The 112,461-nt window shown below is 65.7% G+C and carries 106 protein-coding genes and 1 riboswitch (2 of these 107 cut by a window edge); of the genes, 52 read left to right on the forward strand and 54 right to left on the reverse strand.

What is annotated here, in order from left to right; genetic code table 11:
- On the forward strand, positions 1-154 hold the 3' portion of the coding sequence (locus tag QX073_RS23010; RefSeq protein WP_316226411.1) for a hypothetical protein. It extends 146 nt beyond the left edge of the window; 154 of the gene's 300 nt are visible here — the last part of the coding sequence; its start codon lies beyond the left edge, outside the window; the stop codon is at positions 152-154.
- 310 nt (positions 155-464) lie between these two features.
- On the opposite strand, the gene QX073_RS23015 is transcribed toward QX073_RS23010, so the two are convergent.
- Complete coding sequence (locus QX073_RS23015) at positions 465-1,103, reverse strand: TetR/AcrR family transcriptional regulator (RefSeq protein ID WP_315717797.1); 639 nt, start codon at positions 1,101-1,103, stop codon at positions 465-467.
- A 317-nt stretch (positions 1,104-1,420) separates the two neighbouring features.
- On the opposite strand from QX073_RS23015, the gene QX073_RS23020 reads away from it, so the two are divergent.
- From QX073_RS23020 to QX073_RS23035, 4 genes are all read left to right on the forward strand, one after another.
- A complete protein-coding gene (locus tag QX073_RS23020) occupies positions 1,421-2,542 on the forward strand; it encodes an efflux RND transporter periplasmic adaptor subunit (protein WP_316173038.1) in 1,122 nt (373 codons plus the stop codon).
- On the forward strand, positions 2,542-3,615 hold the full coding sequence (locus QX073_RS23025) for an efflux RND transporter periplasmic adaptor subunit (protein ID WP_316226412.1): 1,074 nt from the start codon (positions 2,542-2,544) through the stop codon (positions 3,613-3,615). Before QX073_RS23020 ends, QX073_RS23025 begins: the two co-directional genes overlap by 1 nt.
- Positions 3,612-6,689, forward strand: coding sequence for an efflux RND transporter permease subunit (locus QX073_RS23030; RefSeq protein WP_316226413.1), 3,078 nt, complete (start codon positions 3,612-3,614; stop codon positions 6,687-6,689). Before QX073_RS23025 ends, QX073_RS23030 begins: the two co-directional genes overlap by 4 nt.
- Positions 6,690-6,781: 92 nt before the next feature.
- Positions 6,782-8,056, forward strand: coding sequence for a DUF2130 domain-containing protein (locus tag QX073_RS23035; protein WP_315717800.1), 1,275 nt, complete (start codon positions 6,782-6,784; stop codon positions 8,054-8,056).
- Positions 8,057-8,169: 113 nt separating this feature from the next.
- On the opposite strand, the gene QX073_RS23040 is transcribed toward QX073_RS23035, so the two are convergent.
- From QX073_RS23040 to asd, 6 genes are all read right to left on the reverse strand, one after another.
- Entirely contained in the window at positions 8,170-9,063 is an 894-nt protein-coding gene (locus tag QX073_RS23040) for a DUF3313 domain-containing protein (protein ID WP_410052383.1), read from the reverse strand.
- A 176-nt stretch (positions 9,064-9,239) separates the two neighbouring features.
- The gene (locus tag QX073_RS23045; protein WP_316226414.1) at positions 9,240-11,444 is read right to left on the reverse strand and encodes a xanthine dehydrogenase family protein molybdopterin-binding subunit; all 2,205 of its coding nucleotides are present in this window, start codon (positions 11,442-11,444) and stop codon (positions 9,240-9,242) included.
- Between the two features lie 4 nt (positions 11,445-11,448).
- Positions 11,449-12,465 (reverse strand): xanthine dehydrogenase family protein subunit M, encoded by a 1,017-nt coding sequence (locus QX073_RS23050; RefSeq protein ID WP_316226415.1) that lies wholly within the window; start codon positions 12,463-12,465, stop codon positions 11,449-11,451.
- Positions 12,462-12,977 carry a (2Fe-2S)-binding protein gene (locus tag QX073_RS23055; RefSeq protein ID WP_316201173.1) on the reverse strand — a complete coding sequence of 172 codons (516 nt, stop codon included), beginning with the start codon at positions 12,975-12,977 and terminating at the stop codon, positions 12,462-12,464. The genes QX073_RS23050 and QX073_RS23055 overlap by 4 nt, the downstream gene beginning before the upstream one ends.
- Before the next feature lie 153 nt (positions 12,978-13,130).
- Positions 13,131-14,126: an NUDIX domain-containing protein gene (locus QX073_RS23060; protein WP_316226416.1), complete on the reverse strand. Its 996-nt coding sequence runs from the start codon at positions 14,124-14,126 to the stop codon at positions 13,131-13,133.
- A 115-nt stretch (positions 14,127-14,241) separates the two neighbouring features.
- The gene (gene asd / locus QX073_RS23065; protein ID WP_316226417.1) at positions 14,242-15,117 is read right to left on the reverse strand and encodes an archaetidylserine decarboxylase; all 876 of its coding nucleotides are present in this window, start codon (positions 15,115-15,117) and stop codon (positions 14,242-14,244) included.
- Between the two features lie 35 nt (positions 15,118-15,152).
- On the opposite strand from asd, the gene QX073_RS23070 reads away from it, so the two are divergent.
- Complete coding sequence (locus QX073_RS23070; RefSeq protein ID WP_410052384.1) at positions 15,153-16,817, forward strand: aminotransferase class III-fold pyridoxal phosphate-dependent enzyme; 1,665 nt, start codon at positions 15,153-15,155, stop codon at positions 16,815-16,817.
- A gap of 285 nt (positions 16,818-17,102) precedes the next feature.
- Here QX073_RS23070 and QX073_RS23075 read toward each other — a convergent pair whose 3' ends face one another.
- The 3 genes from QX073_RS23075 to QX073_RS23085 form a co-directional block, all read right to left on the reverse strand.
- On the reverse strand, positions 17,103-17,735 hold the full coding sequence (locus tag QX073_RS23075; RefSeq protein ID WP_316226419.1) for a hypothetical protein: 633 nt from the start codon (positions 17,733-17,735) through the stop codon (positions 17,103-17,105).
- A gap of 144 nt (positions 17,736-17,879) precedes the next feature.
- Entirely contained in the window at positions 17,880-18,569 is a 690-nt protein-coding gene (locus QX073_RS23080) for a class I SAM-dependent methyltransferase (RefSeq protein ID WP_315717807.1), read from the reverse strand.
- 51 nt (positions 18,570-18,620) lie between these two features.
- On the reverse strand, positions 18,621-19,676 hold the full coding sequence (locus tag QX073_RS23085) for a glycosyltransferase family 1 protein (RefSeq protein WP_316226420.1): 1,056 nt from the start codon (positions 19,674-19,676) through the stop codon (positions 18,621-18,623).
- A 358-nt stretch (positions 19,677-20,034) separates the two neighbouring features.
- Between QX073_RS23085 and QX073_RS23090 the strand changes: the two genes are divergently transcribed.
- The 4 genes from QX073_RS23090 (at position 20,035) to QX073_RS23105 (ending at position 25,116) form a co-directional block, all read left to right on the forward strand.
- Positions 20,035-20,733: a L,D-transpeptidase gene (locus tag QX073_RS23090; RefSeq protein ID WP_316226421.1), complete on the forward strand. Its 699-nt coding sequence runs from the start codon at positions 20,035-20,037 to the stop codon at positions 20,731-20,733.
- A 253-nt stretch (positions 20,734-20,986) separates the two neighbouring features.
- Entirely contained in the window at positions 20,987-22,624 is a 1,638-nt protein-coding gene (locus tag QX073_RS23095) for a DUF4403 family protein (protein WP_316226422.1), read from the forward strand.
- A gap of 314 nt (positions 22,625-22,938) precedes the next feature.
- A complete protein-coding gene (locus tag QX073_RS23100) occupies positions 22,939-23,679 on the forward strand; it encodes a response regulator (protein WP_315717811.1) in 741 nt (246 codons plus the stop codon).
- Positions 23,680-23,703: 24 nt separating this feature from the next.
- Positions 23,704-25,116 carry an ATP-binding protein gene (locus QX073_RS23105; RefSeq protein WP_316226423.1) on the forward strand — a complete coding sequence of 471 codons (1,413 nt, stop codon included), beginning with the start codon at positions 23,704-23,706 and terminating at the stop codon, positions 25,114-25,116.
- Positions 25,117-25,184: 68 nt separating this feature from the next.
- Here QX073_RS23105 and QX073_RS23110 read toward each other — a convergent pair whose 3' ends face one another.
- The 3 genes from QX073_RS23110 to QX073_RS23120 form a co-directional block, all read right to left on the reverse strand.
- A complete protein-coding gene (locus QX073_RS23110; RefSeq protein ID WP_315750256.1) occupies positions 25,185-25,715 on the reverse strand; it encodes a PRC-barrel domain-containing protein in 531 nt (176 codons plus the stop codon).
- 465 nt (positions 25,716-26,180) lie between these two features.
- The gene (locus QX073_RS23115) at positions 26,181-26,447 is read right to left on the reverse strand and encodes a hypothetical protein (RefSeq protein WP_316183800.1); all 267 of its coding nucleotides are present in this window, start codon (positions 26,445-26,447) and stop codon (positions 26,181-26,183) included.
- Between the two features lie 150 nt (positions 26,448-26,597).
- Positions 26,598-28,085: a hypothetical protein gene (locus QX073_RS23120; RefSeq protein WP_316226424.1), complete on the reverse strand. Its 1,488-nt coding sequence runs from the start codon at positions 28,083-28,085 to the stop codon at positions 26,598-26,600.
- 214 nt (positions 28,086-28,299) lie between these two features.
- Here QX073_RS23120 and QX073_RS23125 point away from each other — a divergent pair, with 214 nt between their 5' ends.
- From QX073_RS23125 to QX073_RS23155, 7 genes are all read left to right on the forward strand, one after another.
- On the forward strand, positions 28,300-29,091 hold the full coding sequence (locus QX073_RS23125) for a lytic transglycosylase domain-containing protein (RefSeq protein WP_315717816.1): 792 nt from the start codon (positions 28,300-28,302) through the stop codon (positions 29,089-29,091).
- 79 nt (positions 29,092-29,170) lie between these two features.
- Positions 29,171-29,281: riboswitch (TPP riboswitch) on the forward strand.
- The gene (locus QX073_RS23130) at positions 29,269-30,282 is read left to right on the forward strand and encodes an FAD-dependent oxidoreductase (protein ID WP_315717817.1); all 1,014 of its coding nucleotides are present in this window, start codon (positions 29,269-29,271) and stop codon (positions 30,280-30,282) included. Its footprint overlaps the riboswitch before it by 13 nt.
- A complete protein-coding gene (gene thiS, locus QX073_RS23135; protein WP_315750253.1) occupies positions 30,273-30,470 on the forward strand; it encodes a sulfur carrier protein ThiS in 198 nt (65 codons plus the stop codon). Before QX073_RS23130 ends, thiS begins: the two co-directional genes overlap by 10 nt.
- Before the next feature lie 103 nt (positions 30,471-30,573).
- Positions 30,574-31,356 carry a thiazole synthase gene (locus tag QX073_RS23140; RefSeq protein ID WP_316226425.1) on the forward strand — a complete coding sequence of 261 codons (783 nt, stop codon included), beginning with the start codon at positions 30,574-30,576 and terminating at the stop codon, positions 31,354-31,356.
- Positions 31,343-31,951: a thiamine phosphate synthase gene (locus QX073_RS23145; protein WP_316226426.1), complete on the forward strand. Its 609-nt coding sequence runs from the start codon at positions 31,343-31,345 to the stop codon at positions 31,949-31,951. The genes QX073_RS23140 and QX073_RS23145 overlap by 14 nt, the downstream gene beginning before the upstream one ends.
- A 380-nt stretch (positions 31,952-32,331) precedes the next feature.
- Entirely contained in the window at positions 32,332-34,233 is a 1,902-nt protein-coding gene (thiC, locus tag QX073_RS23150) for a phosphomethylpyrimidine synthase ThiC (protein ID WP_316226427.1), read from the forward strand.
- A gap of 563 nt (positions 34,234-34,796) precedes the next feature.
- Entirely contained in the window at positions 34,797-35,183 is a 387-nt protein-coding gene (locus tag QX073_RS23155; RefSeq protein WP_316193142.1) for a RidA family protein, read from the forward strand.
- 294 nt (positions 35,184-35,477) lie between these two features.
- Here QX073_RS23155 and QX073_RS23160 read toward each other — a convergent pair whose 3' ends face one another.
- A complete protein-coding gene (locus tag QX073_RS23160; protein WP_316193143.1) occupies positions 35,478-35,870 on the reverse strand; it encodes a hypothetical protein in 393 nt (130 codons plus the stop codon).
- A gap of 549 nt (positions 35,871-36,419) precedes the next feature.
- Between QX073_RS23160 and QX073_RS23165 the strand changes: the two genes are divergently transcribed.
- From QX073_RS23165 to QX073_RS23175, 3 genes are all read left to right on the forward strand, one after another.
- On the forward strand, positions 36,420-37,679 hold the full coding sequence (locus tag QX073_RS23165; protein WP_316226428.1) for an acyltransferase: 1,260 nt from the start codon (positions 36,420-36,422) through the stop codon (positions 37,677-37,679).
- A gap of 226 nt (positions 37,680-37,905) precedes the next feature.
- Positions 37,906-38,160: a hypothetical protein gene (locus QX073_RS23170; RefSeq protein WP_315750248.1), complete on the forward strand. Its 255-nt coding sequence runs from the start codon at positions 37,906-37,908 to the stop codon at positions 38,158-38,160.
- A 193-nt stretch (positions 38,161-38,353) separates the two neighbouring features.
- Positions 38,354-38,623: a hypothetical protein gene (locus QX073_RS23175; RefSeq protein WP_315750247.1), complete on the forward strand. Its 270-nt coding sequence runs from the start codon at positions 38,354-38,356 to the stop codon at positions 38,621-38,623.
- 33 nt (positions 38,624-38,656) lie between these two features.
- On the opposite strand, the gene QX073_RS23180 is transcribed toward QX073_RS23175, so the two are convergent.
- On the reverse strand, positions 38,657-39,277 hold the full coding sequence (locus QX073_RS23180) for a glutathione S-transferase (RefSeq protein ID WP_316226429.1): 621 nt from the start codon (positions 39,275-39,277) through the stop codon (positions 38,657-38,659).
- A gap of 109 nt (positions 39,278-39,386) precedes the next feature.
- On the opposite strand from QX073_RS23180, the gene QX073_RS23185 reads away from it, so the two are divergent.
- Positions 39,387-39,887, forward strand: coding sequence for a mismatch-specific DNA-glycosylase (locus QX073_RS23185; protein ID WP_316226430.1), 501 nt, complete (start codon positions 39,387-39,389; stop codon positions 39,885-39,887).
- Between the two features lie 852 nt (positions 39,888-40,739).
- On the opposite strand, the gene QX073_RS23190 is transcribed toward QX073_RS23185, so the two are convergent.
- A complete protein-coding gene (locus QX073_RS23190) occupies positions 40,740-41,180 on the reverse strand; it encodes a hypothetical protein (RefSeq protein ID WP_315717830.1) in 441 nt (146 codons plus the stop codon).
- A gap of 448 nt (positions 41,181-41,628) precedes the next feature.
- Between QX073_RS23190 and QX073_RS23195 the strand changes: the two genes are divergently transcribed.
- Together QX073_RS23195 and QX073_RS23200 are read left to right on the forward strand one after the other, a co-directional pair.
- Entirely contained in the window at positions 41,629-41,898 is a 270-nt protein-coding gene (locus QX073_RS23195; RefSeq protein WP_315717831.1) for a helix-turn-helix domain-containing protein, read from the forward strand.
- Positions 41,899-42,059: 161 nt separating this feature from the next.
- Positions 42,060-42,587, forward strand: coding sequence for a collagen-like protein (locus tag QX073_RS23200; RefSeq protein ID WP_315827118.1), 528 nt, complete (start codon positions 42,060-42,062; stop codon positions 42,585-42,587).
- 30 nt (positions 42,588-42,617) lie between these two features.
- Here QX073_RS23200 and QX073_RS23205 read toward each other — a convergent pair whose 3' ends face one another.
- Positions 42,618-42,890, reverse strand: coding sequence for a DUF2277 domain-containing protein (locus QX073_RS23205; protein WP_315717862.1), 273 nt, complete (start codon positions 42,888-42,890; stop codon positions 42,618-42,620).
- A gap of 96 nt (positions 42,891-42,986) precedes the next feature.
- On the opposite strand from QX073_RS23205, the gene QX073_RS23210 reads away from it, so the two are divergent.
- From QX073_RS23210 to QX073_RS23230, 5 genes are all read left to right on the forward strand, one after another.
- On the forward strand, positions 42,987-44,048 hold the full coding sequence (locus QX073_RS23210; protein ID WP_316171682.1) for an alpha/beta fold hydrolase: 1,062 nt from the start codon (positions 42,987-42,989) through the stop codon (positions 44,046-44,048).
- A gap of 21 nt (positions 44,049-44,069) precedes the next feature.
- On the forward strand, positions 44,070-44,423 hold the full coding sequence (locus QX073_RS23215; protein WP_410052329.1) for a hypothetical protein: 354 nt from the start codon (positions 44,070-44,072) through the stop codon (positions 44,421-44,423).
- 187 nt (positions 44,424-44,610) lie between these two features.
- A complete protein-coding gene (locus QX073_RS23220; RefSeq protein ID WP_316193147.1) occupies positions 44,611-45,732 on the forward strand; it encodes an efflux RND transporter periplasmic adaptor subunit in 1,122 nt (373 codons plus the stop codon).
- The gene (locus QX073_RS23225) at positions 45,733-48,807 is read left to right on the forward strand and encodes a CusA/CzcA family heavy metal efflux RND transporter (protein WP_316193148.1); all 3,075 of its coding nucleotides are present in this window, start codon (positions 45,733-45,735) and stop codon (positions 48,805-48,807) included. It abuts the gene before it with no gap.
- Positions 48,804-49,115, forward strand: coding sequence for a DUF3240 family protein (locus QX073_RS23230; protein ID WP_315717836.1), 312 nt, complete (start codon positions 48,804-48,806; stop codon positions 49,113-49,115). The genes QX073_RS23225 and QX073_RS23230 overlap by 4 nt, the downstream gene beginning before the upstream one ends.
- Before the next feature lie 95 nt (positions 49,116-49,210).
- Here the strand turns inward: QX073_RS23230 and bfr are convergent, their stop codons facing one another.
- Both bfr and QX073_RS23240 read right to left on the reverse strand, forming a co-directional pair.
- Positions 49,211-49,696, reverse strand: a complete 486-nt coding sequence (bfr, locus tag QX073_RS23235) for a bacterioferritin (protein ID WP_316171679.1) — start codon at positions 49,694-49,696, stop codon at positions 49,211-49,213.
- Positions 49,697-49,816: 120 nt separating this feature from the next.
- Positions 49,817-50,101, reverse strand: a complete 285-nt coding sequence (locus QX073_RS23240; protein WP_315717838.1) for a bacterioferritin-associated ferredoxin — start codon at positions 50,099-50,101, stop codon at positions 49,817-49,819.
- Between the two features lie 629 nt (positions 50,102-50,730).
- On the opposite strand from QX073_RS23240, the gene QX073_RS23245 reads away from it, so the two are divergent.
- Both QX073_RS23245 and QX073_RS23250 read left to right on the forward strand, forming a co-directional pair.
- Positions 50,731-51,051 (forward strand): hypothetical protein, encoded by a 321-nt coding sequence (locus QX073_RS23245; RefSeq protein ID WP_315717840.1) that lies wholly within the window; start codon positions 50,731-50,733, stop codon positions 51,049-51,051.
- A 214-nt stretch (positions 51,052-51,265) separates the two neighbouring features.
- Positions 51,266-51,547 carry a hypothetical protein gene (locus QX073_RS23250; protein WP_257169446.1) on the forward strand — a complete coding sequence of 94 codons (282 nt, stop codon included), beginning with the start codon at positions 51,266-51,268 and terminating at the stop codon, positions 51,545-51,547.
- A gap of 87 nt (positions 51,548-51,634) precedes the next feature.
- On the opposite strand, the gene QX073_RS23255 is transcribed toward QX073_RS23250, so the two are convergent.
- The 3 genes from QX073_RS23255 to ettA form a co-directional block, all read right to left on the reverse strand.
- Entirely contained in the window at positions 51,635-52,822 is a 1,188-nt protein-coding gene (locus QX073_RS23255; RefSeq protein WP_315717841.1) for a lytic murein transglycosylase, read from the reverse strand.
- Between the two features lie 131 nt (positions 52,823-52,953).
- Complete coding sequence (locus QX073_RS23260) at positions 52,954-53,532, reverse strand: TIGR00645 family protein (protein ID WP_315717843.1); 579 nt, start codon at positions 53,530-53,532, stop codon at positions 52,954-52,956.
- Between the two features lie 142 nt (positions 53,533-53,674).
- Positions 53,675-55,324 carry an energy-dependent translational throttle protein EttA gene (gene ettA / locus QX073_RS23265; RefSeq protein ID WP_315717864.1) on the reverse strand — a complete coding sequence of 550 codons (1,650 nt, stop codon included), beginning with the start codon at positions 55,322-55,324 and terminating at the stop codon, positions 53,675-53,677.
- Positions 55,325-55,628: 304 nt separating this feature from the next.
- Between ettA and QX073_RS23270 the strand changes: the two genes are divergently transcribed.
- Positions 55,629-55,847 carry a hypothetical protein gene (locus QX073_RS23270; RefSeq protein WP_315717844.1) on the forward strand — a complete coding sequence of 73 codons (219 nt, stop codon included), beginning with the start codon at positions 55,629-55,631 and terminating at the stop codon, positions 55,845-55,847.
- 124 nt (positions 55,848-55,971) lie between these two features.
- Complete coding sequence (locus QX073_RS23275) at positions 55,972-56,934, forward strand: D-2-hydroxyacid dehydrogenase family protein (RefSeq protein WP_316171678.1); 963 nt, start codon at positions 55,972-55,974, stop codon at positions 56,932-56,934.
- 81 nt (positions 56,935-57,015) lie between these two features.
- Here the strand turns inward: QX073_RS23275 and QX073_RS23280 are convergent, their stop codons facing one another.
- Positions 57,016-58,254 (reverse strand): L,D-transpeptidase, encoded by a 1,239-nt coding sequence (locus QX073_RS23280; RefSeq protein WP_315717846.1) that lies wholly within the window; start codon positions 58,252-58,254, stop codon positions 57,016-57,018.
- Positions 58,255-58,684: 430 nt separating this feature from the next.
- On the opposite strand from QX073_RS23280, the gene QX073_RS23285 reads away from it, so the two are divergent.
- A complete protein-coding gene (locus QX073_RS23285; RefSeq protein WP_315717847.1) occupies positions 58,685-59,635 on the forward strand; it encodes a hypothetical protein in 951 nt (316 codons plus the stop codon).
- 14 nt (positions 59,636-59,649) lie between these two features.
- On the opposite strand, the gene sseA is transcribed toward QX073_RS23285, so the two are convergent.
- The 3 genes from sseA to QX073_RS23300 form a co-directional block, all read right to left on the reverse strand.
- Complete coding sequence (gene sseA, locus QX073_RS23290; protein ID WP_316171677.1) at positions 59,650-60,507, reverse strand: 3-mercaptopyruvate sulfurtransferase; 858 nt, start codon at positions 60,505-60,507, stop codon at positions 59,650-59,652.
- A gap of 113 nt (positions 60,508-60,620) precedes the next feature.
- Complete coding sequence (locus QX073_RS23295; protein ID WP_315717849.1) at positions 60,621-61,034, reverse strand: rhodanese-like domain-containing protein; 414 nt, start codon at positions 61,032-61,034, stop codon at positions 60,621-60,623.
- Between the two features lie 101 nt (positions 61,035-61,135).
- The gene (locus QX073_RS23300) at positions 61,136-62,311 is read right to left on the reverse strand and encodes a VWA domain-containing protein (protein WP_315827124.1); all 1,176 of its coding nucleotides are present in this window, start codon (positions 62,309-62,311) and stop codon (positions 61,136-61,138) included.
- Positions 62,312-62,426: 115 nt separating this feature from the next.
- On the opposite strand from QX073_RS23300, the gene QX073_RS23305 reads away from it, so the two are divergent.
- Together QX073_RS23305 and QX073_RS23310 are read left to right on the forward strand one after the other, a co-directional pair.
- Positions 62,427-62,672, forward strand: a complete 246-nt coding sequence (locus QX073_RS23305) for a GlsB/YeaQ/YmgE family stress response membrane protein (protein ID WP_315717851.1) — start codon at positions 62,427-62,429, stop codon at positions 62,670-62,672.
- 97 nt (positions 62,673-62,769) lie between these two features.
- Positions 62,770-63,612 (forward strand): MoxR family ATPase, encoded by an 843-nt coding sequence (locus QX073_RS23310; protein ID WP_315717852.1) that lies wholly within the window; start codon positions 62,770-62,772, stop codon positions 63,610-63,612.
- Between the two features lie 27 nt (positions 63,613-63,639).
- Here the strand turns inward: QX073_RS23310 and QX073_RS23315 are convergent, their stop codons facing one another.
- Together QX073_RS23315 and QX073_RS23320 are read right to left on the reverse strand one after the other, a co-directional pair.
- Positions 63,640-64,023 (reverse strand): response regulator, encoded by a 384-nt coding sequence (locus QX073_RS23315; protein WP_315717853.1) that lies wholly within the window; start codon positions 64,021-64,023, stop codon positions 63,640-63,642.
- Positions 64,016-67,708: a PAS domain-containing protein gene (locus tag QX073_RS23320; RefSeq protein WP_316226431.1), complete on the reverse strand. Its 3,693-nt coding sequence runs from the start codon at positions 67,706-67,708 to the stop codon at positions 64,016-64,018. Before QX073_RS23320 ends, QX073_RS23315 begins: the two co-directional genes overlap by 8 nt.
- Before the next feature lie 233 nt (positions 67,709-67,941).
- Between QX073_RS23320 and QX073_RS23325 the strand changes: the two genes are divergently transcribed.
- Complete coding sequence (locus QX073_RS23325) at positions 67,942-69,456, forward strand: ATP-binding protein (protein ID WP_316226432.1); 1,515 nt, start codon at positions 67,942-67,944, stop codon at positions 69,454-69,456.
- Between the two features lie 45 nt (positions 69,457-69,501).
- Here QX073_RS23325 and QX073_RS23330 read toward each other — a convergent pair whose 3' ends face one another.
- On the reverse strand, positions 69,502-71,631 hold the full coding sequence (locus tag QX073_RS23330) for a phosphocholine-specific phospholipase C (RefSeq protein WP_316226433.1): 2,130 nt from the start codon (positions 71,629-71,631) through the stop codon (positions 69,502-69,504).
- Between the two features lie 273 nt (positions 71,632-71,904).
- On the opposite strand from QX073_RS23330, the gene QX073_RS23335 reads away from it, so the two are divergent.
- The gene (locus QX073_RS23335; RefSeq protein WP_316226434.1) at positions 71,905-73,497 is read left to right on the forward strand and encodes an ATP-binding protein; all 1,593 of its coding nucleotides are present in this window, start codon (positions 71,905-71,907) and stop codon (positions 73,495-73,497) included.
- Between the two features lie 91 nt (positions 73,498-73,588).
- Here QX073_RS23335 and QX073_RS23340 read toward each other — a convergent pair whose 3' ends face one another.
- Together QX073_RS23340 and QX073_RS23345 are read right to left on the reverse strand one after the other, a co-directional pair.
- Complete coding sequence (locus QX073_RS23340; protein WP_315751903.1) at positions 73,589-74,530, reverse strand: transposase; 942 nt, start codon at positions 74,528-74,530, stop codon at positions 73,589-73,591.
- Positions 74,531-75,423: 893 nt separating this feature from the next.
- On the reverse strand, positions 75,424-76,539 hold the full coding sequence (locus QX073_RS23345) for a PAS domain S-box protein (RefSeq protein ID WP_316226435.1): 1,116 nt from the start codon (positions 76,537-76,539) through the stop codon (positions 75,424-75,426).
- A 324-nt stretch (positions 76,540-76,863) separates the two neighbouring features.
- On the opposite strand from QX073_RS23345, the gene QX073_RS23350 reads away from it, so the two are divergent.
- Positions 76,864-78,543: a PAS domain-containing methyl-accepting chemotaxis protein gene (locus tag QX073_RS23350; protein ID WP_315718062.1), complete on the forward strand. Its 1,680-nt coding sequence runs from the start codon at positions 76,864-76,866 to the stop codon at positions 78,541-78,543.
- Between the two features lie 45 nt (positions 78,544-78,588).
- Here QX073_RS23350 and QX073_RS23355 read toward each other — a convergent pair whose 3' ends face one another.
- Together QX073_RS23355 and QX073_RS23360 are read right to left on the reverse strand one after the other, a co-directional pair.
- Positions 78,589-79,767 carry a cytochrome P450 gene (locus QX073_RS23355; RefSeq protein ID WP_316226436.1) on the reverse strand — a complete coding sequence of 393 codons (1,179 nt, stop codon included), beginning with the start codon at positions 79,765-79,767 and terminating at the stop codon, positions 78,589-78,591.
- 89 nt (positions 79,768-79,856) lie between these two features.
- The gene (locus tag QX073_RS23360; RefSeq protein WP_315718060.1) at positions 79,857-80,648 is read right to left on the reverse strand and encodes a helix-turn-helix transcriptional regulator; all 792 of its coding nucleotides are present in this window, start codon (positions 80,646-80,648) and stop codon (positions 79,857-79,859) included.
- A gap of 179 nt (positions 80,649-80,827) precedes the next feature.
- Between QX073_RS23360 and QX073_RS23365 the strand changes: the two genes are divergently transcribed.
- Entirely contained in the window at positions 80,828-81,973 is a 1,146-nt protein-coding gene (locus tag QX073_RS23365; protein ID WP_316226437.1) for an ABC transporter substrate-binding protein, read from the forward strand.
- Between the two features lie 309 nt (positions 81,974-82,282).
- On the opposite strand, the gene QX073_RS23370 is transcribed toward QX073_RS23365, so the two are convergent.
- The 5 genes from QX073_RS23370 to QX073_RS23390 form a co-directional block, all read right to left on the reverse strand.
- Positions 82,283-83,917, reverse strand: a complete 1,635-nt coding sequence (locus QX073_RS23370; protein ID WP_316167553.1) for a GMC family oxidoreductase — start codon at positions 83,915-83,917, stop codon at positions 82,283-82,285.
- Between the two features lie 63 nt (positions 83,918-83,980).
- The gene (locus tag QX073_RS23375; RefSeq protein ID WP_316226438.1) at positions 83,981-84,574 is read right to left on the reverse strand and encodes a GNAT family protein; all 594 of its coding nucleotides are present in this window, start codon (positions 84,572-84,574) and stop codon (positions 83,981-83,983) included.
- A gap of 112 nt (positions 84,575-84,686) precedes the next feature.
- Positions 84,687-85,613 (reverse strand): SMP-30/gluconolactonase/LRE family protein, encoded by a 927-nt coding sequence (locus QX073_RS23380; protein WP_316167551.1) that lies wholly within the window; start codon positions 85,611-85,613, stop codon positions 84,687-84,689.
- A 173-nt stretch (positions 85,614-85,786) separates the two neighbouring features.
- On the reverse strand, positions 85,787-86,626 hold the full coding sequence (locus QX073_RS23385) for an AraC family transcriptional regulator (protein ID WP_316226439.1): 840 nt from the start codon (positions 86,624-86,626) through the stop codon (positions 85,787-85,789).
- 78 nt (positions 86,627-86,704) lie between these two features.
- A complete protein-coding gene (locus QX073_RS23390; protein WP_315718055.1) occupies positions 86,705-87,082 on the reverse strand; it encodes a hypothetical protein in 378 nt (125 codons plus the stop codon).
- A gap of 134 nt (positions 87,083-87,216) precedes the next feature.
- On the opposite strand from QX073_RS23390, the gene QX073_RS23395 reads away from it, so the two are divergent.
- Positions 87,217-87,489: a hypothetical protein gene (locus tag QX073_RS23395; protein ID WP_315718054.1), complete on the forward strand. Its 273-nt coding sequence runs from the start codon at positions 87,217-87,219 to the stop codon at positions 87,487-87,489.
- Between the two features lie 23 nt (positions 87,490-87,512).
- On the opposite strand, the gene QX073_RS23400 is transcribed toward QX073_RS23395, so the two are convergent.
- The 3 genes from QX073_RS23400 to QX073_RS23410 form a co-directional block, all read right to left on the reverse strand.
- On the reverse strand, positions 87,513-87,989 hold the full coding sequence (locus QX073_RS23400; RefSeq protein WP_315718053.1) for an HXXEE domain-containing protein: 477 nt from the start codon (positions 87,987-87,989) through the stop codon (positions 87,513-87,515).
- A gap of 308 nt (positions 87,990-88,297) precedes the next feature.
- Positions 88,298-88,732, reverse strand: coding sequence for a cupin domain-containing protein (locus QX073_RS23405; protein WP_315718052.1), 435 nt, complete (start codon positions 88,730-88,732; stop codon positions 88,298-88,300).
- Between the two features lie 343 nt (positions 88,733-89,075).
- Entirely contained in the window at positions 89,076-89,729 is a 654-nt protein-coding gene (locus QX073_RS23410) for a glutathione S-transferase family protein (RefSeq protein ID WP_315718051.1), read from the reverse strand.
- Positions 89,730-89,919: 190 nt separating this feature from the next.
- Between QX073_RS23410 and QX073_RS23415 the strand changes: the two genes are divergently transcribed.
- Positions 89,920-91,140, forward strand: a complete 1,221-nt coding sequence (locus QX073_RS23415) for a polyhydroxyalkanoate depolymerase (RefSeq protein ID WP_316169159.1) — start codon at positions 89,920-89,922, stop codon at positions 91,138-91,140.
- On the opposite strand, the gene QX073_RS23420 is transcribed toward QX073_RS23415, so the two are convergent.
- Complete coding sequence (locus tag QX073_RS23420) at positions 91,130-92,173, reverse strand: AraC family transcriptional regulator (protein ID WP_316226440.1); 1,044 nt, start codon at positions 92,171-92,173, stop codon at positions 91,130-91,132. The genes QX073_RS23415 and QX073_RS23420 overlap by 11 nt on opposite strands.
- Before the next feature lie 131 nt (positions 92,174-92,304).
- Here QX073_RS23420 and QX073_RS23425 point away from each other — a divergent pair, with 131 nt between their 5' ends.
- The 3 genes from QX073_RS23425 to QX073_RS23435 all read left to right on the forward strand — a co-directional run bounded on the left by QX073_RS23425 (position 92,305) and on the right by QX073_RS23435 (position 95,485).
- Positions 92,305-92,754 (forward strand): cupin domain-containing protein, encoded by a 450-nt coding sequence (locus QX073_RS23425; protein WP_315718048.1) that lies wholly within the window; start codon positions 92,305-92,307, stop codon positions 92,752-92,754.
- A 291-nt stretch (positions 92,755-93,045) separates the two neighbouring features.
- Positions 93,046-94,533 carry an NAD(P)/FAD-dependent oxidoreductase gene (locus QX073_RS23430; protein ID WP_316173018.1) on the forward strand — a complete coding sequence of 496 codons (1,488 nt, stop codon included), beginning with the start codon at positions 93,046-93,048 and terminating at the stop codon, positions 94,531-94,533.
- Between the two features lie 157 nt (positions 94,534-94,690).
- The gene (locus QX073_RS23435) at positions 94,691-95,485 is read left to right on the forward strand and encodes a substrate-binding domain-containing protein (RefSeq protein ID WP_315718045.1); all 795 of its coding nucleotides are present in this window, start codon (positions 94,691-94,693) and stop codon (positions 95,483-95,485) included.
- 79 nt (positions 95,486-95,564) lie between these two features.
- Here the strand turns inward: QX073_RS23435 and QX073_RS23440 are convergent, their stop codons facing one another.
- The 4 genes from QX073_RS23440 to QX073_RS23455 form a co-directional block, all read right to left on the reverse strand.
- Entirely contained in the window at positions 95,565-96,362 is a 798-nt protein-coding gene (locus tag QX073_RS23440) for a transporter substrate-binding domain-containing protein (protein ID WP_315718044.1), read from the reverse strand.
- 165 nt (positions 96,363-96,527) lie between these two features.
- Positions 96,528-96,761, reverse strand: a complete 234-nt coding sequence (locus QX073_RS23445) for a hypothetical protein (RefSeq protein WP_315718042.1) — start codon at positions 96,759-96,761, stop codon at positions 96,528-96,530.
- 149 nt (positions 96,762-96,910) lie between these two features.
- Positions 96,911-97,864 carry a hypothetical protein gene (locus tag QX073_RS23450; protein WP_316226441.1) on the reverse strand — a complete coding sequence of 318 codons (954 nt, stop codon included), beginning with the start codon at positions 97,862-97,864 and terminating at the stop codon, positions 96,911-96,913.
- 161 nt (positions 97,865-98,025) lie between these two features.
- Positions 98,026-99,219, reverse strand: a complete 1,194-nt coding sequence (locus tag QX073_RS23455) for an MFS transporter (protein ID WP_316226442.1) — start codon at positions 99,217-99,219, stop codon at positions 98,026-98,028.
- Between the two features lie 62 nt (positions 99,220-99,281).
- On the opposite strand from QX073_RS23455, the gene QX073_RS23460 reads away from it, so the two are divergent.
- On the forward strand, positions 99,282-100,088 hold the full coding sequence (locus QX073_RS23460; protein WP_316226443.1) for a helix-turn-helix transcriptional regulator: 807 nt from the start codon (positions 99,282-99,284) through the stop codon (positions 100,086-100,088).
- A gap of 126 nt (positions 100,089-100,214) precedes the next feature.
- Positions 100,215-101,564, forward strand: coding sequence for a malonyl-CoA decarboxylase (locus QX073_RS23465; RefSeq protein ID WP_315718038.1), 1,350 nt, complete (start codon positions 100,215-100,217; stop codon positions 101,562-101,564).
- Between the two features lie 854 nt (positions 101,565-102,418).
- On the opposite strand, the gene QX073_RS23470 is transcribed toward QX073_RS23465, so the two are convergent.
- Both QX073_RS23470 and QX073_RS23475 read right to left on the reverse strand, forming a co-directional pair.
- The gene (locus QX073_RS23470) at positions 102,419-102,730 is read right to left on the reverse strand and encodes an NTF2 fold immunity protein (protein ID WP_316196445.1); all 312 of its coding nucleotides are present in this window, start codon (positions 102,728-102,730) and stop codon (positions 102,419-102,421) included.
- A 140-nt stretch (positions 102,731-102,870) separates the two neighbouring features.
- A complete protein-coding gene (locus QX073_RS23475) occupies positions 102,871-103,287 on the reverse strand; it encodes an SRPBCC family protein (RefSeq protein ID WP_316226444.1) in 417 nt (138 codons plus the stop codon).
- Between the two features lie 143 nt (positions 103,288-103,430).
- Between QX073_RS23475 and QX073_RS23480 the strand changes: the two genes are divergently transcribed.
- Positions 103,431-103,682, forward strand: coding sequence for a hypothetical protein (locus tag QX073_RS23480; protein WP_316226445.1), 252 nt, complete (start codon positions 103,431-103,433; stop codon positions 103,680-103,682).
- 44 nt (positions 103,683-103,726) lie between these two features.
- Entirely contained in the window at positions 103,727-104,359 is a 633-nt protein-coding gene (locus QX073_RS23485) for a hypothetical protein (RefSeq protein WP_316226446.1), read from the forward strand.
- Positions 104,360-104,646: 287 nt separating this feature from the next.
- On the opposite strand, the gene QX073_RS23490 is transcribed toward QX073_RS23485, so the two are convergent.
- The 5 genes from QX073_RS23490 to QX073_RS23510 all read right to left on the reverse strand — a co-directional run bounded on the left by QX073_RS23490 (position 104,647) and on the right by QX073_RS23510 (position 108,790).
- A complete protein-coding gene (locus QX073_RS23490; protein ID WP_316226447.1) occupies positions 104,647-105,117 on the reverse strand; it encodes a DUF4265 domain-containing protein in 471 nt (156 codons plus the stop codon).
- A 92-nt stretch (positions 105,118-105,209) separates the two neighbouring features.
- Positions 105,210-106,265, reverse strand: coding sequence for a hypothetical protein (locus tag QX073_RS23495; protein ID WP_316226448.1), 1,056 nt, complete (start codon positions 106,263-106,265; stop codon positions 105,210-105,212).
- Positions 106,266-106,668: 403 nt separating this feature from the next.
- Positions 106,669-106,923, reverse strand: a complete 255-nt coding sequence (locus QX073_RS23500; RefSeq protein ID WP_315718031.1) for a DUF3297 family protein — start codon at positions 106,921-106,923, stop codon at positions 106,669-106,671.
- Positions 106,920-107,396 (reverse strand): glutathione peroxidase, encoded by a 477-nt coding sequence (locus tag QX073_RS23505; RefSeq protein WP_316201186.1) that lies wholly within the window; start codon positions 107,394-107,396, stop codon positions 106,920-106,922. Before QX073_RS23505 ends, QX073_RS23500 begins: the two co-directional genes overlap by 4 nt.
- A complete protein-coding gene (locus QX073_RS23510; protein WP_316226449.1) occupies positions 107,396-108,790 on the reverse strand; it encodes an amidase family protein in 1,395 nt (464 codons plus the stop codon). The genes QX073_RS23505 and QX073_RS23510 overlap by 1 nt, the downstream gene beginning before the upstream one ends.
- Positions 108,791-109,154: 364 nt before the next feature.
- On the opposite strand from QX073_RS23510, the gene QX073_RS23515 reads away from it, so the two are divergent.
- Positions 109,155-110,258, forward strand: a complete 1,104-nt coding sequence (locus QX073_RS23515; RefSeq protein ID WP_316226450.1) for a lactonase family protein — start codon at positions 109,155-109,157, stop codon at positions 110,256-110,258.
- Between the two features lie 80 nt (positions 110,259-110,338).
- Positions 110,339-110,773, forward strand: a complete 435-nt coding sequence (locus QX073_RS23520) for a group III truncated hemoglobin (protein ID WP_315828337.1) — start codon at positions 110,339-110,341, stop codon at positions 110,771-110,773.
- Between the two features lie 54 nt (positions 110,774-110,827).
- On the opposite strand, the gene QX073_RS23525 is transcribed toward QX073_RS23520, so the two are convergent.
- Positions 110,828-111,085 carry a DUF6894 family protein gene (locus QX073_RS23525; protein ID WP_315718026.1) on the reverse strand — a complete coding sequence of 86 codons (258 nt, stop codon included), beginning with the start codon at positions 111,083-111,085 and terminating at the stop codon, positions 110,828-110,830.
- 305 nt (positions 111,086-111,390) lie between these two features.
- On the opposite strand from QX073_RS23525, the gene pqqA reads away from it, so the two are divergent.
- On the forward strand, positions 111,391-111,471 hold the full coding sequence (pqqA, locus tag QX073_RS23530) for a pyrroloquinoline quinone precursor peptide PqqA (protein ID WP_012029362.1): 81 nt from the start codon (positions 111,391-111,393) through the stop codon (positions 111,469-111,471).
- Between the two features lie 215 nt (positions 111,472-111,686).
- Positions 111,687-112,461, forward strand: the 5' portion of a protein-coding gene (gene pqqB / locus QX073_RS23535; protein WP_315718025.1) for a pyrroloquinoline quinone biosynthesis protein PqqB. 155 nt of this gene lie beyond the right edge of the window; only the first 775 of its 930 coding nucleotides appear in the window; it begins with the start codon at positions 111,687-111,689; its stop codon lies off the right edge, out of view.

Below are 112,461 nucleotides of genomic sequence, written 5' to 3' on the forward strand. Positions count from 1 at the left end.
GGTCGAAGGGATCGCCATCAGGCGCGACCGGAGCAGCGAGCGGCGTCTGGCACGTCGTCGCGATCGCTCCGCTCTCATCGACGAGCCGCAGCCGGTGTCGATGACGACGATGGATCATGTCGACACGCCGTCGCCGGCGGGCCCCGTGCGATGAGCGGGATGCGTACGTCCGCGCCGGCCTCGTCGTTCCGCCTGATCGTCAGCATCGTCGCCAGCGCCGAACGACGTCTACGGTCATCGATCCACCGTCTCGCGATCGCGCGCTGAGGGACTGCGATTATCGCACATCGGAGAATGGCAAATGGCGCTACGAGCTCGACCGTTGGAACGTCGACGACCAGATCGTCCTTCCGGCCCAGCCGATCGCGGACACGGCGACGCCGCGCACAGTGGCGATGCATCGGAAGAGCAGCGCGTGGCCGTTCAAATAGCCGCCCTGATCGCATCGATACGCCGCCTGTACCTCATGCCTTCGTCCGCTTCCGCTTCGCCTCGAGAGCGTTCAGATAGGTAGCCATCATCTCCGGCAACGCGGCGACCACGACGTCGCGACTGCGCGGATCCTGCTCGCGCGTGAACAGCAGGGTGCCGAGCACGACGGCATCGAGCGTAGTGGCCGCCTGTTTGCCCAGTTCGTCGCCAAGCCTGGCGCGCATGACGCGGTCGATGACGGCCCTGAACTCGGCATGCACGGTCTGGTCGTGCAGATCGAGCGTCGCCAGCGCATCGGGATTGCGGACGAAGTAGCGGATCGCCCAGCCGATCAGTTGCTCGATGACCTCTGCGGGCGCCAACGCTGCCCATTCCGCATCGCTCCGCTGCAGCACGCGATCGAATGCCGGCTGCAGCTCGGCATCGTGACGTTCGGCGAGCGCGTCCAGCATCTGATCCTTGTCACGGAAGAAGTGATAGACCGAGCCGATCGAGGCGCCGGCGCGCTGGGCCGCGGCATGCATGCTGACGGCACCAATCCCGGACTCGGCGATGATGGCGGCTGCGGCGTCGAGCAGCTGCTCGCGCCGCTCACGGCCCCGCGCCTGGCGCGGCGCACGTGATGTCGTGCGCGCGGGGTCATTCAGGTCAGTCGCAGCTTTGCGTCGCACGTTCGCGTCATGCCTTGGCTCACCGCGGCGGCAGCGATGGCCGATGTCCCAACGGGAGCGCCCGGCAACCCACACGGGGGGAATTCGAAACCGCCACGAGAATGTTACTAGACGAATTATTCTAGATTTGATTGTCTAATTCACGCACTGTCAAGAGGATGGTGTTCAACTTTCGCGTGAACCTTGCCTGCAACGGCGGGGCGGCTGCGCGGATTCTGCGGCGCTGCTGACGACCAACAGGCGCTTTCCGGTCCTTGCGTGCTTGCGCGGCAGGACGGGAATGATCGCCACCACCCAACCGGGCCGAAGATACGACCATGTCTCCAATCACAGGATTCCCCTTCCTTCGGGCGCCGGGCTCACGCCTGCTGGCCGCGGCCGGCTGTGCTGCCGTCGGCCTGCTGCTGGCCGGCTGCGAGCAGAAAACGGCCGCAACCGCACCGCCGTCCCGGCTGGTGCGAACCGAGGTGGTCAAGCTGTCGGAGCGCCGGCAATCGATCACGCTGACCGGCGACGTCCAGGCGCGCGTGCTCGCCGACCTGTCGTTCAGGGTCAGCGGCCGCGTCACGGAGCGGCTCGTCGAGGTCGGCGCGCACGTCAAGGCCGGACAGTTGCTCGCCAGGATCGATCCGGCCGAGCAGCAGGCCGACCTGGATTCCGCCGAGGCCGCCGTGACCGCCGCGGAGTCGCAGGTGAAGGTCGCGACCTCCAACTTCAATCGGCAGCAGACGCTGCTCTCCAGCGGCTTCACGACGCGCGCGACCTTCGACCAGGCCCAGGAGACTCTGCGGACGGCGGAAGGCTCGCTGGAATCCGCCAAGGCCCAGCGCGACACCGCCAAGGACGCGCTGACCTTCACCGAGTTGCGCGCCGACGCCGACGGCACGATCACCGCGCGCAATATCGAGGTCGGCCAGGTGGCGCAGGCGGCGCAGTCCGTGTTCACGCTCGCGCGTGACGGCGATCGCGATGCCGTGGTCGACGTCTACGAGGCGGCGCTGTCGTTGAAGTTCGACGGCACCAAGGCCGCGATTGCGCTGCTCTCGGATCCCTCGGTGACGGCCAAGGGTCAAGTGCGCGAAGTCTCGCCGACCATCGATCCCAAATCCGGGACCGTCCGTGTCAAGATGGCAATCGAAAATCCGCCGCCCGAGATGATCCTCGGCAGCGCCGTCAGCGTCACCGGCTTCATCAAGCCGGAGCAACGCATCGTGCTGCCCTGGAGCGCGCTCACCGCGGCCGGCAAGACGCCGGCGGTGTGGCTGGTCGATGCCGCCGACAAGACCGTGTCGCTGAAGCCGATCACGATCGAGGACTACGAGACCGGCGCGATCGTGGTGTCGGCCGGGCTGCAACCGGGTGACCGCGTCGTGACCGATGGCGGCAAGCTGCTCAGCGTCGGCCAACAGATCGTATTCAACGAGGAGAAGCGGTCGTGATGACGCCCATGCGTTGTGTTCTTCCGCTCGGCGCGCTCGCTCTGCTCGCCGGCTGCAACGAAAAGGCCGCCGCTCCCGAGCCGGTCCGGCCGGTGCTGTCGATGAAGATCGAGCCGCAGGCGGCCAACGGCTCGGCCGTCACCGGCACGATCGAGCCGCGCTACAAGGCCGATCTCAGTTTCCGCGTGCTCGGACGGCTGATCGCACGGCCCGTCTATATCGGCGACATGGTCAAGCAGGACCAGGTCGTCGCGGCGATCGATCCCGCCGCGCTCGAGCTCGCCGTGCGTGCCTCGGCCGCCGAGGTCTCGCGCAGCCAGGCGCAACTGACCAATGCGACCGGCACCGAGGGCCGGCAGCGGACCTTGCTGGAAACCGACGCCACCACCAAGGCGACCTTGGAGAGCGCGGAGCAGTCGCGCGCAGCCGCCCAGGCCTCCGTCGTCAAGGCGCAGTCCAATCTCGCCAAGGCGCGTGAGCAGCTCGGCTACGCCCAGCTCAAGGCGGATTTCGCCGGCATCGTCACCGCGGTCGGCGCGGAAGTCGGACAGGTCGTCTCGCCGGGCGTGAGCGTCGTCACCGTCGCGCGGCCCGACATCCGCGAAGCCGTCATCGATGTCGGCGACGACATCGCCGGGGCCTTGCAGGCCGGCACGCCGTTCACCGTGCGGCTACAGGTCGATCCCAGCGTCAGCGCCGCCGGCAAGGTGCGCGAGATCGCGCCGCGCGCCGACGCCACCACGCGCACGCGCCGCATCCGCATCACGCTCGACAATCCGCCCGAGATCATGCGGCTCGGCACCACGGTGACCGCCTCGCTCGATATCGAGCAGAAGACCGTCATCCGGCTGCCGCGCTCGGCTGTGCTCGAGCAGAACGACAAGAGCTTCGTCTGGCTGGTCGACGCTACCAGCAAGACGGTGAAGCGACAGGAAATCACGATCGCCCGCAACGAGGACGGCAGCGTCCGCGTCACCGGCGGCCTCGAAGCCGGGCAGCGCGTCGTCACCGCCGGCGTGCACAGTCTCAAGGATGGCCAGTCCGTCCGCATCGATCAGGAATCTCAACCGTGAAGTCCTTCAACCTCTCCGACTGGGCGCTCGAGCACCGCTCGCTCGTCTGGTATTTCATGATCGCTTTCATGGCTGCGGGCCTCTTCTCCTACGTGCATCTCGGCCGCGAGGAGGATCCGTCCTTCACGATCAAGACGATGCTGATCCAGGCCAAATGGCCCGGCGCCTCCGCCGAGGAGATGACGCGCCAGGTCACCGACCGCATCGAGAAGAAGCTGGAGGAGCTGCCGGCGCTCGACTACACCAAGAGCCTGACGGTGCCCGGCCAGACCACCGTGTTCGTCAATCTGCGCGACACCACCAAGGCACGCGACGTCGTCCCGACCTGGCTGCAGGTGCGCAACCTGATCAACGACATCAGGGGCGACTTCCCGTCCGGCGTCGTCGGGCCGGGATTCAACGACCGCTTCGGTGACGTGTTCGGCAACATCTACGCCTTCACCAGCGACGGCCTCAGCCAGCGTCAGCTGCGCGACCGCGTCGAGGAGGTTCGCGCCAAGGTGCTGACCGTGCCCAATGTCGGCCGCGTCGACATCGTCGGCGCGCAGAACGAGGTGATCTATCTCGAATTCTCGCCGCGCAAGGTGGCCGCGCTCGGCATCGACCAGCGCACCATTCTGACGGCGCTCCAGGCGCAGAATGCGGTGTCGCCGTCCGGCGTGCTGCAGGCCGGCCCCGAGCGCGTCGCCGTACGCGTCTCCGGCCAGTTCACCTCCGAGGAGAGCCTCAAGGCGATCAACCTGCGCATCAACGACCGCTTCTTCCCGCTCACCGACGTCGCCACCATCACCCGCGGCTATGAGGACCCGCCGACGTCGCTGTTCCGCTTCAACGGCCAGCCGGCGATCGGACTTGCCATCGGCATGAAGGCCGGCGCCAATCTGCTCGACTTCGGCGAGGCGCTGAAGGAGGAGATGGCGAAGGTCGTCGCCGACCTGCCGGTCGGCGTCGGCGTGCATCTCGTCTCGGACCAGCCCAAGATCGTCGAGGAAGCCGTCGGCGGCTTCACCAAGGCGCTGTATGAGGCCGTGATCATCGTGCTCGCGATCAGCTTCGTCAGCCTCGGCGTCCGCGCCGGCCTCGTGGTCGCGATCTCGATCCCGCTGGTGCTCGCCATCACCTTCCTGTTCATGGCCTACACCGGCATCTCGCTGCAGCGCATCTCGCTGGGCGCGCTGATCATCGCGCTCGGCCTCTTGGTCGACGACGCCATGATCGCGGTCGAGATGATGGTGGCGCGGCTCGAGGTCGGCGACTCCTTGCGCAAGGCCGCAACCTACGTCTACACCTCGACCGCCTTCCCCATGCTGACGGGCACGCTGGTCACGGTCGCCGGCTTCATCCCGATCGGCCTCAACAACAGCGCCGCCGGCGAGTTCACCTTCACGCTGTTCGTCGTGATCGCGGTGTCGCTGGTCGTGTCCTGGATCGTGGCCGTGCTGTTCGCGCCGCTGCTCGGCGTCACCATCCTGCCCGCGACCTTGCCGAGTCACCATGCCGAGGGCGGCCGGCTGACCCGGATCTTCCGCGCCATGCTCAATGCCTGCATGCGGAACCGCTGGACCACGATCGTCGCCACGGTCCTGATCTTCGGGCTGTCGGTGTTCGGCATGCGCTTCGTGCAACAGCAGTTCTTCCCCTCCTCTGACCGCAATGAGCTCGTCATCGACTTCAACCTGCCGCAGAACTCCTCGATCGCCGAGACCAACACGCAGATGGCGCAGTTCGAGAAGGAGGCGCTGAAGGGCGATCCCGACATCGACCATTGGTCGACCTATGTCGGCTCCGGCGCCCAGCGCTTCGTGCTGTCGTTCGACGTGCAGCCGGCCGACGTGTCGTTCGGCCAGATCATCATCGTGACCAAGAGCCTCGAGGCGCGCGACCGTGCCCGCGCCAAGCTGCAGGCCTATCTGACCAAGACGTTCCCCGGCACCGACGCCTATGTGCATCTGCTCGACATCGGCCCGCCGGTCGGCCGCCCGGTGCAGTATCGCGTCAGCGGGCCCGATGTCGCCAAAGTGCGCGAGATCGCGCAGGAATTGGCCGGCGTCCTGCGCGGCAACAGCCATCTCGGGGCGGTCATCTTCGACTGGATGGAGCCGGCGCGCGTCGTGAAGGTCGACGTGCTGCAGGACAAGGCGCGCCAGCTCGGCGTCACCTCGGAGGACATCGCGAATGCGCTGAACAGCGTGCTCGACGGCACCTCGATCACCCAGGTGCGCGACGACATCTATCTGATCGACGTACGCGGCCGCGCCCAGGCCAAGGAACGGCAGTCGCTGGAGACCTTGCGCGACCTGCAGCTCTCCGGATCCAACGGCCAGTCGATCCCGCTCGCGGCGCTCGCGACCCTGCGCTACCAGATCGAGCAGCCGGAGATCTGGCGCCGCTCGCGCCAGCCGACGCTGACCTTGAAGGCCAGCGTGATCGATCAGGTGCAGCCGAACACGGTGGTCGATCAGCTCAAGCCGGCGATCACGGCCTTCGACGCCAAGCTTCCGGCCGGCTACAAGGTCGTCACCGGCGGCAGCGTCGAGGAGAGCGCCAAGAGCCAGGCGCCGATCATCGCGGTCGTCCCGATCATGCTGTTCACCATGGCCACCATCCTGATGCTGCAACTGCAGAGCTTCCAGCGGCTGTTCCTGGTGTTCGCGGTGGCCCCGCTGGCCTTGATCGGCGTCGTCGCAGCACTGCTGCCGAGCGGCGCGCCGCTGGGCTTCGTCGCCATCCTCGGCGTGCTCGCGCTGATCGGCATCCTGATCAGAAACTCGGTGATCCTGATCGTGCAGATCGAGCATCTGCGCGAAGAAGGACGGCCGCCGTGGGAGGCCGTGATGGAGGCGACCGAGCACCGCATGCGGCCGATCATGCTGACGGCGGCCGCGGCCTCGCTGGCGCTGATCCCGATCGCGCGCGAAGTGTTCTGGGGTCCGATGGCCTATGCGATGATGGGCGGCATCATCGTCGGCACCGTGCTGACCTTGCTGTTCCTGCCGGCGCTCTACGTCGCCTGGTTCCGCATCAAGGCGCCGGACGCGACGGCGGCGTCCGCGGCCACGCCGCACGGGGCGTGAATCGCGGATAATTGCGTGGGATAAGCCGTTCGCGTGGGTTAAACGCCACGCGGCGGCCGGTTAGATTCGGCTTTCATGGAAGGAAGCGAATCATGACCGATCCTCAGATCGTTTGCCCCTCCTGCCGCACCGAGATCAAGCTGACCGAGCAGCTCGCAGCGCCCCTGATCGCGGAGACGCGCCGGCAGTTCGAGAGGCAGCTCCAGGCGAAAGAAGCCGATTTCGGCCGCCGCGAGGCGCAGCTCAAGGCCGCGCAGGAGCAGATCGCGCAGGCCAAGGCTGCGATCGACCAGCAGGTCGCCACCAAGCTGAAGGCCGAACGCGCTGCGATCGCGCAGGCCGAGGCCGAGAAGGCACGACAGGCGGTGGCCGACGAGATGGGCAACCGCGATCGCCAGCTCGCCGAGCTGCACGAGGCCATCGTCAGCAAGGACGCCAAGCTGGCGGATGCGCAGAAGGCGCAGGCGGAGATGATGCGCAAGCAGCGTGAGCTCGACGAGGCCCGCCGCGAGCTCGATCTCACCATCGAGACCAAGGTGCAGGAAAATCTCGTCGCGGTGCGCGACAAGGCGCGGCTCGAGGCGGAGGAGTCTCTGAAGGCCAAGGTCGCCGAGAAGGAGACCCAGATCGCAGGCATGCAGCGCCAGATCGAGGAGCTTCGCCGCAAGGCCGAGCAGGGCTCGCAGCAGCTGCAGGGCGAGGCACTGGAGATCGAGCTGGAGTCACAACTGCGCGCGCGCTTTCCCCGCGACCTGGTCGAGCCGGTTCCGAAGGGCGAGTTCGGCGGCGACGTGATCCATCGCGTGGTCGGCCCCGGTGGCCAGGCCTGCGGCGCGATCCTGTGGGAATCCAAGCGCACCAAGAACTGGAGCGATGGCTGGCTGGTGAAGCTGCGCGACGACCTACGCGCCGCCAAGGCCGACATCGCGCTGATCGTCTCGAGCGCGCTGCCCAAGGGGGTCGACGGCTTCGACCTGATCGACGGCGTCTGGGTCGCCGAGCCGCGCTTCGCGCTGCCACTGTCGCTGGCACTGCGGCAGTCGCTGATCGACGTCGCCTGCAGCAAGCTCGCGCAGGAGGGCCAGCAGACCAAGATGGAGATGGTCTACGCCTATCTCACGGGGCCCCGCTTCCGCCACCGCATCGACGCCATCGTCGAGCGCTTCACCGAGATGCAGTCGGATCTCGACCGCGAGCGCAAGACCATGATGCGGCTGTGGGCCAAGCGCGAGGAGCAACTGCGCAGCGTGCTGGATTCGACGGCGGGCCTGTATGGCGACCTGCAGGGCATCGCCGGCCGCGCGATGCAGGAGATCGAGAGCCTCGACGTGCTGCTGATCGAGGGCAAGAGCGAGGCGGCGGAGTAGCGCACACCGGCCGCCGCCCCGATCCGAGGTGTGCCAACACCCGCAGCGCGCTTATGCTTTCCGACGCGGCCGCGTCTCGCATTCCCATGGCGGCATGCGGATGCATACGGCCGCTACTGTTTCGCGATCTGCGTGCTCGCCTGTGCGTCTCTTGGCACAGCGCCCTTGTCGACCCATTCCGGCGGTGCGCCCAGACGGTTGGCGACCATGCCGATGACCCCGGGATCCCTGCCGAACGCCTCGCACGCCGCGTTCTTCGGCTTGCCGCCAAGGGCCGCCCCGATCCGTTCGATCGACGGCAGCTTCGGCACCTTGCCGAACGGCGTCTCGCCGGTCACCAGCATCTGGCCGAAATCGGCGCTGAACGAACCTGCCAAATCATAGGCATCGCCGGCCTGCGACAGCACCGGCGAGTTGGTGAACGAATTGGCGCCGCGCGCCCATACCATTGCGGCCTGCTGCCGGCCCTTGCGGTCGAGCGCCTCAGCCTCGATCGTGAGACTGCCGAGCCCGATCGGCAGCCGCGGCACCGGAACGGGAACGCCGAGCGCGCCCGGCACCGCCGACACGACCTTCGACGCACCGGCGGCGACCGGATCGGTCGGCGTCGCCTGGGTGATGAAGGTGCGCGTCGTCAGATCGGCCCTCTGATTGGGCGCCACGACTGTGAAGCGTTCGCTCAGGTTGAGACACAGCGCGCGGTCGACGGCATTGGCGACGAGCTGCCGCTGCTGGTCCGTCAGCACCGCGCCGGCCTGGCCCGAGAAGGATGTCGGCATGATACGCACGGTCTGGGCCGCGAGCACATTGTCCTTGTCGACGTTGAGCTGCGACTTGGCGAGCAGGCCGTTCGATTCCGCCAGCGACTGGTAGGATGCGAGCGCGCCGCTCTGCGTCATCTGCGCCGTGGCGCAGCCCGACAGGCCGAGCGCCGCGCACAGCATCATCAGGCGGATGGTGGTGGGGGTACAGGATCTCACGAAAGCCGCGACGTCGATCTCGACCATGCTTCTCCCGCCTCACGCCCACGATGATCGCCCTCTCGCGGGCGGCGCATCCTTCTCCGAGATTTCGGACGGCGTGGGGCGGAAGCATGGAGAGATGTTTCGAAACGGCACCAACAAGGGAGACGGTGTGGCGAGCGCGGCTCGCTCCGGCGCCATTATGGCCGAGAGAAGACGGTTCACCCCACCAGCTTGTCCAACGTGATCGGCAAATCCCGTATGCGCCTTCCGGTGGCGTGATAGACCGCGTTGGCGATCGCCGCGGCGACGCCGACGATGCCGATCTCGCCGACGCCCTTGATGCCCATCTTGTTGATGATGCGATCCTCCTCGTCGACGAAGATCACCTTGATATCGTGAACGTCGGCATTCACCGGCATGTGATACTCGGCGATGTTGGCGTTCATGATGCGCCCGAACCGCTGGTCGATTTGGGCTTCTTCGTGCAACGCCATGCCGATGCCCATGACGACCCCGCCCATGATCTGGCTCGAAGCCGTCTTGGTGTTGAGGATGCGCCCGGCGGCGACGGCATTGACGATACGCGTCACTCTGATCACACCGAGCTCCTCGTCGACCTTCACTTCGGCGAAAACCGCCGAGTGGGTGTTGTGGGCGTGCTTGTCGTCGTCCTCGAAATCCGAGCCGCGCTCCTTCTCGATGCGGTCCTTGCCACCGTGACGCATCACGTCCGACATCGCCAACGACCGGCTGCGATCGGAAATGGCGACGATGGCGCCATCGGCGAGCGTCACTTCGTCGGCGGTGAGCCCCTGCAACGGCGAGCCCGGGATGGTGTGCGCGATCTTCAGCAGCTCCGCCCGGATATCATCGGCCGCGTTGACGATCGCATGCGAGATCGAGGCTGCGGTCCACGAACCTCCCTCCACCGGCGCCTTGGGCAGCGTGGAGTCGCCCAGCTTCACATTGATGCTGTCGAGCGGCACGCCGAGCATGTCGGCGGCGACCTGCGCCATGATCGTGTAGGTGCCGGTGCCGATATCGGAGGTCGCGCTCGCCACCTCGACATGTCCATTCGCCGTCATCACGATCCGCGTCGCGAACGGCATCTGCAATGCCTCCCAGGCGCCGCTCGCCATGCCCCAGCCGACGAGTTCTCGGCCGTCACGCATCGACCGCGGCTCGGGATTGCGCTTCGACCAGCCGAACGCCTCGGCGCCCTGCTGATAGCACTCCTTCAGCCGCTTGCTGGAGAACGGCAGATCCTTGTCCTGATCCCGAACAGAATAGCAGCGCAGGCGCAATTCGAGAGGATCCATCTTCAGCGCGACGGCGAGCTCGTCCATCGCGCATTCCAGCCCGTAGACGCCACTGGCGGCGCCGGGCGCGCGCATGTCGCCGGGCGTCGGCACGTCGAGCTTGGCGAGGCGGTGCGTCGCGCGCGAAGTGGCGGAGGTGTAGAGCACATCGCCCCAGCCGATGTCGTTGCGCGAGAACGCCTCGTGCTGCGAGGTCATCGCAACGGCCTCGTGCGTCAGCGCCGCCAGCGTACCGTCCTCACGGGCGCCGAGCGCCAGCCGCTCGATCGTCGCAGGGCGATAGCACAGGCCATACATCTGGGCGCGGCTGAGCACGACGCGCACCGCGCGCTTCAGCTTCAGCGCGGCCATGGCGGCGAGCACCACCTGGTATTGCGGCCGCAGGCCGGAGCCGAACGCGCCGCCGACGAACGGCGACGTCACCTGGACGTCGTCCTCCTTCAGCTGGAACACGCTGCAGACGTAGCGCTGCACATTCTGCACGCCCTGGGTCTTGTCGTAGACCACGAGCTTGCCGCCCTCGCGCCAGAGCACCGTCGACGCGTAGAGCTCCATCGGGTTGTGATATTCGATCGGGACGCCATAGTCGGCATCGTGACGCACGGCTGCGCCGGCAAGCGCCTTTGTCGCGTCGCCGCGCGGCTTGAGCGGCTTGTCGACCTTGAAAGCCTGCTCGCGCCGCGCATGGAGGTCGGTCGCGAAGCTCTCGGCCAGATACTCTACCGCGACCAGCGTCGCCGCGAAACGCGCGGTGTCCTCGTCCTCGGCGACGACCAGCGCCACCGGCTGGTAGTTGAAATGCACCCGGTCGTCATAGAGCGGACGATAGGGCGAGCCGTCCTCCGGCGCGACCTCGTCGCGAAATGCGTCATCGTTGTCCGCCATCCTGACCCGGTTGGCGTGGGTCAGCACGTCGAGGACGCCGTCGACGGCCAGGGCGCGGCCGGTATCGATGCGCACGATCCGCCCCTTCGGAATGGTGGAATTGACCACGACGCCGAAGGCGAGATCGGGCGCGGTGAACTCGGCGGCATATTTGGCGACACCGGTGACCTTGGCGCGGCCGTCGATGCGGGAGGTCGCTGTGCCGATGCGAGCTGTCATGACATCACCGGATGGTCTTGATGGCTTGAATCTGGGGCGTTGCGTTCGCGGCCTGGGTCAGGGTGCGGACGATGGCGCGGCGCGCCAGCGGGATCTTGAAGGCATTGTGCGTGGCGGCTTTCGCATCGCTCAGCAGGATGTTCGCAGCGCGGCCGAACGCCTGGGGATCCGGCGCCTGCCCGCGCAGCGCGGCTTCGGCGGCCTCATTGCGCCACGGCTTGTGGGCGACGCCGCCGAGCGCCAGGCGCGCCTCGCCGATGCGGCCGCCGTCGAGCTCGAGCGCAGCGGCGACCGAGACCAGCGCGAATGCGTAGGACAGGCGATCGCGGATCTTCAGATAGCTGTGATTCGCGGCGAAGCCCTGCGGGGGCAGCTCGATCGCGGTGATGATCTCGTCGACGCGCAGCGTGTTGTCGAGATCCGGCCGGTCGCCGGGCAGCCGATGGAAGTCGGCAAGGGCGATGACCCGCTCGCCCGAGGAGCCCGCGACCTGCACCTTGGCGTCGAGCGCGGCGAGCGCCACGCACATGTCGGAGGGGTGGGTCGCGATGCAATCGGCGCTGGTGCCAAGGATGGCATGGCCGCGGTTGAGACCGTCGACCGCCGAGCAGCCGGCGCCGGGCGTGCGCTTGTTGCAGGGCGTGGCGACGTCATAGAAGTAGGCGCAGCGCGTCCGCTGCAGCAGATTGCCGCCGGTCGAGGCCATGTTGCGCAGCTGCGCCGAGGCGCCGGCGAGGATCGCGCTCGCCAGCAGCGGATAGCGGCTCTCGATGAGGGGGTGATAGGCGAGCGTGCTGTTTGGCACCAGCGCGCCGATCCTGACGCCGCCGGCGCTCGTCTCCTCCACATTCGTCAGCGGCAGGTGGCTGATGTCGATCAGCTGACGCGGCTGCTCGACGTGATACTTCATCAGGTCGAGCACGTTGGTGCCGCCGGCGATGAACTTGGCCTCCGACGTCGCCGCCTTCAGCCTGACGGCCTCGGCGACATCGCTGGCGCGCGCGTAGTCGAAATTGTTCATCGGCTGCCTCCCATCGCCTGCTCGATGGCGCCGACGATGTTCGGATAGGCGCCGCAACGACAGATGTTGCCGCTCATCAGCTCGCGGATCTCGTCCTTCGTCTTCGCCCTGCCCTCGGCGATCAGGCCGGCGGCCGAGCAGATCTGGCCCGGCGTGCAATAGCCGCATTGGAAGGCATCGTGATCGATGAAGGCCTGCTGCAGCGGGTGCAGCTCATCACCCTTGGCGAGTCCCTCGATGGTCGTGATCTCGGCGCCGTCTTTCATGACCGCGAGCGTCAGGCAGGAGAGCACGCGGCGGCCGTCGATCAGCACGGTGCAAGCGCCGCATTGGCCGTGATCGCAGCCCTTCTTGGTGCCGGTGAGGTCGAGATGATTGCGCAGCAGATCGAGCAGCGTGGTCCAGGGCGCCACCGACAGCGTGTGCGACTGGCCATTGATCTGAAGCGTGACGGACAGAGGGGCAGGCTTTGCGGTGGACGCGGCGCTCTGGCGCGGTGGCGGCGGGCTCATGCGGGGTCTCCGTTGACGGACCCGCATCAACCCGCGATGGCGCGAATGGTTCTTGGCAATTTTCGAACAGCGGACAGCAGGAATTGCTCAGCCGGCACGCGCAGAATGTGCACGGCAGAACCGCTTGCCGATCAATCGTTTCGTCAACCAGACTCAGGCGGCGCGGCCGAGCCACGCCCGCATCTTCTGCGCCAGGCTGCGGCGTGGCGCACCATCCAGCGCCTCCGCATCCGCGGCGGCCACGTCTTCGCGCGGCGCGGCGGCTTCAGCGCCGGCATTCGGCACGTCCGACGGCCTGTCCTTACTCGGGCTGCTTTCGGCATCCGGCGCGGCCTTGCTCGGCACGAGCGACTTGATCGCTGCGGCCACGGCCTCGATACGCTCGAGGTCCGCCGGCTCACGCTCGCTTGCAGCGGGTTCGGCCGCCATCGGGACCGGGTGGGCCTCCACCGGCGCTGCCGCCGGATCCGAAGCAGTCGGTTCGGATTGACCGAGGTCGGGCGCCGCAGCCGCGAGCACGGCTTCGGCGGGCTGCTCGCCCGGCACGGCGATCGCGAGGTCGGCGATCTCCGGAGCCGGCGCTGGGGCGGGCTGCTCCACGACCCGGCTGCGGCGCTTCCTGGTGGTTGCAGGCTTTGCCGCGACCGCCGCCGTCTCCGCTGCGACCTTCTCGACCGGCTTCTTGTCGACGGCGGTCTTCGCCGCCACCTCGGGCGCAGACTTCGCCCTGGTCTTGCGGATCAGGCCTGCAAGCGCATAGGGACCGACGGTCTCCAGGAACGTCTTCTCATGATCGCGCGACAGCCGCCCCACCGCCGCATCGAGCGGCAGCCAGTCGACGGCGCGGACATCGTCCATCAGCGGCTGCGACGGCTCGCCGGCCGCTTCCATGCGCCAGTAGTGCACGACCTTGGCACGCGTGCCGGTATCGTAAACCAGGGTGCCGAGGAATTCATGCACGGTGACCTTGTGGCCGGTCTCCTCCAGCACCTCGCGCCTGGCGGCGTCGCGCGGCGTCTCGCCGTCGTCGAGCTTGCCCTTCGGCAGCACCCATTCGTCGCGCTTGCGCAGGCGCACGACCGCGATGCGCGGCGGCTGTTCCCGCCGCAGCACGATGCCCCCTGCCGCCATGATCGGCGCTCTCGCCATCGCCTCTCCCGAGCCGCAACGACCGCAACTCCCGCGGTCCGATTCGCCAGTTGAACGCTCCGATATAGGACTGCGCAACGCCGAAATCGAGATTCCGCAAGCGTGGACCTGACATTCATCCGGCGGCGACGCGCCTGCGCCACAGTGGCTGGCCGGCCCGGATGCGGGCGCCTTCCGCCACATCGGGGCAGAACGTGAAGTCGCCGGGCGCGAGCAGGATGATGGTCGAGCCGTGCTCGAACCAGCCGAGCTCGTCGCCCTTGCGCACATTGTTGTTACAGGCGTAGGCGAGCGGCCGCTCGGTCTGCGCGTTCAATACGCGGTCGAGCGCATGCAGGCGGATGCTCGCCACCAGGATCGCCGCCACCGGCACGATCGTGAACGGCTCGCCGGAGGCAAGATGCGTGCGGATCACCGCGCGCTCGTTCTTGCAGAACAGCCGCTCGACCCGCTTCAGCGCGATCGGATTGACGTTCCAGACATCGCCATGGATCAGGCTGACATGCTCGATCGTCATGTCGGCCGGAGCGTGGAAGCGGTGATACATGCTCGAGGTCAGACGCAAGGTGACGAAGCAGCCGTTGCGATGGGTCTCGACCACGGCGGGATCGGCGACGAGTTCGCGCAGCGAATAGGGCGCGCCCTTGATCTGGTAGAGCTCGCCGTCGCGGATCAGGCCGTGGGCGCCGATGATGCCGTCGGACGGGCTGGTGACGATGGCGGGATCGGGATCGAACGGCCGCAGGCCGGGCTTCAGCTCGCGCGTGAAGCAGGCGTGCAGGCTCTTGAAGCGGCTCTCCTTGGCCTCGGAGAGATCGAGGTCGGAGAACAGCTTCCACAGCGCGATCGACGCGTCCCGGACGAGCGGGTTCTCGATCTTGGAGAACCAGCCCATGAAGCGGGTCAGCGCGGCGCGCGGCACGCGGTTGGTGAGCAGGAAGTTGAGGTCTTCCTGTTGGGTGACGAAGGCGATCAGGCTTTTGACTGTCATGAATCTGTCAGCAGGAGGGGTTAGCGCTTTTGGACATGATGGAAAACTCGATTCCTTATGTATCGCTCGCCGTTGGCGCTGCCGTGACGGCCGCCATGGCCCCGAAGGTCAAGGCCCGCATCGAGCTGTCGCGCGCCAAGCACCGCTCGCTGGCCGGCCATTCCAAGATGTCGCGCCGGATCTCCAGGCTGATCCCGCGCTATGAGTTCGAGATCGACGACTTCTTCCGCTCCGACGGCGCACCGCAGGCGGTCGCCACGAAGCGCCAGGACGGCTTCTTCCGACTCGGCGCGCTGTTCCAGGAGAAGTTCGCCAAGAGCCGCGCGCTGACGGCGGAAGCCGCAAGCCGCATCCCCGACCTGCAGTTCACCCAGCGCTACCGGGTCCCGTTCCAGTACAGCCGTCTGGTCAAGGAGCAGCTCGGCGCCGGCTCGTTCATGCAGGCTTCCTCCGGCGTGACCCTGACCGATCTCGACGGCAACCGGTTCTACGATCTCACCGGCTCCTATGGCGTCAACATCTTCGGCTACGACTTCTACAAGGAGTGCATCGCGGCCGCCGAGCGGCGCGCGAGCGCGCTCGGCCCGGTGCTCGGGCTCTATCACCCGGTCGTCGCCGACAACGTGAAGCGCCTGACCGAGCTGTCCGGCATGGACGAGGTCTCGTTCCACATGTCCGGCACCGAGGCGGTGATGCAGGCGGTGCGGCTCGCCCGCTACCACACCGGCCGCAGCCATCTGGTGCGCTTCGCCGGCAGCTATCACGGCTGGTGGGGCGACGTGCAGCCCGGCGTCGGCAACCCGATCGCGCCGCACGAGACCTACACCTTGGCCGAGATGTCCGAGCGCACGCTGCACGTCCTGCGCACGCGGCGCGACATCGCCTGCGTGCTGGTCAATCCGCTGCAGGCGCTGCATCCGAACGGCAATGCGCCCGGCGATTCCGCGCTGGTCGATTCCTCGCGCAAGGGCCGCTACGACCGCGAGGCCTACACCGCCTGGCTGAAGCAGCTGCGCGAGGTCTGCACGGAACGCGGCATCGTGCTGCTGTTCGACGAGGTGTTCCTCGGCTTCCGGCTCGCGCCGGGCGGCGCGCAGGAGTATTTCGGCGTCAAGGCCGACATGGTGACCTACGGCAAGAGCCTCGGCGGCGGCCTGCCGATCGGCGTTGTCTGCGGCAAGCGCGAGCTGATGCGCCGCTTCCGCGACGACCGCCCGGCCGACATCTGCTTCGCCCGCGGCACCTTCAACTCGCATCCTTATGTGATGGCGGCGATGGACGAATTCCTGAGCCGGCTCGACAGCCCGAACTTCCGCGCCATCTACGACGGCCTGGATGAAACCTGGAACGGCCGCGCCGCGCAGCTCAACGCCGCGCTGACCGAGCACGACCTGCCGGTGCGCGTCTCCAATATGCATTCGATCTGGCTGGTCGAGTACACCGTGCCGTCGCGCTACAATTGGATTCTGCAATACTACCTGCGTGCCGAGGGACTGGCGCTGAGCTGGGTCGGCACCGGCCGCTTGATCTTCAGCCTGAACTACACCGACGCCGATTTTGCCGAGGTGACGAAGCGCTTCGTCTCGGCGGCCGAGAAGATGAAGCAGGACGGCTGGTGGTGGAACGACGGCACGCTCACCAACAAGGCGATCAAGCGGCAGATTCTGAAAGAGATGCTCGGCGCCGCCTTCGGGCGCTGACGGCGCAACCACCCTCCCCTGAAGGGGGAGGGTCGGCTCGCATGAGCGAAGCGAAATGCGCGCCGGGGTGGGGTGACGGCCTGTCCGCACATGAGGTGCGGGTGAGCAAGTGGAGAGATCACCCCACCCCGACGCGCGCTTCGCACGCGTCGACCCTCCCCCTCCAGGGGAGGGTGGCACGTGCCGCATGGCTGCAAGCTCGCTCGATTTCACCTCACAGCCCCCCATAAACACCGATGCCCGGGACCGGCCCGGGCATCGCGCAACTCCGACGCAGCGACCGGCTCAGGCGTGCTGCTCTTCGAGGCCTTCGTTCATCAGGTGCAGGCCGGGGTCGATCAGCTCGCCACGCAGCAGCGCCAGCGGAGCCGAGCGGTACTGCATGAAATCGTTGAACGGGTCGGTGATGATCTTGGTCATCCAGACGAGACCGGTCTCGACGTCGCGGATGAAGAACAAATGGATGGTGCGGAACAGCAAGCCGCCGATGCCGATCACGAGCCAGAGCTTGGCCGTCTCGCGCACGAATTCCATCGCCGAGGTCCAGGGCGGCAGCAGGCCGAACAGGGTCGGCTGCAGATAGAGCACCACGGGGGCCGCGGCCCAGATCGACATCAGCACGACCTTGCGCTGCAGGTTGTAGCCGACCTTGATCTCTTCCTTGTGCTCGTGGGTCGCCTGGTTGACGTGGTCGTAGCCCTTCGGCTCGAAGAAGAAGTGGCCCGCCTGGCGCGAGGTCATCGACACCAGCCAGCCGATGAGCGCCGAGACCAGCGGATCGAACACCATCATCACGTAGGCGATCATGAAACTGAGCGCGCTGACGAAGTGGAGGCTCTGGTTGATACGGCTGTGATGATAGTAGCGATGGTCGTCCCAGCGCTGAATCCGCAGCTGCTCCAGGAAATTCTTGATCATGGTTGCTCCGAAGAATGAGTTGCAGGTCGTGTACAGGGATTCGATGTAGATCGCATGACATCATCAAGATGTCATGCGATCGGACGCAGCGAAACGTTTCGGACTACGTAGAACGTCGCGGGGCGGTAGAGGGCGGCCGCGGCTTCAGGCCGCGGCGGCACGCTCCAGCTTGCGGAAGCGGACCAGCGAGAAATGGCCGAGCGGCGGGATCAGGCGGCGCTCGACCAGCTCCATGCGCTCGGCGCCGGCGAGCCAGCGCAGGTAGCGCGACCAGCCGAACTCGGCGGTACGGAAGCCGAGCCGGCGCACCACCGGCTGCAACGCCTGCTCGATCACGCGGCGCAGGCCGTCATCGGCGCTAACGCGAGTCAGGATGATCAGTTCGCCGCCCGGGCGCAGCACCCGCGCGAACTCGTCGAGCGCGACTTCCGGGTTCGGCACGGCGGTGACGACATATTGCGCCATCACGACGTCGAACGAATCGTCGGGAAAGTCGAGCTGCTCGGCGTCCATCACCGCGAGACCCTCGACGTTCTTCAGCCGCTGGTCGGCGACGCGCCGCATCGCCTTGCCGAGCATCGCCTCGGAGATGTCGGTGCCGAACACGCGGACATGCGGCGCATAGAGCGGCAGCGAGATGCCGGTGCCGACGCCGACCTCGAGCACGCGCCCGCCGAGCTTGTTCGTGGCTGATATCGCGGCCTTGCGGCCCTTCTCGAACACGCCGCCGAACACGAGGTCGTAGATCGGTGCCCAGCGGTCATAGGCCTGCTCGACCTGCTCGCGATCGAAGTCGAGCTCCCGCGCGCCGCCGAGCTTCATGGTTTCTGCCATCGTTACATCTCACTTGGGTTTGGAATTGATGGAGTGACGCAAAGTTCGCCGTCAGCCGCGCACGGCGCTCTGACCGGCCAGCACCGGGGTCGGACGCACGACGCGGGACGGCTGCAGCACGGCGAGATTTCCGATGAACTGGCGCGCGCTGTTCTCCCAGGAGCGGTCGAGCGCAAATGCCCGGCAGGTCTCGCGCGACATCGTCAGCGCCTTCAGGCAGGCAGCGCGCAGGTCCCAGTCGATCGCCCCGATCGGATGATCGGCGATGACGTCGAGCGGACCGGTGACGGGGAAGGCCGCGACCGGCGTGCCGCAGGCCAGCGACTCCAGCTGCACGACGCCGAACGTATCGGTCAGGCTCGGAAACACGAAGACGTCGGCGGCCGCCATATGTGCGGTCAGGTCCTTGCCGGTCTTCTCGCCGAGGAAATGCGCCGCCGGGAAGCGACGCTCCAGCTCCGCCTTCTGCGGGCCGTTACCGATCACCACCTTCGAGCCCGGCAGGTCGAGCGACAGGAAGGCTTCCAGGTTCTTCTCGACCGCGACGCGGCCGACGGTCATGAACACCGGACGCGGCAGATCCAGCGCGACCGGCGCGTCCGGATTGAACAGCTTCGTATCGACGCCCCGGGTCCAGAAGCCGAGCCGCCTGAAGCCGCGCGACGCGAGGTCCTGCTTCAGCGAATTGGTCGCGACCATGGTCATCGCGGCGGCGTCGTGGAAGCGGCGCATCACCCAATAGCCGACGGCATCGGGAATGCCGGTGCGCACAGCGACGTACTCCGGAAATCGCGTCGTGTAGGACGTCGTGAACGGCAGGCCATGGCGCAGGCAGTAGCGGCGCACCGCCCAGCCGATCGTGCCTTCGGTCGCAATATGGATCGCATCCGGGGCCGCCGCCTCGATGCGCCGGGCGATCTCGCGGCCGTTGGTCACGGCGAGCCGCAGGCCCGGATAGGTCGGCACGCCGAACGACGGAAAGCCTTCCGGCGTGAGGAAGGTGATGTCGGCGCCGAGGCCGGCGGCCGCGCGAGCCAGCGAGGTGAGCGTGCGCACCACGCCGTTGACCTGCGGGTGCCAGGCGTCGGTTGCGATTAAGATCCGCATAAGGCGATCCGGAAAGTTGCAGCGATTCTGAACAGCCGCAAATTCCGACATTGTTATTTCAGGCGTGTGACGTCATCGAACTGTCGAAGGGTCTTTTTGCCCGCCGACTGCTGTTTTCCCCGCGATCTGTGGCCGTCCCGCGCGGGGCGCTGTCGTGAAACCGTCATGAAACAAACGGTTAAGCCGACGAAACCGTTTTGCGTGCAGCGCGCAAACGCAACGAAACTTTTCTCCCCTATGAGTTGTGGCATCGGGCGCGGGTCAATGCGCCGCAGAGAATGATGACAGGCAACTGATTTTGACGACGCCGGTCGAGACAAGCACGGCGCACACCAAGCGATCAAACAAGGGGACGTCCATGTTCACGTCAGGCACAGTCGGTTCGCGATCCCGCATCCTGTTCGCTGCGTTGATCGTCGGTACGCTCGCTGCGGCAGCGCCGACGCAAGCCGCGCCTCCGGCCCCGCTCCCGTTCCCTTTCCTGCTGCCGCCGCCGATGGCGACCTACGAGCCGCCGGCAACGAGGCCGCAACTGATCACGCCGCGCGAGGACGAGGCGACCGATTATGAGATGCCCGCGCGTCTGCGCCGCCAGGTCGTGAGCTACGCCACCCGCGAAGCGCCAGGCACGATCATCATCGACACACCAAACAAGTATTTGTACTACGTTCTCGGCAGCGGCCAGGCGATGCGTTACGGCATCGGCGTGGGCCGCGACGGCTTTACCTGGTCCGGCGTGCAGTCGGTGACCAGGAAGGCGGAATGGCCGGACTGGACGCCGCCGCCGGAGATGATCGCGCGCCAGCCTTATCTGCCGCGTCACATGGCCGGCGGACCCGGCAATCCGCTCGGCGCCCGCGCGATGTATCTCGGCGGCACCGTCTACCGAATTCACGGCACCAACGCGCCCGAGACGATCGGCACGCATGTGTCGTCGGGCTGCATCCGCCTGACCAATCAGGACGTGATCGACCTCTATGCCCGTGTCAGCGTCGGCGCCAAGGTGATCGTGCTGCCGATGGAGCGCCGCGCCGATCTCGGCCGCATCACCCGCTGACCTGCGCGGGCCGCACCGCTCGTTCCTTCTCCCGGATCCTCCCTGACTGGACCGCCGAGGCCCGAAAGCCGCGGCGGTCATTTCTTTGCGCGCATGCCGCCGTTCACCATCACGGCCGATTGATGATGATCCGCGTCACGGGCTGCCCTGGCGCGCCTCCGTCCGGCCCTGTAAGCTCGGCAATCTTGTATTAACCGCGATCTCGCCGCTTCCGGCATCGGCCGGCGCGGCGGTTGGAGTCCGTGGATCCGACATGAACCTTCCGACACCGCGACCGGATTGGCAGAGCAAGCCGCATCCGCTCGCCCCGAAAACGCAGCGGCCGCCGCGGCGCTCGCCGCCCCGGCTGCGGCTGATCCTGATCGGCGCCGCCGGCCTTGCCGCAATCGTGCTGATCGGCATCATCATCGTGGAGGTGTTTCTGTTCTCGGGCAGCACGCCGGCGCCGCAGCTGACCCAACTGCCGCCGCTGCCGCCGGCAACGCGCAACTCGATCATCATGACGCCGGTCTCGATCTCGCTCGGCGCGATTCGTGACGCCGCCGAAAAGGCCACGCCGCGCAATTTCTCCGGCAAGGCCGACAACCCCGTCAACCAGATCCTGCAGAATGCCGACATCGGCTGGACGGTCACCCGCGGCGCCATCGCCGCCACCGGCACCCAGGACACTTTGTCGCTGACGACGCCGCTCTCGGGCCGGCTGAACGTCACCGGATCGCTGTCCGCCAAAGCGACCGGCGCGCTCGGCGACGCCATCGGCGGCCTGCTCGGCGCGGATGCCGCCAAGCAGATTGGCGGGATCAACATCAAGAACCTGAACGCCACCGCCGACATCAAGGGCAACGTCCTGATCGCGATGCGGCCACGGCTGGCGGCCTCCTGGTATGTCGAGCCGAACTTCACCGCCCAGGTCAATCTCGGCGACACCGCGCTGACCGTCGCCGGCGCCCGCGTCAACGTGCCCGCGCAGATGAAGCCCGTCATCGACAAGACCGTCAACGACCAGCTCAGCGCGCTCAGCGACAGGCTGCGCAAGGACCCGACCATGCGGCGCGTGGCGCAGGCGCAGTGGGCCCGCGCCTGCCGCTCGGTGCCGCTTCAGGGCACCACGCCGGGACTGCCCGCCGTCTGGCTCGAGATCAAGCCGACACGGGCGCTGGCCGCGCAGCCCGCGATCGATGCGAACGCCGTCAGCGTCACCATGGGGATCGAGGCGGAGACCCGGGTCACGGCGGCCGAGACCAGGCCGGAGTGCCCGTTCCCGGACAAGATCACGATCATTCCGCCCACCGCGGGCACCGTCAACGTCGCGGTTCCGATCGATGTCCCATTCACCGAGCTCAGCAAGCTCGTCGACTCGCAGCTCGCCGGGCGGACGTTCCCCGAGGACGGCTCCGGCCCGGTCGCGGTCACGGTGAAGCATGCGACCGTCGTGCCCTCGGGCAACCGGCTGCTGATCTCGCTACAGGTGAAGGGAAAAGAGAAGGAGAGCTTCTTCGGCCTCGGCGCCGACGCGACGGTGCACATCTGGGGACGGCCGATGGTCGATCAGGCGCAGCAGATCCTGCGGCTGTCCGACCTGCAGCTCGCCGTCGAATCCGACGCGGCGTTCGGCCTGCTCGGCGCCGCCGCTCGCGCCGTGGTGCCGCATCTGCAACGCGCGCTGCTGGAACGGTCTGTGGTCGATCTCAAGCCGTTCGCCGACAATGTCCGGGACAAGATCGCGACCGCGGTCGCCGAGCTGCAGAAGAACGAGAACGGCATCCGCGTCGACACCGACATCAACAACCTCGCTTTGACCGACATCGCCTTTGACGCCACCGTGCTGCGCGTGATCGCCTCGGCGGAGGGCACGATGTCGGTTCGAGTCAATACATTGCCAGGACTGTGACGGGCCGTTTCGGAACGTCCCGTCGCTGCGCGCCTTTGCGGACCGTGCAACGACCGGCAATGATTCAATCGGGCCTGACCTGGTCCGCGGACAATCACCAATGTCCGGGCCGTTTCCGGTAGCCCGATGCAGCCGCATCGCGCGAGCGGGCGGCGGCCCCGAGGCCATACGTTTCGCGAGGCTTGACGCGCCCTCACGAATTCCGCAACACGGCGCAGAGAGATGTTGTCGGGCCCTCTCCGCGCGCCCGTCGCAGGAAACATTCCGTAACAAAATTCTTCGCAAAACGCCGCGATTCTAAGTCACTTGTCGGTATGGCCCAGACACAACCACACATTCTTGTCGTCGAGGACGACCGCGAGACGCGGACGCTGATCGCGAAATATCTGCGCAACAATGCCTGCAACGTGACCACCGCGACCGACGGCCGCGAGATGACCCGCATCATGGGCGACCACCGTGTCGATCTCCTGATCCTCGACGTCATGCTGCCCGGCGAGGACGGCCTGACCTTGTGCCGCAAGCTGCGCGCGGAATCGCAGGTGCCGATCATCATGCTCACCGCGCGCGGCGAGGACGTCGACCGCATCCTCGGACTGGAGATGGGCGCCGACGACTATCTGCCAAAGCCGTTCAATCCGCGCGAGCTGCTCGCCCGCATCAACGCGGTGCTGCGCCGGCAGGCAGCCGCGATGACGGCGAGCGCGACCGAAGGCGCGACCGCGCTGAGCTTCCTCGGCTGGACGATCGACTTCCGGCTGCGCGAACTACGCAATCCCGAAGGCGCGCGCGTCGCGATGACGAGCGCCGAGTTCGATCTGCTCCGCACCTTCTGCGAGCGGCCGGGCCGCGTGCTGTCGCGCGACAGTCTGCTCGACCTGACGCAGGGCCGCAGCGCCGGCTCGTTCGAGCGCTCGATCGACGTGCTGGTCAGCCGCATCCGCCGCAAGATCGAGCCGGACCCGCAGGAGGCCACCATGATCAAGACCGTGCGCTCCGGTGGCTACATGTTCACACCCGTCGTCGAGGTGGTGACTGGCCCGCAAAGCCATTGACCGGCCGGATCGAATGGCGATGTCATGATGTCGTTCGGCTTTCTCAACCTCAAGGGAATCCGCGGCCAGATCACGGCGCTGGTCGCCATTTCGATCGTGGCGCTCCATGCCATCATCACGGCGACGTTCCTGATCTATCGCGCCGAGCAGCCCGACCCCGAAAGCGAAGTCGGGCCGTTTCAGCTCGCGACCGCCATCCGCATCCTTGGACGCGCGCCCGCTGCCGAACGGCCTCGACTGATCTCCGACATTGCCCGCGCCTATCCTGAGTTCGAGCTCAAGCCTCACCTGGGACCTCTGCCGGGTGATTCCGGCCGCCGGCGCGAGTCGGCCGGCCCCGACGTCGAGGCCGGGACCGGTGGCGACGAGCGCCACCCGGCCCCTCCGGAGCTCACCGACGGACGGCCTCACGGTCCAGGCGGCTTTCGTGGCCTTGGCCCAGGCTATCGCGTCTTCATGCCGCCGCCCGGCTCCCAGACGCGCACCGTCATCTTCGCTCTGCCCGATGGCAACATGGTTTCGGCTCGAATGGCCGACCGGCCGCACCGGCCACCGTTCTGGGGCGCCCCATGGCTGACGACGATCATGTTCGCGCTGATCAGCACGACACTGCTCGGCCTGTGGGCGGCCCGCGCGCTGACCTCACCGCTGTCGAGCTTCGCCAAGGCTGCCGAGAGCTTCAGCCTCGACGGCGATGCCACTGCCCTGCCCGAGCGCGGACCGGAAGAGATCCGGTCGCTCGCGCGCGCCCTGAACCGTATGCGCCAACGCATCACGGCGCTGATGAACGACCGGACCAAGATGCTGGCGGCCATCAGCCACGATCTGCGGACACCGCTGACCCGCATGCGGCTGCGCTGTGAGTTCGTCGAGGACGAGCTGCAGCGCAATCGCATGCTGGCCGATCTCGATCAGATGCATGCGATGCTGGGCTCGGTGCTGTCATTCCTGCGCAACGGCCGCAAGCTCGAACCGATGACGCTGGTCGATATCGCGAGCATCCTGCAGCTCGTCGCCGACCAATTCGCCGATGTCGGCCACAGCGTCACCTATATCGGCCCGGCGCACGCGATGGCGACGGTGCGTCCCGACGACCTGATGCGTTCGGTCACCAACCTGGTCGAGAACGCCGTGAAGTACGGCAAGGAAACCGTCATCAGACTGGTGGCGTCGGGGAAGTGCCTGACGATCGACGTGGAGGATGATGGACCCGGGATCGCCGATGCGCGCAAGCCCGACATGCTGGAGCCCTTCGTGCGCGGCGACGATGCCCGCAACATGGACCAGGCCACCGGGTTCGGCCTGGGCCTCTCGATCGCGAAGGCGATCGTCCAGGCGCATGGCGGCGAGCTGTCATTGCACGATCGCAAGCCACGCGGACTGATCGCCCGCATCGAGCTGCCGCTCGGCCAGACCACCTTGCGCCCCGCAGCATGACGCGCGAACGCGCCCGGACGGATCCGGGCGCGCCGCTTGGGCAGTCAGCTAGACGTCAGTGACGCCGTTTACTCCGAGTACTTGAACTCGGGCATCGACTTCAGCTGGTCCTTGGTGGCGTTGATCATCGCATGGTCGGGATACCAGCGATTCTTCGAGGAGCTCATCGACGAGGATGACGAAGTGCCGGTGGCGGCGCCGGTCGTCGTGGCCGGCGGCGTGGTCGCCTTGCCCGAGGCCGGAGCGTTGGAGGCGGTGTTGGCCTGAACCGGCTGGTCCGAGAACTTGACCTGATCGAACGAGACAGCGACGAGGTGCTCACCCATGCCGAGGAAGCCGCCGACGCCGATCACGACGCCCTTGACTGCGCCGCTCTTGTCGATCAGCAGATCGTCGATCGAGCCGACATTCTCGTTGTTGTTGTTGTAGACCTTCACGCCGACGAGCTTGGAGCTGCGCCAGTCGCCCTGATAGGACGCGACGGTGGTGTCGCTCTTGATCGTGGTGTTGGTTGTGGTGGTGGTGCTCTCCGCAGCAAAGGCGGCGGTCGCGAGCAGCAGGGAACCGGCGAGGCCGGCCGCAACAGTCTTCATCATCATGTGGTGTCTCCTCTAGGTGGATGGTGACGAGAGAACGGCAATGGACAGTCGGCGTTCCGCGGGAACCACGATTTCGTCATGCTGCGCGACAAGCAGCCTCAGTGCGCCGCGGCAGTGTCACTTTGTGACGTTCGGGGGATCCGGGTGACGTCGCTCACATCGCCAAGCCGCACCGCCGCGCCTAGCACGGGAGCCCGACTAACAGGTCTACATTGGCTGGAGCTGGTGTAAGCCTATTGCTGCTAGCTCGGTTTCATCTCTCCCCCGCCTGCGGGGTGAGGTCGGATTGCATCGCCAGTTGCGATCCGGGTAAGAGGGTACAGATCTCCCCATCGGCGCTTCCCGTGGGTCTGCCCTCCCCCCAACCCTCTCAGCGCGAGCGAAGCTCGTCGCGCCCCCGTAAGAACAGGGAGAGGGAGTCGACCGTCAGCGCTGCAACGGCTGGCAGCGATCAGTCCAACCCACCTACGCTGCCATCGCGCCGTTCTCGTCGACGGACTCGGCATAGAAGGCGATGGTTTCGTAGCGGTAGTCGCAGAGGCGGCAGTGCCAGAGATAGGCGGTGCGGCGGCCATCCTTTTCGACCCAGGACGGCAATGCGATCGCCTCGCCACATTGGGCGCAGGGATTGTTGCGCGGCAGATCCACGACGCGAACCGTGGATGGCATCGCGTCGATATCGAATGAATGGTCGGTGCTGGGTGAATGATCGTCGGCTGCCTTCACGGCCATGACGCGCTCCCTCTCTGTTCAGTCTTCTTGAATGAGTCAGGCATGCTGTCGAACTGACGGCCCTGATCTTAGCCGCGCGGCGGTTGTTTTGCACGCGCCGGGATGCCGCGCGACATCCGACCTCACGGAGATGGGATCAACGCGTTTGATTCAATTGCCGCCGGAAGAGACCGCCGGTTCCGCGACATGACGGGCACCCGCCTTGCGCAGATGGATGGTGGCGATGTCGTCGGCATAGACCTTCTGCCAGCCGTCGACGTGATCGAGCAGCTTGGTCGCGGCACTCTGCGTGCGCAGCAAGGTCGCCTCGATGTCGTAGTCCTTGAGCAGGCGGAACAGATTGTCCGGCTCCATCAGGCCGGACGCGGCGTTGTGATCGACGAAGAACTTTTCGCCGTAGAGCTCGGTGCGGCCGTCGATGAACGGCGCGACACCGGCTGAGATCAGGTAGCCGCCGAAATCATAGTCATTGAGAACCCGCGTGAGGTTGAGCTTCTTCAGCTCGGTCACGGCCGCGACCGGGGTGCCGCGCATGTTTGGCGTGTAGTTCAGGATCGAAGCCGAGGCGACCGTGCCGGCGCCGAGCGCGAGCATCACTGCCGCCGTCAGCGCCGCTCCCGACGCGCGCCCCTGCGGCAGCACGGGCAACGCGCCCGCCTGCCGCGCCAGCGGTGCGGCGATCACCAGCGGGCCGACCAACGCCAGGATCTCCGCCGCGCGCGCCTGCGCCAGCGCCATGTGCAGCAGGCCGAGCAGCATCAGGATCCGCACCGGAGGCAGCCTCAGACCATGGAACAGCGCGAACCCGATGGCGATCAGCAGGCAGATCTCGAACGGACCGAGCCCCTGGAAATCGGTCGCCTTCCATTCCACGATCAGCGGCAGCGCCTGGCCCAGCGAGAGGATCTTCTGCGACGCCAGCAGCGCATTCCAGCCATAGGGCGTGCAGCAGCTCGCCGCCAGCGCGAGCGCTGCAAACCCGGCCCAGCGCAGCGCCAGGCCGGAGCGGACCGAGCGATCGGCATTCACCAGCGCGTCGAGCGCGGCGGGCGCGATGAAGAACAGGCCGAACACGAATCCGCCATGCAGATTGGCCCACAGCGCGATCAGCGGCACCAGCTGCCATGGCGGCGCAGCCCTGCGATCGGCCGCATCGACAAGTCCGGCGATCCAGGCGACCAGGATCGGAAACGCCAGCACATGCGGCCGCGCCAGCAGATGCGGCAGGCAGAGCAGGAACGCCGCGACCACGAACACCAATGTCGTGGCGTCGCGCAGATGCCGGCCGAGGGCGCGCGCGAACAGCGCGAAGGACAGCGCGGTCGCCGAGGCCGCCAGCACCACCGGCCCGGCCCAGCCGGCGAACGTGTAAGCGGCCGCATAGGCGACCTGCGCCAGCCACTGCGTGGAGATCCAAGGCGCGCCGCGCATGGTAAAGGAATAGACGTCGACCTCGGGGACCGCGCGGTGGTCGATGATCCACTGCCCCACCGTGATCTGCCACAGCGTGTCGGGATCGTTGAGCAGCCGGTTGCCGGAGATCAGCAGCAGCGCATAGACGCCGGCGCCGACCCATAGTGGCAGCAGCGCCTGCGCGCGCCCGGCGGTCGCTTCGGTGTGGGTGACGGACAGCGTCATCGCGGCAGGGCCCCGTTCGCAAAATTGCGCCGCCAGCCAAGCATGAACGGCATAATTCGCGGTAAACCGCCGGAGCATCCGCACTCGCCCGGAGTCACCGCCCCATTCTTGCCACATTATCGCCCGGCGTTCGCGCCAATTACGGTGTGCAAAGTGTAAAGCGCGTGCTGGGGGGCTACTCGGCATGCGTGTGGTTCCCGGGGGATCCTGACACATGAGACGTCTTGTGCTGACGGCCTGCATTGCAGGCTTCGCGATGGCTGGTCCCGTGCCGCCTGCAATGGCTGCCGATGATGCGAGCACCGCATCGGACAGTGCGGCCAAACCGAAGGCCGGCAAGGTCAAGCTCGCCCATGTCCGCTCTGACGGAACCAGGGAGCTGGCGGCACGCAGCGCGGTGACCAAGGCCGCGCGCGAGGTCGAGGCGATCGAGGCCGTCAGCAGCGCCGACACCTCGCCGCCGATGGACGCCAATGCCTCAGCACCCGCCGACACCGATGCCATCCCGGCCGCTGCGGCCGAGCCCCGCGAGGCCGAGCGCAAGGCGGCCGAGGCCAAGCCGCGCCACATCGACACCGGCCATCCGCACATCGACGCGCTGGTGGCGGTGCACGCCGCCGCCAACAACATTCCGGAATCGCTGATCCACCGCGTCATCGTGCGCGAGAGCAAATACCAGAAGGACCTGGTCGGCCGCTGCGGCTGCATCGGCCTGATGCAGATCAAGCTCGGCACCGCGCGCGGCCTGGGCTACACCGGCGACGCACAGGGCCTGCACGATCCGAACACCAATCTCACCTATGGCGTACGCTATCTCGCCGGCGCCTATCGTGCCGCCCGCGGCGATCACGACCGCGCCGTGCTCTACTTCGCCAGGGGCTACTACGAGGAGGCCAAGCGGCAGCGCTTGGCCGACGCGCGGCCCGCCGGCCGCTCCGAGCGGACGAGCGGCCCGCTCGACATCACCCCGAAGATTGCAACCGGCCGCCACGCGCGGGCGCACTGATCGCCATTGGTTCCAAGGGCCACCGGCTTTGTCTTTCCGTGACACTCCGTTGACACGGGGGGATATCGGTCTATTTTAAGTGCGTTCCGAGGGGAGCTCCGAGGGGAGCTGAGATACCGCAGCGTGATGCGGTGACCCTTTGAACCTGATCCGGGTCATGCCGGCGAAGGGACAGGGATGCAGCAGACAACCACGCGCGGGGATGTCCCCGTTTCCATCATCGGTGCGGGCATCGCGGGTGCCTGGCAAGCCTTGCTGCTCGCGCGCGCGGGCCGCGAGGTCACGCTGCACGAGCGCAGCGACGCCGATCTGATGCTCTCCACCAGCCATTGGGCCGGCGGCATGCTGGCGCCTTATTGCGAGAGCGAGGTCGCCGAGCCGATCATCAGCCGGCTCGGGCTCGCCTCGCTCGACATCTGGCGGCGCGAGCTGCCGGACACGCCGTTCAACGGTTCGCTGGTGATCGCGCATGCCCGCGACCGCGCCGACTACGACCGCTTCGCCCGCCGCACCTCCGGCTATCAGCGGCTCGACGCGCAGCAGCTTGCGGCGTTGGAGCCGTCGCTGGAGGGCCGCTTCCGCGAGGGCCTGTTCTATCCGACCGAGGGCCATGTCGAGCCACGCCGCGTGCTGCCGAAGCTGCATCAGCGCATCGTCGAGGCTGGCGGCCGCGTGCTGTTCAACAGCGACGTCACGGCTGATGATCTCGACGGCCTCGTGATCGACTGCCGCGGGCTGGAGGCGCGCGACGCCGAGCCCGAGCTGCGCGGCGTCAAGGGCGAGATGATCCTGATCGAGACCGCCGAGGTGCAGCTCGCGCGGCCCGTGCGGCTGATGCATCCGCGCTTCCCGCTCTATCTGATCCCGCGCGAGGACAATTTGTTCATGCTCGGGGCGACCTCGCTCGAGGCCGAGGACACCGGCGTCAGCCTGCGCTCGGCGCTGGAATTGCTCGGTGCCGCCTATTCGGTGCATCCGGCGTTCGGCGAGGCGCGCATCCTCGAATTCGGCTCGGGGCTCAGGCCGGCCTATCCCGACAATCTGCCGCGCATCACCATCAAGGGCGAGCGCGAGATCCGCGTCAACGGCCTCTACCGCCACGGCTTCCTGATCGCGCCGGCGCTGGCGCAGGCGACCTTGAACTATCTCGCGCACGGCCAGATCGACAACGAGGTGATGCGATGCGCGTGACCGTTAATGGCGAGGCCCGCGACATCAGCGCGACCAGCGTCGCCGCGCTGCTCTCCGAGCTCGACTACGAAGGCACCCATTTCGCGATCGCGCTGAACTACGACGTGGTGCCGAAGAGCCGCTGGGCCGAGACGCAGCTCAAGACCGGCGACGAGATCGAGATCATCACCCCCCGGCAGGGAGGGTGATGCTCATGGAGCTCGCGCCACAACCACCACTGTCATCGCCCGCTTTCGCGGGGATGACAGGCTTCGTTGCGGCGACCACCGTCCGACATGACGGAGACCATTGATGCCCACCTTCTACGACAAGACTTTCACCTCCCGCCTGCTGATCGGCACCGCGCTCTACCCATCGCCTGCGATCATGCAGGATGCGATCCGCGCCTCGGGCGCGCAGATCGTCACCGTGTCGCTGCGGCGCGAGTCGGCCGGCGGCAAGACCGGCGATGCGTTCTGGAAGCTGATCAACGCGCTCGATGTCACCGTGCTGCCGAACACCGCCGGCTGCCGCAGCGTGCGCGAGGCGGTGACGACGGCGAAGCTCGCGCGCGAATTGTTCGGCACGAGCTGGATCAAGCTCGAAGTGATCGGCGACAACGACACCCTGCAGCCCGACGTGGTTGGTCTCGTCGAAGCCGCTGATATCCTGATCAAGGACGGTTTCGAGGTGTTCCCCTACTGCACCGAGGATCTCACGGTCGCGATGCGGCTGGTCGATGCCGGCTGCAAGGTCGTGATGCCCTGGGCGGCGCCGATCGGCTCGGCCAAGGGCATCATCAACCGCGACGCGCTGAAGCTGCTGCGCGACCGCCTGCCCGATATCACCCTGGTGGTCGACGCCGGCCTGGGCGCGCCGAGCCACGCGGCGGAAGCACTCGAGCTCGGCTACGACGCCGTGCTGCTCAACACGGCGATTGCCAAGGCTGCCGACCCGGTGGCGATGGCGCGCGCCTTCCGGCTCGGGGTCGAAGCCGGCCGCACCGCCTACGAGGCCGGGCTGATGGACGCCCGCGATTTCGCCTCGCCCTCCACCCCTGTCGTTGGGACACCGTTCTGGCATGCCGTATCCTGATCGCTTCTATCCCGTCGTCGACAGCCTCGCCTGGGTCGAGCGCCTGACCAAGCTCGGCGTCGGCACCGTGCAGCTGCGCGCGAAGGACCTCAACGACGGCGAGGCGCTGCAGATCGTCACCGACGCGCTGGCGATCACCAAGGGCACGGCGACGAAGCTGATCGTCAACGACTACTGGCGCGCCGCGATCGTTGCCGGCGCGCAGCACCTCCATCTCGGCCAGGAGGACCTCGCCGACGCCGACGTCGCCGCGATCAAGGAGGCCGGCCTGACGCTCGGCCTCTCGACGCATGACGATGCCGAGCTGCAGACCGCGCTCGCCGCCAAGCCCGACTATGTCGCGTTGGGGCCGATCTTCCCGACGACGCTGAAGGCGATGCGCTTCGCCCCGCAGGGCATCGCGAAGATCACCGAGTGGAAGAAGCGTGTCGGCAACATCCCGCTGGTCGCGATCGGCGGCATCAAGCTGGAGCAGGCCGCGGAGATCTTCGCCGCCGGCGCCGACTCCATCGCCGTCGTCAGCGACGTGACGCAGAACCCCGATCCCGACGCCCGCGTCCGCGCGTGGCTCGATGCGACCAGGGAGCCGGCGTAATGCGCGCGAATTTTGCGAATGCGTCTGACAGTGATTGGGCCCGGCTCCCTCCCCAAAAGAGGTCGTTCCCTCCCCCCTTGTGGGGGAGGGCTAGGGAGGGGGGTAGCCCCGGGGGCGGTGGATGCGGCTTACCCCCCTCCCCAACCCTCCCCCACAAGGGGGGAGGGAGCCCGACTAGTCTGCGTCCCTTACGCCGCCAACTCATTTCGCATCGATGCCGGCAGGGCGCCGGCGCGACGCTCGCCTCTCTCCACCGTCATTGCGAGCGAAGCGACGCAATCCAGGGCCATGCGTGCCGCCCTGGATTGCTTCGTCACGACCGCTCCTCGCAATGACGTCCCCCATTCACTCCGACAACAACAATTGAGAAGGAGGATCCCATGAACATCCGCTCCAATCCCGACACCACCCTGCCCGCCGTCACCACCGGCCCGCTGCCGTCCTCGCGCAAGATCTACGCAACGCCGGACTCCGCGCCCGACCTGCGCGTGCCGCTGCGCGAGATCATCCTCTCGGAAGCGGCCTCCGAGCCGAACCTGCCGGTCTACGACACCTCCGGCCCCTACACCGATCCGACCGTGACGATCGACGTCAATGCCGGCCTGTCGCGCGCCCGCACCGCCTGGGTGCGCGAGCGTGGCGGCGTCGAGGAGTACGAAGGCCGCGACATCAAGCCTGAGGACAACGGCAATGTCGGCGCCGACAAGGCCGCAAAGTCGTTCACCGCGCATCACAAGCCGCTGCGCGGCCTCGACGGCCACAAGATCACCCAGCTCGAATTCGCCCGCGCCGGCATCGTCACCAAGGAGATGATTTACGTCGCCGAGCGCGAGAATCTCGGCCGCAAGACCCAGCTCGAGCGCGCCGAAGCCGCGCTTGCCGACGGCGAGAGTTTTGGCGCATCCGTGCCCGCCTTCATCACCCCGGAGTTCGTGCGCGACGAGATCGCGCGTGGCCGCGCCATCATTCCCTGCAACATCAACCATGCCGAGTTGGAGCCGATGATCATCGGCCGCAACTTCCTGACCAAGATCAACGCCAATATCGGCAACTCGGCGGTGACATCCTCCGTTGAAGAGGAAGTGGACAAGATGGTGTGGGCGATCCGCTGGGGCGCCGACACCGTGATGGACCTCTCGACGGGCCGCAACATCCACACCACCCGCGAATGGATCCTGCGCAACTCGCCGGTGCCGATCGGCACCGTGCCGATCTACCAGGCGCTGGAGAAGTGCAACGGCGACCCGGTCGCGCTGACCTGGGAGCTCTACAAGGACACCCTGATCGAGCAGTGCGAGCAGGGCGTCGACTACTTCACCATCCACGCCGGCGTGCGTCTCGCCTACATCCACCTCACCGCGAGCCGCGTCACCGGCATCGTCTCGCGCGGCGGCTCGATCATGGCGAAGTGGTGCCTCGCGCATCACAAGGAGAGCTTCCTCTACACCCATTTCGAGGAGATCTGCGACATCATGCGCAAGTATGACGTCTCGTTCTCGCTCGGCGACGGCCTGCGCCCGGGCTCGATCGCGGATGCCAACGACCGCGCCCAGTTCGCCGAGCTGGAAACACTTGGCGAGCTCACCAAGATCGCGTGGGACAAGGGCTGCCAGGTCATGATCGAGGGTCCCGGCCACGTGCCGATGCACAAGATCAAGATCAACATGGACAAGCAGCTCAAGGAGTGCGGCGAGGCGCCGTTCTATACGCTCGGGCCGCTGACCACCGACATCGCACCGGGCTACGACCACATCACCTCGGGCATCGGCGCCGCCATGATCGGCTGGTTCGGCTGCGCCATGCTGTGCTACGTGACGCCGAAGGAGCATCTGGGCCTGCCGGATCGCAACGACGTCAAGACCGGCGTCATCACCTACAAGATCGCCGCCCACGCCGCCGATCTCGCCAAGGGCCATCCTGCCGCGCAACTGCGCGACGACGCCCTCTCCCGCGCCCGCTTCGAGTTCCGCTGGACCGACCAGTTCAACCTCGGCCTCGACCCGGACACCGCCAAGAGCTTCCACGACGAGACCCTGCCGAAGGAAGCCCACAAGGTCGCGCATTTCTGCTCGATGTGCGGCCCGAAGTTCTGCTCGATGAAGATCACCCAGGACGTCCGCGACTACGCCGCCACGCTGAACGACCCGACCACGGTCGGCATGACCATCAGCGGCACCATCGAGGACGGCATGGCCCAGATGAGCGCCAAGTTCAAGGAAATGGGCGGCAGCGTGTATCTGGACGCGGAGAAGGTGAAGGAGAGCAACAAGGCGTTGTCCTGAAGCCCGCTCTCTCCACCTCCACCGTCATGGCCGGGCTTGACCCGGCCATCCATCGAAGCCGGGCGCAAGCCCGGCTTTTCTTTGACGGCTGCTATATCTTCCGATCCACGATTGACAGTCGGCTGCCGCTCGTCGCGACATATCGCCTGCTGACTATTGTCAGCCTTTCTCATGCTCAGCATGCAGAGAACGGATTATTGGACTCACTCCGCGTTCCTTCATTTTCAGATATCCACAGAGAACGCGAGTGAGCAGTGCCAAGCGTTTAGGTCAAATATCACCTTAATGGTCCACTAAGGCGATTGTCGATCATGGTCTTTGATCATTGCACTTCGTAGGAGAGCACATCAACTTCGCGGACGAAACAGGAGAATCATATGCCTGAACGATCTCCCCGCGAGTCGAAGCAGCACTGGTTGTTCGGTCTAGCAGCCTGCTTGTGGCCAATCGCCTTTGCATTGGTAGGCATATTCGGAAGCCTTCCAATATCTACCGCTGAGGTCCTAACGCGTGTCTTGCGGCTCTGGTGAACATCACATACTTCAAAAAAAAATGGACGTCTCATGCCCATCCACCACATCCTCGCCCCACCCCACATCAAAGCCCCGCCGCTGTCGTTTGGCACCCGGATCGGCGACCTCCTCTTCATCTCCGGCATTCCCGGCTTCGATGCCCACGGCAACCTGCCCGCCGAGTTCGACGCGCAGTTCGCCAATGTCGTGACCAACTTCACCCGCGTCCTGACCGAAGGCGGCGCGACCATCCGCGAGTTGGTCAAGGTCAACGTGCTGCTGACGCGAGCCGCTGACGTCGCGACCATGAACCGGCTCTATGCCGAGGCGTTCGGGCCGGCACCCTACCCCGCGCGCACCACCTGCGTGGTCGCAGCGCTGCCTGATTCGAAGATGCTGATCGAGATCGAGGGCGTCGCGGCGGTCGTGAAACGGTAGGGTGGGTTAGCGGACGGCAACCGACGATCTCTCCATGCTCGCACATGGCTGAAGGCCGTTCGCGTAACCCACCATTCCGCGCAGGCGGCGGGTTACGCGCCCTGGCAAACATTCCCCTGCGCGGTGAAATCGTCCCGCGGGCGCTAACCCGCCCTACGTTCTGCCCGATCCGAAGATGCTGATCGAGATCGAGGGTGTCGCGGCGCTCGTCGTAACGTGAGCTGGTCAGGCCGAGGGCTTTGCGCGATCCGCTTCGGAGCGCGCGAATGCCCCCGCACCCGACCGTCGACCGACCTACGGCACGTTGATCTGCTTCCTGCTCGTGGCGCCGATCACTTCGATCCCCTTCGTGCCGCGCACGTGTGTGATGTCGAGGACAACGTGATACGGCGCGGTCTGCGGCAAGCCGATGCCGCTTTGGCAGCCGACCACCTCGATGCCCCAATATTCGGGTTGCCGGATATAGATCAGCGGATGCAATTCGACCTTCATCGTGACCCAGGGCTTGGTGCCGGTGACGATCAGGAAATAGGTGTTCGGAACGATGCCAGGCACCACCGTCGCGCTGTCGAACGTGATGATCCTGCATGAGGTGGACTGAGGCAGAGCCTCGAATGACTTGATATGCGCTTCTTCCATGACAAGCTCCGTTGAAATGAAACTCAAAAATTGGCCGCGCTCAAACAATCGCGGATTTTAGACTTCAGTTCCGCGATTTACAACCACTGATTGTCGCTCCATGTTGGTGACACCGACACCGTCGTGGACGCGCATTCACCCGTCGAGCGCCCGCACTCCAGAAGATGCTGATCGAGGGCGTCGCGGCGGCCGCGACACCGCAGGGTGGGCACGCGTCAGCCGACGCGCGGCGATGCAGCGAGACGTCGCTTCGCCCACCCTGCGGTTTTGCCGATGAGGCGACGGTCAATGACTATGATCGTCGTACAGCGATCGTGCGGCCGATCAGCGGACGCCGCTCTGCCGTTCACGCGACCTCGACGAGCGGAAGATGCCGGTCGAGCAACACGCCGTTGCGCTCCGCAGCAGCACCGCGAGTTTCCCTTCGCATCACCTGCACTGACGCCGCCGTTTGCCGCCACCGCGGCGGCCTGCCTCATTCCGCCGCAACCCTGCGTCGTGATGGCCCCCGTCCTGCTATTTCGTCTCTTGCGGTCGATTTAAATTTTAAATAAGATTTAATAGTCCGAAACATTATCTCCGAAAATTTCACGATAGATGTTTTATTCATTGCCGATCCATGCCCTGTTGCGCCTCGTCGGCGCCGCCACGGCGCCATTGCGGGAGGCGATCCGGGAGGCCTTCCAGGCCCAGGTCTATCCGCTCGGCTACGTTCCCTCGCATGACGGCATGCGCGGGCTGATGACGCTGGGCGTCGTCACGGCGCATGTCTCCCACAGCCTCGTGCCGGGCGCGGTGCTCTATATCGACCTGTTCTTCGTCGCCAGCGCCTATTACATCACCGGCCTGCTGCTGCGGGACATCGACAAGCACGGCCACATCAGGTTCCGGCAGTTCTACGCCCGGCGCTTCGCCCGGATCGTGCCGCCGCTGCTCCTGATGCTCGCGGCCTATCTGCTGTTCACCTGGCTGCTGCGGCCGCCATTGCTGCCGGCGGTCGAGCGCGCGGCGATCGCGCTCTCCTACATTGCCAACTACTGGTATGTGCTCGATCCGAAGACGATCGAGGACATCGGCCACACCTGGACCCTGTCGACCGAGGAGCAGTTCTATCTGCTGTGGCCGCTGACCTTCGCGTTCCTGGTGAAGCGGTTCGGCGTGACCTGGCGGCTGGTCGGCGCCATCTGCGCCATCGCGGCCGCAATCTGGGCCTGGCGCGTGGCGCTGGTGATGGATGGCGCGGAGTGGCGTCGGCTCTACACCGCGTTCGATACCCGCGCCGATGCGCTGATGGCAGGCTGCGCCATGGCCGTCGTGCTCAGGCTGGTGCCGCAAGGCACCTATCCCGCGCTCGATCGCCTGTGGCCGAAGCTCGCATGGCCGCTGCTGATCTACTGGATCATGGTCACCTTCCTGTTCTGGCCGGCGGACGGGCCGAGCATGAACTACTATCTGTTCGGCAGCATGGTGTGCGGCGTGCTTCCGGGCGTCCTCGCGCTGACCATGCTGGGGCGGAGCCACGGCACGATCTGCCATCGCATCTTCGAATGGCCGGTGGCGATCTTCCTCGGCCGGATCTTCTACGGCATCTATCTCTGGCACCTGCCGATCCTGAACTTCCTGGACAGCTATGGCGTCTGGTGGCCGCTGCGGCTCGCGATCGGGCTGCCGCTGTCGATCGTGGCGGCGACGCTGTCCTACGCCTATCTCGAGCGCCACTTCCTGCGCCGGCGCGCGCAGCCGGTCACCTCGCCGCCGATCGTCACGGGCGCGTCTCCGGTGCTGGTTCCGGCAGCGAGCTTCGGCGCGGATCTCCGCTTCTCGTCGCATGCGAGCACCGAAGGCTTCCGCCCCTGAGCCGTGCGCCGAGGTCGCCGAAACGACCGCGCCAGCCCCGCAATCAAGTCGACGCGCCGAGCCTGCAGACCCGCCTCCCCTTCCGCAGGGATCATCAGGAGTGATCAGGTGACCACGATCGCGCGCTTTTGACGCACACGTTCCGCAGACTTGCCTTCAAAATGAACGAGACCGCTCCGACATAGGGCCACCCGCTGGCCGGGCCAGTTCGTTGCCGGAGTTGACGATGCCTCGTTTCACCACAATCTTTTTTGCTGCATCTCTCGCGGCCGCGCTGCTCGCCGCCGCGCCCGCCCAGGCCGGCTACTACATCATCCGCTGGGACAACACCGGCATCTGCCAGGTCTGGAGCGAGGCCTTCGCCTTCAAGCCGGTCGCATGGCCGTCGAGCTATCAGGTCATCAGCCGGCCGGAGCCGACGTTCAACGACGCCGTGACCCGGCAGATCAGGCTGCGCCAGCAGGGCCGCTGCACGCTGTGAGCCCGCGCGCGCCTTATGGCATCACGTGACGGCGGCAAGTCGTCGTTCACATCCAGGACATCGCTGTGAATGACGGCACGCGCGGCTTGCGTCGCGCGTGCTTTTGTCGCACCACTTTGGCCTTGGTCCGGCCGCAAGGCCGGTGGCCCGCGCGGGCGGGCGATTGTCGTTGTTTCGTTTGAGGAGATTGATGATGCGTCGCCTGACCACGCTCGCCGCCGCCGCGGCCATTGCAGCCGCCTCGATCGTGCCCGCCGCCTTCGCCGCGCCTGCGCCCAAGTCCGGCTACTACGTGATCCGCTGGGACAACACCGGCATCTGCCAGATCTGGAACACCGAGCTGCAGTCGAAGCCGGTGGAGTGGCCGTCGACCTACAAGATCGTGTCCAAGCCGGTGCCGACCTTCGTCGAGGCGACCAACATCCAGCTCAAGCTGCGCGACGAGCGCCGCTGCTTCCTGTAAGCGGCGTTCGCACGCAGTCGTACATGGCGGCGGTCAGGCTGCGCTGACCGCGCTCGCCTGCATCGGCACGAAGCCGGGCAGATCGGCGATCCGCGCCAGCCATGCTTGCACGTTGGGGTACGGCGTCAGCGATACGCCGCCTTCGGGCGCATGCGCGGTGTAGCTATAGAGCGCGACGTCGGCGATGGTCGGCGTCGCGCCGGTCAGATAGGGTCGCGCGGCAAGTTCGCATTCCATCACCCCGAACAGGCTGTTGGCGAGCTGGTGCGCCCGCGCCATGTCCAGCGGCACGCCGAACAAGGTCGCAACCCGCGCCGCCGCCGGGCCGAACGCGAGCGGACCGGCCGCGGCCGACAGCCAGCGCTGGACCTGGGCCTGGCCGAGCGGATCGCGCGGCAGCCACGTGCCGGAGCCGTCATAGCGGCCGGCGAGATAGACCAGGATCGCATTGGAATCGGGGATCACGGCGTCGCCGTCGACCAGCACCGGCACCTGGCCGAACGGATTGAGCGCGAGGAAGTCCGGCCGCTTGTGCGCGCCGCCCTTGAGGTCGACCTCGACGAGCTCGCAAGGCAGGCCGAGCAGGCTCAGCATCAGCCGCGCGCGATGCGCGTGGCCGGAGAGGGCGAAATGGTACAGACGACGTTGCGACATCAGGTGCTCCCGTGGCTCCGCGTCACCTAGACCAGGGACGCCGCAGCAACAATGCGGCCTCCCTGCAACAGGCTGTTGCAGCGGCTGCAACAATGCGACAACGCCAGCCATGGACCGCCTGCCCGACCAGCTCCAGCCCGGCCTGCGCCTCGTCTTCGTCGGCACCGCCGCGAGCGAACGCTCGGCGGCGACCGGGCACTACTACGCCCATCCCGGCAACCGTTTCTGGCGCACGCTGTTCGCGGTCGGCCTGACACCGCGGCTGTACCAGCCGCAGGAATTTCCGGCGCTGCTGTCGCTCGGCATCGGCTTCACCGATCTGTGCAAGCTGGGCGCGGGCATGGACCATGTCGCGCTGAAGGCCGGCGTCGACGTCGCCGGTTTCGCCGCAAAGATCCGACACCATCGCCCGGCAACCGTCGCCTTCACCAGCAAGAAGGCCGCGAGCCTGTTTTATGGCCGGCCCACCAGTGCGATCACGCTCGGGCGACAGCCGAAGCAGGATGATTTCCCGGTCGTGTTCGTGCTCGCCTCGCCCTCCGGCGCGGCGTCGGGTGCGTGGACGCTCGATCCGTGGGAGGAGCTGGCGGCGCATGTCCTATCGGATTAGTAACGGCATCTTCGCGGCGAACAGCTCTCTCCGCCCCGTCATGGCCGGGTTTGTCCCATCCATCCACGTCGATTGTGCTCGGAGGATGACGTGAATGCCCGGGACAAGCCCAGGCATGGCACCACAACCAATTGCGACGATCCAGCCAGTGACAATTCAGGCGGGCTGCAACGGCAGTGTTGGAAGCCATCAACATCGTCAAGCTCTGCCCGACGGGCAATCCGCGCATGCACACCATGCACGAACTGCCCGTCGTGTTAGTTTGCCGCAGGCATCAGCGCTTGCCATGTCGGGCAAATCAGGACGATGTTTCCGCTCAACCCGCCTCATGCAGAGGGACGTACGCGTCGTCACGATACGTGGAGGTGGGCCGCGGTGGACGTGATCGCTGCGCCCGACGAGCGCGGCTGTCACGTACGGTGAAGTCGTGATGTCCTGATACCCCGAAGCTGGTATCACGTGCGTGCTCATGCGGAAGCGTGACGCGTGCAATGGCGGCCAACAAGCCGGCGCGCCAGGGAGACCACGTATAAGCCGTCAGACCATGCGCGCAGGGAAGGCCGGGATGTCTCCGCCGAACCTGTGGTTCTGCCGCGTGCTTATCTGTTGCACGCGGACCATGGGAGCGGCGAGCTCCCGGCCTTCCCTGCCCCTCTCAATTTTCGATGGGGCTCGCACGATGCATCCCTCGCGCACGCGGTGCGGCGAGAACGCGGACTTATGAGCAGGAGCGAGGGAGGGAGATGGTGTTGGCAGTGCTCAGCACGCAACGACGGTCCTCGCCCGCGCAGGCGGGCGATGACACCTGTTGTGAGTTGCTACGCAGCCACGATGACGACGACGATGACGCAACTACCTGATCGTGATCGCGAGCCCGGACAGATCGACGTTCGCCAAGAGGCCGATCTGTTCACCCGAGAGTTCCAGCACCGCGCCCTTCTGGTTGGTCAGCACGATGCCGCGCACGCCGCGGCCGACGGCGAGGCCCGCGCCGGCGGCGCCGTAGACGCCCTCGACGTCGGACGGACGCCAGATGTTGCTGACGCGGCCGCGCAGCACCGTGCGCGAGCCGCCGAACACCAGGCCCCAGTCGAGGCCGCCGGTCGACAGCGGATAGGCGCGGCCGTGGAAGTTCAACACGCCGCTGCCGCCGGAGCCGCCGATGATCCACCCCGCCTTGTAGATGGTCAGCGTGATGAAGCCGCCATCCGCGTGCGCCGTGGCCGGAATGACGGCGCCGCAAGCAGCCGTCAGTGCCACCAGCAGACCGCGAAGCGAGGATGCAATTGTCATGGATGAAGTCTCCAGCGAAGTGAATTTGGGCTTGAGGTCATTCGATGGCCGTGTGTGACGATCGTGCCCCACCAAGCGAATCGATCGGGCCGAATTTAGCCCTTTGCGCGGCACCGCGCATGCGCCGCCGCCGGTGTGTTCGAAATGACGCGCTCTCACCGCAGGAATTTGGCGATGCAAACGGCCCGCCGCCGACATTGACGATGGCTGTCGGAGGGCATGCCGGCCGGGCGGGCCGTGATGTGCCGCCAGCGCCGGTGAAATGGGTCGAGACCCGCGCAGAACCAAGGCGATTTCAGGGTATTTGGCGCGCTGGAGGCGGCCGGACGCCGGCGTTAAGGCCCCATTAACCTTGTCCGACCACGGTGATTTACGGGCTGGATGTTTAGTTGGTCTCGATGTTTACGCGTCGTTTCAGTGGCGGCGCGGGCGTTGATCGGGAGGAGTTATGTCGCAAGAGTTGTCATCCGAAGCCGCAAGTCCGTCACTCGTGCCGCTTGCCATGCCACCGTCGCGCTCCGCGGCGGAGGTCCTGCCGCTGTTGATCGGCACGCCCTTGTCCGAGATCGAGCGCGAGCTGATCGTGCAGACCCTGGCGCGCTGCAACGGCAATCGTACCCACGCCGCAAGGCTGCTCGGCATGCCCGTGCGTACCTTGCGCAACAAGATCCGCATCTACACGGCCGACGGCATCGCGGTGCCGGCCTATTCGGCCTGATCCGACGGCGGCCACGCGATATCCCATCGCGTGGAACTCATCAGGATGCGGCGCCGATTGATGTTGATCAATCGGCCTCGCAGCCCTGCTGCAATTGCTGCCGTCGTCGCGGCTCTGTTAGGCTTCGCTGCGAATCAAAGACGTGTAGCGGAGTTGCGGTAGTGGCAAGGAATCCGGCCGGACGCGGCCTGCAGGGCCCGGTGGGTCCACGTGGCCCGCAAGGGCAGCCCGGGCGGCGCGGACCGGATGGTCAGCGCGGCAAGCCCGGTCCCGACGGCAAGGCGGGTCCGCAAGGCAGGCCCGGTCCGCAGGGGCCCCGCGGCGAGGCCGGTCCGCCAGGCAAGCCGGGACCTGCCGGACCGCAAGGTCCGCAGGGCGAGCCGGGAGCGCCAGGCACGCTGCCGACGATCGATCAGCTGATGCCCTGGCTGGAGCAGATCTTCGCCGCCTATGACGACTACAAGCGCAACCGCGATCGCGAGGCGCATGAGCGCGAGGCCGAGCTGGTCGCGGTGCGCGACATCTTCGCCGCCACCACGCATGACGATGCACTGGACGAGGCCTTCGAGGACGACGATCCGCACGACATCGACCTCCCGAAGAAGAAGAAAAAGAAGAAGGGCAAGAAAAAGAAGAAGCACGACAAGCACGCCCAGGGGCGCGGCGACCACGACGACGAGGGTTTCTGAGCTTCGCCCTCCGTCAGGGCACGATAGGCCTCAGCGCGGGCCGAACCGGGCCGCCGAGCGTTCCCGCGCCTTGGCCGCCTCGATCTCGCGGTCGCGCGGCGGCGCCTGGGTCTGCAGCGAGGTCAGGAGCCGCCGCGCGGCGTCGGCCACCTCCTCGACCGCGCGGGCGAAGGCGGCCTCGTTGGCCTGGGAGGGCGCGTTGAAGCCGGACAGCTTGCGCACGAATTGCAGGGCCGAGGCCTGAATTTCAGCCTCCGTCGCCGGCGGCTCGAAATTGAACAGCGTCTTGATGTTGCGGCACATGATGAGTCCCATCAATCCGGTACTGAACCAGGTCGCAGACCGTGCTATCATGCCTCCGACGCGGCCGGAAGAGTCGCGCATGATCAGGGGGAGTCCATGTTTCGACCGCTTGCCGCCGTTCTTGCCGCCGTCGTCGTTGTTTGCGCGCCGGCCCGCGCCGCCGACTATCCCGCCCCGAAGCAGGGCGACTTCGTCGTCAAGGATTTCAAGTTCCACACCGGCGAGACGCTGCCGGAGCTGAGGCTGCACTATACGACCGTCGGCGAGCCGACCGGGCAGCCGGTGCTGGTGCTGCATGGCACCGGCGGCTCAGGCGGAAGCATGCTGGTGCCGACCTTCGCCGGCGAATTGTTCGGCAAGGACCAGCCGCTCGATGCGAGCAAGTACTACATCATCATTCCCGACAGCATCGGCCACGGCAAATCGTCAAAACCCTCCGACGGGCTGAAGACGAAATTTCCCGCCTATGACTATGCCGACATGGTCGACGCGCAGCACCGCCTGCTGACCGAGGGCCTCGGCATCAAGCACCTGCGGCTCGTGATCGGCAATTCGATGGGCGGCATGCACAGCTGGGTGTGGGCCACGCGCTATCCGGACTTCATGGACGTCGCGGTGCCGATGGCCTCGCAGCCGACCGAAATGGCGGCCCGCAACTGGATGCTGCGCCGGCTGATGCTGGAGACGATCCGCAACGATCCCGACTACAACGGCGGCAACTACACCGCACAGCCGCGCATGATGAAATACGCCGTCACGGCCTACGCCACCGCCTCGGCCGGCGGCACCATCGCCTACCAGCTCGCGGCACCGACCGCCGCCAAGGCCGACAAGCTGATCGAGGAGCGGCTCGCCACGCCGATCCCCACCGACGCCAACGACTTCATCTATCAGTGGGACTCCTCGCACGACTACAATCCGTCCGCCGATCTCGACAAGATCAAGGCAACCGTGATGCTGATCAACTCGGCCGACGACGAGCGCAATCCGCCGGAGACCGGCGTCACGGTCGACGCGATGAAGCGCGTCGCCAACGGCAAGCTCTTCCTCATCCCGACCTCGGCCGAAACGCGCGGCCACCTGACCACGGGAAACGCGAAGTTCTACGCCGAGCCGCTGCGCGAATTGCTGGCGACGGCGCCGCAGCGCGGCATGTAGATCGGCGGAGGGAGCGAACGAATGCGCAGGACGATGCTGGCCGCTGTCACGATCGGCTCGTTCGCCTGCGCGACCGTCGCGCCGGCCTTCGACAATGGGCAGTTCGACAACGTCCCGCCCGATATCCGCGCGTGGTTCAAGAGCGTGATCGCGCCGAACGGCGTGCCATGCTGCGATGTCTCCGACGGCCACCGCACCACCTATGACGTCCGTGACGGCACCTATTGGGTACCGATCGAAGGCCGGTGGATGCCAGTGCCGGAACGCGCCATCATCCGCGACCGCGGCAACCCGATCGGCGAAGCCGTGGTGTGGTACGTCCATCACCGCGGCGACATCATCATCAGCTGTTTCGTTCCCGCCGATGCGGTATGATGCGCATGTGCGCCATCTGACTGCGACTGCTGCGAGTCGTTGGCGACAAGACAGGTCTCAAGCGAGATTTTCAGCTCGGCTCGCGGGCTCGTGACCGGCCCCTGTTGACGCAGGTCAACAAATACGGAAATTGGCCGAAATAGTGTGCAGAATGCGTCATGCATGAACGCGAAGATTCCTGATCGAAATGCTCAAGCGATTGTTTTTCCGGTCCGCAGGCCGTCTGGCCCGCGCGTCTCTCGCGCTGGCTCTCATCGTCGCGCCCTGCGCCGCGTTGGCCGATGATGAGCTGAAGCTCACGCCAAGCCAGGCGCAGAACCTCGGCGTGCGCGTGACGCATCCGATCTCCAGCCGGATGGACAGGACCCTGCCTTATCCCGCGCAGATCGTCATTCCCACGCCTCAACTATGGGTCGTCAGCGCGCCGGTTGCGGGGATGATCACCAACCTCGCTGTTGCCCGCGGCGATCGCGTGACCGTCGGACAGCCGCTGCTCACGCTGGAGAGTCCGAGCTTCGTCTCGCTCCAGCGCGATTACCTGCACGCGCTGGCACAGGAGGGACTCGCGGCTCAGCAGTTGAAGCGCAACGCCGACCTGTTCGAAGGCAAAGCCATCCCGCAACGCGTGCTGGAGTCGAGCCAGGCCGAAGCGCGCCAGGCCAGCATCGTCGTCGCCGAACGACGGCAGATGCTGCACATCAGCGGGCTGTCGGACGAAGCCATCGCCCGGCTCAGCAATGAGGCGGCGATCAGCGCGACACTCACCGTGACGGCGCCACGCGCCGCGTCCGTGGTCGAGATCGCGGTATCGCCGGGCCAGCGCCTTGAGCAGGCCGCGTCCCTGGTAAAGCTTGCGCGGCTGTCGCCGCTATGGGCCGAGATCGCGATCCCCGCGACCAACATCGGCGCCATCAAGACCGGCGCCAAGGTCGACATCGAAGGCTATGCGACACCGGGCCAGGTCATCCTGGTGTCCGAGACGACAGATGCCGCCACGCAGACCATTCTCGTCCGCGCCGAGATTCCAAACAACGGTGAGCTGCATTCCGGACAGATGGCGGCCGCTCGCATCGGCTTCATCTCGGCAGGCGAAAGCGCATGGGAGATTCCCTATAGCGGCCTCGTCCGTCGCGGCGAGCAGACCTCGGTGTTCGTCGCCACGGAAGGCGGTTTCCGGCTCGTCCCCGTGACGCTGCTCGCGGAGGATCAGGATCACGTCGTCATCGCCGGCCCCCTCACGGACAAGGACGAGATCGCCATCGGCGGCATCTCGGCGCTGCGCGGCATCCTCTCGCGACTGGGGCAGTAGATGCTACAGCGGCTTGTCGCATTCGCGCTGTCGCAGCGGCTCTTCGTCATCCTGAGCACACTGCTGGTGATCGGCGCTGGCGCCGTCGTCCTGCCGAGCCTGCCGATCGATGCCTTTCCGGACGTCTCGCCGGTCCAGGTGAAGATCATCATGAAGGCCCCCGGTCTGACGCCGGAAGAGGTCGAGCAGCGCATCACGGTCCCGATCGAGCTGGAGCTGCTCGGATTGCCGAACAAGAAGATCCTGCGCTCGGCGACGAAATATGCGCTGGCCGACATCACCGTCGACTTCGAGGACGGCACCGACATCTACTGGGCCCGCAATCAGGTCTCGGAGCGGCTCTCCAACATTTCGCGCGACTTCCCCGAGGGCGTGAGCGGCGGCCTTGCGCCGATCACGAGTCCGCTCGGCGAGATGTTCATGTTCACGATCGACAGTCCCGATCTGTCGCTGGCCGAGCGCCGGACCTTGCTCGACTGGGTCATCCGCCCGGCCCTGCGCACCGTGCCCGGGGTTGCCGACGTCAACGCGCTCGGCGGCTATGTTCGCGCCTTCGAAATCGTGCCGCGGAACGATGCGCTGGCGGCGCGCGGCATCTCGTCCGAGCTGTTTCGCAAAGCCATCGAGGCCAACAGCCGCAACGACGGTGCCGGGCGGGTCAACCAGGGCGAGGACAGCGCGCTGGTCCGCATCGAGGGCAGCATCCGCGGCATCGACGACATCCGCGCGATCATCGTCGACACCCGCGACGGAATCCCGATCCGGGTCAGCGACGTCGCCCGGGTCAAGATCGGCGCCCTCACCCGCTATGGCGCCGTCACGAAAGACGGCAAGGGCGAGACCGTCGAGGGGCTCGTGCTCGGCTTGCGCGGCGCCAACGCCGGACAATTGGTGCGCGACGTTCGGGCGCGGCTGGATGAGCTGAAGCCGTCGCTGCCGAGCAGCGTCACCATCAACGTGTTCTACGACCGCAGCCGGCTGGTCAACCGCGCCGTCGGCACGGTGGTGCGGGCGCTGGGCGAAGCCACGGTGCTCGTCGTCGTGCTGCTGCTGCTGTTCCTCGGCAATTGGCGCGCCTCGCTGGTGATTGCGCTCAGCCTGCCGCTCGCGATCGTGATGGCGCTGATCGTGATGCGGGCTGTCGGCATGTCCGCCAACCTGATGAGTCTCGGCGGCCTTGCGATCGCCATCGGCATGCTGATCGACGCGCTGGTCGTGGTGGTCGAGAACATCGTCGGCAATCTCGCAAAGCACGATCACGCAAGCACCACGCCGCTGATCCACGTCGTCTACCGCTCGGTCTGCGAGGTTCTGCAGCCGGTCGCCTCGGGCGTCCTGATCATCATCATCGTGTTCGTTCCGCTGCTGACCTTGCAGGGGCTGGAGGGCAAGCTCTTCATTCCGGTCGCGCTGGCGATCATCTTCGCCCTGGCCGCGTCGCTGCTGCTGGCGCTGACGGTGCTTCCGGTCGCAACATCCTTCGTGCTCACATCCGCGTCGCATGACGATCCATTGCTGATCCGCGCAGCGCAGCGCGTCTATGCGCCCGCGCTCGACTGGGCGCTCGGCAACGAGCGCAAGGTGATCATCGCGGCGCTGGTCTGCCTCGTTGCCGCGGGATATGGCTACACCCGGCTGGGCAAGACCTTCATGCCGACGATGGACGAAGGCGACGTCATCGTCAGCGTGGAGACGCTGCCGTCCGTCAATCTCGACGAGTCCCTCGCCATCAATGCCCGGCTGCAGACGGCGTTGATGAAGGTGCCAGACGTCGCCGGCATCATCGCGCGCACCGGCTCGGACGAGCTCGGGCTCGATCCGATGGGACCCAATCAGACCGACACGTTCCTGGTGCTCAAGCCGGCAGACCAGCGGCAGACCAGCGACCGCGATGTCCTGCTCGAGACGCTTCGCGAGGTCCTGACCGGCTTCCCCGGCGTCTCGCTCAGCTTCACGCAGCCCATCGACATGCGCGTGCAGGAGATGATCAGCGGCGTGCGCGGCGACGTCGCGGTCAAGATCTTCGGCCCGGACATCACCAAGCTCAACGAGATCGCAGCGAAGCTGTCGGCGATTCTGTCCGAGATCGATGGAGCCCAGGACGTCTACACGACCCTCAACGAAGGCGCGCAGTACTACACGATCGTCGTCAACCGGATGGAGGCGGGCCGGCTCGGGCTCACGGTGGACTCGATCTCGGCCTCCCTGCGCACGCAGATCGAAGGCCGAACGATCGGCACCGCGCTCGAGGAGGGACGCCGGACGCCGATCCTGGTCCGCGGCGGCGAGGCCACGCGGCAGGCGCCGACGATGCTGGCGGCGCTGCCGCTGACGCTTGCGTCCGGCCAGCATGTTGCGCTCTCGCAGGTCGCACGCATCCAGCGGGTCGATGGCCCGGTGAAGATCGATCGTGAGGACGGCAACCGCATGAGCGTGGTTCGCAGCAATGTCCGCGGCCGCGACATGGTCGGTTTCGTCCAGGCGGCTCAGCAAAGGGTCGCAGCCGAGCTGCCGCTGCCGTCCGGCTATCGGCTGACATGGGGCGGGCAGTTCGAGAACCAGCAACGTGCGGCCGCGCGTCTATCGGTCGTGGTGCCGGTGGCGATCGGCTTGATCTTCGTGCTGCTCTTCACCACGTTCGGCTCGGTGCGCCAAGCCCTGCTCGTCCTCGTCAACATTCCGTTTGCGCTGATCGGCGGCGTGTTCGCGCTGGTCTCGACCGGCGAATACCTCTCCGTTCCAGCCTCTGTCGGCTTCATCGCACTACTCGGAATCGCCGTGCTCAATGGTGTCGTGCTGGTGTCTTATTTCAACCAGTTGCGCGCTCACGGGGTCCCCGAGCAGCGCATCGTGGTCGAAGGCGCCAAGCGCAGGCTGCGGCCTGTGCTGATGACGGCGAGCATCACGGCGCTGGGTTTGATCCCGCTGCTGTTTGCATCGGGGCCCGGATCGGAGGTCCAGCGTCCGCTCGCGATCGTCGTGATCGGCGGCCTGCTGTCGTCCACGCTGCTGACGCTGATCCTGTTGCCGATCCTGTATCGCCGCTACGGCGCTGCTGCGAAGGAAGCCACATGAGCAGCCAAGCCGTCTGCCTGACCCTGATCGTGCCGGATGCACTTCACAGCGAGGTACTCGACCATCTGAGCGAGCAGACCGATCTCGTGACGGGCTTTACCGCCTCGGAAGCAGCCGGACACGGTGCGCGCGTCCGGCTACGGAGCGCTGCAGAGCGGGTGAAAGGACATGCCGACGAGGTCGTCGTGCGGATCGTGTTGCCGGAAGAGGATCTCGAGCGGCTCCTCGAGCGGCTCAGAAGCGCGTTTGCGGGAACCCAGCTCGTCTATTGGGTCGTACCCGTCACCGCCTTCGGCATCATCGCGTGAGCGGGTTCGACGTCAGGGGCGGTCGATTCAAGGCTTGAAACACCAGCCCTGAATCGCCTCCCGTTCCGAAGCGGACTGCCGCCTCGCCGACGCCGTCAGTGCTCGCTCTCGAGGCCGCCGACGTGCTTCTGCGTGTAGAGTTCGAGACCGATGCGGTCGATGAGGTCGAGCTGGGTCTCGAGGAAGTCGATGTGATGCTCCTCGTCCTTCATCAGCTGCTCGAACAGGTCGCGCGACACGTAGTCCTTGACGCCATGACAATAGGTTGCGGCTTCCTGATACAGCGTCCGCGCACCGATCTCGGCGGCGAGATCGCATTCGATGATCTCCTTGACGTTCTGGCCGATGCGCAGGGGATCGAGCACCTGCATGTTGGGGAAGCCGTCGAGGAAGAGAATGCGGTCGGTGAACTTGTCGGCGTGCTCCATCTCCTCGATGGATTCCTTGCGCCAGACCTTCGCCATGTCGAGAAGGCCCCAATTGTTCAACAGACGATAGTGCAGCCAATATTGGTTGATGGCAGTCAGCTCGCTGCGCAATCCCTTGTTGAGATATTCGATGACCTTGGGGTCGCCCTGCATGGATAAGCTCCGAAAAAGTTAGAGGCCGCAGGCGCTCAATAACAGGTTCGAAGTGCGGAGACGACCCCCGTTCATGTGCATTTTTCGGGCGGAGAACGACGCGACTGACGGCAATGCCTGTCAGCAGGCAGCGAGCGCGAAACGGCTCTGAAGGTCGTCATCGATCGCCTTCACCGGTGTCGTCCCATGGTGGTGGCCGTGCTGACAGCCGGCCTGGCAGGCGCGAGCACAGGGACCCAGCGCCTCGTCGATGATCGTCTTGATCGTGCGCGCACAGCGGCCGCATTCCGCGCTGCACCCCAGGCAACCGTAGACCTGCTTGGGGTTCCGCGGCAGTTCGTCCGCGGACTTCACCGCGTTGCGGATATCGTGATCGCTGATGACGTTGCAGGAACAAACAATCATGAGAAACCGGCCAATCGTCCTTGGTCAGGTATCGATAGTCATCCGCAGCTACCCGCGCAAAGGGAAAACGGCGCTTTTGAAGCTATTCCAATTTCGCGATCAATCTAGAATGCCTCCAACTGTACGAGCTTGCCGCAGATCAAAGTTACCGCCGAATAACAATGGTGGGCGGCGATCGAGCAGGCGCAACTCAGTCGCCACCACCACCGTCCCCTCCACCACCGTCCCCACTGTCACCTCCGCCGTCGATCGGGTTTCCCATGACGTCCGACGAGGTATTGGAAAACCAACTTGCGAGACCGCCGCCCTGACTGGAGCTGGACCCCCCGTGGGAGTCGACGCTGGTGCTGTCCGCGGACGAACGGCGGCGGTTGGGCCTGCGGTCGACACGAACCAACAGCGCGTAGCAGACGGCCGAGGTCAATCCGATCGCCACGACCATCGCCATCGTGGGGGTCATGCCGGCTCCAATGCGGCAGTGAATTTTGTGCAATGCAGCATTGAACGTATCCTGGACTTGGGTCGTCCAATGGGACGCCCCCGTTCATTGATCATTCAAGCGGGATGTGTGAACCTGCCGTATCGCTTGATACGCGATCCGCCGACCTGGAGTGAGAGAGGTTAAGGTCATGAAGAAGACTCTTGCGGCCCTGGCCGCCGTCGCAACGCTGTCGACCGCAGCGCTGGCCCCTGCTCCTGCTGAAGCGCGCAATGGTCGTGTCGCCGCCGGTGTCGCTGCCGGCCTGCTCGGGGGTGCCCTCATCGGTGGCGCCATCGCTGCGGGCAGCAATCCCTATTATTATGGGCCCGGATATTCTTACGAACCGGGCTACTCCTATTACGGCGGGCCTGCCTACGTCGCCGATCCTGGCTACGCCTGCTATTGGCAGCGCCAGCGCTTCTGGGACGGCTACGGCTGGCGGATTCGCCGCGTCCGGGTTTGCGAGTGATCGTTCACCTTCATTAATTCCATGACCTTGCACCGGAATTTCGAGAACGGCGGCCGGCACGGCCAGAAAAAACCGTTTTTCCGTCGCATCAGGTCGAACAGAGTTTACGAAGGGTTGACGGATTGTCGTGTTTTCTCACGATGCTGACGGCCCAGATCGTGCGTGAATCACCAACCCGGCGCCTGCGAGGGCGCCTTCCAGGAGATCTCGGAACATGAAGAAGATCCTGACCGCAGTGCTTGCGGTTGCGACCATCGCCGGTTCGCTGAGCGTGACGGCACCGGCCGCCAAGGCTGGCGACGTGGGTGCCGGCGTGGCAGCCGGCCTGATCGGCGGCGCCCTGCTCGGCGGCGCGATCGCGTCCAGCCGTCCGGCCTATGGCGGTCCGGTCTACGTCGAAGCCCCTCCGCCGGGCCCGCCGCCGTGCGTGTGGCGCCGTGAGCGCTATTGGGACGGCTATGGCTGGGTGTCCCGCCCGGTTCGCGTCTGCTACTGATCCTGACGATACATCTCGATGCGAAAAGCCCGGCCTTGCGGCCGGGCTTTTTACTGCCGGCTCCGGCCTTCGCACCGAATCGGCCGCTCAGCGCGCGGCGTTGATCGCCTGCAGCACCGATTCGCTCGGCCAGCAGTCGACCTTCAGGCCCGCCTTCTTCTGAAATGCGCCGAGCGCGGCGCGGGTCTGCATGCCGGCCTTGCCGTCGAGCTTGTCGCCGTAGAGACCGAGCCGCGTCAGGCCCTTCTGCATCGCCTCGACGTCCTTGCTCCGAAGCTGCTTTGACGCCGACCATGGTGTCGCGAACGGAGCCGGGCTCGTCATACGGTCCGCGAGGTGACCGACGAACAGCACATAGAGATCGGAAAAATTGTATTCCTTGATGACGAAGTAGTTCGCCGTCGTCAGGAACGCCGGACCATAGATGCCCTCAGGCTGCAGCAGCGACGCGGGCTGCTGCTGCTCGGCTGCGCTGAGCCGCTGGCCGCGTACCGGGACAAAGCCGGCGCGCAGCCATTCGCCGATCGGCTTCTTCACCTCCGGCACGCCGATCGCGCAGTCGACAGTCGCTGGCGGCTTGACCTCGTAGGCCCAGCGCAGGCCGCGCTGCCACCCCTTGTTGGCAAGCTGCAGCGCCGCCGAGCCCAGCGCGTCCGGCACCGAATGCCAGAGATCGACCTTGCCGTCGCCATCGAGATCGACACCGTGCTTGTAGTACTCCGACGGCAGGAACTGGGTGAGCCCGACCGCCCCGCCCCATGACGCCCTGAGATCGCGGCGCGACACCACGCCGTCGCTCAGCATCTTCAGCGCCATGATGAACTCGGTGCGGTACTGGTCCTTGCGGCGGCCGACATAGGCCTGCGTCGCCAGCACGCGCAGCGCATCGTAGGGCAGCGCATAGCGGCCGAAATCGGTCTCCCGGCCCCAGATCGCAAGCACGACCGGCCCCGGCACGCCGAAGCGGCGCTCGATCTCGGCGAGTGCCGGACGATATTGCTGGATCAGCTTCTCGCCGTGCGCGGCCAGCCGCGCGATCGACGCTTCCTTGATGTAGTCGGCTGGCACCTGCACGAACTCGGCCTGCGCCGGCGCCCCCGTCGCGGGCCGGCCGGGCAGCAGCAGATCGGGAAGCTTGTAGTCAGGCTCCAACCCGCGCGTCTCCGCCTCGAACGTCGCACGGGAGACGCCCTGCTCCTTGGCTTCGGGCCAGAGCGAGTTGATGAACTGCGTGAAGGCGGCGTCAGCCGCGCTCGCTTGGCCATCGCCGAACATGCAGAGCGCCAGACCGACGAGAACGAGCCTGCGCAAACGGAGTAGCAGCTGCCGAACCATGCCTCAGGGCTACCATAGCCCGCGGCACTTGTGAACGTCAGCAGGCCACCGACGGAACCCGAGGCTGCCGCTCAATGCCCCGCCTGCTTCGTCTCTTCGATCGCGGCATTCGACAATTTGTCGACCACGGCGATGCCGATCGCGGAGAGGATGAAGACCGTGTGGATGATCGTCTGCCACATCACGCCGGTCTCGGTGTAGTTCGACTTGCCCGACGAAAGCGCGCCGGCCTCGATGAAGGTGCGCAGCAGGTGGATCGACGAGATGCCGATGATGGCCATCGCCAGCTTGATCTTCAGCACGCTGGCATTGACGTGGCTGAGCCATTCCGGCTCGTCGGGATGGCCCTGCAGATTGAGCCGCGACACGAACGTTTCGTAGCCGCCGACGATCACCATCACGAGCAGGTTCGAGATCATGACCACGTCGATCAGTCCGAGCACGGCGAGCATGATCTGCTGCTCGGAGAAATCGAACGCGTGCGCGAACAGGTGCCAGAGCTCCTTCAGGAACAGCACGACATAGACGCCCTGCGCGATGATCAGCCCGACATAGAGCGGCAGCTGCAGCCAGCGCGAGCCGAAGATCAGCATGGGAATGGGGCGCAGCGCTCCGCCCTTGGAGGACAGGGTCGCGTCGGAGGAAGACATGTGAAGAATCTCGCGGCTGGGAGGGATTGCGGATCATGTATCTACGCAATCGCAGCACGCGGAAAAGCGACAACTGGCCGCAGCCGGGGCGCGACGCTTTGTCTCGGAACAGAGACCGCGTCGCGCCTCGCGAGATCAGGGATCAGCGCGTCAGCTTCTTGTACTTGACCCGGTGCGGAATCACGCTGTCCTGGCCGAGCCGGCGCATCTTGTCCTTCTCGTAGTCCTGGAAGTTTCCTTCGAACCATTCGACATGGCTGTCGCCCTCGAAGGCCAGCATGTGGGTCGCGATGCGGTCGAGGAACCAGCGATCGTGGCTGATGATGACGGCGCAGCCGGCGAAATCCTCCAGCGCCTCTTCGAGCGCACGCAGGGTGTCGACGTCGAGGTCGTTGGTCGGCTCGTCGAGCAGCAGCACGTTGGCGCCCGACTTCAGCATCTTGGCGAGATGAACGCGATTACGCTCGCCGCCGGACAGCGCCCCGACCTTCTTCTGCTGGTCGGCGCCCTTGAAGTTGAACGCCGAGCAATAGCCGCGCGAGTTCACTTCCTTCTTGCCGAGCAGGATCAGCTCGTTGCCGCCGGAGATCTCCTCCCACACGGTCTTGTTGCCATCGAGCGCGTCGCGCGACTGGTCGACATAGCCGAGATGCACGGTCTCTCCGATGGTGATGGTGCCAGCGTCCGGCTTCTCCTGCCCGGTGATCATGCGGAACAGTGTGGTCTTGCCGGCGCCGTTCGGACCGATCACGCCGACGATGCCGCCCGGCGGCAACTTGAAGGTGAGATTGTCGATCAGCAGGCGGTCGCCGAAGCTCTTGGACAATCCGTCGAAATCGACGACGTTCTGGCCGAGCCGCTCGGCGACCGGAATGATGATCTGGGCGGTCTGGGTCTGCTTCTCGCTGGCCTTCTTGAGCAGCTCCTCATAGCGCTGGTAGCGCGCCTTGGACTTGGCCTGGCGGGCCTTCGGCGAGGCCGCGATCCACTCCTGCTCGCGCGCCAAAGTGCGCTGATGCGCGGCATCCTCGCGGCCCTCCTGCTCCAGCCGCTTCTGCTTCTGCTGCAGCCAGGACGAATAATTGCCCTCGTAGGGGATGCCCTTGCCGCGATCGAGCTCCAGGATCCAGCTGGTGACGTTGTCGAGGAAGTAGCGATCGTGGGTCACGATCAGGATCGCGCCCGGATAATTGCGCAGGTGACCTTCGAGCCAGGACACCGATTCGGCGTCGAGATGGTTGGTCGGCTCGTCCAGCAGCAACAGCTCGGGCTGGTCGAGCAGCAGCTTGCACAACGCGACGCGGCGGCGCTCACCACCGGACAGCTTGGTGACGTCGGCATCGTCGGGCGGACAGCGCAGCGCATCCATCGCCTGGTCGACCTTGCTGTCGAGATCCCAAAGGCCCTGCGCCTCGATCTCGTCCTGCAGCTTGGTCATCTCGTCGGCTGTCTCTTCCGAGTAGTTCATCGCCAGCTCGTTGTAGCGATCGAGGATCGCCTTCTGCTTGCCGACGCCGAGCATGACGTTCTCGCGCACCGTGAGCTTCGGATCGAGCTGCGGCTCCTGCTCGAGATAGCCGACGCGGGCACCCTCGGCCACCCAGGCCTCGCCGGTATAGTCCTTGTCGATGCCGGCCATGATCTTGAGCAGGGTCGACTTGCCCGAGCCGTTGACACCGAGCACGCCGATCTTGGCGTCCGGATAGAACGACAGGTGAATGTTATCGAGCACCTTGCGGGTCGGGTAGGTCTTGGACAGACCCTGCATGAAATAGACGAACTGGCGCGCCATCGCGTGTCCCTTGAAGCCTGCCGGAATTTTCGGAAAATGGTTGCCGCTGATGTAACCGCGCGGTCCCCAAAGGGCAACCGGCGAGCCGGTCTCGGCGGGAACAAATGCCGGGAGAATCACGGTCGTTCCTGCGCCGGCCCGGCCTGCCGCCCACGGACGAATACGGGTCCATCACCTTGTGTGTGGCGGATCACGACAATTGCAACCATCTTTTAATTAATTCGGCGGGACACTCGGTCTCGGCCCGCAAGACCCCGCGCGCCCAAGCGGCAAAAGCCGCGACCGACAACAGCGAGAGCCCGTCATGGCAGCCTTCACCTCAGCCTCCCTGCCCGCTCCGGCGGCACACCGCAAAGACCGATCTGGGATCGCGGACGACATCCGCGGCTTCTGGCGCGAATTCGTCGCGCGCGCCTTCAACCCGTACCGGCCAGAATTGCACTACATGCGCGGCCCCGGCCCCGCCTGGCGCGCCAAGTACGGCCATGACGCCGCGTTCAGGCTGAAGACCCGCCTCGACTGATGTCTCCTGGTTCCGCGTGAGAGCGTGACGATGCCTTGCGCAACCACCGCGTTGCGCGCAAGCATGGCTCCATTCCTGACGGCATTCACCATTGCCGCCGTCCCCCGATGAATGGACCCTGCCGATGACACGGCTGCGCTGTGCGATCCTCGACGACTATTACGATACGGCCCTCTCGTTGGCCGACTGGCCCCGGCTGGCCGACAGAGTGGATGTGACGGCTTTCACACAGCCGTTCGGCAACGAGGAAGCGGCCGCCGGCGCGCTCACCGATGCCGACATCATCTGTGCGATGCGCGAGCGGACGCCATTGCCGCGCTCCCTGATCGAGCGGTTGCCGAAGCTGAAGCTCCTGATCACCTCCGGCATGCGCAACGCCGCCATCGACCTGGAGGCCGCCAAGGCGCGCGGCATCATGGTCTGCGGCACGCAATATGGCCGTGACCCCACCGCAGCGCTCACCATGGGCCTGATCCTGGAGCTGACCCGCAGGATCGGCCAGGAGAATGCTCTCATGCATGCCGGGCAGCCCTGGCAGACGCTGGGCGGCGTGGAGATCGAGGGCAAGACGCTGGGCGTGATCGGGCTAGGCAAGCTCGGCACCAAGGTCGCCGGGCTCGGCAAGGCGTTCGGCATGAACGTGATCGCCTGGAGCCCCAACCTGACGCCCGAACGCTGCGAGGCGGCGGGAGTAGGCTACGCGACCAAGGAGGAGCTGTTCACCGCCGCCGACGTCATCACCGTCCACGTCGTGCTCAGCGACCGCTCACGCGGGCTGGTGGGCGCGGCCGACATCGCGCGCATGAAGGCCACCGCCTATCTCGTCAACACCTCGCGCGCGCCGATCGTCGACGAGGCCGCATTGCTGCAGGCACTGCGCGACAAGCGCATCGCCGGCGCCGGCCTCGACGTGTTCTCCGTGGAACCGCTGCCCGTCGCCCATCCGCTGCGCCAGCTCGGCAATGTCGTGCTCACGCCGCATCTCGGCTACGTCACCGAGGAGAGTTTTCGCGCCCATTACGGCCAGATGGTCGATTGTATCGCCACCTGGCTCGCAGGAGCCGAGCCGCCGCGCCGGCTGGCTTGAAGCAGGCGAGCGCGGCCCTCACAGCAAAACACCCTCCGCGAGGAGGGTGTTTTCAACGTGATCAGCTCGCACACGCCCGCCTCAGCGGATCGTCACCGGCGGCGGCAGCGGCTGCATGTTGGCGGGCTGGCCAGCCGCCGGCACAGTCGCCTGGGCCTGAACGGGCGCCGGAGCCGGAGAGGCCGCGGCAGCAGCCATGTTCTTGCCGGAACCCGGAGGCGCACCGCCCGGCATCACGACCACGCGGGTGCCGACCTTGACCCGGTCGAACAGGTCGGCAACGTCGTCGTTCAGCATGCCGATGCAGCCGGAGGACACGAACTTGCCGATCGTCGACGGCTGGTTGGTGCCGTGGATGCGGTACACGGTCGAGCCGAGATACATCGCGCGGGCACCGAGCGGATTGCCCGGACCGCCGGCCATGAAGCGCGGCAGATAGGGCTGCCGCTCGATCATCTCGCTCGGCGGATACCAATCCGGCCACTCGGTCTTCTTGGTGATCTTCTGCACGCCGGTCCAGGTGAAGCCTTCGCGGCCGACGCGGACGCCGTAGCGCATCGCCCGGCCGTTGCCGAGCACCAGATAGAGGTAGGTGTTGGGCGTATCGACGACGATCGTTCCCGGCGGCTCCTTGGTGACGAAGTCGACCTCCTGGCGGCGCAGGTTCGCCGGCAGCGGCGCTGGCGCCGCGTCGGGTTGTTCCTCAGGCGGCAGAGCTGCTACCGTCATCGGACGATCTCCGGCGGACGGGGCCTGCGCCGCGCCCGCGACGGCGGGAGCGCCACCGACGGCGCCGGGCGGCCGCGGCGCGCCTGCGTCGCCACCAGGCGCGCTGTTGCCATAGGCGCCACCATAGGCCTGTTGGCTGGAGGCGGGACGATCACCGTAGATCACCGGGGGCGGACCAGCCGGGCGGCCATACCGCGGATCATCCGGGGACATCACCGGGCCGGTCGGAGCGGCCCCATAGACCGTCGCACCGGCCGGACGTCCATATCGGGGATCGTCGGGAGAAAGGATGGGACCGGTCGGAGCCGCAGCACCATAAACCGGCGCATTGGCTGGACGACCGTAGCGCGGATCGTCCGGCGAGATCACCGGGCCGGGTGGCGGCAACGCCGCGGAATTGCCGGGCGCATCCTCATCGTCGAGCGCGTCAAAATCCTGCCCCTGCCCGCGCGCGTCGGCCGGGTAGGGCGTCGGCGCCGGTGAATACGCTCCAGGCGCGGTCTGATAGACCTGCTGTGCCTCGGCAAACGAAGTTGCCGTCACGCCCGCTGCCGCGACCGCGCAAACCGTCAGGATTTGTCTGATCATCATCGCCCTTGCAGTATCCCCAAGCCGCCGATTGGGACCTTTGCTGTGCCAGATGGCCGAAGATAGCGGCGCATTCAAGACAATTCCGGCCAGAGCGGCCCGACTTCGGCAATTTGTGATCATGTCTCCGTCGTTGCACGGAAGTCTCACGCCGCCGAAAAAGTGCGGCGAAGCCCCCGCAGGCCCTATCGATGCCGTGATTTGCCGAGCGGGCGGGAACACTTCCGGTATTCTGACCTGAGCCTGATTCGCGATGCACGGCAGAAGCCGGCCTCGTCGCGAACGCGGCTATTCCCTGTGATCACCGCGTTCCCTACTGGCTCGAATGTCTCGGCAGTCCCCGCTGCCGTGGCGAGAGTTACCGTCAATGCTTCCCGGCTTTCGTTTTCTGGTCGCCGCGATCGTCTGTTCCATCTCTCTCACCATCTTCGGCATGGGCGCCGCGGCCCTGTTGCGCGCCGCCCACGAGCAGTTCGCCAGCAACGCGTCCTGGCGCACGACTCAGGCGTCGGGCTTCACGACGTTCCTACCGCCGGCCGAGCCCACGCCGGTGCTCGCAGTGCTGCGGGTGGATTCGATTCCGACACCGCCGGTGACGCCGCCGCCGGTCGTGGCCGATGCTGCCCCGGCAACGTCCGAACAGCCGAGCGCGCCGTCGACGGCGACGCCGCTCACAGAAGCGCCCGAAGTGACACCCGTTGCGGTGGCCACCGACGTGCCGACGCCCTCGCTGCCCGCGGAAACGGTCGACACGTCCCGCACCTCCGCCATTGTCGCGACCGCGTCCGCGACGAACGACCGGATCGAGAGCACCAAGCCGGAGCGCCCCATTCCGGACACGACCGCTTCGATCGTCGCTCCGGTCGAAAAAGCGTCCGACAGGCCGAGCATGGACAGCTCGCCCGAGACTGCAGCGCCGGCCCCGCCGCGGGCGTCGAGCGAAACGGCGGCCGCCGTGGTCGCACCACCGCCGCCAGTTCCTCAGGTCATCGCCAGCGCCGATCCGATGATGACGACCGCAGCCGCCGCTTCAACCGCGCTCGCGCCCGTTCCGGCGGTGCTCGATCCGATCGCGGCCAAGCTCGCCGCGCTGGCCGAACAGCCGGCTCATCAGGAGCGGCCTGCCGCCAGCGAGCATCGTGCCTCGGTGAAGGTCGCGAGCGTTCAGTTGCGCCGGAGCATCCTCAAGAAGCGCCAGGCCCGGGAGAAGCAGATCGCTGCGCGCCGCGCCAAGCAGCGGCGCATCGCCCAGCGGCTCCGGTCGGCTCGGCAAGCCGCGGCCGCCCAGCAGCAACAGACTGCCTTCCCCGATCCATTCGGACAGCAGCCGTTTGGTCAACCGCAGGCGGTCGGCCAGCAGGCTGCCGGGCCGCGCACGCGATAGGCGGAGCCAGCCGATCAGGCCGGCCCCGTCGCAACCGGCGGACCGTTCTCGATGCCCCACTCCGACCACGAGCCGTCGTAGAGCGCGGTGTCGCGGATGCCGAGACGATAGAGCGCCAGCGTCAGCACGGCCGCCGACACCCCTGAGCCGCAGGAGGTGACGATCGGCTTGGCGAGATCGACGCCGGCAGCGCCGAATGCCTCGCGCAACCGGTCGAGCGGCTTCATCACGCCGGTCGCCGCGTCAAACAGCTCCGCATAAGGCAAATTTCGGCTGCCGGGGATATGGCCGGATCGGAGGCCGGACCGCGGCTCGGCGACCTCGCCCGCGAAGCGCGGCGCCTGCCGTGCATCGATCACCTGCTCGGCATTGCCGGCGAGATTGGCAACCATCTGCTCGATCCGGCGCACGCGCGCGGCATCGAACTTCGCGCTGAACGTGCCGAGCGCCGGCGTGACCTGTCCGCTCTCGACCGGGCGCCCCTCCGCCATCCACTTCTTCAGCCCGCCGTCGAGCACGCGCACATCCGTGTGGCCGAATGACAGGAACATCCACCAGGCGCGCGGCGCGGCGACCCAGCCGCCGGAATCATAGACCACGACCGTATCGCCATTGCTGACGCCGAGCCGGCCCGCGTCGCGGCCGAACTGCTCGGCGCTCGGATACATGTGCGGCAGCGGATTGGAATGGTCGGAGACCTCGTCGACGTCGAAGAACACGGCGCCGGGGATGTGCGCCTTCAGATAATCGTCCTTCGGCAGCGGCAGCACACCCGGCATCTTGAAGGTCGCGTCGAGCACCTTCACCTTGGGATCGCCCAGATGCGCAGCGAGCCAGTCGGTGGAGACGAGAGGGTCGTCGTGGATGGTCATGCGCAAGAGCTCCGGACTTCACATTCAATCGTCATCGCCGGACTTGAGATCCGGCGATCCACCTTGTCGAAGCGATGGACACGCGGGTCAAGTCCGCGCGGGATGGGCAGCGATCAATCCTTCTTCTTCGGCGCCCAGGCCTCGACCGGCCCGCCGGCGTCGCGCCACGCCGCGAAGCCGCCGCCGATATGGGCGACCGGCGTCAGACCCATGTCCTGTGCGGTCTTGGCCGCGAGCGCCGAGCGCAGGCCGCCGGCGCAATGAAAGATGAACGTCTTGTCCTGCTGAAAGATCGGCTTGGCGTAGGGGCTCTGCGGGTCGATCCAGAACTCCAGCATGCCGCGGGTGCACGAGAACGCGCCGGGAATCCTGCCCTCGCGCTCGATCTCCCGGGGATCCCTGATATCGACGATCACGACATCGTCGCGCTTCGCCGCCGCGATCGCCTCAGCCGCCGAGAGCGTCTCGATCTCGGCGTTGGCTTCATCGAGCAGCGCCTTGATGCCGCGCGTGATGGTCTGGGGCATGCCTTCTTCCTTCGTCGTGTCCAGCCGTCGCGCGGCGCCGTTTCGACCTCGTCATTCGGGGTGGTCGGTCAGGACCGAACCGCCCGGAATGACGGGACTGCCTACCGGACCAGCTCCTTCATCGCCGCTTCCAATCCCTCAATCGTGATCGGATACATGCGCTCGGAGAAGATGCGGCGAATGATGGTGGTGGACTCAGAATAGTCCCAGTGCTTCTGCGCCACCGGATTGAGCCACACCGCGTGTGGATAGGTGCGGATGACGCGGTCGAGCCACACCGACCCCGGCTCTTCGTTGACATGCTCGACCGAACCGCCGGGCACCATGATCTCATAAGGCGACATCGAGGCGTCGCCGACGAATACGACCTTGTAGTCGTGCGGGTACTTGTGCAGCACGTCCCAGGTCGGCGTGCGGTCGGTGAAACGCCGCTTGTTCTGCTTCCACACGCCCTCGTAGAGGCAGTTGTGGAAGTAGAAATATTCCATGTGCTTGAATTCGCTCTTGGCGGCCGAGAACAGCTCCTCGACCTGCGCGACGTGGGAATCCATCGAGCCGCCGATGTCGAAGAACACCAGCACCTTCACCGCGTTGCGCCGCTCGGGACGCATGTGCACGTCGAGATAGCCGTGGTTGGCGGTTTCGCGGATCGTGGTGTCCAGATCGAGCTCGTCGGGCGCACCGGTGCGGGCGAACTTGCGCAGCCGGCGCAGCGCCACCTTGATGTTGCGGATGCCGAGCTCGACATTGCCGTCGAGATCCTTGAACTCGCGCCGGTCCCACACCTTCACGGCGCGGTTGTTGCGGTTCTTCTCCTGGCCGATGCGGACGCCTTCGGGGTTGTAGCCATAGGCGCCGAACGGCGAGGTGCCGGCGGTGCCGATCCACTTGTTGCCGCCCTGATGGCGGCCCTTCTGCTCCTCCAGGCGCTTCTTCAAGGTCTCCATGAGCTTGTCCCAGCCCATGGCCTCGATCTCTTTCTTCTCCTCCTCGGTGAGGTATTTCTCGGCCAGCTTCCTCAGCCACTCCTCGGGAATCTCGGCCTTCTCCATCGCGTCGAGCAGGTTCTCCAGCCCCTTGAACACGGTGCCGAATACGCGATCGAACTTGTCGAGATTGCGCTCGTCCTTCACCAGCGCGGTGCGCGAGAGATAGTAGAAGTTCTCGACCGAATGCTCGGCGAGGTCGGCGTCGACGGCCTCCATCAGCGTGAGATATTCACGCAAGGAGACCGGGACCTGCGCATCGCGCAGTGCTGTGAAGAATTGCAGGAACATGCCCATTAGATCGCGCGGCTGGGAGGGCGCGTCAAGGGCCGCTCCACGCCCCACGCTGGACCCGCCGGCATTTTGCTCTACAATCCCTGGAACAACAGGTGGAATGGGGGCTTTGATGGGTATTATTGCAGCACTGATCATCGGCGCCGTCGCGGGCTGGCTGGCGGGGCTGATCGTGCGCGGCGCAGGTTTCGGCCTGATCGGCAACATGGTCATCGGCATCATCGGCGCGCTGGTCGCAAGCTACGTGCTGCCGGCGCTGCACATTGCGCTCGCCAGCGGCACGCTGGGGGCGATCCTGGACGCCACGATCGGCGCCGTCATCGTGCTCGTGATCCTCTCATTGATCAGGCGCGCTTGATTATTTCTGCTTCCGATGGCAGCCATCATCTTAAGGCCGCAGCGGCGCTGCCGCTCTGTAGCCACTCAACACAAGTTCGAACGATGAGCGAGACGCAATGAAATTTACCGGCACCCAGGACTACGTCGCCACCGACGACCTCAAAGTGGCCGTCAATGCGGCGATCGTGCTCGAGCGCCCGCTGCTGGTGAAGGGCGAGCCGGGGACGGGCAAGACCGTGCTGGCCGAGGAAGTCGCCAAGGCCGTCAACGCGCCGCTGCTCACCTGGCACATCAAGTCGACCACCAAGGCGCAGCAGGGCCTTTACGAATACGACGCCGTCTCGCGGCTACGCGACAGCCAGCTCGGCGACTCCAGGGTGTCCGACATCAAGAACTACATCAAGCGCGGCAAGCTGTGGGAGGCCTTCACGGCCGAGCAGCGACCGGTGCTCTTGATCGACGAGATCGACAAGGCCGACATCGAGTTTCCGAACGACCTGCTGCTCGAGCTCGACCGGATGGAATTCCACGTCTACGAGACCAACGAGACCATCAAGGCGAAGCTGCGCCCGATCGTCATCATCACGTCCAACAACGAGAAGGAGTTGCCGGATGCGTTCCTGCGCCGCTGCTTCTTCCACTACATCAAGTTCCCCGATCCGGATACGATGGGCCGCATCGTCGACGTGCACTTCCCGAACATCAAGAAGCGACTGGTCGAGGAGGCCCTGCGCATCTTCTTCGAGGTCCGCGACGTGCCCGGCCTGAAGAAGAAGCCGTCGACCTCCGAGCTGCTCGACTGGCTCAAGCTGCTGCTCAACGAGGACATCGGTCCTGAGCAGCTGCGCGAGCGCGACCCGCGGAAGCTGATCCCGCCGCTGCACGGTGCGCTGCTCAAGAACGAGCAGGACGTCCACCTGTTCGAGCGGCTCGCCTTCCTCAGCCGGCGCGAGGTGTGAGGCGCCCAGCTCCATCCGACCGGCGCGTCATTGCGGCGCCGTCTTCTTGATCAGGCGTCCGAGCGCGCGCATGATCCCATCGACGGCAATCGGCTTCTCGCAGCGGAGGATCTTCGAGAAGCGGTCCGGAATGACCGATTCGTCATAGCCGGTGGTGAAGACGAAGGGCACGCCGCGTTCGACCAGCAGATCGGCAACCGGAAACGCCATGTCGCCGCGCAGATTCACGTCGAGAACGGCGCCTTCGATCCGCCCCTCGCGTTTGATCAAGGCGAGCGCGTCGGGGACGGTTCCGACCGGGCCCAGGATCGTGCCGCCGGCGTCGCCGAAGGCGCAGCGCAGCTCGTCGGCAAGCATGTACTCGTCCTCGACGATGAGGATATGACGGTCGCGAAGCGAGCGTTCAGGCATGATCCTCGAGCTCCAGTGTGGCGAGCGAAACGGGAATCGATATCGTGCAACGGACACCGTCGGATTCGAAGGCGTACGAGGTCCTCGCGCTGAGCTGATAGGGCAAGGCCTGTTCGATCAGCTCGCGCCCCTGCCCCGTGCCGCTGGGCATCGTGTCTGGCGGCGGCATGTCGACGCCGCTTTCGCGCCACTCGATATGCAGCCAGGGCTGTCCCTCCGCGCCTTCGCGCTCGAGCGACCAGACCACGCAGAGCCGGCCCGACGGCTGCGCCAGCGCGCCATACTTGACCGCGTTGGTGGCGAGCTCGTGCAGCGCCATGGCAAGGGTCTGAACGGTCGACGACCGCAGCCTTACGCCGGACGGCCCCGACAGCCCGATGCGCTCCGAACCGCCGGCGACAGCCCACAGCTCGCTACGGATCAGATCGTCGAACGTGACGCGATCATGCTCCTTGAGGCGGGACAGCAGGCCCTGGGCGCGTGACAGCGTATCCAGCCGATCACGGAAGCGAGCTCGAAAATCGCCGAGATCGGTGCTGGCGCGCGCCGTCTTGTCGGCCATCGAGCGGACCACGCCCAGCAGGTTGCGGGTGCGATGCTGCAGTTCGGCCACCAGCACCTTCTGCCGCTCCTCCCATTCACGCCGCTCGGTCACGTCGACCATGGCGCCGGTCATGCGGATCGGTCGTCCCGCGTCGTCATAGAAGAAGCGCCCACGGCCGTAGAGGTAGCGAATTGCGCCGCCCGGATGCACCACGCGAAACTCGCTGACATACTCTTGGTGCGCCTCCATCGCGCGGTGAAGCGCAGCTTCGGCTGCGGGACGATCGTCGGGATGGATGCGTGCCGCCCAGGCCTCGTAGCTCGGAGTCAGTTCGCCAACGCCATAGCCTTCCATGCGGAAGTGCTCGTCCGACCAGTAGACCTCGCCGGTCGCGACGTTCCAGTCCCACAGGCCGAGCCGACCGACCTCGACCGCGCTGCGCAGGCGCTCCTCGCTCTTGCGCAACTCCCGTTCGGCCTTGTTCTGCTCGGAGATGTCGCGCGCCGTCCCGAACCACTCGATGATCTCGCCGTCACGCCCGAGAATGGGGATGGCGCGCGAATGGATCCAACCGAGGCTGCCATCGATCCGGATGACACGGTGCTCCAGCTCGAACATGCTTTTCGTCGCGACCGCCCTGCTGATCGCCGCAGTCACCTGCGCCTGATCGTCCGGATGAATGTATTTCGCGAGCCAGCCTTGGCTCGGGTTCATTGTATCGGCGATGAAGTCCTTGCCCTGCAACTGGCGCATCTCCCGCCAGTCGGGGCTCATGCGATAGATGACGTCGGAACTCGCGGTTACGAAAGCGCGATAGCGCTCCTCGCTGGCGCGCAGCCGCTCCGTCGCTTCGGCACGCAGACGAGCCATCTTGAGATGCGCCTCGACGCGCGCCAGCAGTTCACGCGCACTGAACGGCTTGATGAGATAGTCATCCGCACCGGCCTCCATGCCTTCGACGCGGCTCTCTTCTCCGGCCCGGGCCGACACCAGGATCACCGGAATGGTGCCGACCCGTTCATCGGCGCGCAGCCGCGCAAGCAACTGCATGCCGTCGATGCGCGGCATCATCACATCAGACAGAACGAGGTCGGGCTTGTCGCGGGCGATGGCCGCGAGCGCGGCTTCACCATCGGCGACGGTCTCGACATCGTAGCGCGAGGCGAGCAGGCGGCGGACATAGTCGCGCATATCGGCATTGTCGTCGGCCAGCAGGATACGGGGGCGCGGCCCGGCCCTGTCAGCTGACGGGGTGGTGATGTCGATGTCCGGAACGGCGTGCGCGTCGAGCGTCGGCGGATCCGGCAGCCAGCGCAACGCCTCCTCGATGAAGGGCCGCGCACCGCGAAGGATCGGTTCCTGCGCTGGCGCCGCGTCGACCTGGTCGAACGGCAGATGACTTCGTCCCCTGGGAATCCTGACCGCGAACGTGCTGCCCTGCCCGGCTTCGCTGGTCGCTGCGACGGATCCGCCGTGCAGCTTGGCGAGCTCATGCACCAGCGCGAGCCCGATGCCCGAGCCTTCATGGGTGCGGCCGAACGCGCCGGCGACGCGATGGAAACGCTCGAACAGCCGCGGCAGCTCGTGCTGCGGGATGCCGGTCCCGGTGTCCTTCACGCTCAGTTCGAAATGACGATCGCAGGTGACGAGCCGGACCTCGATGTCGCCCGCAAAGGTGAATTTGAACGCGTTGGACAGCAGGTTGAGGACGATCTTCTCCCACATTTCGGGATCGACATAGGCCGGCTCCGGCAGCGGCGGGCAATCCACCATCAGCCTGAGGCCGGCGGCCTCGATCGCCGAGCGGAAGGTGCTGGCGATCTCCGCGGTCAGGCTCGCGAGGTCGACCGGCGCGTAGACTGCCTGCATCCTGCCGGCCTCGATCCGCGAGAAATCCAGCAGCGTGTTGACCAGCTTGAGCATCCGCAAGGCATTGCGCTCGGCGATCTCCAACCGGTCGCGATCCGCAGGCGGCAAGGCCTGCGACCGCAGCAGGACATCTTCGAGCGGACCGAGCATCAGCGTCAGCGGCGTACGGAATTCGTGGCTGACATTGGTGAAGAACGCGGTCTTGGCCCGATCGATCTCGGCGAGCGCCTCTGCGCGGCGCCGCTCCTGTTCATAGGCCAGCGTCTCCGCAAAGGAGCTGCCGAGCTGAGCGGCCATCAGATCGAAGAAGCCCTGGTGCTCGGCATCGAGGGCGCGGCGCGGATTGACGCCACAGATCAGGATCGCCGTCGCCTGCTCCCGGCCCGTCGCAACCGGCAGCACCAGCGCCAGCTGTGGCGGCTCGGGCCATGCGCCGGTCGGCACGCCGGCAAATTTCCCACGATCCAGCACGACGCGAATCGGCGCCACCGCGCGCGCCGCCGCCCGGATCGGCCACAGCCCGTCACAGTCGAGGGCAATCTGCGCCGGCGCGATTGCACTGTCCGGGTGCCCCCCCGCGGCGCTCAACAACCGTGCCGATCGCTGATCCTCGCTGAGTTGGTAGATCAGCGCAAACGGGACATCATGCGGATTCTCGGCGAGGACGTCGGTGGCTTCGCGACAAGCATGCGCCAGACTGTCGGCACGGCCGCGCGCGGCGAGATCGCGCAAGGTCCGCATACGGCGCTCGCCTACGACCCGGGCCGTCGTCTCGATGACGGGGGTGAAGACGCCGCCGACGCCGCCGGTCTCATCGCGAATCGGCGAATAGGAGAACGAAAAATAGGTCTCCTCCAGGTAGCCGTGGCGGTCGATGAACAGCGGCATGTCGCGTGAGCGGGTCGCTTCGCCAAGCCTAACGACGTGCCGCAGCATCGGGCCGATGACCTCCCAGATCTCGGACCATACCGCGCGCCCTGGCGCCCCCAGCGCCGCGGGATGCTTCTGCGAGCCGAGGATTAGGCGATACTCGTCATTGTAGAGCATGACGAGCTCCGGGCCCCACCAGATCAGGATCGGGAACGCGCAGTCCAGGCAGGTGCTGATCGAAGTGCGCAAGGACTGAGGCCAGCTCTCGGGCGGCCCCAACGGCGTCCGCGACCAATCATGGATGCGCATGAGCGCCCCCATCTCCCCGCCCCCCTGCAGGAAGTCGGCTCCGCGCGCGAACGCCTTGAACGTCGCGTGACCGGCATCCGAATGCTCGTTCACTTCTGGCCCCTTTTTCGCCGCACAGTACCGTCAAATGCGCGCGGGCGCCAAGCACCGGCCCTCACGGCAAGAGGCGCGTCGACAGGGAACTGGGCAGCCCGCGATCGGGTTCCATCTGCGAACCATCCACAGCCCATCCCGCAATCTGGGACAGTCCATTGCAAACGCTCGACGTGCGCGCCCGCGCTTGTTAAGCGCCAGCCTCTGCGTGAAGCGGGCTTGAGTCGGGGCACATGACGGTTGCAATCGAGATGGGGCAGACGGCGGCGGGATCGCCTGCGGCCCTGGACCTCGAGGAACTGCTGGCGACCCGGCTCCTGGTGCAGGGCAATTCCGGCTCCGGCAAGTCGCATCTCCTGCGTCGCCTGCTGGAGCAGAGCGCGCCCTGGGTGCAGCAGACGATCATCGATCCGGAGGGCGACTTCGTCACGCTGGCTGAGCGATTCGGCCATCTCGTGATCGCGGCCGAGGACCACACCGAGCGCGCGCTGCAGGTCGCCGGCGAACGGGCGCGGATGCATCGCGTCTCGACGGTGCTCAACCTCGAAGGCCTCGACGCCGAGAATCAGATGCGGCGCGCGGCCGCCTTTCTCAACGGCCTGTTCGAGATCTCCCGCGACCACTGGTACCCGATGCTGGTCGTGGTCGACGAAGCTCAGCTGTTCGCACCGGCCGTCGCGGGCGAAGTCTCCGACGAGGCCCGCAAGGCCTCGCTCGGCGCGATGACCAACCTGATGTGTCGCGGCCGCAAGCGCGGGCTGGCGGGCGTGATCGCGACGCAGCGGCTGGCGAAGCTCGCCAAGAATGTCGCGGCCGAGGCCTCGAATTTCCTGATGGGCCGCACCTTCCTCGACATCGACATGGCCCGCGCCGCCGACCTGCTCGGCATGGAGCGGCGCCAGGCCGAGGCGTTCCGCGACCTTGAGCGCGGCCAGTTCATGGCCTTGGGCCCCGCGCTGTCGCGCCGGCCGCTCGGCCTGCGCATCGGCCCGACCGACACCAAGCCGCGCAACGCGACGCCGCGGCTGATGCCGCTGCCGGAGGCCTCGCTTGAGGACGCCCGCGCGGTGATTCTCGCCGCACCGCCGCCCGAGACCAACGCGCGGCCGCAGCGCAAGCCGCAACCGGAGCTGCTCGACCAGCTCATGGCGGCGAAGTCCGCCGCGCTCGAGCTGCGCCCCGAACCGCCAGCACCCGCCGTCAGCGAGGAGGAGCTCGCCGAACGCAAAGCCCGCGTCGAGCGTGTGCTGCGCGCGGTCTTGGCCGAGCCCGACGCCGGCTTCCGCGCCGTCGGCGTGCTCTACCAGGAATTCGTCGTCCGCTGCCGCATCGAGGGGCTGGGCACGGCCGTGCCCGACCTCAACGAGTTCCGCCGCATGCTGACCCGCGCCCGCGCCGGGCTCGGCGGCGACGAGACGGCCGACGATGCCGGCTGGCAGGACGTCACGCTGCGCGCCTCGCTGCTGCCTGAGGACATGCAGGGCGTGTTCATGATGATCGCCCGCGCCGCCAAGGACGGCCGCCCCTGCCCGAGCGATGCGGCGATCGCCCGCGCCTATGGCTCGCATTCGCTGCGCCGGGCGCAGCGCCTGCTGACCTATATCGAGGACCAGGGGCTCATCGTGTGCCAGCTCGACGGCGCCGGCCGCCGCATCGTCACCCTGGTCGAACTTGCCTGGGCGACGGCGCCCGGCGATCCCAATGCCGACGACGCAGCACCCGAAGGTCTCGTCTCCTCGTCATCTTGAGGATGCGCCCAAATCGCTCCGGGCGCATCCCGATATCGTTCGCGATCAGGTCGCGGCGATCCTGCCCATCGCCGGGTCGCTGATGCTGGGCCGGCCGTTCTCGACGTGACCAGCGAGCTGCCAGTTGAAGTTGGCATCGCTGTCCGTCGTGACCGTCAGGTCGTACCAGCCATGGGTCTGCTGCAGGCGAACCCGCGTCTCCAGCCGCTGGCCACGCTGCAGGCGGTGCCGCTCGCTGCGTCCCGTATAGTTGTCGGCCAGTGTCACGACACAGCTCGCCCCCTTGTTGGTGAGCGCGATCGCAAGGCTGCGCGAATCGTCGTCATCATCCCAATCACAGAGATGGACCGTATCGACGTCGACCAGCGCGGCGGTGGTGGCGACGCCGCCCTTGAAGTGGCGGAAGAAGCCGTTCGGGCCGTACACCGACAGATCGTACTGGCCGGCGCTGGCCGCGAGGTCCCACACGCCGTGCAGCGATTTCCCGGCTTCGACGGTGTAGCTCCACGGACCGGTCGCGGTGTTGCCGGAGCGGACGTGGAAGCAGGCGCCCGCCTGCCCCGGATTGGCGAAGCGGATCGCGAACGTCTTGTGCGCAGCATCGGCGTCGCCATCGACCCTGAGATCGTAGGGCAGCGGGCGCGCCGGGCGAATGCCCGGCTCCTGCTGCGGCAACGCCTGCTTGGCCGGCGGCACCGGATGATAGTCGTCGAAGCGGGCACCGGAGGTGATGTCGGCGGCCGGCGGCTTGTAGCCGGCCGTGCTCGGCAGCGGCGCCATGCCTTCGTTGGGCGAAGTGAAGTTGAACGCCGAGGTGAGATCGCCGCACACCGCGCGCCGCCACGCCGGGATGTTGCTCTCGAACAGATCGGGCGCCTTGTGATGGAAGCGGCGCTCGATGAAGCGGATCACAGACGTGTGGTCGAACACTTCCGAGCACACGAAGCCGCCGCGCGACCACGGCGACACCACCAGCATCGGCACGCGGACGCCTAGTCCGTAGGGGCCGGCAACGTGGCTTCCGTCGCCAGCGAAGAGGTCCGTGCTCACATCGACGGTCGACTGGCCCCATGCCTGCGACATCGCCGGATACGGGCCGACGACATGGTCGAAGAATCCGCCGCCCTCGTCGTAGTTGATGATCAGCGCGGTCTTGCTCCACAGCTCCGGGTTCGCCGTCAGGATGTCGAGCACCTTGGAGATGTACCAGGCGCCCGGCCCGGGCAGCCAGTTCGGATGCTCGCTGAACGCCTCCGGTGCTGCGATCCACGACACCTGCGGCAGGGTGCCGTTGCGGACGTCGTTGCGCAGCCCGTCGAACAGATTCTCGAACGTGCCGCCATTGGCGATGTTGCTGCCGCGCAGCGCCTTCTCGTATAGCGGGCTGCCTGCTTGCGAATTCTGATACTGGTGGAAATACAGCAGCGAGTTGTCGCCGTAATTGCCGATCCACGGATTCTGGGTCCAACCCCAGGAGCCTTCCGCCGTCAGGCCGAGACCGATGTCCTGGTAGACCTTCCAGGAGATGCCGGCCTTCTCCAGCCGCTCCGGAAACGTGGTCCAGTCGTAGCCGGCTTCCGCATTGGTGATGACCGGGCCGCCGCCCTTGCCGTCGTTGCCGTCCCAACCGGTCCACAAGTAGTAGCGATTCGGATCGGTCGGGCCCATCACCGAGCAGAAATAGGAATCGCACACCGTGAAGGCGTCGGCCAGCGCATAGTGCCAGGGCAGATCCTGCCGGTTCAAGCAGGTCATGGTCGTGGTGCCCTTGTTGGCGATCCACTTGTCGTAGTTGCCGTTGTTCCAGGCCTTCTGGCCGTCGTTCCAGCCATGGGCGACGTCCTCGACATAGACCTGGCCGGCATTGTCGACGCGGAACGGCATCACTGCCCCCGCGCCGTTCGGCTGCTGCCACACCGGATTGCCATTCGGCAGCTTCACGGCGCGCGGATCGTTGAAGCCGCGGACGCCACGCATCGCGCCGAAATAATGATCGAAGGCGCGGTTCTCCTGCATCAGCACCACGATGTGCTTGACGTCCTCGATGCTGCCGTGGCGGTTGAACGCCGGAATGGCATGCGCGCGCTCGATGCTCTGGCCGAGGGCGGCGGTCGCAGCCGACGCTCCGAGCAGCCGCAGGAACTCGCGCCGGTTGTGCGCGATCGTGTTCGACATCTCGTTCATTCCCCATGGTGATGACGGTGTCGAGCGGCTTAGGTCGGCGCGTTAACAACCGCGTGACCGGGCGGTAAAGGATGTGTGGCAGGCTTTTGACGCCGCGCGGCGGAGCGGCATTCGCGGCGAGGGCGCCCTGCCGCGATGCGCGTCGAAGCCGCCATTGCCCTTGCGCCGGAGACGAAAAGCTGAATGATCCGTTCGGGTTGCGACGACGACAGGCCGGGCCGCCCCCGGATTTTGGCGCGTTGCGTTGTTGAGGATGATTTGCATATGCCGACGTTGACGGTGCAAGCGGCGGGTCTGCAGGGAGCGTCGGTATGGGCATGGCTGCAGGTCGTATCCAACGGACTGATCGCCAGCGCCTTCTTCACCATCGCCTTCGTCGTCGGCACGTTCCTGCGGCGGCGCTGGCGCGACGTCATGTTCCGCGGAATCGTCGGGGCGCTTGCGACCTTCGTGGCCGTCGTCGGGGTCACCCGCCTGCTTGCGATCGTCGATCTCTGGGTACCGACCTCGACCATCACGGACGTCATCAACGTCTTTCTCGGCGTCACCTCGATCGGAATCATCGTCATCATGATCAAGATGCTGCCGCAGCTTCTGGTGCTGCCGACGCGCATCACCTTGCAGAAGGCCTATGCGCAGCTCGAGGAGGAGATCCGGCAGCGCCGCGCCGCGGAAGCGATGGTGCGGCGATTCCAGGAAATCGAGGCCAACGAGGCCCAGGTCCGTCAGGCGCAGAAGATGGAGGCGATCGGCCAGCTCACCGGCGGCGTCGCGCACGACTTCAACAACATCCTGACCGTCATCACCGGGACGATCGAGATCCTTGCCGATGCGGTCAAGGACAAGCCCCAGCTCGCAGGCATCGCCGGCATGATCAGCGCCGCCGCCGAGCGCGGCGCCGATCTGACCCGGCACCTGCTCGCCTTCTCGCGCCGCCAGCCGCTGCAGCCGCGCGCCACCGACATCAATGCGCTCATCGTCGAGGCCGGCCGTCTGCTGCGGCCGACGCTCGGCGAGCAGATCGAGATCGAATCGATGCTGGCCCATGACAGCGCGCCGGCGCTGATCGATCCGAGCCAATTGTCGACCGCGATCCTCAACCTCGCGCTCAATGCGCGCGACGCGATGCCGGACGGCGGCAAGCTGACCCTGGAGACCAAGAACGTCACGCTCGACGAGCACTACGCGCAACTGAACCGCGACGCCAAGCCCGGAAGCTACGTCATGATCGCGGTCAGCGACACCGGCCAGGGCATTCCGGCTCCACTGCTCGACAAGGTGTTCGAGCCGTTCTTCACCACCAAGGACGTCGGCAAGGGATCGGGCCTCGGGCTGAGCATGGTCTACGGCTTCGTCAAGCAATCGAACGGCCACGTCAAGATCTACAGCGAGGAAGGCCACGGCACGACGGTCAAGCTCTATCTGCCGCGCGCCGCCGGACTGCCGGAGACGCCGGCCGCAGAGCCCGGCCGGCCGGCGGTCGCGCGCGGCGACGAGACCATCCTGATCGTCGAGGACGATGCGCTGGTGCGCGACTACGTCGTGGCTCAGGTGCGCCGTCTCGGCTATCGCACGCTGTCGGCCAGCAATGCCGCCGATGGGCTGACAATCATCGACAGCCAGGAACGCATCGACCTGCTGTTCACCGACGTCATCATTCCCGGCGGCATGAACGGCCGGCAGCTCGCCATCGAGGCCGAGAAGCGCCGCCCCGGACTGAAGGTGCTCTACACATCTGGCTACACCGAGAACGCGATCGTGCATCATGGCCGGCTCGATGCCGACGTGCTGCTGCTGGCAAAGCCGTATGTCAGCGCCGATCTCGCGCGCATGATCAGGACGGCGCTGGAAGCGTAAGGCGAACCGCGATGGTGGCGCCGGTCGATGTCTCGTTTGCCAGAGCTCGCGCGTCACGACCGGTGTCGTCCCGGCCTTGCGCCGGCAACTGTTATGTTGATGGAGTGATCGCATAAGGTTTTCGGTCGCGCATCATGGCATTCAGGATGGTTAGAAGCTTCCTGGCGACGGCGATGAGGGCGAGCTTGGCGGGTTTACCGGCTTGGCGCAGACGGTTGTAAAAGATCTTGAAGCGATCGGCGCGGCGGACGGCGTTGAGGGCGGCCATGTAGAGGGCGTCGCGGACACGCTTCCGGCCGCCGCCGATCTTGCGCTTGCCACGATACGCCCCGCTATCGCGATTGAAGGGAGCCAGGCCCGCAAGAGCGGCTACCTCCTTTGGCCCGAGATGGCCGAGTTCCGGCATCTGGGTGATGAGTTGCATGCAGGCGACGGGTCCCACACCGGGCACGGAGCGCATCAGCTGTGCCTGCTCCGCAAGCACCGGCTCGGCTTTGATGAGCGCGTTGATCTCGGCCTCGATCTCGACGATCTCGTCATTGAGGACCTCGATCAGGCGGCTGATGCGTTCGGCCATGGCGCGGTCCTCGGCCTCGCTGCGGCGGTTCTTTTCCTGGGCGCGCATGGCAACCAGTTGATCCCGCCGTTTTGCAAGCCTGGCGAGGGCGCTTTGGGCAGGCGTCATGGCCTGCTCGGTGGCTGGCTGCATGGCGCGCCCAAAGGCTGCCAGCGTTCGCGCGTCGATCGGATCGGTCTTGGCGAGTTGGCCGCTGGCGCGGGCGAAATCGCGAGCTCGAGCCGGGTTGATCCGCGCAAAGCGGATGCCCGCCCGACGCAGGGCCTCGCGCAGTTCGAGGTCGTAGACACCCGTGGCCTCAAAGACCACCAGAACATCGCATCCCCAACGCGCCACCAGCTGTGTGATGGCCTGTGGCCCGTTGGCGATGCGCTCCGGCGCCCCCACGGCTTCATCAAAAATATCGAGATAGGGTTTGCAAACGTCGATTCCGACGCAACGAAAAGGTACGATCACGGTGCCTGTCCCTGTGATGCGAGGTCTGTTGGCGCAGCCTCGTGCAACTGTTCAGGTTGATAAATGGAACGGGCGGGAGACCGAGCCGGCTCACGGCGTCTAGCGCCAAGGACCCAACGGCTTCCCGCCCACCATCATCATGGCAGACTTTCCAGACACAGGGACCCATGGCCACCGGCCATGGTGGCGAAGCGAAATCGATCCACCAGCGTGCCTCACACAAATTCCTGGGGTTATGGGTCCCGGCGCAAGGCCGGGACGACGGCTGAGGTTGCGGTTGGCGCCTTCCATCACACTGTGCCCGAGACATCCCATAAGACACGACGCCGCCTTCCCGCCGCCCATGAGGCCCAGGTGATGCGGCAATCATGCCCCTCCTGAACAACGAGAGGGCGCGAGGAAGGCCGGACCTCGGCTGAGGCCCGTGGCCCGCCTGCTCAAAAGAATGCAGGCGGCAGGTACCACAGGTACAGCCGGACAGACCCGGCCTTCCCCGCGCAACGGTTTTAACGGTGTCCTTCGTGCTCTCCCTGGGGATCGGCTCTCTTGCCCCCATCGCCCGCGCGTGCCGTCAAGCAACGACCACGGACTTGACCTCAGCGTCGAGAGGCCAGGACCACACGACTTCGCCGTCCGTGCCGCCTGCGCTCGTCTGGCACAGCCGTCACGTCCATCGCAGCCCACCTCCACGTTCGTGACGACGCGTACGTCCCTCTGCTCGAGGCGGGATGGGCAAGACCATCGGTCTGATTTGCCCGACGACGCAAGCCGGCGCGGCTGCGGCAAACTAACCCGACGGGCATTTCGCGCATACGAAGCATGCGGAGATTGCCCGTCGGGCACATCTGGCCGGTGCTCCATCCAGACGTGATGCCGTGAAGGTCGGCTGACGATCAGCGGGCGGACGGAGCAGCGGCGGCTTCACCCCGCGCCGCCGGCGGCAATGACGCCTGCCTCAGACTTTCCGACGGCGTCTCACCATAGATCTTTCGATACTCCCTGGCGAAATGCCCCGGATTGCTGAAGCCACATCGCAGGGCGATCGACGTCACCGTGTCACCCGCTTTCGCATCATACAGCATGCGGTGCGCATGTTGGATTCGCGTCAGCTTGATCTTCTCGGCCAAGGACACACCACTCTTCGCGAAGTACTGATAGACCGTGCGGGGGCTGACGCCGTAGCGAACCGCGAGTTGCTGGATCGATATCTTCTGATCCCAGTTCGTCTCAATGTGTTCCAGGATCCTGCGAATGGACTCCGGCACCTGGCTATCGCGATCGAGATGATCCGCGGTGACGTCGATCGTCGCGCCGACGAGATGGGTTCGTCCGTCGGACGGGCTGTAGACGGAGGTCGCCATGCCACGGACCCAGCGCACCGCACCGGCTTTGCCAAGCACCCGGTAGTCGCGCGTGTAGCCGGTTCGCTTCATGATCGCACGACGGATGACCTGCTCGAGCCCGTTCCGATCCTCGGGATGCACGTGGCACAACATGTCGCGCAGCGACGATGGCGACGCCGGCGGAAAATCTCCCTTGGACTCGTCTGCATCGACGATCAGGTTGAACGTCGACAGCCCAGCGAGCTTCTCCGCGGCTGCAAGCTGTTCTTCCAGGATCCTGGTTGTCGTGATGTCCTCGACCACGGCGCAGAACCACTTCAGGCGGCCCCTGGCGTCCCTGACCGGATTGACGGTCACGCGTCCCCACACGACGCTTCCGTCCGGCTGGAGATAGCGCTTGTCGAGCTGATAGGTCGCGATCTCGCCTGCAAGCAGCTTGTCGTGCTGCAGCCGATTGCGCTCCCGGTCCTCTGGATGCGTCAGATCGACAAAGGTCAGCCCACCGGTCTTGAGCTGCTCCAGCGTGTATCCGACGATCCGGCAGCATTCGGCGTTCGCAAACCGGATATGTCCCGTTGCACTGTCGACGATCGAGATGCCGATGCCGAGGCTGTCGAGAAACACCCTCGGCACCGCGATGACTTCGGCAATGTCCTTCTCTGGCATGTCGAAGCCGATACCATCCAATCTGGTTGGAGCCTAGCGCCGAGGATCATGTCGATCGTGATCTAAGGCAATCCCGGCCCTGCGACACTTGAACACGCCCCGCAGATTCACGGCCATTCCTGCACAATCAGAACATCTCTGCAGATTGCTGCCTAACCGAATCTTACTGACGAGCTGTTAGATTGAATAAAGCCCCCGGGAATTTACGGGAATCATCGAGTTCAGGAATGATCGCAGTCAGCGCCGTCTCTGGATCACAGCAACTACCGCGTGATCACGAGGATGTGCACATCGCTGGCGTGATCGTTTGCACAGGAGACCATCATGTTTGGCCGCAAGAACAACGCCGCATCCCTGGCCGCCCTGGCCGCAAACGCGATCACCGCGAAGGTGATGGTCGCTGACGACAAGCTCAACATCGTCTACATGAACGAGGCGGTACGGGCGCTGATGCGTGAGGCGGAGGCCGATCTCAAGACGCAGTTGCCGAACTTCCGCGTCGACGGCCTCATCGGCACCAACATCGACGTCTTCCACAAGGACCCGACCCACCAGCGCCGCATGCTGCAGGCCCTCGCCTCCGAGCACCGGGCCACCATCAAGATCGGCAAGTGGACGTTCGATCTGATCGCGCAGCCCTTGAAGCACCCGGACGGAAGCCGCGCCGGAACGGTCGTCGAGTGGTCCGACGCCAGCGTGCGGCTGCAGAACCTCGACTACAGCGCTCAGGTCGCGGCCATCGGCCGATCACAGGCCGTGATCGAATTCAACCTGGACGGCACCATCGTCACCGCCAACGACAATTTTCTGAATGCGCTGGGCTACAGCCTTCCGGAGATCCAGGGCAAACATCACAGCATGTTCGTTTCGCCGGAGGAGCGCAACAGTGCCGCCTATCGCGAGTTCTGGGCCGCCCTGAACCGCGGCGAATATCAGGCCGCGGAATACAAGCGAATCGGAAAGGGCGGCAAGGAGGTATGGATTCAGGCGTCCTATAATCCGGTGTTCGATCAGAACGGAAAGCCCTTCAAGGTCGTCAAGTTCGCCACCGACGTGACCGCTCAGAAGCTTCGGAATGCCGATCTCGCCGGACAGATCGCCGCCATCAGCAAATCGCAGGCCGTGATCGAGTTCGAACTGGACGGCACCATCATCGACGCCAACAACAATTTCCTGCAGGCGCTCGGCTATACGCTGTCCGAGATCAAGGGCCGCCATCATTCGATGTTCGTCGATCCGTCAGAGCGCGACGGTGCGGCCTACCGCAACTTCTGGGCCGCCCTGAACCGCGGCGAATATCAGACCGCGGAATACAAGCGGATCGGAAAGGGCGGTCGCGAGGTCTGGATTCAGGCCTCCTACAATCCAATCCTCGACCTCAACGGCAAGCCGTTCAAGGTCGTGAAATACGCCACCGACGTCACCAAGCAAGTGCTGGTGCGGATGGGCAATGAGCGAGTCCGCGGCATGATGGAGTCCGTCGCCGCGGGTGCCGAGGAATTGAACGCCTCGGTGCGCGAGATTTCCGAGGCCATGACGAAGTCCCGCGAGACCGCGATGGGGGCGGCTGACCGGGTCGCCTCCGCCGATTCGCAGGCCAAGCGCCTGAGCGAGGCGACGCAGGCGATGAGCGGCATCGTCGAGCTGATCGGCAACATCACCGGGCAGATCAACCTGCTGGCACTCAATGCCACGATCGAATCGGCGCGCGCCGGCGATGCCGGCCGCGGCTTTGCCGTGGTCGCGTCGGAGGTCAAGAATCTCGCCACGCAGGCCAAGGCCGCCACCGACAAGATCGGCGCGGAGATCGCCGGACTGAACGGGATCTCCAGCGAGGTCGTGAATGCGCTGAACGCGATCAAGGTCGAGATCCAGAACGTCAGCGAATACGTCACCTCGACCGCCGCCGCCGTCGAGGAGCAGAGCACGGTCACCGGCGAGATGTCGTCCAGCATGCAGCGCGCAGCCGCAGAGGCGCAGGCGATCGCAGCAGGCAGGGCGTAGAGGCCGCCTGAGCACGGCGCCCCCCCGCAAGGGCCGCGGCGAGGATCAATCCTGCGTCGCGTCCCAGGTCACCGGCAGATTGAGCAGGCCGCGAAAGGCCCAGCCGCCGATGCGCACCGGCTCGGTGTCACGCAGGCGCAGGTTCTTGAGCCGCGCGAACAGCGTCGGGAGCGCGACGTCGGCGATCATCGCGCGCGAGGCCCAGGCGCCCGCACAGAAATGCGGGCCTGCGCCGAAGGCGATGCTCTTGGAGACGTCGCGGCGGATGTCGAAGCGATCGGGGTCGGTGAAATGCGCCTCGTCGCGATTGGCCGAGCCGAACATCAGGAACACGCGCTCCTCCGGTTCGAAGGCGACGTCGCGAATCGTCCAGGGCTTGGCGATGCGCCGGGGCGACATGCCGATCGGCGAGATCCAGCGGGCATATTCCTCGAACACCTGGAGCCAGCGCACCTCGCCATGGATGGCCAGCGCGAGCTGCTCGGGATGCGTCAAAAGCGCCCACACCGTGCCGGCGATCGCGTCGCGCGGTTCGTTCTGGCCGCCCGAGATGGCGAGCTTGATGTTGGCGCGGATGCTCTCCATCGGCATTTGCGTGGCGAGCATCACGCCAAGCAGGCTCTGGTTCGGGGTCTTCTCCAGCACCGGCAGCATGTCGTCGATGGCAGCGTCGATGCCTGATGTCGCGGCGTTGCAACGCGCCTCGACCGCGGGATCCCCGGTGTAGTTGGCGATGCCGTCGATCATTGCCTGCGACCACGCATTCATGTCCTGGAAGCGCATGTTGGTGAGGCCGGTGATCAGCTTCAGGCACTCGGCCGAGAACGGCAGCGCGAAATCGCCGACGAGATCGACATCCCTCGCCGGGTCGAGCGCATCGAGCAGCCGGTCGGCGTGGGCCTGGAACTGCGCCAGCCAGTGCACGCGCACGGCGCGCGGCGACACCGCCGGCGCGATCGCCTGGCGCTCGGCCATATGCGCCGCGCCGTCCTTGCGCATCATGTTGTGGCCCATCAGCCGGTTCATCAGGCCCTGCGGCTGATGTGAGCTGAAGACGTCGATCTGCTTCTCGGAGACAAAGATGTCGTCGCGACGGCACAACAGCGTGCTGCCGAGCTGCGGCACGAAGGCGATCGGCGTCTCCTGGCGCATGCGAGCCAGCGCCGGATAGGGATCGGCCCAGAACGCGGCGGTATCGATGTCGAAATGCGGTGCTGTGCTCACTCTCGGTCTCCGGTTCTGACGGCGCAGGCTAGCCGCACGCTCCGGCAACGTCTGTCCCGGCGATGGGTGACAGCGGGCGAGCCCCTCGCTCAGTTCAGCGGCCGCGGTGTCGTCATCAGGCGGAGGGCGATCGCGAACAGCTCGTTCTGCGAGGCGATGCCGAGCTTCTCATAGGCGCGCTTGCGATAGGTGAAGACGGAGTTGAGGGCGATGCCGAGAGCCCCGGCGATCGCCTCGGAGGTGAAGCCTTCGAGGATGCGACGGCAGACGTCCTTCTCCCGCGCGGTGAGGACCGACAGCGGTCCGCCGGCGGCGAACAACGAAGCAAATCTGTCGGCCGGATCCATCGCGGCAGCGCGATCCTGGCAATGACGCGCGACGATGGCCCCCACGATCGGGGCGACCGCGGCGATGCGCTGGCGCTCGTGGGGCGCAAAACCGCCTTGGGCAGCAGTGCGATAGAAGTTCACGTAGGTGCAGTGCTCGCCGACCCAGATCGCGGTGGCGGCCTTGTCGACGATCTCGGAGTCCTCGAAGAACAGCTTCCGGTAGCCCTTCGGGTACATGCGGCGCGCGAAGTTCGGCAGCAGGATGTGGCGCGCCTCCGCGCGCTCGCGAAAGATCGTATCCCGGTTCGGATCGGCGATGTGGAAGTGCTCCGAATAGGCCGCGCCGAGGTCGGGCCCGATCGCGATGTTCCCCGTGCTGAGCAGGCAGCGCGCCGAGCGCTGGTCCTCGAAGGCGAACACCATGCAGTGGCCGACATCGGCAACGATGCGCAACGTCTCGATCAGGACTTGCGGAAATGCGGGCTGTCCGATCGCGAGCACCATCGCGCCGACGGCACCGGCCGCCTCGATGCCAGGCTCCTGAGCCTCCATGCGTTCCTCCCGGATCTCTTTGTTCGCCGAAACCTAGCAGCAACCCGCCCTGGCTGGAAGCGCCGCGCCCTGCGTCACCAACCACGGGGACAGACACGAGGCCGCCGGTCCGGCTACGCTCATCGGCCAAAGTCTCGGCCAGTCAACGCGCCGAGCACGCTCAACGGGGAGGATATGCGATGAGAGCCGCGCTCACGGCGATCGGAATTGCTGCAACGATGGCTTTCGGCTCGCCCGCGTGCGCCGACATCAAGGTCGGTATCGTGGTGTCCGCAACCGGGCCCGGCTCGGCGCTCGGGCAGCCGCAGATCAAGGCGGTGGCTGCGCTGCCGAAGGAGATCGACGGCGAGAAGATCGTCTACATCGCGCTCGACGACGAATCCGACAGCGTGAAGGGACTGCAGAACGCGCGCCGCCTGGTGATCCAGGACGGTGTCGACGTCATCATCGGCTCCTCGCTGACGCCGGTCACCATGCCGATGCTCGACGTCGCGCTCGAAAGCAGGACGCCGCTGCTGTCGCTGGCGGCCTCGACCGCGATCGTGCAGCCGATGGACGACAAGCGCAAATGGGCATTCAAGGTCGTGCCCAATGACGACATCATGGCCGCGGCGATGCTCAAATACATCGCCAAGACCGGGGTGAAGACGCTCGGCTTCATCGGCGTGTCCGACGGCTATGGCGAGGGCTATTATCAGGAGGTGACGAAGCTGGCGCCGAAGCTCGGGCTCACGGTGACGACGCACGAGGTCTATGCGCGCGGCGACACCAGCGTCACCGGCCAGGCGCTCAAGGTGATCGCCACCAATCCGGATGCGGTGTTCATCGCCTCCGCCGGCACGCCGGCGGTGCTGCCGCAACAGGCGCTGCGCGAGCGCGGGTATGCGGGGAGGATCTTCCAGACCCATGGCGTCGCGACGCAGGAGTTCATCAAGCTCGGCAAGGAGAATGTCGAGGGCGCGGTGTTCGCCGGCGAAGCGTTCTCGATCGCCGACGACCTCCCCGCGGAGGATCCGTTCCGCCGCGCCAATGACGAATTCGTTTCAGCCTATCTGGCCGCCAATGGTGACAAGCCGAACATCTTCGCCGCACATCTGTGGGACACCGCCACGCTGCTCAAGCGCGCCATCCCGGGCGCATTGAAGGCGGCCAAGCCGGGCACCGCAGAGTTTCGCGCCGCACTGCGCGACGAACTGGAGCACGGCAAGGACGTCTATCTCAACAACGGCCTCTCCAACATGAGCCCGACCGACCACAACGGCTACGACGAGCGCTCGGCGTTCCTGATCAAGGTCGAGGGCGGGAGATTCAGGCTGGTGAAGTAGTCAAGCTCGTGATCGGAAGCATAGTCTGCCGCGCAGGCGGTGCACTCCCCTCCCCCTTGCCGGGAGGGGTCGGGGGTGGGGGTCCACGAGTCCCACTGTCAATGATGTGCGATTGAACGCGCGCGAGACAGACTAAATCGTAGAGGGCGAAGTCAATGCTCACGCCGAAGCCCATCTGCCGAACGTGAGCTTGCAACTTAGTTCAGCGCCCGGGGACCCCCACCCCCGCCCCCTCCCCGCAAGGGGGAGGGGGGCGCACTGGTCGTGCGGCACGACACGGGCTCGAACGATAAGCGGCGACGGCCCCAACTACGCCGACAAACTCTCCGCCACCGGCGCCTTGCCCAAAATCAGGTCCGCCGCCTTGTCGCCGATCATCAAGGTCGCGGCGTTGAGGTTGGCGGAGATCATGCGCGGCATGATCGAGGCGTCGGCGACGCGCAGGCCCTCGAGACCATGGACGCGGAGCTGGTCGTCGACCGTTGCCCAGGTCGAGTCCGCTGGGCCCATCCGGCAGGAGCAGCCGGGATGGAAGGTGGTGGTGGCGCGCTGCGTCGCCGCGGCCAGGAACTCGTCGTCGCTGTTCACCTTCGGTCCCGGGAAATCCTCATAGGCGTAGTACGGCGCGAGCGGGGCCGAGGCCAGCAGCCGGCGCGCCAGCTTCATGCCGGCGACGACCACGCGGCGGTCGAGCTCGGCGGTGAGATAGTTGGTCTGGATCAGCGGCGGCGCGAACGGGTCGGCGGAGCGGATGCGGACGTAGCCGCGGCTCTCCGGGCGCTGCTGCCAGGAAGCGACCGTCATGCCGGGCTCGTCCTCGAGCTGGCCCTGCACGCCCTCCTTGTAGCTCGCCGGCGTGAAGGTGAGCTGCAGGTCGGAGCGCTCCGCGGTCTCGCCGGAGTGCCAGAAGCAGTAGACCATGGTCGGCGACAGCGACAGGATGCCGCGCCGCGTCACCGCCCATTTCAGCGCCTCGCCCCATAGATTGAGGCCGCGCGCGAGCTCGTTGACGGTCTTGATGTTCTTGACACGCGCCACCGTGCGCGGCGCGTAATGGTCCTGCAGGCCCTCGCCGACGCTGTTGAGCGCATGGCGCACCTCGATGCCATGCTCCTGCAGCAGCGCGGGCGCGCCGATGCCCGAGAGCTGCAAGAGCTGCGGCGAGTTGTAGGCACCACCGGACAGGATCACCTCTTTTCGCGCGCGCACCTCGACCGGCGCCCCGCCGCGCCCGCCGCGGCTGTAACGCACGCCGACCGCGCGTTTGCCTTCCAGCACAACGCCGGTGGCATGGGCGTGGGTGCGAACCTCGACGTTCGGCCGCTTGCTGGCCGGACGCAGGAATGCGGTCGCCGACGACACGCGGCGGCCGTTCTGGATGGTCCGCTGGACGTATGAGACGCCTTCCTGAATGGCGCCGTTGTAGTCCGGGTTGCGCGGGATACCGAGCGAGACAGCGCCATCCATGAAAGCCTCGCACAGCGTGTCCTTCCATTCCATGGTGGTCACGATGAGGTTGCCGTCGCGGCCGCGATACTGGTCCTCGCCGGCGCCGATGCGCTTCTCCATGCGCTTGAAATTCGGCAGCACGTCGGAATAGCTCCAGCCGCGATTGCCCATCTGCGCCCAGGTGTCGAAATCCTGGCGCTGGCCGCGATTGTAGACATGGCCGTTGATCGAGGAGGAGCCGCCGAGCGTCTTGCCGCGCGGCGCGTAGATGCTGCGTCCCGCCGTGTACGGCCCCGGCTCCTGCTGATAGCCCCAGTTGATGCTCTTCATGTAGAAGGTCTTGATGAAGCCGGCGGGCAGATGGATGTAGGGATGCCAGTCGCGCGGCCCCGCCTCCAGCACGCACACCGTGACCTCAGGGTCCTCGCTGAGGCGGCTCGCCAGCACGCAGCCGGCGGAGCCGGCGCCCACGATCACATAGTCGAAGGTATCCATCTGGTCGTTCGTCCCGGTCTCGTCATCATCAGCCGCGCGAGGCGGCAAGCGGCCATAGCGCGGTCAGCGCGGCTTGTCATTCAATTGGTAGTCGAGATGCGCCTTCACGGTCGGCCATTCGGCCGCGGTGATGCTGTAGACGACGGTATCCCGCAGCGTGCCGTTCGGCGCGATCTGGTGGCTGCGCAAAATGCCGTCCTGCTTGGCGCCGAGCCGCTCGATGGCGCGCCGGCTCTGGTGGTTGAAGAAATGGGTGCGGAACTCGACGGCGATACAGTCCATCGCCTCGAAGGCGTGCGCCAGCAGCAGCCGCTTGCACTGCGTGTTGAGCGCGCTGCGCTGCACCCGTTTCGCATGCCAGGTCGAGCCGATCTCGACGCGGCGGTTGGCGGCATCGACGTTCATGTAGGTGGTCATGCCGGCGACACGGCCGTCGGCATCGAGCACCGTGAACGGCAGCATGCTTCCCGTGGCGAACAGGCCGAGCCTCCGCTCGATCTCCTTGGCCATGGTCTCGGGTTTCGGAACTGCGTTGTACCACAGCTTCCACAATTCGCCGTCACTTACGGCCTCGACCAGCGCGTCGTGATGGTCCGCCGACAGCGGCACAAGGCTCGCATGCGGGCCGCGAAGGGTGACTGGTTCAAGAAAGGGCATCAGCAGTGTCCGTCATTGCGAGGAGAGCGAGCGACGAAGCAATCCAGAGTCGCATGTGCCGCCCTGGATGGCTTCGCTGGCGCTCGCGATGACGGAACTATCACGTAGAGCGTCACTTGTTCAGAAAATTCAGCGCCAGGCCCGGTCGCGGCCAGTCCATCGCCACCAGCTCACCCCTGCCCGACAGCGTGATGTAGGCCGTCTTCAGCTCGGGACCACCGAAGGCGATGTTCGTCGTGACCCGGTCACCGGTCGGCACCTGCTCGACCAGCGTGCCGTCGGGCGCGATCACGCTGATGCAGCCGGTCACCAGCGTGGCGACGCAGACATTGCCGTTCGCCTCGACCGCGAGCGAATCGAACATCTGGTAGCCTCCGAGCCCCGCGATCGGGCGGCCGCGCTCGCCGCGATAGATCACCTCGCGCGGCTTCACGGTGCCGGGCTCGGCGAGATCGTAGGCCCAGAGACGCGCGGTCGGCGTCTCCGCGATGTAGACCGTCTTCTCGTCCGGCGATAGCCCGATGCCGTTGGCCGGCAGAATGCCGTGGACGGCCTCGACGATCTCGCTCATGCCGGGCTTGAGGTAATAGAACGCGCCGACGTCCATGTCGCGGGCGCGGCGCTTGCCGAGGTCCGAGAACCACAGGCCGCCGTGACGGTCGAACACCAGATCGTTCGGCCCGCGCAGCGCGTGCTCGCCGCAGCGGCTGACGACGGTCTCGATCTTGCCGCTCTGCAGATCGACGCGCTGGATCGAGCCGCCGAGATAGTCCTCGGGTTGTGGGCCCGGCATGATCATCTTGCCGGTCGGAATCCAGGAAAAGCCGCCATTGTTGCAGATGTAGATCTTGCCGTCGGGCCCGAGGGCTGCGCCGTTCGGCCCGCCCGGAATCTGCGCCACGATCTCCTTGCGGCCGTCGGGAAACACCCGCGTCAGGCGCTTGCCGCGGATCTCGACCAGCACCACCGAGCCGTCGGGCATCACCACGGGCCCTTCCGGAAATTCCAGATCTGTGGCGAGCACGCGCATGTCGGACATCGGACGACCTCCCGCTTTCGTCGCCGCGCATGCGGCGCATGGTTGTTAGGCGTGAGGTTATCGCAAAGCCGCCACGGCTTGCCAAGCAAGCGGCTGAGCGCGAGACCGCAGAGCAGCCCTGCTGAGGGAGACGCTTGCAGCGTGTCGACGCAAGTTGGTACCGCGCGCGATGTTTAGCGGATCACCGGCAGCCAGATTTCCAGGCCGCCATTGCCGGTGAGCGGGTCGAAACGCTGGTCATAGCGCTCGAAGTTCGGCGCATCGGCGACCTCATAGCCCGACTGCGGCAACCAGCGATTCCAGATCGTGTGTACAGTGCGGCGGATCGACGAGACGTGGCCGGCATGGGTGAACACGGCGAACGTCGCCGCCGGAACCCGCACGCGGCTGAAGGTCCGAAGCAGGTCGGAAAAATCGGCCACCTCGACGCCGGCGATATAGTCGAAATTGCCGGCATCGTCGCCGTTGCAGCACACGCCATAAGCCACCACGCCGCGGCGCGCCGGAACCTCGTCCACGATCTCGTTGAAGCGACGCCACAAGGCCGGGATGCCGGCGCCATTGTCGACGCTGACGCGGTCGCCGAGGCCGGCGACGAGCAGCGGCTGCGCGGTGACGAAGCGTGGGGCGGCGAGATCATCGAGCGGGGTCTGGTCCATCAGGATCGGCTCCTGCAGTGCGAGGCCGTCGAGGCGCGCACGGGCGCGCACCGCTTCCGGCGTGACGCCGAACTGGTCGCGGAACGCGCGCGTGAACGCTTCGTGGGAGCCGTAGTCAGCCTCGAGCGCGAGACTGAGAATGTCGGGTGCGCCAGAGGCAAGAGCCCGTGCCGCCTCGCTGAGACGGCGCAGCCTGACATAGCGCATCACCGAGACGCCGGTCGCCGCCGCGAACGCGCGCACGATGTGGAAGCGCGACACGCCGGCGATGGCCGCGACCTCATCCAGCGTCAATGGCGCCGACAGATGGCTCTCGATGAACCAGAGCGCTTTCTGGGCCGGGTTGGTGGACACGCCTCTCTCCTGTCGAAGCGCCCGATCCTGCGCGCGGAGATCCACATGCGCTTGATCGTTGTTGCGCTGCGGGCCGTACTATTTGCCGGCCGGCTTCGCCGGCGCCGCGTCCTTGGCGGCCGGCGCATCGGCCTTCTTCCTCAGCTCGTCCGCAAGTTTCGCCTGCGACGCCTTGAGTTCGTCGATCAGGCCCTGCTGCGAGATCAGCGCAGCCTTCAGCGCCTGGATCTGCCGATTCGCCGCATCGAGCTTCTGCTGCTGATCGAGCGATTGCTTGGTCATCGTCTTCTGCAGGAAATCGATATTGCTCTGCAGACATGATGTCCGTCGATCCATCGCCTTTTCTGCAGTGCAGATTTCGATGCCCGGAATATCCTGCGCATGTCCGGCAGAACTCACACCTGTCGCGAGCGCGCTCGCGGCAAAGATGATTCGCGCGGCAATGAATTTTCGCATCACAATTTTCTCATTGGCTTGCCCAACACATGATTTTGCGTGGAACTGACGGAGTTTCCTGATTGATACCATACTGAGACCTCAATCGCGCATTGAAGTTCCGGCTGGGACCCGTTTTTAGGGAGATGGACAGAATGGCTACGCGCGAAAAACGGCTGGCGCAATTCGACGGCAGCGGTGAGCCGCCGCCCGGACAGACGGTCGAGGTGCTGTGCGAGGATCACAGCGGCACCTATCAACTGCCGTTCCCCTGCTTCTACATTGATGGCAAATGGCACAACAAGGAATCCGGCGGCGCGCTCGAAGCCACCGTCATCGGCTGGCGGTTCCCGCGCGCGCGATTTGACGAGCGCAATGGACGCCGTCCGCAGCCGAGCTTCGTTGCCGATCGCGCTTCGTCTTATTGATCATGCCGGGCCCTGAGTTCTGCTCAGGGCCGGTCTTGCCGAAAATATGGTTTTGAACGCAGATTGAGCATCACGACCGGATAGGCCATCAGCAGCGAGCCGGCGACGATCGCGAGGGCAGCCGTTCCAACGTCGAGCACACCGTCACCCCACGCTCGCCGCCACATCGCAATTGCAATCGGAAAGAACAGAATCAGCGCCGTCGCCAGCCCCGGCGAGAATCTGCCTCCGCTGCGCAGGAACGGCAGGATGTGGAAGAAGACGGCGTTGATGATCATCAGCGCCGCGTAGGTGAGCGCGGCCGGCGGCCACGTCTCGGCAAGCTCTGCCTGCACCGCGCCGAGCACGACCACCAGCGCGTTCGTCACGTAGAAGTCGCTCCACTCGACCGGCAGCTTCATCACCGTCCGCGCCCAATTGCGCCAATCGAACGTGTATTCCTCGAGAATATGCGCGCCGTAGGCCGCGAGCGCGAGCCAAGCCAATGTGGTCAATGTCATGATCGATGCTCCCCTCGCGGGTGATGGACCGGCGCCAGACCGGTCGCAAGGGGCAATGTAGAGCACCAAGGCGCGAGACGGGCAGCGCGCGTGCCGTGTTTCAAAATGCGACGGCGCTTCCTTGCAGTCTTAATCCTTGGAACGCTGCTGGAACGAATCGCGTCCGAATCGGATGCCGCATCTGGTGCGCGATCTGTTCACGCTAGATGTCGGACACATCGGAGACGACCCACCACATCGTGAGGGGAAGCCTCCGGCCGCTTGCCGCAACCGGATGCCAAAGACTAACGGAGAGGCAGATCTGGCGCTCAGGTCCAGGGCGTGACCGGCGGCACGTTGTCGGTCGCCGGCGGCATCTCGACCGTCTTGAAGTCGGCCGGGCTGACGATCTCCATATATTCCATGTCAGGGGAATAATCGTAGAGGTAGTGCACGATGCCGGGACGCTGGTGCACGACGTCGCCGGCCTTCACCAGGGTCGGCTTGTCCTCGTACATGAAGCGGGCCCAGCCCTTCATCATGATGACGATCTGGAAATCGCAATCATGGCGATGCCAACCTGTGCCATCCACCGGCGGACAATCCGGATTGGCCTTGACGAGGTGGCAGATCACCTGGCCGCCGGTGGCGTCGGCGATGCCGAGATCGCGGTACAGGAAGAAGTCGCGCAACCCACCGCCCTTGTAGTCGGTGTCCTCGGGCTTCACGTGCGAGAACTTGGTCACCACTGCATGCTGGTTCATGACGGCCTCCACCGGTTGATCGCGACATCGGCGACCGTTGCGGCCCATCGATCGGCCACAGCGGCCACCACGTCCGAAAGCGGATTGTGCCATGCGAAAACCACGCCACGCCCTGTCTGCAACGCAGAGATCGGTAGGCCAGGGCGGCATCGCGAGCCGAACTGATTGCCGACAACCGGGTTTTGGCCGACGCCACACGGCAATGGTGACGTGCTGACAGCCCGCGCCACGCGCCGAGAAGACGCAAATCCGGCTTCAAATTGAGCAGCCGCTGCCCGCGGCGTGAGCCGTTGGAGCCGCGGCTGCAAAGGGCCGCGGGCACGCGCCGCTGACGGCAGTACACCTAGTACTCGACCTCCAGCTCCTCGATCTCCTCGGGCTCGGCCTTGGCGGCCTCGATCCATTGCTGCATCTCCGGCATCGCCATGATCAGGTCGGCATAGGCCCTGAGCCGCGGCTCGAGCTTCACGTCATAAGTCACGAAGCGCGTCACCACCGGCGCATACATCGCATCCGCCATGCCTCGCTGGCCGAACAGAAATGGGCCGCCGGATATGTCCAGGCAGTCGCGCCAGATCGCCCAGATGCGATCGATGTCGGCCTGCGCCCGCGTCCAGACCTTGAAGCCCGGAAAGTGGCCCTTGAGATTGACCGGCAGCGACGCCCGCAGGGTCGTGAAGCCAGAATGGATCTCGCCCGAAATCGAGCGGCAATGCGCGCGCTGGATGCGGTCGGCTGGCAGCAGGCCCGCCTCCGGAAAGGTCTCGTTGAGATACTCGCCGATCGCCAGCGTATCCCAGATCGTCGCACCATCGTGGCGTAGGCACGGCACCAGGATCGAGGACGACAGCAGCAGGATCTCGGCGCGAGCCGATGCGTCGTCCGGACCGACGATCACCTCGTCAAAATCCAGTCCGGCAAACCTGGCGAGCAGCCAGCCGCGCAGCGACCACGACGAGTAATTCTTGCTGCTGATGGTCAACGTCGCTTTGGCCATGTCGCCCTACCCTCTTGCCGCATTGTCGTTTGTCGTTCGCCCATCGTGCCGCTCGTGCGACCGGCATCATGCGCGGAGCCGGATACGTCGGAGATATCATCGAGCAAGCGACATGCCAGTTTTTCAGGCAAGACTCGGCCGTTCTGGCTCCGATATTGCATACAGCAATGCATGTAATGGATCGGACGCGATGGCGCTGCTGTACCAAGCCTATCAGAACCACATGGACCTGACCGAGCCGTGGCGCCAGAGCGCGGCAGCCGCCATGCGCTATCTCAACCTGATCCCATCAGGGCTATCCAGCCGCGCCATGCGGCGTCTGTCCGCCGCGCTTGAGCTGATCTCCCGCTCAGCCTTGACCTACGCCCGCCCGGCGTATGGCATCGATAGCGTAATGGTCGGCAACCGCGAACTCGCCGTCACCGAAGAGGTCACGTTCAAGACGCCGTTCGGCTCGCTCCTGCACTTCAAGAAGGACGCTGCGCCGGAGCAGCCCAAGGTGCTGCTTGTCGCGCCAATGTCCGGCCATTTCGCCACCCTGCTGCGCGGCACCGTGAAGACGCTACTGCAGGATCACGACGTCTATATCACAGACTGGCACAATCCGCGAGACATCCCGCGCGATCACGGCCGCTTCGGTCTGGAAGATTACACCGATCATCTCATCAGTTTTCTCAGCCAGCTCGGTCCGCGGCCGCACATGGTCGCGATCTGCCAACCGTCGGTGTCGGCACTCGCGGCCACCGCCGTGATGTGCGAGGACGACCATCCGTCGCGCCCCGCCACCTTGACCTTGATGGCCGGACCGATCGACACGCGGATCCAGCCGACCAAGGTCAACGAGTTCGCCAAGAGCAAGCCGATCGACTGGTTCGAGGACAACCTGATCCACTACGTGCCCTTTCAATGCAGGGGCGCCTTCCGAAAGGTCTATCCGGGCTTCGTGCAGCTCACGGCCTTCGTCTCGATGAATCTCGAGCGCCACGTCAAGCAGCACATGGATCTCGCCAACCATCTCGCCAAAGGCGAGGTCGAGAAGGCCGAAACGATCAAGACCTTCTACGACGAGTACTTCGCGGTGATGGATCTGCCGGCGGAGTTCTACATCGAGACGGTGCGCGACGTTTTCCAAGAGCATCTGCTGCCGCAAGGCAGACTGATGCATCGCGGCCGTCCCGTCGACCCGAAGGCAGTCCGGCGCATCGGCCTGATGACGGTCGAGGGCGAGCGTGACGACATCTGCTCGATCGGCCAGACGCTCTCGGCGCAGGACATCTGCACCAATGTGCGCGCCTATCGCCGCGTCCATCACATGCAGGCCGGCGTCGGCCATTACGGCGTGTTCAGCGGCAAGAAGTGGAATAACGAGATCTATCCGCTGCTGCGGGATTTCGTGCACGTCAATTCGTGAAGCGACTGCGCTGCACGCGTTGCAGCGTGGCCGACGGCGCCTCCCCGAACTTGTTGCGATAGGCCCCCGCCATCCGCCCGAGATGGGTGAAGCCAAGGTCGAAGGCGATGTCGATGATCCGCGCCTCCGGTGGAGCCGCCATCAATTGCGCATTGAGCCGCGCCAGCCGGATGTCGAGCAGCATGTCGGAGATCGACATCCCGAAATGGCGGCGAAAGCCGCCCTGCAGCGCCCGGATCCCCACGCCTGACGACGCCGCAAGTTGCGCCAGATCGAGCGGTTCGGCTGCGTGCGCTGCCAGAAGATCACGCGCCCGGCGGACGGCCTGCGGCAATGTCTCGACCCGGCCGGAATGCAGCCTGATCGCTTCCGCCAGGCCATTGCCGGGCTGCTCGAACAGAATGTCCAGCAGCGTCTCGCGCCAATTGGCTGCCGCAACCGGTGGCAGGCCGCGCCCACCGCCGAGACGCTCGGCGAGGTCCGCGAGCCCGAGCATGTGAGCCCGGAGCCGCGAGCCAGGACATCCCGACAACGCGATTGCGGGATCGAATTCGATCGGTTGCACCGCGCGCCCGGACAGCGCTGCTGCGCGCTGTTCCACGAGACGGCGGTCGAGCAACAGGATCAACTGAGCGCAAGCGTCCCAGACCATCCGCGTGGGCAATGTCGGCGACAGCAGTGATGCCGCATGGTCTGGCGCCGTCGCGACCTCGCCGGCCCCGGCAAAGACCCGCGCGGTCCCCGCCAGCGGGAGCTGCAGCAGAAAGAAGCGGTCGAGACAGCCCGGATCGATGGTTACCGCACCGCCATAGGCGACGTAGTTAATGGAAAAGCCATCGAATGCCGCGCAATTATGCAGAGCGAGGAAATCGCGCGCAGTATCCGCCTCCGGTTGCAGCCCATGCGGACAGAAGATGCGGCCTATTTGTTCAGCCGCCTCATCGACATCGTGCGTTGCAACACGGCCATAGGCTGTAAGCCGCGGCACAGCCGGAGACTTCCAACTACGATCAGCGGCTGCATCTGCAGTCATGGCCTACGTCGCCCGTCGAGATCGTTTGAAACCTATAATAATTAGCAACTGACGTCGAGGGATTCGTTTTCTGGATAGACTCGGCGTCGCCCCGGCTTGATCCTCCCACGCGTGCAGCAAGGAGATCCGGCATGATCACACTCGAAAAAGGCATCACGCGCGCAGGTACCGGCTATGCCGGCAAGACCTGGAATATCCTGGGTCAGCTCTATTATCCGAAAGCCGTCACCGACTCCACGTTCGCCTTCGAGACCAACAGCGAGCCCGGGCAGTTCGTGCCGGTTCACGTTCATCCCACCCAGGACGAGTTCATCCTGGTGCAGGAAGGCGTCCTCGACCTCAAGCTCGACGGCGTCTGGGTCAAGGCGAATGCCGGCGACCTCGTGCGCATGCCGCGCGGCATTCCGCATGGCTACTTCAACAAATCCGACAAGCCGGCGCGCGCGCTGTTCTGGGTCTCCCCGATGCAGAAGCTGGAAGCGCTGTTCAACATGCTCGACAATCTCGCCGACCCAGCCGAAGTGGTGCGGATCTCGGCGGAACACGAGGTCGACTTCCTGCCCCCGGAGGCCAACGACTAGGCGGCAGCGCGGGCCCCAGCGGGCGCCCCCGCCCTTTTGTTGCGGTACGAACGGCGCGCGATCATCGCTATCGGCTCCGTGCGCCTGCGGCATGAGCAGCGGCTGCGCTCGAACGAGATGCGATCGGCGAGATCCTTCTCGCCCTGATTTCGATGCTGCCGCATCCGTCGGCATCGCACGCCTCGGTCGCGCCGGGCAACCTTCGTCACCATCAAACTCTCGCGGGCTTCTGCAGCGCGGCGGGCGAATGCCGCCCGAACGCGGCTGCGCGCTCGACAACAAGGAGGTCCCATGATCAGCCGAAAGAATGTCTGTGTGATCGGCGCCGGCGTCTCCGGCCTGGCTGCAGCCAAAGCATTCACCGCCCGCGGGCACGACGTCACCATCGTCGAGCGGAGCGTCGATCTCGGCGGCGTCTGGGAGCCCGCGCGGTCCTATCCCGACGTGCAGACGCAGAGCCCCAAGGAGCTCTATCGCTACACCGACAAGGCGATGCCGGATCACTACCCCGAATGGCCGAAGGGACCGCAGGTCCATGCCTATCTTGCCGACTACGCGAAATCCCACGACCTCATCCGCCTGATGCGGTTGAACACGACCGTGCTTGCGATGCAGCGCCGCAGTGACGGCAAGCCTGGATGGAGCCTCGACCTCAAAACAGGAGACCGGACGCGCCGGGAGGATTTCGATTTCGTCGCCGTCTGCACCGGTCAGTTCAACGAGCCGCAGACGTTGTCGCTTGGCGGCGAAGATCAATTCGCGGCCGCCGGCGGCTTGATCCTGCATTCCTCGAAATACAACGATGCCGCGCTCACGAAGGGGCGCGACGTGGTGGTCCTCGGCGGCTCGAAATCGGCAACCGACATCGCGGTCAACGCCGTGCGCTCCGGCGCGCGCTCGGTCACGATCGTGCTTCGTGAAGCGGTGTGGCGCATTCCCTACTTCATCGGCGGTCTGATCAACTTCAAGCGCATCCTCTATATCCGCGCCCAGGAGCAGATGTTCCCAAGCTGGGGCATGGGCCCGCTCTCGCGCCTTGCCCATCTGCTGGCCAAGCCGCTCGTCTGGGCCAATTGGCGCGGCCTGGAAAGCCTGCTCAAGATGCAGTTGAAGCTCGCCAAATGCAACATGGTGCCGAAGGGCAGGATCGAGGACGGCGTGAACTGCTCAGTCCCGATCGCGACGCCCGACTTCTTCCCGATGGTCGCAGACGGCCGGATCAAGGCCGTCTACGGCACCTTCGGCCATTACGAGCCGAACACCATCGTGACCAGCGGCGGCGAACGAATTCCGGCCGACGTCGCGATCCTCGCCATCGGCTACAAGCTCGGGGTCCCGTTTCTGTCGGATGCCGACCGCGCCAGACTGGTCGATCCGGACGGGCAGTACCGGCTCTATCGGCTGATCGCCAATCCCGATCTTCCCGACATGGGATTCGTCGGCTTCAATTCGAGCTTCTGCACCGTGCTCTGTGCGGACATGGCCGCCAACTGGCTGGTGCGGTATGCCGACAAACAGCTGGCGCATCAACCGAGCGAGCGCGAGATGCGCGACAACATCGAGATGATGCTGCATTTCAAGCGGATCGAGCGCCCTGCCGCGGGCGTGTATGGCGGACTTTGCGTCGCGCCCTATCACTTCAAGCATTTCGATGAACTGCTTGCCGACATCGGCGCTCAGCGCCGACGGCGCAATCCATTGGCCGAGATGTTCACGCCGCCCGATGCGGACGCGTATAACGACTTTCTCGCATCCGCGCCGGCCTATCAGGCCGGCTGAGGTGGCGGCGAACAGTCTCGCCGCGCTGCAGACACAGTGACGCCGCAAGCGCGACGCATTGCAGAGGGATGGCCGGCCCTGTGGAGCGCTGGCCTTCCCGACACAGTCGGGCTATCCAAGGCGCCCCGGCCTCCAGCCGTTCGCCTCGGAGCCTGCCATGATCCTCTCGACCCATCTCCGCACCATCGGTCTCGCCGCTTCGGCCGCGTTCCTCCTGACCACCGCGGCCCAAGCCGCAGAAGTCCACGTCATGATCTCCGGCGGCATGACCGCTGCGTTCAAATCCCTGGTGCCGGAATTCGAGCGGCGCTCGGGTCACAAGGTCACGATTGCCTACGGCCCGTCGATGGGAACAACCACGAATGCGATTCCCGTTCGCCTCGAGCGCGGCGAACCGGCCGATGTCCTCATCATGGTGGGCTACGCGCTCAGCGATCTCACCACCAAGGGCAAGGTGACGCCGGATAGCCGCGCGGACCTCGCCAACTCGCCGATCGGCGTCGCGGTCAAGTCGGGGACGCCGCATCCCGATATTTCGAACGCGGAAGCCGTGAGACGCATGCTGATCGCCGCCAAGACCATCGCCTATTCGGACAGCGCGAGCGGCGTCTACGTCTCCACCGAGATGTTCGACAAGCTTGGCATCAAGGACGAGATGAAAGGCAAGGCGCGGATGATTCCGGCCACTCCCGTCGGCGAGATCGTCGCCCAGGGCGAAGCGGAGATCGGCTTTCAGCAGATCAGCGAGCTCAAGCCGGTGAAGGGCATCGACATCGTCGGGCCGCTGCCGGCCGGACTGCAGAAGATCACCGTGTTCTCCGCCGGCATCGCTACGGCCGCCAAGGAGCCGGAGGCCGGCGAGGCGCTCATCAAGTTCCTGCAATCACCGGACGCGCGTCACGTCATCGCGGAAAGCGGCCTCGATCCGATTGTGAGGCGGGCGCCGAACTGACGATGAAGCGTGCCGGCTGAGACGATGGCTCTCCCCCGCCGGTGGCGTGGGAGAGTCGGCCAAGCAGCGTCGGGTGCGCTTACTGGGTGAGCAAAGTCGACTCGCTCAGATTGTTGGCGCCGTAGGCCTTCTTGAGCAAACCGTTCGCCTTGGAATCCGTCATGAACTTGGTGACGAAGGCCAGCGACTGCGGATGCTTCAGCGGCACCGCGACCGCGGTGTCCGTCTTCTTGAAGGTCTCGGCGAGCACCTTGGTGCCGGAAATCTGCTTGGCGATGAGATTCAATTGATCGCGCGCCAGCGCGAGCGCGTCGATCTCGCCGGCGCTGAGCAGCGCATAGACTTCCTCGTAGGATTTGAAGCCGGTGACGGTCGCCTTCTTCAGGAAAGCCTTGGCACCGCGCAGCACGGTCGTGTCGTTGATGGCCGCAACCTCGGTGCCGGCCTGGTCCAGCGCGGCGATGTTGGCGACGTCGAGACCGGCGCGGATGATGAAGGTGGTCTCGACCGAATCGTAGACCGGACCGAACGAGACCTTGGTTTCGCGCTCCGCGTCCTTCGGCATGAAGGCCACATCCCAGACGCCCCGAGCAGCTTCATCGGTGATCGCATTGGAATTCGGATGCTCGACGAACTCGACGGGCACACCGACCTGCGCGGCCATGGCCTTGCCGAGTTCGACCGGAACGCCTGAATAGCCGCTGTCCGACTTGACGCACCAGAACGCACCGCCGGCGGGGCCAACGGCAATGGCGACACGAAGCTTGCCGGTCGGCGCGATTTCTTCCTTCAAGCCGGCTGCGCCGGCGGCGTTGCCGGCAAACGTGACTACCGCAGCTGCCAGGGCTGCGTCACGCAGCCAGCGCCAAAACGCCATGGCCCTCTCCCATTGGATTGCAGGTTGGATACGAGCCGCACCTTGCCGGGAGCACCGTTAAATACAACTTACCTCGCTTGCGCAAAGCAGCATGCGACGCGCAAAACTTGCGCGTCGCAATTACGGTTTCAAATAACTCGATACCGAAAACCGATTAAGCGTCGCTTAAACGCAGCGCCGAACCGCGACGCCATTGACGATGACCGTGCGGCACGCCGCAGCCGCCACCGGCGGCTTGCGAACCACCACGGCGCCCGCCGCACCGGCGCAGCCGGCCCGCACGACGCCCCGAGCGCAGACCACGGCGTTGGCATCCGACATCGACACGAACGGCATCGCCGCCAGGATGAACAATCCGCACAGCGTGGAAATAATGGCACGTGAGACAATGGCGCTCATCTTCAAACTCCTGATCATGATCTCATTGGTCAAATATCCACCCCGTCGCGACCTTGCCTGGGACTTCCCCGCCCGACAATTGTGACAATTTGGGTGGATCGCGCTCGTATGCATCTCGGATGGTAACCATGGACGGCAGCCGCTCCGCATCAGCGATTGGCCGCGAACTGCGCGAGCATGCCCTTGCAGCCAGGCGTCAGCGCGCCGGCATTGGCCGCGAGGCACTGCGCGATTCGACCGCCACCCGGCTCGATGCCGCTGCACAACGCCCGCGCGTCGGCGCCGCAGGCGGCCCTCACGATGCGCAACTCCTCGAGCGGCCGCAGCGGTCGCAGCACCAGCGCCGGCGGTGCAGCAGTGGTTGTCACCGCGGGCGCGGCGACAGCCGCAGTCGCCGGCGCGGCGCCGCCGCGCGAAGACGCCATCGCCTGGGCGCAGGGAGCGGACAGCTTGGCCTTGTTCTGCTCCAGGCATTGCAGCGCCGCGGCGCCGCCCGGCGGCACGCTGCTGCAGACCTTGCGGTAATCGGAGCCGCAGGCACTCCGGATCGCGGCCACCTGCGCCTCGCTCGGTTGGGCTGCGGGCGCTGACGCCGCTGCAGCCGGCTTGGCCGCCGGGGACTGCGTAGGCACGGCCGCAACGGCCGCGGCCGGCTGCGCCGCTGACTTCGGAGGCTCGGGAGGCTTGCTCGCCTCGGCGACGGCCGGCTTGGCCGGGGCGGACGGCGCCGAAGCCGGCTTAGCTTCCGCGGCAGGCTTGGTTTCCGCCGGCGGCTTGGCCTCCGCCGAGGGCCTGGTCTCTGCCGCGGGCTTGACCTCTGCCGCAGGCTTGGCCTCTGCCGCGGGCTTGGCCTCCGCGGCAGGCTCGAGCGCCTTGACCGCCGTCTGACAAGATGAGGACAGGCTCGCGATGTTCTTCTGCAGGCATTGGAACGCCGCCGTGCCGCCGGGCGGCACGCTCGCGCATTTCGCCATGTAGTCGGACCGGCACGCCGACTTGATCGCGTTGCGCTGCGCATCGCTCTGCGCCAGCGCCTGCGTTGCTGCAAGGCCGGCCGCCGCGGCCATCCCGAGCACCAGCATTCTCCTGAAGCGATTGATCATCGGTCGATCCTCAATGGTGTCGTGCTTCAATGACTTGTCGCCAGCGCAGCCGCCCGCATGGTGGCCAATCGGGTCTCATCAGTATGCGCACGTGCATATCGGCCCAGGCTGCGCCGGCGGCGGATGCCTGGCAATTGGGAAAATTTGGGTGGATCGCATCCTCACTCCGCCGGCGCCTGCCGCAGCGCCGGTTGCGCCGCCGGAAGCTCCGGCGGCAGGATCAGCGCGGCGATGACCGCGACCAGGCAGAGCGCGGCGAAGGCCTGCAGCATGGTGACGAAGCCGCCGCGCTCATACAGCCAGGCGACCAGGCCGACCGAGGCGCCTGCCGCGGTGAAGCCGACGAAGTAGCGCACCGCATAGGCGCGCGAGCGCCACTCCTCGGCCGTGTACTTGCCGACCATGGCGTCATTCACGGTGACCTGCCCGAACGCACCCATGACGACGCCGATCGAGGCCACGATCAGCGCCCAGTCGCGCGCGTCGGCGGCGAGATAGAGCAGCGGCGCCAGCACCAGCGACAGCGGCAGCGCGATCGTCTTCAGCGCGTGGCGATCGAGCAGCCGGCCGATCGTATACTGCGTCATCGCGCCGAACACGTAGACACCGGCCGCGATCACGCCGAGCAGTGCCGGGCTCTGCGTCAGCCCCGCCAGCCGTTCCGCGAACAGTTTTGGCAGCGCCACGGTGATCGCGTTGAACGTCGTCGAGATCGCGATCACCACCAGCAGCAGCGCCAGCACCACGCGCCACATCTGGTCGCGCGCAACGCGGGCCTGCGCCGCCGCCTGCTTCGATCCCCGGCGGTCCTCATGCGCAACCGCCAGCGCGAACACCACGCCGATCGCCACCGTGATCACCCCGGGTACGATGAAGGCGAAGCGCCAGCCGAGATATTGCCCGACCACGCCGGTGACCAGCGCCGACGAGGCGACGCCGAGATTTCCGAACACGCCGTTCAGCCCCATGTCGCGGCCGAGCCGGTCGGCATAGGACACCAGCATCGCGGTTCCCACCGGATGATAGATCGAGGCGAACAGGCCGATCGAAAGCAGCGCCGCGCCGAGCTGCCACGGCGTCTGCACCAAGCCGACCGAGATCATCGACAAGCCGATGCCGAGATAGAAGATCAGCATCATGTGCCGCCGGCTCCAGCGGTCGCCGAGCCAGCCGGTCAGGAGCGACCCGGCGCCGAAGGCGATGAAGCCCGGCGTCGCATAGGGCAAGAGCTCCGCATAGGCCATGCCGAGCGCCGGGCCCATGATGATGACCGCGGCTGCGAAGATCAGCATCGCATAATGGTCGATGAAATGGGCCGCGTTGACGAAGCCGATGACGCGGCGGGCGCTGTTCATGGGAGCTGTCCTCGATTCCTGACGGATCGGTTATAGTCGACGCGACCAACGAGAAGCCGCCAATGACCATCGTGGACACGCCATTGAAGCCGCTCGGCGCCGACCGGGTGACGACCGAGCCCGGCGTCCATCTGATCGCGCGCCTCTATCAAAAAGGTGCGCGGCTCGATCCGCACATGCACCGTGAATCCCAGTTGATCTACGCCTCGCGCGGCACGATGCAGGTGACGACGCCGCGGGGACGCTGGCTGGTGCCGCCGGATCGCGCGGTCTGGGTGCCGGCGCGCCATGGCCACGCCATCGAAATGCTGGCCGACAGCCACATGCGGACGCTGTATTTCGAGCTGGACTGGCTGAAGCGGGAGACGCGGGGCGCGCGGCTCGACCGCGAGTTCGTCGTGCAGGTCTCGCCGCTGCTGCATCAGGCGATCCTGGCGCTGTTCGCGGCGGACGGCGGGCCGGAGCGGACGGCGCTGCTGGTGCGGCTCGCTCTGCTCGAATTGCGCCGCGCCGAGGATTCCTCGACCTTCATCCCCTTGCCGCAGGATCCGCGCGCGAGACGTGCCGCCCACCTCGTCCTCGCCTCTCCCGCGAGCGAGGAGGACCTGGCGACCCTGGCGGGCAAGGTCGGCAGCTCGGCCCGCACTTTGTCGCGGCTGTTCGCGGCGGAGACGCGGCTGAGCTTCAAGGCGTGGTGCCAGCGTGCCCGGATCGCCGCCGCGATCGAGCGGCTGTCCACCGACCGTCACCTCTCCGTCAAGCAGCTCGCCGCCGATCTCGGCTATGCCAGCGTGCCGGCGTTTTCGCATGCCTTCAGGCAGGTCACCGGCCGCACTCCGACCGAATTCGCGGAGCAGACAGGTGCATGACTCGCCGGCCGCATATGCACGCCGCGACGGCGGCGTTGACGATTTGTTATGTTTGAATGTCGCCAGCTTTGCCATAAATCCATGTAACATCGCCTTCATCACGCTCCGGGATTCGACCGACATCAGATGGCCAACGCCTTTTTCACCGACCTGATCACCACAATTTCCGAGCGAGGCCGGACGCTGCTGCGCGGCGGCGGCGCCCCTGTCGACAAGCATGATGCGAAAAGCCTGGCCGAGCTGTGCGAGGCGCTGGTGTCCGGCGCCGGCGAGGCCTCGGGCACGGCGATGGCCCGCGACGTTCTCGACGGCTATCACGATCTCGACCCCGAGGGCCGCAAGGCGTTCTTCACCGCGCTGGTGCATGATTTCGGGCCGGACAAGGCCAGGCTCGCCAAGGCGATCGACGACTGGCGCGCGACGCCATCGGACGAAGGCGCGAGCGCGCTGCATTTCGCCTCCGAGCCGCGCCGGCAGGAGCTGATCCGCCGGCTCAACCGCGCGCCGGGCGGCACGCCCGAGCTGGTGGCGATGCGCACCGATCTCCTGGATCTCATCAAGGGCAATCCGGAACTCGCCGCGCTCGATCGCGACGTCGTGCATCTCTTGAGCTCATGGTTCAACAGGGGGTTTCTCGTGCTGCGTAAGATCGACTGGTCGACGCCGGCGAACATTCTGGAACAGATCATCCGCTACGAGGCAGTGCACGAGATCCACGACTGGGACGATCTGCGCCGCCGCATCGATCCGGTCGATCGCCGCTGCTACGCCTTCTTCCATCCCGCGATGCCCGATGCGCCCTTGATCTTCGTCGAGATCGCGCTGACCGAGACCATCCCCGGCGCCATCGCGCCGCTGCTCGCCGTCGATCGTCCGCCGGTGCCGGCCGACCGCGCCCGCACCGCCGTATTCTATTCGATCTCCAACACCCAGCGCGGCCTCGGCGGCATCTCGTTCGGCAACTTCCTGATCAAGCAGGTGGTCGAGGAGCTGCGGCGCGAGCTGCCGAAGCTGGACACCTTCGTCACGCTGTCGCCGGTGCCCGGCTTCATGCACTGGCTGAAGTCGACGACCGATGCGACCGAAGAGGATCGCAACGTGCTCAAGCTGCTGAACGAGCCGCGCTGGGTCGAGGATGCCGAGATGACCGCCGAGCTGCGCCCGGTGATCGAGCCGCTCGCCGCGCACTACTTCCTGAAGGCGCGGACGTCGAAGGGCAAAGTGATCGATCCCGTCGCCCGCTTCCACCTCGGCAACGGCGCGAGACTCGAACGCATCAACTGGCTCGGCGACCTCTCGTCCAAGGGCCAGCGCGAATCCGCGACCGTGATGGTGAACTACCTGTATCGGCTCGAGGACATCGAGAAGAACCACGAAGCCTATGCCAATGACGGCGAGGTCGTGGCCTCGAGCGCGGTGAAGAAGCTGCTGCGCGCCGAGGGCCGGCGGCTGCTGGATATGCGACTGTCGTCGTAGGACTTGCCTGCGACACGCAGCGTGAGGCCGGCCATCGGTGCCCACCGATGGCGTCGGACCGTAAGGGCCTGAGGCAGCTCCAACTTTCAGCTTAGCTACCAATGAGCTACGTTTGTGGCCAGTTCTCTCCCCGTCATGGCCGGGCTCCGTCCCGGCCATCCACGTCGGCCGGCATCCTGGGAACGACGTGGATGCCCGGGACAAGCCCGGGCATGACGAGCAACAAATTGCCAGACTGTCGTGTCGTGGTAGTTGCGGTGGCAACAGGGCCATGACCGCTCTCACATCTCAAACAGCTGGGGACGTGCGACCGTAGCCTCGCGGCGCAGAGCGCCCGAGTGCTGTATCGACATGTCCCTCCGACAAATACAGAGGGCGCAGGGAAGACCGGGTGCTGGCCGCAACCCATGGCCCCCGTGCGAGAGAAAGTGCACGGGGCAGGAACCACAGGTACGACCGGTGCATTCCGGCCTTCCCTGCGCGATGGTTTGAACGGTGTCCTTCGTGCTCTCCCTGGGGATCGGCTCTTTTGCCCCATCGCCCGCGCGTGCCGTCAAGCAACAACGCGGACTTGACCTCAGCGTCGAGAGGCCAGGACCACACGACTTCTCCGTCCGCGACGGCGCCGGTCGTCTACCAGCACCTCCACGGCCACCGCATCCCTGCCCCGACGTTCGTGACGACGCGTACGCCCCTCTGCGAAAAGGACAGGACGCGCGCAGTATTGCTGATTTTCGGAATTTGTCAAGAAGGAATGCAGTTCTGCTCGCGACCGTTATCAGGGTGTCCACCGCTTTGTCAGCGTCAGTGCCATCACTCACTCGATTGTCCGGCTCCGAAATTCGCTGATATCGCTATTGTTCACGATAGGCCTGCAATACCCTCCAACTCACCTTGTCTACCCAAATGACTGGAGTGCCACCCACGAACCCCGGGGGTAGCTCATAGAAGACCGCCCAAGCAGTTCCCTTGTCGATCACGACCGGCGGGCGTCCGATCGTATCGAAATCAGGATAGTGGAGCGCGCAATAACGCTCCGCCACCCGAGCGGCAGTGAACTGCGGCGATCTGATCGACAGTTCGTCTGCCGACACCTTCGAAATGGATGATGACGTCAGGCACGCCAGCGCCAGCGCAACCCATAGTCCGCCTATTGCATGCTTCATGTCGCATCTCTAATTGGGTGCTCGCACTGTTGGGTTGCGCGCGGTCAGCGCACCACGCGTGAATGACCCGATCGAGCAGACCTATCACGGTGAGCAACGCCGTCTAGCCCCGCTCGATTGGCTTCCTTGCCTCGCCGCCCTCACGACGCCTTCTGCTTCGCCTCCACGTGTCGGGCGAAACTGTCGAGAATGGCCTGCCAGCCGGCCTGCTGTTGCTCGACCGAATGCATCATCTCGGCATCGAAGACGACGCGAACGACGACGCCCTTCGGGCCCGGCTCGAAGTGAACCTCGGCCTTGCGGTCGCCGAAGGCATATTCGATCAGCTTGTGCTCGACGATTTTGGTGTACGTGCCGGCGAAGTCAAAACCCATGCTGCCGTCCTTGGCCTCCATCCGCGACGAGAACGCACCGCCTTCCCGCAGATCGACCGTGGCCTTGGTCGTATGCCAGTCGTCCGACGCAGCGTTCCATTCCACGATTTCGGCCGGCGTCGTATAGGCGCGCCAAACCTGATCGATCGGGGCTGCGACGGTGGTTTCGACGGTGATCCGCATCACAATGGCTCCAGGTTCGTTCTTGAGGGCTCACTGCCGGTGTGCAGGAGTATGCTCGAAGGACGATACAGACTGGCCGGTCCCGACAGATGGCAGGAGAAATATTGCTTCCCCGGGGACAGCCTATTGCCAGAGATGTGTAAATGGGGAGAGCCACACGAGCATCATTCATTGCCTCCACAGCCCTCGTGGGCGGCGCGCTCGGCGTGGTCGTTCTTGGATATGCGGCTCTGGCGCTCGGCTTTTTTGGCCTCAGTTTCGCGCCAGGAGGCATTCACAGCGACTGGAGCATTGTCGCGCTGTTGGGTGTCGTGGTTGGCGTCGGTCTTGGCGGCCTTTTAGGGATTTGGGCAGGTGTACGGCTCGCCAAGTTCTTGCTTGGACAGAAGCGGTAGCCGCGCCGTACAGATCATGAAGCGTTGGAGCCTAAGAGGCGAGCATGGGTTCATCACAGGAGTTTTTGAAACGCATTTTCGAACTGCTCTCGGAGGATGGCTTTCGGCAGCCGTCTCGCGGAATTTACGTCAAGCCGTGGATCGACGCCTGGCGAGGATGGGTCGGCATTGACTCAGGACGCTACAGCCTTGGCCCGGTTGTCGGACTGTTCAACGACGAATTCTTGAAAGCCAGTAGCGAAGCGCTGAAGCGATTGGGGGCTCCATGGCAACACGGCGAAAATGGACCACCTTTGATCATGATCAACCTGCAGCAGCTTGCCGAGCAAGACGCCGAGGGTACGGCAAGGATTTCTTGGACTTTCAGCGGCAAAGCGTTGCAGCCAAGCGTTGCGGAAGACATCGTCTACTGCATCCGGACTTTCGGGTATCCGTACATTCAGGCGCACACAAACATAGAGGCGTTGTGGCGCGCAGCTGTCGATGAAAGAAGGGCTTCGCCTGCCTTCATCATGTACCTACCGATTCTCCTCATCAAGCTCGGCCAGCTGGATAGTCTTCGCCAATTCGTAGCAGACCACCGCGAGCGCCCTGTTACCGCGGACCTTTCGGTCAACTACGAGCAATATGTCGGTGCGATACTGGAACTGCATGGCATCGCGCCGGACGGATCTTAGCCCGCATCCCCGCCAACTGCTGGGGCCTCATGGTTCGAGACGCGCCTTCGGCGCTCCTCACCATGAGGGTTGAGCTTTGAAGTCGGCGCTGCACCTTGCGCCATCGGCAGCGTGATCATGGCGATAGGTAAGAGGTTACGCTGCGATCCACAGCTCCGCGGCGACAGAACGACCTTCACCTCCGCGGGTGTTCGGAGACGCTGCAGTAAATATGTCGCACGACATTGTCGATTTTTGACGAAGAGTTTCGCGGATCGCCAGCGCAATCACGCCATTCGCCATCGATATCAATGCACCCACCAGTTTGTGAGGTTACCATGATCGTCATACACGTTACCGAACTCCCATTGAACGCCGGGACCAGCTAACAAATTCATGATTGACTTGATCTTGTCTAGACCCAGACCGATATGAAGACTCAGAAGCAGGAGTGAAGCATCCTCACTGTTCTTTCCCACTTCGTACTTTCCATTCTCAGAAAGAACCGCATCGATCACCGCGTGCACGTCGGACCTATCAAGTCGTCCCTCGATGAAAACGCGAATAGACACTTGCCCGCTTCGCGACACGACCTCGAAGCGACCGGAATTCGGGTCGACAATTCTGACGATATCGTCCAATGCGACATCATAGGCGAACCCAGGAATGCTCCGGATTACATATTCCCCGTCCTGCCGCGTCATTTCCGCGAGCACGACTTCTCGCTTCATAGGCCCGGACACTGCGGCGATCGGCAGGCGTAGCAGCCGCTCCTCCATATCTACTCCCTCCCGCTACGGTCCACAGCTTCTGCTTAGCGATCGCCACTGGTGTTCGATAGGACGGCCATACATTCAGTTGATTGTCCAGCCTACGCAGCAGCTCGCTGCGGCCGCAGCCGCAGCACCGCCGGCGGCAGATTGGCCGCCAGCCATTCCGCAATCACCTTCTGCTTTCGGTGATACGCCAGTCCCACCGCGACCACCGCGACGCCGATCAGCGACAGTGCGAACGGGAACAGCAGCGAGTCCTTGAAGACGACGTCGGCGAGGTGGCCGAGATACATCGTGATGCCGATGGCGCCGAACACGGCGTAGGCGCGGCGGACGATGATGACGGCGATCGCGAGCAGGCCGACGTTCAGCAGGCAGTAGATCGCCTTGCCCAGCTCGGTCGCGCCTTCGGTGGCGCTGACGCCGCCCCAGAAGGCCATCAGGCCGAACAAGTGCAGCCAGAAGCCGAAGTCGCGGCTGTAGCTGGTGTAGTCGACGATCCACGCCACCGCGAGAATGCCGAGGCCGAACCAGATCGACACCACGCGGCGCATCTCCCAGTCGAAATGGCCGACATTGAAGATCCAGGGCGTGAGGTCCATCGACATGAACCACAGCGCGACCGACATGATCGCGACGATGAAGGGCACGCGATAGAAGTGCAGCGCGATCGCGCCCGCCGCGATGGTGGCGATCTCCATGAACAGCCAACTGCCCTTGATCCAGACGTAGAAGTCATGAACCGTGCCGGGCTTGCCGAACTTGCCCCACCAGCCGAATTCGGCTTGGACGCCGTAGACGGCGAGCGGTGCCATCGACACGGCGATGGCGATCAGCAGGCCGCCGGGGACGCGCAAGCTCCGGCGCCAGAGGTGGTCGCCGGCGAAGCCGAAGGCGGCGGCATAGGCGAGCGCGCAGGCCGTCAGGGCGCGGCCGCCCATCTGCGAGAAGGCCACCGTCGAGAACAGGCCCATGGCGCCGATCACGATCAGCGCGCCGGCGTACCAGAGCAGATGCGCGGCATCGAATTTGGCGTGCGCCGCCGGACCCGCCTTCGCCTGTTGCTCGAGGTAGGTCAGCAACCGCTGCAACTCGTCGGGCCCGATCGCGCCTGCCCCGGCGGCGGCGCGCAGATCTTGTTCCGAATAGGCCATCGTCATCACCCTCTGTGACCCCGCCGGGAGACGGCACGCAGGGGGTCCGATCGCGCAAACGCCTGGGGACGTCGCGCGTCGGGACCGGTGCCGACGGGGCGGATATGGGTGAGTGTAGCGGAATGTGAGCGACGTTCAATATAATTTTGAACGACGCTCAAATATCTACGACCAACGTTCTAAATTACCCATCGCGACGCGGGGGCTAAAGCTGCTTCGACCCCGCCCTTCTCCACACCGTCATGGCCGGGCTTGTCCCGGCCATCCATGTCGTGCGCCTGGAATGACGACGGGGATGCCCGGGACAGGCCCGGGCATGACGAGTCCTGGGTTGGCGGTTTGCCTCATCGCTGAGGCCAGAGGTTGGCGGATACGACCACCAGAGGCCCGCAGCGCAGTCGCCTCAATCCTTGAAATACGGCTCGACCGGGCCGTGGACCTTGATGGTCAGCGGGTTGCCGTGGCGGTCCTTGGCATTCCCCGCGGCGACGCGGATCCAGCCTTCGCTGATGCAGTATTCCTCGACATTGGTCTTCTCGGCGCCCTTGAAGCGGATGCCGACGTCGCGCGACAGGATCTCCGCATTGTAATAGGGGCTCTTCGGATCGACCGACAGCCGGTCAGGAAATGGGGTCGCAGTCGTCTCGTTGTCGCTCACAGCAGTGCCTCGATCTCTTTCTTCAACGCCTCGGGCGTGGTGGTCGGCGCATGGCGCGACACCACATTCCCACGGCGATCGACCAGGAATTTGGTGAAATTCCATTTTATCGCCGAGCCCAAGAGGCCGGTCTTCTCGCCCTTCAGGAACTTGTAGAGCGGATGTGCATCGGTACCGTTGACGTCGATCTTCGCAAACAGCGGGAAGGTGACGTCGTACTTGCCGGCGCAGAACGCGCCGATCTCCTCGGCCGTGCCGGGCTCCTGGGCGCCGAACTGGTTACAGGGAAATCCGAGCACGGCAAAGCCCCTGTCCGCATAGGCGCGGTGCAGCGCCTCGAGGCCGCGATATTGCGGCGTGAAGCCGCAGGCGCTGGCGGTGTTGACGATCAGCAGCACCTGCCCCTCGAAGCGCTTCAGCGGCACCTCCTCGCCCTTCAGCGAGGTCGCGGTGAAATCATAGATGCTGGCCATCAGCCCAGCACCGGATCGATCGGCGACGGCGGGGTACCGCCAGCCTCGATCGCTTCGCCAGCGAGAAGGCACGCGTCCTCGCGAAAGCGCTGGCCGACAAGCTGGACGCCGACCGGGACGCGGCCGACCATGCCGGTCGAGACCGTCAGGCCCGGCAGGCCGAAGAACGGAATCGCGATCTGCGTGAGCTGGGCGTGCCAGACCTGCTGGAACGACTCCTCGTCCTTGCGGTCGAGCTGATCGGCGAACGGCAGCATGCCCGACACCGGCATCAGCAGCAGCGGATGCTGCTCCATGAACAGGAGCCATTGCCGGGTCAGCGCGGCGCGGCGCGCGAGCGTCTGCGACAGGTCGAATGGGTGAACCTTGTCACTGACGCCGCGCAGGCAGGCCAGCGCGCCTGGGTCGCGCTCCTTTTCCGCAGCCGCGAGCTGCGCCTCGTAGCCGTCGCCGAGCCAGAGACGGGTCTGCAGCAGCGCGGCCTCCTGCATCGGCGGCGTGTCCGCGATCTCCTCGACGGTCCAGCCGGCGGCTTCCAGCCGCCTGGCGGCATCGCGCAAGGCGGCCACGACCTCCGGCACAGGGTTCAGCCCGTCCGGGTTGACGCAGAGGGTGACGCGGTTCGGCAGCGGCGGGCCCTCGAGCGGCACCGGCATCCACCAGACATCGCGGACGTCGCGCGCCGACATCGCGGCCAGCGCGATCCTGACGTCGTTGATGGTGCGGGCGAGCGGGCCGGAGACGGCGCTGATCTGCGGGCCGATCGGGCGCTCGGGGAACTGTGTATTGAAGGCGGGGATGCGCCCGACCGTGGGGCGCAGGCCGTGGATGCCGCAGGCATAGGCGGGATAGCGGACGGAGCCGGCGATGTCGGTGCCGTGGCCGATATGGCCGATGCCCGCCGCGGTGGCCGAGCCGGCGCCGCCCGACGAACCTCCGGGCGTGATGCTGGGGTCGCGCGGATTCTTGGTGTGGCCGTGGATGAGGTTGCTGGTGAACCAGCGATAGGACACCGCCGGGGTGTTGGTGCGGCCGAGCAGCACGGCGCCGGCCTTGACCAGGTTGTTGACGACCGGATTGTGAGCCGAGGCGATCGCGTCCTTCTGCAGATTGAGGCCGTTGGTGGTGGCGAAGCCGGCCTGGTCGACATTGACCTTGATCGTCACCGGCACGCCGGCGAGAGGCCCCGGATCCTCGCCGCGCGCCAGCCGGGAGTCGATGGCGTCGGCCTGCTTCAAGACCTCCTCCGGCCGATGGTCGATCACGGCATTGATCGCCGGATTGACCGCATCGAGCCGCGCCAGCGCCGCGGTCGCGGCATCGCGGGCGGAGACCTGCTTCGACTTGATGAGGGCGGCAAGGTCGGCAGCCGGCAGGCGCCAGAGATCGGTCATGGGAAGCTCCGTGGTGTCGGGGCTTGTTCTAGCGCGAGCACTTACCGGGAGAAAGCCGTCGCGGCGCGGCACTCCAGCATAGCTTCGGCAGCAAACCGCATGGGTCTTGTTGCACTCGCCCTCGCCTCCTCGTCATGGCCGGGCTTGTCCCGGCCATCCACGTCGTGCAGCGCGCGTGGACCGACGTGGATGCCCGGGACAAGCCCGGGCATGACGGAGAGACAAACTGGCCGCGTGTTAGGGGTGCGAAGTGCGGTCGCGATCAATACCCATCCTGCATCGATCGATCCGGAATCAGGCTTGGTCAAGCTTCACGTTCGACTTTAAGAGCTGAAGCAAGCACATCACAAAAGGGGGAAACCACATGATCAGACCGGGCACCATCATGGCCGCAACATTCGTTCTCGCCGCTGCAGCAACGCTGGCGCCGCGCGCGGGCCACGCCGAGACCTATGCCTATGTCGGCAACGCCGACAGCAACGACATCAGCGTCTTCAAGTTCGATGCTTCCACCGGCGAGATGACCCCGGCGCAGACGGCTTCCTTCGTCGGCGTCGACAAGCCGGGCTCGTCGACCCCGCTCGCGGTCAGCCCGGACAAGACGGTGCTGATCGCCGGAATCCGCTCGCAGCCGTTCCAGGCCGAGAGCTTTGCGATCAATGCCAAGACCGGTCAGCTCAGCCACATCGGCAACGGGCCGCTCGCCGACAGCATGGCCAACATCGCCTTCGACCGCACCGGCAAGGTGCTGTTCAGCGCCTCCTATGGCGGCAACAAGGTGGCGGTGAATCCGATCCAGGCCAATGGCGTCGTCGCGGCGCCGAGCCAGGTGATCCCGACCGGGCTGAACGCCCACGCCTTCCTGCCCTCGCCCGACAACCGCTTCGTGTTCGCGACCAATCTCGGCTCCGACCAGGTGCTCGGCTTCGCCTTCGACGCCGCGACGGGCAAGCTGACGGCCAAGGAGGCGCTGACGGTGAAGACGCCGGAGAAGTCAGGGCCGCGCCACTTCATCTTCCACCCGAACGGCAAGTTCATCTACCTTCTGCACGAACTCAACGCGGATCTCGCGGTCTATGCCTATGACGCGGAGAACGGCACCTGGAGCGAGCAGCAGCGCACCACCGCCCTGCCCTCAGGCTTCACCGGCAAGCCCTGGGCGGCCGATCTGCACGTGACGCCGGATGGCAAGTTCCTCTACGCCTCGGAGCGCGGCTCGAACACGATTGCCGGCTTCAAGGTCGATGCGGCCAGCGGGCGCGTGAGCCTGATCGGCAGCGTGCCGACCGAGACCCAGCCACGCGGCTTCGCCATCGATCCCACCGGGCGCTATCTCGCCGCCGTCGGCGAAGTGTCGAACGGGATGACGGTGTATCGGATCGACCCGGCCAGCGGCGCGCTCACGAGCCTGAAATCCTACGCCGTGGGCAAGAAGCCGAACTGGGTGGAGTTCGTCAGCCTGCCGTGAGCGAACGACAGGGCCGCCACAAGATCGGACGTGGCGGCCCGGCGTTTCCATCGGCGCTGCGAGTGCCTATATACAAGGCCATGACGATGCCTGCCGCCCAGCCTGACCGCCATCCCCTCGCAGTTCAACATCCGGAACTCGACGACGCCTCGATCCGCCTGCTGGTCGAGACCTTCTACGGGCGCGCAAGGGAGGACGAGCTGATCGGCCCGATCTTCAACCGTACCGTGGAGGATTGGGACGACCATATCGGCAGGATCAGCGATTTCTGGTCGTCGATGTTCCTGAAGACCGGCCGCTACAGCGGCGCGCCGATGCGGCCGCATCTGTTGCTATCGTTGCAGGGGCCGCATTTCGACCGCTGGCTGCAACTGTTCGAGGCGACGGCGAAGGACCTGTTCGCGCCGGAGCTCGCGGAGCTCTTCATCGTCCGCGCCCGCCGCATCGCCGACAGTTTCGAGATGGGCATCGCCAGCACGCGCGGCGACATCGCGCGCCCGCGCCATTCGGTCTGATCTCGGCCGCAAGCACGCGGGCGTTCGGGAAACGGCCATGCGGCCGTTCTGCGCTCAATGGCGCGTCATCGATTGCGCCGGCATGTTGAAGATCGCTTCGGAGAACGGGAACTCCAGCACGATCTCACCGTCCTCGTCGGTCACCTCGATGACGGCCGTCATCAGCGCCGCGTTGCCGCCTTCGGTCCGCAGCAGTTCCTTGATCATGTCGCGCGCGACTTCCCAGGCGCGGTCGGGACTGCGCAGCACCTCGCCGTCGGTGTCGGAGACCAGTTCCTCGCCGATCCGTGTGTTGAAGAAATATCTAGGCATCATCAGCTTCCAATGGGGTCGCGCGCTGGGGTTTTGAAGTCTCGAACATCTCACGACTGCTTTATCCGGCCAGCTCAGCCCCCCAAGCTAGGGACCGAATTGAACGGTGTTGCGAAGCCATCGATCACGAATTCGTTGTTTTCACGGCTCGTTCCGACGAAAACGGCAGCAACTCGCATCTGCAACTTCGCACTGCAATAAACAGGCCTGAGAGGCTCAAACAAAAAGATTCCACTGGCGAACTTTTCGTAGCACGGTAGTTTATTGCTGAGGACGATAACCGTCCCGACTTGAAGGAGAGGACAATGGCCTGGAAAGCACCGAAGATCGTTGAAGTGCCGGTCGGCATGGAAATCAACATGTACGCCTGCGCGGCCCGCAAATAATTCGCGGGTGTGACGTCCAGGTCTCGGCGATCAGGACGTCGACGCTTGAGGGTGGGGATCAGCGACCGCGTATGTGCCAGCCCGTACGCTGGTCGGATGTCCCACCCTCGTCACCTTCCCTGCGGGCGGTCCTGACCGTTGGTCAGCCTGCCTGTCGGAGATCCTGCCGCTGGTAATCGCGTGCGCCACCACAGCTGAATTCCAGGAGACGGCTCATGCTTCGCCTCGTCGTCCTGGGCGCCGCCGCGGGCGGTGGAGTGCCACAGTGGAATTGCGGCTGCGCCGTGTGCCGTGCCGCGCGCACCGATCATCCCGAGATCAGCAACAGCCAGGCCTCGGTCGCGGTCAGCGCTGATGGCGCCAACTGGTTCCTGATCAACGCCTCGCCCGATCTGCGCCAGCAGGTTACCCGCACGCCGCAACTGCATCCGAAGCCCGGCGCCCTGCGCCACAGTCCGATCGCCGGCGTGATCCTGACCAATGGCGAGATCGACGCGGTCACGGGGCTGCTGTCGATGCGCGAGAGTTCACCTTTCTCGATCCATGCGCACCCCAAGGTGCTTGCGATCCTCAGATCGAACAACATCTTCGATGTGCTGAAGGACGAGACCGTCAAGCGCGTGCCGATCGTGATCGACGTACCGTTCCGGCCGCTGCTGCAGGACGGCCGGCCCTCGGGCCTGGAGATCACGGCCTTCGCCGTCTCGGGAACGAGCGCGTGGTATCTGCGCGACAAGCAGCATCCCGGCGGCAGCTCCTCGACCGGCGACACGCTGGGCCTGAAGATCGCCGATCTCGAAGGCGGGCAATATTGCTACGTCATCGCCGCCTGTGCCGGCGTGGACGATGATCTGAGAACGAGATTGAGGGGCGCGCCCTTGGTGCTGTTCGACGGCACGGTGTGGCGCGACGACGAGATGATCCAGGCCGGACTCGGCAACAAGACCGGGCAGAGCATGGGACATATCGCGATGTCCGGAGAAAGCGGCG

The sequence above is a fragment of the Bradyrhizobium sp. SZCCHNS3052 genome, assembly GCF_032484495.1.
In the GTDB taxonomy this organism is placed as follows: Bacteria; Pseudomonadota; Alphaproteobacteria; order Rhizobiales; family Xanthobacteraceae; genus Bradyrhizobium.

Excerpts from the sequence above, each read along its gene's own strand:
- QX073_RS23280 (WP_315717846.1), bottom strand. The coding sequence starts at position 58,254 with ATGATGATCAGACAAATCCTGACGGTTTGCGCGGTCGCGGCAGCGGGC.
- QX073_RS23250 (WP_257169446.1), top strand. The coding sequence starts at position 51,266 with ATGAAGAAGATCCTGACCGCAGTGCTTGCGGTTGCGACCATCGCCGGT.
- QX073_RS23100 (WP_315717811.1), top strand. The coding sequence starts at position 22,939 with ATGGCCCAGACACAACCACACATTCTTGTCGTCGAGGACGACCGCGAG.
- QX073_RS23375 (WP_316226438.1), bottom strand. The coding sequence starts at position 84,574 with ATGCCCTTTCTTGAACCAGTCACCCTTCGCGGCCCGCATGCGAGCCTT.
- QX073_RS23085 (WP_316226420.1), bottom strand. The coding sequence starts at position 19,676 with ATGCGGATCTTAATCGCAACCGACGCCTGGCACCCGCAGGTCAACGGC.
- QX073_RS23425 (WP_315718048.1), top strand. The coding sequence starts at position 92,305 with ATGATCACACTCGAAAAAGGCATCACGCGCGCAGGTACCGGCTATGCC.
- QX073_RS23315 (WP_315717853.1), bottom strand. The coding sequence starts at position 64,023 with ATGCCTGAACGCTCGCTTCGCGACCGTCATATCCTCATCGTCGAGGAC.
- QX073_RS23445 (WP_315718042.1), bottom strand. The coding sequence starts at position 96,761 with ATGAGCGCCATTGTCTCACGTGCCATTATTTCCACGCTGTGCGGATTG.
- QX073_RS23300 (WP_315827124.1), bottom strand. The coding sequence starts at position 62,311 with ATGTTCCTGCAATTCTTCACAGCACTGCGCGATGCGCAGGTCCCGGTC.
- QX073_RS23420 (WP_316226440.1), bottom strand. The coding sequence starts at position 92,173 with ATGACTGCAGATGCAGCCGCTGATCGTAGTTGGAAGTCTCCGGCTGTG.
- QX073_RS23140 (WP_316226425.1), top strand. The coding sequence starts at position 30,574 with ATGCCCACCTTCTACGACAAGACTTTCACCTCCCGCCTGCTGATCGGC.
- QX073_RS23225 (WP_316193148.1), top strand. The coding sequence starts at position 45,733 with ATGCTACAGCGGCTTGTCGCATTCGCGCTGTCGCAGCGGCTCTTCGTC.
- QX073_RS23190 (WP_315717830.1), bottom strand. The coding sequence starts at position 41,180 with ATGACAATTGCATCCTCGCTTCGCGGTCTGCTGGTGGCACTGACGGCT.
- QX073_RS23130 (WP_315717817.1), top strand. The coding sequence starts at position 29,269 with ATGCAGCAGACAACCACGCGCGGGGATGTCCCCGTTTCCATCATCGGT.
- QX073_RS23125 (WP_315717816.1), top strand. The coding sequence starts at position 28,300 with ATGAGACGTCTTGTGCTGACGGCCTGCATTGCAGGCTTCGCGATGGCT.
- thiS (WP_315750253.1), top strand. The coding sequence starts at position 30,273 with ATGCGCGTGACCGTTAATGGCGAGGCCCGCGACATCAGCGCGACCAGC.
- QX073_RS23275 (WP_316171678.1), top strand. The coding sequence starts at position 55,972 with ATGACACGGCTGCGCTGTGCGATCCTCGACGACTATTACGATACGGCC.
- QX073_RS23165 (WP_316226428.1), top strand. The coding sequence starts at position 36,420 with ATGTTTTATTCATTGCCGATCCATGCCCTGTTGCGCCTCGTCGGCGCC.
- QX073_RS23515 (WP_316226450.1), top strand. The coding sequence starts at position 109,155 with ATGATCAGACCGGGCACCATCATGGCCGCAACATTCGTTCTCGCCGCT.
- bfr (WP_316171679.1), bottom strand. The coding sequence starts at position 49,696 with ATGCAGGGCGACCCCAAGGTCATCGAATATCTCAACAAGGGATTGCGC.
- pqqA (WP_012029362.1), top strand. The coding sequence starts at position 111,391 with ATGGCCTGGAAAGCACCGAAGATCGTTGAAGTGCCGGTCGGCATGGAA.
- QX073_RS23440 (WP_315718044.1), bottom strand. The coding sequence starts at position 96,362 with ATGGCGTTTTGGCGCTGGCTGCGTGACGCAGCCCTGGCAGCTGCGGTA.
- sseA (WP_316171677.1), bottom strand. The coding sequence starts at position 60,507 with ATGACCATCCACGACGACCCTCTCGTCTCCACCGACTGGCTCGCTGCG.
- QX073_RS23350 (WP_315718062.1), top strand. The coding sequence starts at position 76,864 with ATGTTTGGCCGCAAGAACAACGCCGCATCCCTGGCCGCCCTGGCCGCA.
- QX073_RS23390 (WP_315718055.1), bottom strand. The coding sequence starts at position 87,082 with ATGCGAAAATTCATTGCCGCGCGAATCATCTTTGCCGCGAGCGCGCTC.
- QX073_RS23480 (WP_316226445.1), top strand. The coding sequence starts at position 103,431 with ATGGGGAGAGCCACACGAGCATCATTCATTGCCTCCACAGCCCTCGTG.
- QX073_RS23215 (WP_410052329.1), top strand. The coding sequence starts at position 44,070 with ATGCGCAGGACGATGCTGGCCGCTGTCACGATCGGCTCGTTCGCCTGC.
- QX073_RS23090 (WP_316226421.1), top strand. The coding sequence starts at position 20,035 with ATGTTCACGTCAGGCACAGTCGGTTCGCGATCCCGCATCCTGTTCGCT.
- QX073_RS23120 (WP_316226424.1), bottom strand. The coding sequence starts at position 28,085 with ATGACGCTGTCCGTCACCCACACCGAAGCGACCGCCGGGCGCGCGCAG.
- QX073_RS23110 (WP_315750256.1), bottom strand. The coding sequence starts at position 25,715 with ATGATGATGAAGACTGTTGCGGCCGGCCTCGCCGGTTCCCTGCTGCTC.
- QX073_RS23185 (WP_316226430.1), top strand. The coding sequence starts at position 39,387 with ATGGACCGCCTGCCCGACCAGCTCCAGCCCGGCCTGCGCCTCGTCTTC.
- QX073_RS23260 (WP_315717843.1), bottom strand. The coding sequence starts at position 53,532 with ATGTCTTCCTCCGACGCGACCCTGTCCTCCAAGGGCGGAGCGCTGCGC.
- QX073_RS23460 (WP_316226443.1), top strand. The coding sequence starts at position 99,282 with ATGACCATCGTGGACACGCCATTGAAGCCGCTCGGCGCCGACCGGGTG.
- QX073_RS23475 (WP_316226444.1), bottom strand. The coding sequence starts at position 103,287 with ATGCGGATCACCGTCGAAACCACCGTCGCAGCCCCGATCGATCAGGTT.
- QX073_RS23055 (WP_316201173.1), bottom strand. The coding sequence starts at position 12,977 with ATGAGCCCGCCGCCACCGCGCCAGAGCGCCGCGTCCACCGCAAAGCCT.
- QX073_RS23450 (WP_316226441.1), bottom strand. The coding sequence starts at position 97,864 with ATGATCAATCGCTTCAGGAGAATGCTGGTGCTCGGGATGGCCGCGGCG.
- QX073_RS23230 (WP_315717836.1), top strand. The coding sequence starts at position 48,804 with ATGAGCAGCCAAGCCGTCTGCCTGACCCTGATCGTGCCGGATGCACTT.
- thiC (WP_316226427.1), top strand. The coding sequence starts at position 32,332 with ATGAACATCCGCTCCAATCCCGACACCACCCTGCCCGCCGTCACCACC.
- QX073_RS23345 (WP_316226435.1), bottom strand. The coding sequence starts at position 76,539 with ATGCCAGAGAAGGACATTGCCGAAGTCATCGCGGTGCCGAGGGTGTTT.
- QX073_RS23105 (WP_316226423.1), top strand. The coding sequence starts at position 23,704 with ATGATGTCGTTCGGCTTTCTCAACCTCAAGGGAATCCGCGGCCAGATC.
- QX073_RS23175 (WP_315750247.1), top strand. The coding sequence starts at position 38,354 with ATGCGTCGCCTGACCACGCTCGCCGCCGCCGCGGCCATTGCAGCCGCC.
- QX073_RS23455 (WP_316226442.1), bottom strand. The coding sequence starts at position 99,219 with ATGAACAGCGCCCGCCGCGTCATCGGCTTCGTCAACGCGGCCCATTTC.
- QX073_RS23095 (WP_316226422.1), top strand. The coding sequence starts at position 20,987 with ATGAACCTTCCGACACCGCGACCGGATTGGCAGAGCAAGCCGCATCCG.
- QX073_RS23415 (WP_316169159.1), top strand. The coding sequence starts at position 89,920 with ATGGCGCTGCTGTACCAAGCCTATCAGAACCACATGGACCTGACCGAG.
- QX073_RS23490 (WP_316226447.1), bottom strand. The coding sequence starts at position 105,117 with ATGGAGGAGCGGCTGCTACGCCTGCCGATCGCCGCAGTGTCCGGGCCT.
- QX073_RS23395 (WP_315718054.1), top strand. The coding sequence starts at position 87,217 with ATGGCTACGCGCGAAAAACGGCTGGCGCAATTCGACGGCAGCGGTGAG.
- ettA (WP_315717864.1), bottom strand. The coding sequence starts at position 55,324 with ATGGCGCGCCAGTTCGTCTATTTCATGCAGGGTCTGTCCAAGACCTAC.
- QX073_RS23240 (WP_315717838.1), bottom strand. The coding sequence starts at position 50,101 with ATGATTGTTTGTTCCTGCAACGTCATCAGCGATCACGATATCCGCAAC.
- QX073_RS23310 (WP_315717852.1), top strand. The coding sequence starts at position 62,770 with ATGAAATTTACCGGCACCCAGGACTACGTCGCCACCGACGACCTCAAA.
- QX073_RS23325 (WP_316226432.1), top strand. The coding sequence starts at position 67,942 with ATGACGGTTGCAATCGAGATGGGGCAGACGGCGGCGGGATCGCCTGCG.
- QX073_RS23410 (WP_315718051.1), bottom strand. The coding sequence starts at position 89,729 with ATGGCCAAAGCGACGTTGACCATCAGCAGCAAGAATTACTCGTCGTGG.
- QX073_RS23245 (WP_315717840.1), top strand. The coding sequence starts at position 50,731 with ATGAAGAAGACTCTTGCGGCCCTGGCCGCCGTCGCAACGCTGTCGACC.
- QX073_RS23380 (WP_316167551.1), bottom strand. The coding sequence starts at position 85,613 with ATGTCCGACATGCGCGTGCTCGCCACAGATCTGGAATTTCCGGAAGGG.
- QX073_RS23405 (WP_315718052.1), bottom strand. The coding sequence starts at position 88,732 with ATGAACCAGCATGCAGTGGTGACCAAGTTCTCGCACGTGAAGCCCGAG.
- QX073_RS23485 (WP_316226446.1), top strand. The coding sequence starts at position 103,727 with ATGGGTTCATCACAGGAGTTTTTGAAACGCATTTTCGAACTGCTCTCG.
- QX073_RS23305 (WP_315717851.1), top strand. The coding sequence starts at position 62,427 with ATGGGTATTATTGCAGCACTGATCATCGGCGCCGTCGCGGGCTGGCTG.
- QX073_RS23255 (WP_315717841.1), bottom strand. The coding sequence starts at position 52,822 with ATGTTCGGCGATGGCCAAGCGAGCGCGGCTGACGCCGCCTTCACGCAG.
- QX073_RS23205 (WP_315717862.1), bottom strand. The coding sequence starts at position 42,890 with ATGTGCCGCAACATCAAGACGCTGTTCAATTTCGAGCCGCCGGCGACG.
- QX073_RS23080 (WP_315717807.1), bottom strand. The coding sequence starts at position 18,569 with ATGGCAGAAACCATGAAGCTCGGCGGCGCGCGGGAGCTCGACTTCGAT.
- QX073_RS23295 (WP_315717849.1), bottom strand. The coding sequence starts at position 61,034 with ATGCCCCAGACCATCACGCGCGGCATCAAGGCGCTGCTCGATGAAGCC.
- QX073_RS23035 (WP_315717800.1), top strand. The coding sequence starts at position 6,782 with ATGACCGATCCTCAGATCGTTTGCCCCTCCTGCCGCACCGAGATCAAG.
- QX073_RS23400 (WP_315718053.1), bottom strand. The coding sequence starts at position 87,989 with ATGACATTGACCACATTGGCTTGGCTCGCGCTCGCGGCCTACGGCGCG.
- QX073_RS23335 (WP_316226434.1), top strand. The coding sequence starts at position 71,905 with ATGCCGACGTTGACGGTGCAAGCGGCGGGTCTGCAGGGAGCGTCGGTA.
- QX073_RS23330 (WP_316226433.1), bottom strand. The coding sequence starts at position 71,631 with ATGTCGAACACGATCGCGCACAACCGGCGCGAGTTCCTGCGGCTGCTC.
- QX073_RS23510 (WP_316226449.1), bottom strand. The coding sequence starts at position 108,790 with ATGACCGATCTCTGGCGCCTGCCGGCTGCCGACCTTGCCGCCCTCATC.
- QX073_RS23370 (WP_316167553.1), bottom strand. The coding sequence starts at position 83,917 with ATGGATACCTTCGACTATGTGATCGTGGGCGCCGGCTCCGCCGGCTGC.
- QX073_RS23060 (WP_316226416.1), bottom strand. The coding sequence starts at position 14,126 with ATGGCGAGAGCGCCGATCATGGCGGCAGGGGGCATCGTGCTGCGGCGG.
- QX073_RS23465 (WP_315718038.1), top strand. The coding sequence starts at position 100,215 with ATGGCCAACGCCTTTTTCACCGACCTGATCACCACAATTTCCGAGCGA.
- QX073_RS23285 (WP_315717847.1), top strand. The coding sequence starts at position 58,685 with ATGGGCGCCGCGGCCCTGTTGCGCGCCGCCCACGAGCAGTTCGCCAGC.
- QX073_RS23505 (WP_316201186.1), bottom strand. The coding sequence starts at position 107,396 with ATGGCCAGCATCTATGATTTCACCGCGACCTCGCTGAAGGGCGAGGAG.
- QX073_RS23520 (WP_315828337.1), top strand. The coding sequence starts at position 110,339 with ATGACGATGCCTGCCGCCCAGCCTGACCGCCATCCCCTCGCAGTTCAA.
- QX073_RS23270 (WP_315717844.1), top strand. The coding sequence starts at position 55,629 with ATGGCAGCCTTCACCTCAGCCTCCCTGCCCGCTCCGGCGGCACACCGC.
- QX073_RS23360 (WP_315718060.1), bottom strand. The coding sequence starts at position 80,648 with ATGGAGGCTCAGGAGCCTGGCATCGAGGCGGCCGGTGCCGTCGGCGCG.
- QX073_RS23025 (WP_316226412.1), top strand. The coding sequence starts at position 2,542 with ATGACGCCCATGCGTTGTGTTCTTCCGCTCGGCGCGCTCGCTCTGCTC.
- QX073_RS23495 (WP_316226448.1), bottom strand. The coding sequence starts at position 106,265 with ATGGCCTATTCGGAACAAGATCTGCGCGCCGCCGCCGGGGCAGGCGCG.
- QX073_RS23115 (WP_316183800.1), bottom strand. The coding sequence starts at position 26,447 with ATGGCCGTGAAGGCAGCCGACGATCATTCACCCAGCACCGACCATTCA.
- QX073_RS23470 (WP_316196445.1), bottom strand. The coding sequence starts at position 102,730 with ATGAAGCATGCAATAGGCGGACTATGGGTTGCGCTGGCGCTGGCGTGC.
- QX073_RS23145 (WP_316226426.1), top strand. The coding sequence starts at position 31,343 with ATGCCGTATCCTGATCGCTTCTATCCCGTCGTCGACAGCCTCGCCTGG.
- QX073_RS23210 (WP_316171682.1), top strand. The coding sequence starts at position 42,987 with ATGTTTCGACCGCTTGCCGCCGTTCTTGCCGCCGTCGTCGTTGTTTGC.
- QX073_RS23365 (WP_316226437.1), top strand. The coding sequence starts at position 80,828 with ATGAGAGCCGCGCTCACGGCGATCGGAATTGCTGCAACGATGGCTTTC.
- QX073_RS23045 (WP_316226414.1), bottom strand. The coding sequence starts at position 11,444 with ATGACAGCTCGCATCGGCACAGCGACCTCCCGCATCGACGGCCGCGCC.
- QX073_RS23430 (WP_316173018.1), top strand. The coding sequence starts at position 93,046 with ATGATCAGCCGAAAGAATGTCTGTGTGATCGGCGCCGGCGTCTCCGGC.
- QX073_RS23020 (WP_316173038.1), top strand. The coding sequence starts at position 1,421 with ATGTCTCCAATCACAGGATTCCCCTTCCTTCGGGCGCCGGGCTCACGC.
- QX073_RS23155 (WP_316193142.1), top strand. The coding sequence starts at position 34,797 with ATGCCCATCCACCACATCCTCGCCCCACCCCACATCAAAGCCCCGCCG.
- QX073_RS23040 (WP_410052383.1), bottom strand. The coding sequence starts at position 9,063 with ATGGTCGAGATCGACGTCGCGGCTTTCGTGAGATCCTGTACCCCCACC.
- QX073_RS23195 (WP_315717831.1), top strand. The coding sequence starts at position 41,629 with ATGTCGCAAGAGTTGTCATCCGAAGCCGCAAGTCCGTCACTCGTGCCG.
- QX073_RS23170 (WP_315750248.1), top strand. The coding sequence starts at position 37,906 with ATGCCTCGTTTCACCACAATCTTTTTTGCTGCATCTCTCGCGGCCGCG.
- QX073_RS23050 (WP_316226415.1), bottom strand. The coding sequence starts at position 12,465 with ATGAACAATTTCGACTACGCGCGCGCCAGCGATGTCGCCGAGGCCGTC.
- QX073_RS23075 (WP_316226419.1), bottom strand. The coding sequence starts at position 17,735 with ATGATCAAGAATTTCCTGGAGCAGCTGCGGATTCAGCGCTGGGACGAC.
- QX073_RS23525 (WP_315718026.1), bottom strand. The coding sequence starts at position 111,085 with ATGCCTAGATATTTCTTCAACACACGGATCGGCGAGGAACTGGTCTCC.
- asd (WP_316226417.1), bottom strand. The coding sequence starts at position 15,117 with ATGACAGTCAAAAGCCTGATCGCCTTCGTCACCCAACAGGAAGACCTC.
- QX073_RS23070 (WP_410052384.1), top strand. The coding sequence starts at position 15,153 with ATGATGGAAAACTCGATTCCTTATGTATCGCTCGCCGTTGGCGCTGCC.
- QX073_RS23220 (WP_316193147.1), top strand. The coding sequence starts at position 44,611 with ATGCTCAAGCGATTGTTTTTCCGGTCCGCAGGCCGTCTGGCCCGCGCG.
- QX073_RS23435 (WP_315718045.1), top strand. The coding sequence starts at position 94,691 with ATGATCCTCTCGACCCATCTCCGCACCATCGGTCTCGCCGCTTCGGCC.
- QX073_RS23180 (WP_316226429.1), bottom strand. The coding sequence starts at position 39,277 with ATGTCGCAACGTCGTCTGTACCATTTCGCCCTCTCCGGCCACGCGCAT.